The sequence below is a fragment of the Methylobacterium sp. J-072 genome (genome assembly GCF_022829425.1).
GTDB lineage: Bacteria > Pseudomonadota > Alphaproteobacteria > Rhizobiales > Beijerinckiaceae > Methylobacterium.
The window spans coordinates 55,603-168,880 of record NZ_JAKSYK010000174.1 but is presented as its reverse complement, the minus strand read 5'-3'; the positions used below and the strand labels follow the sequence as shown (position 1 = coordinate 168,880).

Annotated in this window: 104 protein-coding genes and 1 tRNA gene (2 of these 105 running past the window's edge); 42 read left to right on the top strand and 63 right to left on the bottom strand. The window is 69.3% G+C overall.

Translation table 11 applies throughout. The annotated features are described in order from the left end of the window. Positions 1-350: the end of a hopanoid biosynthesis-associated protein HpnK gene (gene hpnK, locus MKK67_RS20695; protein ID WP_243968921.1), read on the top strand. It extends 493 nt beyond the left edge of the window; only the last 350 of its 843 coding nucleotides appear in the window; the start codon falls outside the window, past its left edge; it ends in the stop codon at positions 348-350. 57 nt (positions 351-407) lie between these two features. Here the strand turns inward: hpnK and MKK67_RS20690 are convergent, their stop codons facing one another. Continuing rightward, positions 408-674 carry a type II toxin-antitoxin system Phd/YefM family antitoxin gene (locus tag MKK67_RS20690; RefSeq protein WP_243968919.1) on the bottom strand — a complete coding sequence of 89 codons (267 nt, stop codon included), beginning with the start codon at positions 672-674 and terminating at the stop codon, positions 408-410. Between the two features lie 98 nt (positions 675-772). Here MKK67_RS20690 and MKK67_RS20685 point away from each other — a divergent pair, with 98 nt between their 5' ends. Continuing rightward, positions 773-1,648 (top strand): helix-turn-helix domain-containing GNAT family N-acetyltransferase, encoded by an 876-nt coding sequence (locus MKK67_RS20685; protein WP_243968917.1) that lies wholly within the window; start codon positions 773-775, stop codon positions 1,646-1,648. A 15-nt stretch (positions 1,649-1,663) separates the two neighbouring features. Here MKK67_RS20685 and MKK67_RS20680 read toward each other — a convergent pair whose 3' ends face one another. Next, positions 1,664-4,327 carry an MMPL family transporter gene (locus MKK67_RS20680; RefSeq protein ID WP_243968915.1) on the bottom strand — a complete coding sequence of 888 codons (2,664 nt, stop codon included), beginning with the start codon at positions 4,325-4,327 and terminating at the stop codon, positions 1,664-1,666. A gap of 618 nt (positions 4,328-4,945) precedes the next feature. Here MKK67_RS20680 and hpnH point away from each other — a divergent pair. After that, positions 4,946-6,109, top strand: coding sequence for an adenosyl-hopene transferase HpnH (hpnH, locus tag MKK67_RS20675; protein WP_243968912.1), 1,164 nt, complete (start codon positions 4,946-4,948; stop codon positions 6,107-6,109). A 281-nt stretch (positions 6,110-6,390) separates the two neighbouring features. After that, the gene (locus MKK67_RS20670; protein WP_243968910.1) at positions 6,391-7,176 is read left to right on the top strand and encodes a septal ring lytic transglycosylase RlpA family protein; all 786 of its coding nucleotides are present in this window, start codon (positions 6,391-6,393) and stop codon (positions 7,174-7,176) included. A 154-nt stretch (positions 7,177-7,330) separates the two neighbouring features. Here MKK67_RS20670 and MKK67_RS20665 read toward each other — a convergent pair whose 3' ends face one another. From MKK67_RS20665 to MKK67_RS20645, 5 genes are all read right to left on the bottom strand, one after another. Continuing rightward, the gene (locus tag MKK67_RS20665) at positions 7,331-7,639 is read right to left on the bottom strand and encodes a type II toxin-antitoxin system RelE/ParE family toxin (protein WP_243968908.1); all 309 of its coding nucleotides are present in this window, start codon (positions 7,637-7,639) and stop codon (positions 7,331-7,333) included. A gap of 23 nt (positions 7,640-7,662) precedes the next feature. Then, positions 7,663-8,112, bottom strand: coding sequence for a hypothetical protein (locus tag MKK67_RS20660; RefSeq protein ID WP_243968906.1), 450 nt, complete (start codon positions 8,110-8,112; stop codon positions 7,663-7,665). 105 nt (positions 8,113-8,217) lie between these two features. Continuing rightward, positions 8,218-9,003 (bottom strand): hypothetical protein, encoded by a 786-nt coding sequence (locus MKK67_RS20655; protein WP_243968904.1) that lies wholly within the window; start codon positions 9,001-9,003, stop codon positions 8,218-8,220. Between the two features lie 10 nt (positions 9,004-9,013). Continuing rightward, positions 9,014-9,214: a hypothetical protein gene (locus MKK67_RS20650; protein ID WP_243968902.1), complete on the bottom strand. Its 201-nt coding sequence runs from the start codon at positions 9,212-9,214 to the stop codon at positions 9,014-9,016. Further along, complete coding sequence (locus tag MKK67_RS20645; RefSeq protein ID WP_409568423.1) at positions 9,211-10,254, bottom strand: hydantoinase/oxoprolinase family protein; 1,044 nt, start codon at positions 10,252-10,254, stop codon at positions 9,211-9,213. The genes MKK67_RS20650 and MKK67_RS20645 overlap by 4 nt, the downstream gene beginning before the upstream one ends. Positions 10,255-10,281: 27 nt before the next feature. On the opposite strand from MKK67_RS20645, the gene MKK67_RS20640 reads away from it, so the two are divergent. Beyond that, positions 10,282-10,995: a HisA/HisF-related TIM barrel protein gene (locus MKK67_RS20640; protein WP_243968899.1), complete on the top strand. Its 714-nt coding sequence runs from the start codon at positions 10,282-10,284 to the stop codon at positions 10,993-10,995. A gap of 65 nt (positions 10,996-11,060) precedes the next feature. Then, positions 11,061-11,663 carry a 3-isopropylmalate dehydratase small subunit gene (gene leuD / locus MKK67_RS20635; protein WP_243968897.1) on the top strand — a complete coding sequence of 201 codons (603 nt, stop codon included), beginning with the start codon at positions 11,061-11,063 and terminating at the stop codon, positions 11,661-11,663. Between the two features lie 16 nt (positions 11,664-11,679). Here leuD and MKK67_RS20630 read toward each other — a convergent pair whose 3' ends face one another. The 4 genes from MKK67_RS20630 to MKK67_RS20615 all read right to left on the bottom strand — a co-directional run bounded on the left by MKK67_RS20630 (position 11,680) and on the right by MKK67_RS20615 (position 15,801). Next, positions 11,680-12,933, bottom strand: coding sequence for a peptide-binding protein (locus MKK67_RS20630; protein WP_243968895.1), 1,254 nt, complete (start codon positions 12,931-12,933; stop codon positions 11,680-11,682). 54 nt (positions 12,934-12,987) lie between these two features. Further along, positions 12,988-13,224, bottom strand: a complete 237-nt coding sequence (locus MKK67_RS20625) for a helix-turn-helix domain-containing protein (protein ID WP_243968893.1) — start codon at positions 13,222-13,224, stop codon at positions 12,988-12,990. Then, positions 13,224-13,823: a hypothetical protein gene (locus tag MKK67_RS20620; RefSeq protein ID WP_243968891.1), complete on the bottom strand. Its 600-nt coding sequence runs from the start codon at positions 13,821-13,823 to the stop codon at positions 13,224-13,226. Before MKK67_RS20620 ends, MKK67_RS20625 begins: the two co-directional genes overlap by 1 nt. 295 nt (positions 13,824-14,118) lie before the next feature. Beyond that, complete coding sequence (locus tag MKK67_RS20615) at positions 14,119-15,801, bottom strand: methyl-accepting chemotaxis protein (protein ID WP_279601733.1); 1,683 nt, start codon at positions 15,799-15,801, stop codon at positions 14,119-14,121. Positions 15,802-16,197: 396 nt separating this feature from the next. Here MKK67_RS20615 and MKK67_RS20610 point away from each other — a divergent pair, with 396 nt between their 5' ends. Next, positions 16,198-17,394, top strand: coding sequence for a lytic murein transglycosylase (locus MKK67_RS20610; protein ID WP_243968887.1), 1,197 nt, complete (start codon positions 16,198-16,200; stop codon positions 17,392-17,394). A gap of 617 nt (positions 17,395-18,011) precedes the next feature. After that, the gene (locus MKK67_RS20605; protein WP_243968885.1) at positions 18,012-19,583 is read left to right on the top strand and encodes a methyl-accepting chemotaxis protein; all 1,572 of its coding nucleotides are present in this window, start codon (positions 18,012-18,014) and stop codon (positions 19,581-19,583) included. Positions 19,584-19,755: 172 nt separating this feature from the next. On the opposite strand, the gene rplS is transcribed toward MKK67_RS20605, so the two are convergent. The 3 genes from rplS to argB all read right to left on the bottom strand — a co-directional run bounded on the left by rplS (position 19,756) and on the right by argB (position 22,173). Beyond that, positions 19,756-20,145, bottom strand: a complete 390-nt coding sequence (rplS, locus tag MKK67_RS20600) for a 50S ribosomal protein L19 (RefSeq protein WP_092040614.1) — start codon at positions 20,143-20,145, stop codon at positions 19,756-19,758. Between the two features lie 135 nt (positions 20,146-20,280). Further along, on the bottom strand, positions 20,281-21,036 hold the full coding sequence (locus MKK67_RS20595; RefSeq protein WP_243968883.1) for a pyrimidine 5'-nucleotidase: 756 nt from the start codon (positions 21,034-21,036) through the stop codon (positions 20,281-20,283). Positions 21,037-21,279: 243 nt separating this feature from the next. After that, entirely contained in the window at positions 21,280-22,173 is an 894-nt protein-coding gene (argB, locus tag MKK67_RS20590) for an acetylglutamate kinase (RefSeq protein WP_243968881.1), read from the bottom strand. A 310-nt stretch (positions 22,174-22,483) separates the two neighbouring features. Here argB and MKK67_RS20585 point away from each other — a divergent pair, with 310 nt between their 5' ends. From MKK67_RS20585 to MKK67_RS20575, 3 genes are all read left to right on the top strand, one after another. After that, a complete protein-coding gene (locus tag MKK67_RS20585; protein ID WP_243968879.1) occupies positions 22,484-23,839 on the top strand; it encodes a UDP-glucose dehydrogenase family protein in 1,356 nt (451 codons plus the stop codon). A 369-nt stretch (positions 23,840-24,208) separates the two neighbouring features. Further along, positions 24,209-31,651: a type I polyketide synthase gene (locus MKK67_RS20580; RefSeq protein ID WP_243968877.1), complete on the top strand. Its 7,443-nt coding sequence runs from the start codon at positions 24,209-24,211 to the stop codon at positions 31,649-31,651. Beyond that, on the top strand, positions 31,648-33,015 hold the full coding sequence (locus MKK67_RS20575) for an aminotransferase class I/II-fold pyridoxal phosphate-dependent enzyme (RefSeq protein WP_243968875.1): 1,368 nt from the start codon (positions 31,648-31,650) through the stop codon (positions 33,013-33,015). The genes MKK67_RS20580 and MKK67_RS20575 overlap by 4 nt, the downstream gene beginning before the upstream one ends. Before the next feature lie 136 nt (positions 33,016-33,151). Here the strand turns inward: MKK67_RS20575 and MKK67_RS20570 are convergent, their stop codons facing one another. The 3 genes from MKK67_RS20570 to MKK67_RS20560 all read right to left on the bottom strand — a co-directional run bounded on the left by MKK67_RS20570 (position 33,152) and on the right by MKK67_RS20560 (position 37,742). Further along, the gene (locus MKK67_RS20570; RefSeq protein WP_243968873.1) at positions 33,152-34,336 is read right to left on the bottom strand and encodes a polysaccharide biosynthesis/export family protein; all 1,185 of its coding nucleotides are present in this window, start codon (positions 34,334-34,336) and stop codon (positions 33,152-33,154) included. Between the two features lie 206 nt (positions 34,337-34,542). Further along, positions 34,543-36,036: an LTA synthase family protein gene (locus MKK67_RS20565; protein WP_243968871.1), complete on the bottom strand. Its 1,494-nt coding sequence runs from the start codon at positions 36,034-36,036 to the stop codon at positions 34,543-34,545. A 209-nt stretch (positions 36,037-36,245) separates the two neighbouring features. Continuing rightward, positions 36,246-37,742 carry a capsular biosynthesis protein gene (locus MKK67_RS20560; RefSeq protein ID WP_243968869.1) on the bottom strand — a complete coding sequence of 499 codons (1,497 nt, stop codon included), beginning with the start codon at positions 37,740-37,742 and terminating at the stop codon, positions 36,246-36,248. Between the two features lie 348 nt (positions 37,743-38,090). On the opposite strand from MKK67_RS20560, the gene MKK67_RS20555 reads away from it, so the two are divergent. The 4 genes from MKK67_RS20555 (at position 38,091) to MKK67_RS20540 (ending at position 41,623) form a co-directional block, all read left to right on the top strand. Next, positions 38,091-39,398, top strand: coding sequence for a capsule biosynthesis protein (locus tag MKK67_RS20555; RefSeq protein WP_243968867.1), 1,308 nt, complete (start codon positions 38,091-38,093; stop codon positions 39,396-39,398). 121 nt (positions 39,399-39,519) lie between these two features. Further along, positions 39,520-40,287 (top strand): SDR family NAD(P)-dependent oxidoreductase, encoded by a 768-nt coding sequence (locus tag MKK67_RS20550; RefSeq protein WP_243968865.1) that lies wholly within the window; start codon positions 39,520-39,522, stop codon positions 40,285-40,287. Continuing rightward, a complete protein-coding gene (locus MKK67_RS20545; RefSeq protein WP_243968863.1) occupies positions 40,287-41,147 on the top strand; it encodes a formyltransferase family protein in 861 nt (286 codons plus the stop codon). The genes MKK67_RS20550 and MKK67_RS20545 overlap by 1 nt, the downstream gene beginning before the upstream one ends. 65 nt (positions 41,148-41,212) lie before the next feature. Beyond that, a complete protein-coding gene (locus MKK67_RS20540) occupies positions 41,213-41,623 on the top strand; it encodes a flagellar biosynthesis protein FlgC (RefSeq protein ID WP_243968860.1) in 411 nt (136 codons plus the stop codon). On the opposite strand, the gene MKK67_RS20535 is transcribed toward MKK67_RS20540, so the two are convergent. The 5 genes from MKK67_RS20535 to MKK67_RS20515 form a co-directional block, all read right to left on the bottom strand. Next, positions 41,607-43,010 carry an amino acid permease gene (locus MKK67_RS20535; RefSeq protein ID WP_243968858.1) on the bottom strand — a complete coding sequence of 468 codons (1,404 nt, stop codon included), beginning with the start codon at positions 43,008-43,010 and terminating at the stop codon, positions 41,607-41,609. The two genes, MKK67_RS20540 and MKK67_RS20535, sit on opposite strands and share 17 nt — an antisense overlap. 70 nt (positions 43,011-43,080) lie before the next feature. Beyond that, positions 43,081-44,616: a methyl-accepting chemotaxis protein gene (locus tag MKK67_RS20530; protein ID WP_243968856.1), complete on the bottom strand. Its 1,536-nt coding sequence runs from the start codon at positions 44,614-44,616 to the stop codon at positions 43,081-43,083. Further along, positions 44,544-44,942: a hypothetical protein gene (locus MKK67_RS20525; protein ID WP_243968854.1), complete on the bottom strand. Its 399-nt coding sequence runs from the start codon at positions 44,940-44,942 to the stop codon at positions 44,544-44,546. The genes MKK67_RS20530 and MKK67_RS20525 overlap by 73 nt, the downstream gene beginning before the upstream one ends. 278 nt (positions 44,943-45,220) lie before the next feature. Beyond that, positions 45,221-45,841 carry a hypothetical protein gene (locus MKK67_RS20520; RefSeq protein ID WP_243968852.1) on the bottom strand — a complete coding sequence of 207 codons (621 nt, stop codon included), beginning with the start codon at positions 45,839-45,841 and terminating at the stop codon, positions 45,221-45,223. Next, a complete protein-coding gene (locus tag MKK67_RS20515) occupies positions 45,838-47,847 on the bottom strand; it encodes a hypothetical protein (protein ID WP_243968851.1) in 2,010 nt (669 codons plus the stop codon). The genes MKK67_RS20520 and MKK67_RS20515 overlap by 4 nt, the downstream gene beginning before the upstream one ends. 261 nt (positions 47,848-48,108) lie before the next feature. Between MKK67_RS20515 and rpsO the strand changes: the two genes are divergently transcribed. From rpsO to MKK67_RS20500, 3 genes are all read left to right on the top strand, one after another. Beyond that, on the top strand, positions 48,109-48,378 hold the full coding sequence (rpsO, locus tag MKK67_RS20510; protein ID WP_007560136.1) for a 30S ribosomal protein S15: 270 nt from the start codon (positions 48,109-48,111) through the stop codon (positions 48,376-48,378). 208 nt (positions 48,379-48,586) lie between these two features. Continuing rightward, positions 48,587-50,809 carry a polyribonucleotide nucleotidyltransferase gene (gene pnp, locus MKK67_RS20505; protein ID WP_243968849.1) on the top strand — a complete coding sequence of 741 codons (2,223 nt, stop codon included), beginning with the start codon at positions 48,587-48,589 and terminating at the stop codon, positions 50,807-50,809. Between the two features lie 310 nt (positions 50,810-51,119). Beyond that, positions 51,120-51,341: a YgaP-like transmembrane domain gene (locus tag MKK67_RS20500; RefSeq protein ID WP_243945310.1), complete on the top strand. Its 222-nt coding sequence runs from the start codon at positions 51,120-51,122 to the stop codon at positions 51,339-51,341. Between the two features lie 93 nt (positions 51,342-51,434). Here MKK67_RS20500 and MKK67_RS20495 read toward each other — a convergent pair whose 3' ends face one another. Next, positions 51,435-51,698, bottom strand: a complete 264-nt coding sequence (locus tag MKK67_RS20495; protein ID WP_243968846.1) for a GlsB/YeaQ/YmgE family stress response membrane protein — start codon at positions 51,696-51,698, stop codon at positions 51,435-51,437. A 180-nt stretch (positions 51,699-51,878) separates the two neighbouring features. Between MKK67_RS20495 and MKK67_RS20490 the strand changes: the two genes are divergently transcribed. Further along, complete coding sequence (locus tag MKK67_RS20490; RefSeq protein ID WP_243968844.1) at positions 51,879-52,235, top strand: RidA family protein; 357 nt, start codon at positions 51,879-51,881, stop codon at positions 52,233-52,235. A 98-nt stretch (positions 52,236-52,333) separates the two neighbouring features. Beyond that, entirely contained in the window at positions 52,334-53,422 is a 1,089-nt protein-coding gene (locus MKK67_RS20485) for a polyamine ABC transporter substrate-binding protein (RefSeq protein ID WP_243968841.1), read from the top strand. Between the two features lie 40 nt (positions 53,423-53,462). Here the strand turns inward: MKK67_RS20485 and MKK67_RS20480 are convergent, their stop codons facing one another. The 3 genes from MKK67_RS20480 to MKK67_RS20470 all read right to left on the bottom strand — a co-directional run bounded on the left by MKK67_RS20480 (position 53,463) and on the right by MKK67_RS20470 (position 56,650). Further along, positions 53,463-53,870, bottom strand: a complete 408-nt coding sequence (locus MKK67_RS20480; protein ID WP_243968839.1) for a DUF3597 domain-containing protein — start codon at positions 53,868-53,870, stop codon at positions 53,463-53,465. 576 nt (positions 53,871-54,446) lie between these two features. Then, positions 54,447-54,770 (bottom strand): hypothetical protein, encoded by a 324-nt coding sequence (locus tag MKK67_RS20475; RefSeq protein WP_243968837.1) that lies wholly within the window; start codon positions 54,768-54,770, stop codon positions 54,447-54,449. Between the two features lie 26 nt (positions 54,771-54,796). Next, complete coding sequence (locus tag MKK67_RS20470; protein WP_279601732.1) at positions 54,797-56,650, bottom strand: DEAD/DEAH box helicase; 1,854 nt, start codon at positions 56,648-56,650, stop codon at positions 54,797-54,799. A 420-nt stretch (positions 56,651-57,070) separates the two neighbouring features. Here MKK67_RS20470 and MKK67_RS20465 point away from each other — a divergent pair. After that, positions 57,071-57,154: transfer RNA gene (locus tag MKK67_RS20465), tRNA-Tyr, on the top strand. Positions 57,155-57,178: 24 nt separating this feature from the next. On the opposite strand, the gene ruvC is transcribed toward MKK67_RS20465, so the two are convergent. Next, positions 57,179-57,802, bottom strand: coding sequence for a crossover junction endodeoxyribonuclease RuvC (gene ruvC, locus MKK67_RS20460; RefSeq protein ID WP_243968833.1), 624 nt, complete (start codon positions 57,800-57,802; stop codon positions 57,179-57,181). 135 nt (positions 57,803-57,937) lie between these two features. Here ruvC and MKK67_RS20455 point away from each other — a divergent pair, with 135 nt between their 5' ends. Then, positions 57,938-58,513, top strand: coding sequence for a peroxidase-related enzyme (locus MKK67_RS20455; protein ID WP_243968831.1), 576 nt, complete (start codon positions 57,938-57,940; stop codon positions 58,511-58,513). A gap of 7 nt (positions 58,514-58,520) precedes the next feature. Here the strand turns inward: MKK67_RS20455 and MKK67_RS20450 are convergent, their stop codons facing one another. Then, positions 58,521-58,844, bottom strand: coding sequence for a YnfA family protein (locus tag MKK67_RS20450; protein ID WP_243968829.1), 324 nt, complete (start codon positions 58,842-58,844; stop codon positions 58,521-58,523). A 184-nt stretch (positions 58,845-59,028) separates the two neighbouring features. Between MKK67_RS20450 and MKK67_RS20445 the strand changes: the two genes are divergently transcribed. The 5 genes from MKK67_RS20445 (at position 59,029) to MKK67_RS20425 (ending at position 63,383) form a co-directional block, all read left to right on the top strand. Next, entirely contained in the window at positions 59,029-60,567 is a 1,539-nt protein-coding gene (locus MKK67_RS20445; RefSeq protein WP_243968827.1) for a sensor histidine kinase, read from the top strand. A gap of 55 nt (positions 60,568-60,622) precedes the next feature. Continuing rightward, the gene (locus MKK67_RS20440) at positions 60,623-60,874 is read left to right on the top strand and encodes a DUF4926 domain-containing protein (RefSeq protein ID WP_243968825.1); all 252 of its coding nucleotides are present in this window, start codon (positions 60,623-60,625) and stop codon (positions 60,872-60,874) included. 32 nt (positions 60,875-60,906) lie between these two features. Then, positions 60,907-61,059 (top strand): DUF6883 domain-containing protein, encoded by a 153-nt coding sequence (locus MKK67_RS20435; protein ID WP_243968823.1) that lies wholly within the window; start codon positions 60,907-60,909, stop codon positions 61,057-61,059. Between the two features lie 346 nt (positions 61,060-61,405). After that, the gene (locus MKK67_RS20430) at positions 61,406-62,374 is read left to right on the top strand and encodes a tyrosine recombinase XerC (RefSeq protein WP_243968821.1); all 969 of its coding nucleotides are present in this window, start codon (positions 61,406-61,408) and stop codon (positions 62,372-62,374) included. Positions 62,375-62,519: 145 nt separating this feature from the next. Beyond that, complete coding sequence (locus MKK67_RS20425; RefSeq protein ID WP_243968819.1) at positions 62,520-63,383, top strand: response regulator; 864 nt, start codon at positions 62,520-62,522, stop codon at positions 63,381-63,383. Positions 63,384-63,404: 21 nt separating this feature from the next. Here MKK67_RS20425 and lpdA read toward each other — a convergent pair whose 3' ends face one another. From lpdA to gloB, 11 genes are all read right to left on the bottom strand, one after another. Beyond that, positions 63,405-64,805 (bottom strand): dihydrolipoyl dehydrogenase, encoded by a 1,401-nt coding sequence (gene lpdA / locus MKK67_RS20420; RefSeq protein ID WP_243968817.1) that lies wholly within the window; start codon positions 64,803-64,805, stop codon positions 63,405-63,407. A gap of 68 nt (positions 64,806-64,873) precedes the next feature. Continuing rightward, the gene (locus MKK67_RS20415; RefSeq protein WP_243968814.1) at positions 64,874-65,623 is read right to left on the bottom strand and encodes an SDR family oxidoreductase; all 750 of its coding nucleotides are present in this window, start codon (positions 65,621-65,623) and stop codon (positions 64,874-64,876) included. An 8-nt stretch (positions 65,624-65,631) separates the two neighbouring features. Further along, entirely contained in the window at positions 65,632-65,946 is a 315-nt protein-coding gene (locus tag MKK67_RS20410) for a DUF2442 domain-containing protein (RefSeq protein WP_243968812.1), read from the bottom strand. Beyond that, on the bottom strand, positions 65,943-66,197 hold the full coding sequence (locus tag MKK67_RS20405) for a DUF4160 domain-containing protein (protein WP_243968810.1): 255 nt from the start codon (positions 66,195-66,197) through the stop codon (positions 65,943-65,945). The genes MKK67_RS20410 and MKK67_RS20405 overlap by 4 nt, the downstream gene beginning before the upstream one ends. Positions 66,198-66,250: 53 nt before the next feature. Continuing rightward, positions 66,251-67,591, bottom strand: a complete 1,341-nt coding sequence (gene odhB / locus MKK67_RS20400; RefSeq protein WP_243968808.1) for a 2-oxoglutarate dehydrogenase complex dihydrolipoyllysine-residue succinyltransferase — start codon at positions 67,589-67,591, stop codon at positions 66,251-66,253. A 93-nt stretch (positions 67,592-67,684) separates the two neighbouring features. After that, entirely contained in the window at positions 67,685-70,675 is a 2,991-nt protein-coding gene (locus MKK67_RS20395) for a 2-oxoglutarate dehydrogenase E1 component (RefSeq protein WP_243968806.1), read from the bottom strand. A gap of 158 nt (positions 70,676-70,833) precedes the next feature. Next, the gene (gene sucD, locus MKK67_RS20390; RefSeq protein ID WP_243968803.1) at positions 70,834-71,718 is read right to left on the bottom strand and encodes a succinate--CoA ligase subunit alpha; all 885 of its coding nucleotides are present in this window, start codon (positions 71,716-71,718) and stop codon (positions 70,834-70,836) included. A 2-nt stretch (positions 71,719-71,720) separates the two neighbouring features. Continuing rightward, the gene (gene sucC, locus MKK67_RS20385; protein ID WP_092041743.1) at positions 71,721-72,917 is read right to left on the bottom strand and encodes an ADP-forming succinate--CoA ligase subunit beta; all 1,197 of its coding nucleotides are present in this window, start codon (positions 72,915-72,917) and stop codon (positions 71,721-71,723) included. Positions 72,918-73,032: 115 nt separating this feature from the next. Further along, on the bottom strand, positions 73,033-73,995 hold the full coding sequence (gene mdh, locus MKK67_RS20380; RefSeq protein WP_243968802.1) for a malate dehydrogenase: 963 nt from the start codon (positions 73,993-73,995) through the stop codon (positions 73,033-73,035). A gap of 426 nt (positions 73,996-74,421) precedes the next feature. After that, the gene (locus MKK67_RS20375) at positions 74,422-75,039 is read right to left on the bottom strand and encodes a TetR family transcriptional regulator (RefSeq protein WP_313899031.1); all 618 of its coding nucleotides are present in this window, start codon (positions 75,037-75,039) and stop codon (positions 74,422-74,424) included. A 302-nt stretch (positions 75,040-75,341) separates the two neighbouring features. Next, positions 75,342-76,118, bottom strand: coding sequence for a hydroxyacylglutathione hydrolase (gene gloB, locus MKK67_RS20370; RefSeq protein ID WP_243968800.1), 777 nt, complete (start codon positions 76,116-76,118; stop codon positions 75,342-75,344). 183 nt (positions 76,119-76,301) lie between these two features. On the opposite strand from gloB, the gene MKK67_RS20365 reads away from it, so the two are divergent. Beyond that, the gene (locus MKK67_RS20365; protein WP_243968798.1) at positions 76,302-77,036 is read left to right on the top strand and encodes a methyltransferase domain-containing protein; all 735 of its coding nucleotides are present in this window, start codon (positions 76,302-76,304) and stop codon (positions 77,034-77,036) included. Positions 77,037-77,087: 51 nt separating this feature from the next. Further along, positions 77,088-77,819, top strand: a complete 732-nt coding sequence (locus tag MKK67_RS20360; protein ID WP_243968796.1) for a MarC family protein — start codon at positions 77,088-77,090, stop codon at positions 77,817-77,819. Positions 77,820-77,826: 7 nt separating this feature from the next. Here MKK67_RS20360 and MKK67_RS20355 read toward each other — a convergent pair whose 3' ends face one another. Beyond that, the gene (locus tag MKK67_RS20355) at positions 77,827-78,879 is read right to left on the bottom strand and encodes a hypothetical protein (protein ID WP_243968794.1); all 1,053 of its coding nucleotides are present in this window, start codon (positions 78,877-78,879) and stop codon (positions 77,827-77,829) included. A 1,059-nt stretch (positions 78,880-79,938) separates the two neighbouring features. Here MKK67_RS20355 and MKK67_RS20350 point away from each other — a divergent pair. From MKK67_RS20350 to MKK67_RS20335, 4 genes are all read left to right on the top strand, one after another. Next, positions 79,939-80,775, top strand: a complete 837-nt coding sequence (locus tag MKK67_RS20350; protein WP_243968792.1) for an ArsA-related P-loop ATPase — start codon at positions 79,939-79,941, stop codon at positions 80,773-80,775. Further along, on the top strand, positions 80,772-81,209 hold the full coding sequence (locus MKK67_RS20345) for a hypothetical protein (RefSeq protein WP_243968790.1): 438 nt from the start codon (positions 80,772-80,774) through the stop codon (positions 81,207-81,209). The genes MKK67_RS20350 and MKK67_RS20345 overlap by 4 nt, the downstream gene beginning before the upstream one ends. A gap of 326 nt (positions 81,210-81,535) precedes the next feature. After that, positions 81,536-82,804 (top strand): GNAT family N-acetyltransferase, encoded by a 1,269-nt coding sequence (locus MKK67_RS20340; protein ID WP_243968788.1) that lies wholly within the window; start codon positions 81,536-81,538, stop codon positions 82,802-82,804. Beyond that, positions 82,801-83,961, top strand: a complete 1,161-nt coding sequence (locus MKK67_RS20335) for a M20 aminoacylase family protein (protein ID WP_243968787.1) — start codon at positions 82,801-82,803, stop codon at positions 83,959-83,961. Before MKK67_RS20340 ends, MKK67_RS20335 begins: the two co-directional genes overlap by 4 nt. A gap of 9 nt (positions 83,962-83,970) precedes the next feature. On the opposite strand, the gene MKK67_RS20330 is transcribed toward MKK67_RS20335, so the two are convergent. The 3 genes from MKK67_RS20330 to MKK67_RS20320 form a co-directional block, all read right to left on the bottom strand. Further along, complete coding sequence (locus MKK67_RS20330) at positions 83,971-84,525, bottom strand: TetR/AcrR family transcriptional regulator (RefSeq protein ID WP_243968784.1); 555 nt, start codon at positions 84,523-84,525, stop codon at positions 83,971-83,973. 5 nt (positions 84,526-84,530) lie between these two features. After that, the gene (locus MKK67_RS20325) at positions 84,531-84,998 is read right to left on the bottom strand and encodes a DUF1348 family protein (RefSeq protein WP_243968782.1); all 468 of its coding nucleotides are present in this window, start codon (positions 84,996-84,998) and stop codon (positions 84,531-84,533) included. A gap of 104 nt (positions 84,999-85,102) precedes the next feature. Beyond that, entirely contained in the window at positions 85,103-85,615 is a 513-nt protein-coding gene (locus tag MKK67_RS20320; RefSeq protein WP_243968779.1) for a helix-turn-helix domain-containing protein, read from the bottom strand. Positions 85,616-85,899: 284 nt separating this feature from the next. Here MKK67_RS20320 and MKK67_RS20315 point away from each other — a divergent pair, with 284 nt between their 5' ends. After that, entirely contained in the window at positions 85,900-86,502 is a 603-nt protein-coding gene (locus MKK67_RS20315; protein WP_243968776.1) for a PAS domain-containing protein, read from the top strand. Positions 86,503-86,666: 164 nt separating this feature from the next. Here MKK67_RS20315 and MKK67_RS20310 read toward each other — a convergent pair whose 3' ends face one another. The 3 genes from MKK67_RS20310 to modC all read right to left on the bottom strand — a co-directional run bounded on the left by MKK67_RS20310 (position 86,667) and on the right by modC (position 89,987). Next, positions 86,667-88,316, bottom strand: a complete 1,650-nt coding sequence (locus tag MKK67_RS20310; protein ID WP_243968774.1) for a TadG family pilus assembly protein — start codon at positions 88,314-88,316, stop codon at positions 86,667-86,669. Then, a complete protein-coding gene (locus tag MKK67_RS20305) occupies positions 88,313-88,717 on the bottom strand; it encodes a TadE family protein (RefSeq protein ID WP_243968772.1) in 405 nt (134 codons plus the stop codon). The genes MKK67_RS20310 and MKK67_RS20305 overlap by 4 nt, the downstream gene beginning before the upstream one ends. Positions 88,718-88,880: 163 nt before the next feature. Next, entirely contained in the window at positions 88,881-89,987 is a 1,107-nt protein-coding gene (gene modC, locus MKK67_RS20300; protein ID WP_243968770.1) for a molybdenum ABC transporter ATP-binding protein, read from the bottom strand. Positions 89,988-90,052: 65 nt separating this feature from the next. Between modC and MKK67_RS20295 the strand changes: the two genes are divergently transcribed. Beyond that, on the top strand, positions 90,053-90,709 hold the full coding sequence (locus tag MKK67_RS20295; protein ID WP_243968768.1) for a glutathione S-transferase family protein: 657 nt from the start codon (positions 90,053-90,055) through the stop codon (positions 90,707-90,709). A gap of 39 nt (positions 90,710-90,748) precedes the next feature. Here MKK67_RS20295 and modB read toward each other — a convergent pair whose 3' ends face one another. The 4 genes from modB to MKK67_RS20275 form a co-directional block, all read right to left on the bottom strand. Beyond that, the gene (gene modB, locus MKK67_RS20290; RefSeq protein WP_243968766.1) at positions 90,749-91,441 is read right to left on the bottom strand and encodes a molybdate ABC transporter permease subunit; all 693 of its coding nucleotides are present in this window, start codon (positions 91,439-91,441) and stop codon (positions 90,749-90,751) included. Between the two features lie 18 nt (positions 91,442-91,459). Beyond that, a complete protein-coding gene (modA, locus tag MKK67_RS20285; RefSeq protein ID WP_243968762.1) occupies positions 91,460-92,269 on the bottom strand; it encodes a molybdate ABC transporter substrate-binding protein in 810 nt (269 codons plus the stop codon). Between the two features lie 118 nt (positions 92,270-92,387). Then, positions 92,388-92,705: a hypothetical protein gene (locus MKK67_RS20280; protein WP_243968761.1), complete on the bottom strand. Its 318-nt coding sequence runs from the start codon at positions 92,703-92,705 to the stop codon at positions 92,388-92,390. A gap of 37 nt (positions 92,706-92,742) precedes the next feature. Beyond that, positions 92,743-92,886, bottom strand: a complete 144-nt coding sequence (locus tag MKK67_RS20275) for a hypothetical protein (RefSeq protein WP_243968759.1) — start codon at positions 92,884-92,886, stop codon at positions 92,743-92,745. Between the two features lie 278 nt (positions 92,887-93,164). Between MKK67_RS20275 and MKK67_RS20270 the strand changes: the two genes are divergently transcribed. Then, on the top strand, positions 93,165-94,085 hold the full coding sequence (locus tag MKK67_RS20270) for a 50S ribosomal protein L11 methyltransferase (protein WP_243968757.1): 921 nt from the start codon (positions 93,165-93,167) through the stop codon (positions 94,083-94,085). Positions 94,086-94,115: 30 nt separating this feature from the next. Next, positions 94,116-94,304 (top strand): Rmf/CrpP family protein, encoded by a 189-nt coding sequence (locus MKK67_RS20265; RefSeq protein WP_243968755.1) that lies wholly within the window; start codon positions 94,116-94,118, stop codon positions 94,302-94,304. A 15-nt stretch (positions 94,305-94,319) separates the two neighbouring features. On the opposite strand, the gene MKK67_RS20260 is transcribed toward MKK67_RS20265, so the two are convergent. Further along, positions 94,320-94,580: a hypothetical protein gene (locus tag MKK67_RS20260; protein WP_243968753.1), complete on the bottom strand. Its 261-nt coding sequence runs from the start codon at positions 94,578-94,580 to the stop codon at positions 94,320-94,322. 138 nt (positions 94,581-94,718) lie between these two features. On the opposite strand from MKK67_RS20260, the gene MKK67_RS20255 reads away from it, so the two are divergent. The 4 genes from MKK67_RS20255 (at position 94,719) to MKK67_RS20240 (ending at position 99,788) form a co-directional block, all read left to right on the top strand. Then, a complete protein-coding gene (locus MKK67_RS20255; protein WP_243968751.1) occupies positions 94,719-96,551 on the top strand; it encodes an aminopeptidase P family protein in 1,833 nt (610 codons plus the stop codon). Positions 96,552-96,619: 68 nt separating this feature from the next. Then, the gene (locus MKK67_RS20250) at positions 96,620-96,988 is read left to right on the top strand and encodes a hypothetical protein (RefSeq protein ID WP_243968749.1); all 369 of its coding nucleotides are present in this window, start codon (positions 96,620-96,622) and stop codon (positions 96,986-96,988) included. Beyond that, positions 96,975-97,484: a hypothetical protein gene (locus MKK67_RS20245; protein ID WP_243968747.1), complete on the top strand. Its 510-nt coding sequence runs from the start codon at positions 96,975-96,977 to the stop codon at positions 97,482-97,484. The genes MKK67_RS20250 and MKK67_RS20245 overlap by 14 nt, the downstream gene beginning before the upstream one ends. 156 nt (positions 97,485-97,640) lie before the next feature. Further along, positions 97,641-99,788 carry a protein-disulfide reductase DsbD family protein gene (locus MKK67_RS20240; RefSeq protein ID WP_243968745.1) on the top strand — a complete coding sequence of 716 codons (2,148 nt, stop codon included), beginning with the start codon at positions 97,641-97,643 and terminating at the stop codon, positions 99,786-99,788. Positions 99,789-99,801: 13 nt separating this feature from the next. Here MKK67_RS20240 and phoB read toward each other — a convergent pair whose 3' ends face one another. The 6 genes from phoB to pstS all read right to left on the bottom strand — a co-directional run bounded on the left by phoB (position 99,802) and on the right by pstS (position 105,623). Further along, entirely contained in the window at positions 99,802-100,497 is a 696-nt protein-coding gene (phoB, locus tag MKK67_RS20235; protein WP_243968977.1) for a phosphate regulon transcriptional regulator PhoB, read from the bottom strand. 175 nt (positions 100,498-100,672) lie between these two features. Further along, positions 100,673-101,395, bottom strand: a complete 723-nt coding sequence (gene phoU, locus MKK67_RS20230; RefSeq protein ID WP_058191433.1) for a phosphate signaling complex protein PhoU — start codon at positions 101,393-101,395, stop codon at positions 100,673-100,675. A gap of 315 nt (positions 101,396-101,710) precedes the next feature. Then, on the bottom strand, positions 101,711-102,526 hold the full coding sequence (pstB, locus tag MKK67_RS20225; protein WP_243968743.1) for a phosphate ABC transporter ATP-binding protein PstB: 816 nt from the start codon (positions 102,524-102,526) through the stop codon (positions 101,711-101,713). Positions 102,527-102,610: 84 nt separating this feature from the next. Continuing rightward, positions 102,611-103,507, bottom strand: coding sequence for a phosphate ABC transporter permease PstA (gene pstA, locus MKK67_RS20220; protein WP_243968741.1), 897 nt, complete (start codon positions 103,505-103,507; stop codon positions 102,611-102,613). Positions 103,508-103,519: 12 nt separating this feature from the next. Further along, positions 103,520-104,497, bottom strand: a complete 978-nt coding sequence (gene pstC, locus MKK67_RS20215) for a phosphate ABC transporter permease subunit PstC (protein ID WP_243968739.1) — start codon at positions 104,495-104,497, stop codon at positions 103,520-103,522. An 85-nt stretch (positions 104,498-104,582) separates the two neighbouring features. Beyond that, positions 104,583-105,623, bottom strand: coding sequence for a phosphate ABC transporter substrate-binding protein PstS (gene pstS / locus MKK67_RS20210; RefSeq protein ID WP_243968737.1), 1,041 nt, complete (start codon positions 105,621-105,623; stop codon positions 104,583-104,585). 265 nt (positions 105,624-105,888) lie between these two features. On the opposite strand from pstS, the gene MKK67_RS20205 reads away from it, so the two are divergent. Then, positions 105,889-106,149: a hypothetical protein gene (locus tag MKK67_RS20205; protein ID WP_243968735.1), complete on the top strand. Its 261-nt coding sequence runs from the start codon at positions 105,889-105,891 to the stop codon at positions 106,147-106,149. 78 nt (positions 106,150-106,227) lie between these two features. Here the strand turns inward: MKK67_RS20205 and MKK67_RS20200 are convergent, their stop codons facing one another. From MKK67_RS20200 to ftsA, 6 genes are all read right to left on the bottom strand, one after another. Beyond that, entirely contained in the window at positions 106,228-106,428 is a 201-nt protein-coding gene (locus MKK67_RS20200) for a hypothetical protein (protein ID WP_243968733.1), read from the bottom strand. A 117-nt stretch (positions 106,429-106,545) separates the two neighbouring features. Next, on the bottom strand, positions 106,546-108,219 hold the full coding sequence (recN, locus tag MKK67_RS20195; RefSeq protein ID WP_243968731.1) for a DNA repair protein RecN: 1,674 nt from the start codon (positions 108,217-108,219) through the stop codon (positions 106,546-106,548). Between the two features lie 179 nt (positions 108,220-108,398). Continuing rightward, a complete protein-coding gene (locus MKK67_RS20190) occupies positions 108,399-109,280 on the bottom strand; it encodes an outer membrane protein assembly factor BamD (RefSeq protein ID WP_243968729.1) in 882 nt (293 codons plus the stop codon). A 191-nt stretch (positions 109,281-109,471) separates the two neighbouring features. After that, positions 109,472-110,419: a UDP-3-O-acyl-N-acetylglucosamine deacetylase gene (gene lpxC / locus MKK67_RS20185; RefSeq protein WP_243968727.1), complete on the bottom strand. Its 948-nt coding sequence runs from the start codon at positions 110,417-110,419 to the stop codon at positions 109,472-109,474. A gap of 438 nt (positions 110,420-110,857) precedes the next feature. Further along, positions 110,858-112,624: a cell division protein FtsZ gene (gene ftsZ, locus MKK67_RS20180; protein ID WP_243968725.1), complete on the bottom strand. Its 1,767-nt coding sequence runs from the start codon at positions 112,622-112,624 to the stop codon at positions 110,858-110,860. Between the two features lie 92 nt (positions 112,625-112,716). Further along, a protein-coding gene (ftsA, locus tag MKK67_RS20175; RefSeq protein ID WP_243968722.1) for a cell division protein FtsA crosses the window boundary here: on the bottom strand, positions 112,717-113,278 show its final stretch. 761 nt of this gene lie beyond the right edge of the window; the window shows 562 of its 1,323 coding nt (coding positions 762-1,323); its start codon lies off the right edge, out of view — the gene reads right to left on this strand; its stop codon occupies positions 112,717-112,719.

The window sequence follows — 113,278 nt, the reverse complement described above, 5'->3', positions numbered from 1 at the left end:
TCCGCCGGGCCGAGCCCAGTGCCCGGCCGCGTCCGGCCCTCGACATCGCCCCCTGGGCGGCCCTGCTCGCCGTGCGCGCTCGCCAGGCCGGCCTGCTGATCCCCGACCGGACGCTCGGGCTCGCCTGGTCCGGCGCGATGACGCCGCCGCGCGTGGCGGCGCTGCTGGCGCAGCTTCCGGACGGCCTGACCGAGCTCTATACCCACCCGGCCACGGCGGGCGGCTTTCCGGGCGAGGCGCCGGGCTACCTCTACGCCGACGAGCGCGACGCGCTGATCGCATCCGCCTCCCTGGCGGCCGCCGACGCATCAGGGGCTGTCAGGGGCGGGTTTTCGGACTTTTTGGGCTAACGCCGTCGAGCCGCTCCAGCGCGATGGCGGAGAGGATGTGGCTGTCGAGAATCAGCCTCACGACCCGGACAACGGCTGGATGAGGAAATCCTCAGGCAGGGGATCATCGAAATCGTCGGCGATGAAACCCGAGCTGCGGGTGATCCCCCTTGCGCGCAGGAACGCCTCCCCGGCCTCGATATCGAGCCCAGGTGTCCGGCGATGCGGCACCAGATCGAGCACCGGCTTGCCGTCCCGCGTCAGGACGATGGTCTCGCCACCTTCGACACGCGCGGCAAGTTCCGCCAAGCTTGAGGCTGCCTTTTCGAGTGCGATCGTCGTCATACGGCAAGGTTAGGGCGCGCAGCGTTCGAGGGGAAGATGCCCACGAACTGACGCCTCCGGCGATTGACGTCTCATATCCTCTGACTAAAGTCAGATAAATGAGACCTGATTCCACCACCCGCTTTCGCCGCTTCGCCCGCGCCGTCACCGCGGAGGTCGGTGCCCTCGACAGCTCGTTCCTCGGCCGGGGCCGGCCCCTTGGGGCAGCCCGCGTGGTGAACGCGATCGGGGCGGGGCGGACCGATGTGGCCGAGATCCGCGCCTATCTCGGCCTCGATTCCGGTCTGATGAGCCGCCTGCTCCGGAGCCTCGAAGAGGAGGGCTTGGTCACCACCGAGCCCCATCCCGACGATGCCCGCCGCCGCGTGGCACGCCTGACGCAGGTGGGGCGACGGGAATTTTCGGCCTACGAGGAGCTCTCCGACGCGCGTGCCGCGTCGCTGCTGGCGCGTTCGCCGAATGCGGACGCGTTGCTTCGCGCCATGGATCTCGTTGCCTTGAGCCTCGGCCGCGACCGGATCGCGATCGAGGTGGTCGATCCGCGCAGCGAGCCCGCCCGGGCCTGCCTGGAGGCGTATTATGCCGAACTCGAGCGCCGGTTGAAGACTGGGTTCGACGTCAAGCTGTCCTGCGATCCGGAGGCGGAGGCCATGATCCGGCCGCGCGGCGCGTTCCTGCTCGCCATCGCGGACGGGCTGCCCGTGGGGTGCGTCGGCCTGAAGGGCAGCGGTGGACCGGTCGCCGAGGTCAAGCGGCTCTGGATCGACCCCGCCGCCCGGGGTTTCGGCCTCGCCCGGCGCCTGATGGAGGCCGTCGAGACCGCCGCCCGCGACCTGGCGATTGCGGTGCTGCGCCTCGACACCAACAGCGCCCTGCCGGAAGCCCTAAGCCTCTATCGCAAGGCGGGCTGGGTCGAGATCGATCGCTTCAACGACGACCCCTACCCCGACCACTTCTTCGAGAAGGTTCTCTGAAGGGTCCGGGCCGGCTTATTTGGCCAGCACCGGATCCGCCGGGGCGGTGCTCTTCCGCAGCGCGGCCGCGGCGGCCTTCTCACCCTCCGGGCGGTCGTCGTCGGCTTGCGTGGGCGGCTCGCCCAGGGTCGCCGGCACGACGAAGAACGCCGCGATCAGGGTGAAGAACAGCGACAGCGCGAGCAATTTGCCCATGCTGGCCGTGCCCGGATGGCTCGACAGGACCAAGGAGCCGAAGGCGCTGCCGGTGGTCAGCGCCGAGAAGAAGATCGCCCGAGTCAGGCTGGAGGCGAGCATGTCGGTCACCCCCGCCCGCCAGGCGATGACGTAGTAGATGTGGAACGCGACGCCGACCGCGAGCATCAGCGGCAGTGCGATGATGTTGGCGAAGTTCAGCGGCATGTCGATGATGCGCAGGGCCATCAGGGTCCACAGGGTCGCGATGACCAGCGGGCCCAGCGTCATCGCCACGTCCCAGGGCTTGCGCAGGGCCACCGACAGGATGACGAAGATCAGCACGAAGGCGGTCACGGCCGCCTGCACGAAGGCGCCCAGGATCGTGTAGGTCGATTGCGTCGTGGCCACGGGTGCGCCGGTGGCGTGGGGCGCGACCTTCAGAACCTCGTCCGAGAAGGTGCGCAGCACCTCGTCGTCGTTCGAATTGCCCTTGGGATGAACCTCGATGCGGGCGCGTCCGTCCGCCGCGACCCAATCGGCCTTCAGTTGCGGCGGCAGGTTGTCGAGCGTGATCTTCTCCGGGTGGAGCAGGTCGCGCAGGCGCTGCAGCAGCGGCACGAGATCCTTGGTCAGGGCGACCGAGGCCGCCTCGCGCAGTTGCACCGGCCCGCCGGCGAGCTTGTCGAGGGTTCCGGCCAGCTGCTTGGCGGTCTGCGCGCCCGCGGCCTCCTTGCTGTCGCCCGCGACGCCGTTCAGCGCCGTGGCGGCATCCTTGAGGGCCTTGACGTTCTCGGCATCAGTCGGCGGCGGCGGCTTGCGGCCGGGATTGAGCACCGGATCGAGGAGCTGCGCCGTATCGGCGATGGCCGCGAGCTTCTTGTCCTGATCCCGCGGCACGAAAGTGTCGATGCTGTTGACCGAGGAGGTCACCGGCAGCGCCGCCAGAGTCTTCGACAGGGCCGGAACTGCGTCGACGCTGGGGGCCAGCACGTCGATCAGGTTCGGGCTGGTCTCGGGGTTCTTGATCAGGTCGAGATAGGTGGCGATCGATTCCGTCTTCGTGCTGCGCAGGTGCATCGGGTTGGAATCGAATGGCAGGTGCCAGAGCAGCGGCGCCCCGGCCAGGGTCACCAGGCCGACCGCGATCAGGATCGGCTTGCGGTTGCGGATGATCCACGGGTCGACGCCGACCAGCCACTCGGTCTGCACCGCCGCCTTCTCGCCGCCCGGCTTGAACACCGCGATCAGCGCCGGCAGCAGGGTCAGGGCGAACAGGAAGGCCACGACCATGCCGACGCCGGCGATCAGGCCCAGCTCCGAGACGCCCCGGAAGGCGGTGGGCAGGAACGCGAAGAAGCCGGCCACCAGAGACACGGCGGCGAGCGTCAGCGACCAGCCGACCCCGCGGGCGGCGGCCCGGATCGCGCTCTGAAGGGTCGGCTGCTCGTAGCGGTCCGCCCGGTAGCGCACGGAGAACTGGATGCCGAAATCGATGCCGAGCCCGACGAACAGGGCCGCGAAGGCCACCGAGATCGGGTTCAGCTCCTTGACCATGATCAAGCCGAGGGCGGCGGTGACGATGAGGCCCGCGAAGGTGGTGATCAGCACCGCGCCGACGAGCTTGCCGGAGCGCAGCGCCAGCCACAGGAACAGCACGATCGCACCGACGATGATGCTGTTGTTGAGGCCGGCATCCTCCGAGAGGGTCGCGAACTCCTCGTCCGCCACCGCCACCGTGCCGGTCAGCCGCATGCGCAGGCCGTGCTCGGAATCGATCTTGAGATCCTGCGCGACGTTGCGGATCAGCTTGGTCGCCTGATAGCCGGGCTCAAGGGCGTTGAAGTCCAACACCGGCTGGATCATCACGAACTTCATCTTGTCCGTGACGCTGCTCTCGCCGTTGGCCAGCAATTCCTGCCAGGACATGCGCGCGGGCTTGCCGGCCAGCACCTTCTGCAGGGTGGCATCGATCTGCCCCATGGGCTTGTCGAGGTCTTCGAGCTTGGCGTCGCCGGTCTTCACGCCGCGCGCACCGAGCGACAGCACCCGCATCACGCCGCGCAGGGACGGATCGGCGGCCAGCGGCCCGAGCAGGCCCTGCTGCTGGGTGAGTTCTTCCAGCGTCTTGTCCAGCTGGGCCTGGGGCATCAGCAGCAGGCCGTTCTTGTCGAAGAACGGACCGCCGTCGGGCCGGTAGACGGTCTCGATCAGGTTCTTGTGGGCGGTCAGCGCCTTGGCAAGGTTGGCGGCGGCCTCCTCGGTCTCCTCGGGCGTCTCGCCGTTGATCACCGCCACGAGGGTGTTGCCGCGCTGCGGGAACGCCTTCTCGAAATTGATCTCGTCCTGGCGCCAGGGCTCCTTGGGATCGATCAACCGCTCGACATCGGTGTTGATGCGGAACAGATGCGCCGCGACTCCGAGGCTCGCGACCGTGACGAACGCCATCAGGGCGATCACGATCCACCGATACCGCACCGAGAACGCGACGAGACCTTCGATCACGAGCACCCTGCCTGTTCGCCCCGGACGCGCCCCATGCGCGACCGGCTCATCCAATCCATCCCAGCCGGCAATCCATCCCGGCCGGATCGGCGCGAGCGGCGCTCGAATTCGCGCGGGAAGGCCGCTCCGCTAATCCGCGCGTGCGCCCTTCGGTGTCTGGGAACGCCGCCCCGCCCAATCTGGTCGCGCGGCGCGCATGCGCAAGCCGGACCTGTCCGATGCGGGATCGCCCGCCGCAGGCCACCCCTTGCATCGCGGCCACAGGGCTCAGTAAAGAGCGTGGTCTCAGATTGCAACGCGATGGCCCCAGCTGGGCCGTTGCCTAGGCGGATGTGCGATGGCGCACGGCAATCCCGGGATGGGCACCAAAATCTTGGGATTTCGGTCGCATTGCGGACGCAATGCACGTGCTGTCCTCAACCGTCAGGCGATCTGATCCGCCCGCCCCGCTGCAGACAAGCCATGTGGCGCGGTTACGTCAGGAGCGGAATAAGTCGTCATGGCCTCGGCGAAACGGGGCCGGTTCAGATGAGTTCCAAGCTAGAGTGCTGGAATTCGCGTGTTTTTCGCGGTAAGCACCCCGACGCCCCGGGGCCGACGCAGTAAGGAGCCGCAATCTTGGGTATCCCCCTCCGGTACGTCGCGAAGATCGGCGGCTACATCCTCAAGCAGCACCTCACGGGCCGCAAGCGCTACCCGCTGGTGATGATGATGGAACCCCTGTTCCGCTGTAATCTCGCCTGCGCCGGCTGCGGTAAGATCGATTACCCGGACGAGATCCTCAACAAGCGGCTTCCGGTCGCCGACGCGCTCGAATCGGTGCGCGAGTGCGGCGCCCCCGTGGTGGTGATCGCCGGCGGCGAGCCGCTGCTGCACAAGGATCTGCCGCAGATCGTCCAGGGCATCATCGATCAGAAGAAGTTCGCGATCGTCTGCACGAACGCGCTGCTTCTCGAGAAGAAGATCAAGGACTACAAGCCGAGCCCGTACTTCACCTGGTCGATCCACCTGGATGGCGACCAGTCGATGCACGACCAGTCGGTTTGCCAGCGCGGCGTCTACGACAAGGCCGTCGCGGCCATCGCCAAGGCCAAGGAGATGGGCTTCCGGGTCACCATCAACTGCACCTTCTTCAACAACTCCGCGCCGGAGAAGATCGCCGACTTCTTCGACAGCGTGACCCGGATGGGCATCGACGGCATCACCGTCTCCCCCGGCTACGCCTACGAGCGCGCCCCCGACCAGAAGCACTTCCTGAACCGCAAGGCGACCAAGGAGCTGTTCCGCGGCGTCTTCCGTCACGGGAAGGAAAAAGGTCGCGAGAAGTGGACCTTCCAGCAGTCGGGCCTGTTCCTCGACTTCCTGGCCGGCAACCAGACCTACCATTGCACCCCCTGGGGCAACCCGACCCGCACCGTGTTCGGCTGGCAGAAGCCCTGCTACCTGCTCGGCGAGGGCTATGCGGCGACCTTCAAGGAGCTGATGGAAGAGACCGACTGGGATTCCTACGGCACCGGCAACTACGAGAAGTGCGCCGACTGCATGGTCCATTCGGGCTACGAGGCCTCCTCGGTTGTCGATTCGGTCCGCAAGCCGTGGAAGCCGCTGGTGCACGCGATCCGCGGAATCAAGACTGACGGTGCCATGGCGCCCGAGGTCAGCCTGGAGAACCAGCGCCCGGCCGAGTTCGTGTTCTCGCGCAACGTCGCCCAGAAGCTGTCCGAGATCAAAGCGGCGGGCGTCGACACCAAGCAGGAAGCCCGCAAGCGCACGGCGGCCTGATCCACGCGCATCGGATGTGTTGGGAAGAACCCGCGGCCTCACGGCCGCGGGTTTTTCTTTGCGCGACTCGCGCGCGACAGGCGGCTGCATCAGTCGAGCACACCGTATGAGGTGCCGTCGACACGGGGGCGAACGTCCGGCTGTCCGCTCGGGAAGCTCGGCCGATGGGCTACGTCCGAAGGATGATGCCGCTCAGACGGCGGTTTTAGCAGTTGTGTGGAACTCAGGTGACTGAAACGATTTATGCGTCCGTCGATTATCAATAATCACGGGTGAATGCTATGATCGGGCCTGGCGGCGAAAACAGACGAAGCGTCGCTCGCGTCCTGATCTTAGCTTCGATCCTCTCGTTTCCCGTCGCCGAGGCTCAGGCTGATCCATCGCCGGCCACAGAAAGCCGATCCGGCCTGGATCAGGTGAACGTCCTGAAGCGGGAAGCACCGGTCTTCACGTACCGCCAGTTCACCGCGCAGCTGCCTTCCCTGTCCTCATCGCTCGAAGATACGGATCCGCCGGAGGCGTCGTCCTTCAGCCTGCCGGCACAGCCGACGTTTCCGGCATCGGTTCATCCGGCTGGCCAGGAACAGGCGGGTCTCATGGGGCGCTTCGGCCAGACTGTGGATCCGGTGTCGGCACAGGATGGGCTTGCCGGGGCGCGAGCGGAGCCTTCGAGCGCCGAGCCTTCCAGTGCCGAGCCGTCGACCACGGCAGCCGTCGCGGAGCAGTCGGCACCGCCCGATCCTCAGATCGGACACGATGCAGCAACGGCCAAGCCGAAACTTCTCGGGAGCGGTCGGGCGAGTTGGTACAAGCACTCTGGCCGGACAGCCAGCGGCGAGACATACGACCCGAACAAGCTGACGGCCGCGCACCACACCCTGCCGTTCGGGACGAAGGTGAAGGTCGTCAACACCCGCAACGGCCGCTCGGTCATCGTTCAGATCACGGATCGGACCAACGAGCACACCAAGGCCAAGCGGAACTATATGATCGATCTGTCGCGCGCGAGCGCTCAGAAGCTCGGCATCGAGGGCATTGGCCGGGTCGCCCTATACCAGGTCGATTGAAGCGGACTGCGTCCTTCAGACCGGACGCTGGGGTGATGTCGAGCCTGTCACCCCGCCGCCCGGGCGATTGAGACCAAGTCGGCGATGATCATGCCAGGTGCCCGGGTCGCGCTCGCCCGGATCTCGAACGACGGGACTCTGGCCTCGTCCCATGTCACGGCGCCTGCTGCGCCCTGTGTTTCACGCGCAGGATCTCCACGATGCGCGCTTCGGGAAGCACCCGATAGAAGACGATGTAATTCCGATGCGCGATCAGCTCGCGCACGGCGTCCGGCAGGCCAGGCCGCCCCGGTCGGCCGAGATTTGGGTGTCGTGCCAGCGGCAAGGTCTTGTCGTGGAGCGATTGCGCAAAGGCTCGGGCTTTGGCCGGATCGTCTTGGTCGATGTACCGAACGATGGCGCGCAGATCCTCGCGGGCCTTCGGTCGCCACGCGATCCGGTAGGACGCCTTCGCGGGCGGCATCGGTCAGGCCCGTCGGCGATTCTTCAGGTCCGCCCGGACTTGGCCGCAAGCTCGGCTAGGTCGTCGCGCAGCTCGGCCATGAGCTCATTGTGCGAGAGGTTCGGCCGCGGGTCGTCGATGGAGTCCTGAATTTCCGCGGCGAGCCAGTCCGAATAGGCGGCGGCTTGGTGGGCTTTGCGCATGGCCTCGGCCCGGCCTCGATTGCCGGGTGCTGGTACCTTCTCGGCCGGGTTCCAGGCGCTGGCGTCGAAATGGCCGACGGTAATGCCGAGGCCGCGCAGCACGTTCAAGGCTGCGAGCGGATTGCCGAAGCGGCGCGGCTCGTTGCTACGGGCCTTTGCCAGCACGGCGGCTTTTCCGCTGCGTGTGGCAATCTCCACGAGGAACGTCCCACCCTCGCCTTTCAGCGTCACGCCCGCCACCCCGCCTGCAACTTTGGTGGCGCGGAGCTGCTCGATGGTCATGCTCCGCATGAGTCGCGCTCCCGAAACGATCCTCTCGATGGAGGACAGGTACGCATGTTTCCTAGGACACGTGCAACTGACCGCAGGTTGAACGCAGGCCACCCTTTGCCAACCTCACCCTGCTGCCCGGATGCGTCGCCCCACGAATAGCCACGGCAGCACGCAGGCCGCCGACAGGGCGATCGATACGGCGTAGGCAGTGATGATGTCGGTCTGCCCGAGCAACAGGTGGATGCACACGTAGAAGGCCAGCACGCCGAACGCGCCTTGAGCGCTGCCGCGCACCACGTCGAGGGAGGCGCGGACGCCGTCCTGGAACCGGGCGAAGGCGATGAGCGGCCAGGAGATGATCGGGATCGGCGCCAAAAGCCCGCTCAGGCCCGAGCCGAGATAGGGCGCGAGCCCGGAGACCATCAGGACGAGGGCGGTCGCCGCCGCCAGGCGCGCCGGCATGTCCCAGCGCGGCGGTCGCGGTCGCTGGCGCGGCGCATCGGGGTCGGCCGCCCGCGGGCACAGCGCCACCACGAGCGCCATGGCCGGAACGTCGATCGCGGTGGCGAGCCACAGGCCGGGCCGGATCAGCCCGTGCAGCACGATCCCGCTCAGCACGAAGGCTGACAAAGCGGCGCAGAGGGATGCGATCGGGCCCATCCGCGGGGCGCAGAGGGCGTAGGCGAGGTAGCAGAGGGTCACCGCCCCGAGTCCCTCCACCGAGCCGATGGCGGCGTCGGCGGCGAAGCCCTCGCCCTGCTCGAGGGCGAGGTAGATCGAGATCGGTGCCGAGGTGAGCGGCAGGCCCGAGAGCAGGCCGCCGACCAGGCTGCCCCAGCGGCGTGACGCCGCCGACACCGCCCACATCAGCGTCGGCGTGATGGCGATCTTGGCGGCGATCAGGCTCATCCCCGAACTCTCAGGCCGCCTCCGGCGGCTCCCCGTCATCCGGCTCGGCGGGCGAATTCAGCATGTCTTCCAGCTCGTCCACAAGCCGGTCGATCTGGTCCTCGGTGGCGAGCACCTTCAGGACCTCGCCGGTTTCGGTTTCCACGGCCAGCTCGATATGCGGCCCGACCCGGGTCGTCAGGACTCGGGCCAGGATCTTGATGGCGCTCATGCGAATGCGTCCTCCGAGGCGATGAGGCCGACGGCGACCGCCGGCCCGCAGGTCGAGATCCAGTCGGGCTCCCCGGCGATCCGGTCGTGCAGCAGGCTCATGAGCCGGACGGCCTCGCGCCCCAGTCGTTCGGCCAGGCGCGGCCTGAGAAAGGCGCCGGCGCCGCAGACGATGAGCGGCGCCCCCGGGGCCAGGTCGGGCCGGCTGAGCAGGGTGGCGGCGGCGTCATGCAGCAGCCGCAGCTGCGCTTCGGCGAAGTGGGCCGCCAGTAGCGCCCAGGCCTCAGGCGTGCCCTCCCCCCGGTCACGTCCGACGATCCGGGCGAGCCGGGTCTCGCTCTCGGGGACCGACTTGCCCTTGCGGTCGCCGCTGGCCTGCTGGTCGGCGCCTTCGGGGAGCAGGCCGAGGATCCGGTACACATCCGCCATATGCGCGAAGGTCTCGGTCATCAGCCGGGTGCGGCGGCCCGCGAACGGGGCGTGGTCGGCGAGCGCGATCACCGGCGTGCGGACGATCCCGGTATAGACCAGCTCCCCCGTCTCCAGCCGCTCGGCGTCGCTGTAGCCCGTGGCGGCCGGGCGGCCTCCGACGATCGGGATCAGGTCGGCGGTGGTGGAGCCGATATCGATGAGCAGCGCGTCCGGGGCGTGCCGCCCGGCGAGCGCCGCGGTGGCGTGCCAATTGGCCGAGGCCACGTCCGCGAACACCGCCGCGGCCGCATCCGGGGCGACGAGGCCGGAGCGGCCGGCATAGATCCGCACGCCGCCGGACAGATGTGTGTCCGCCCAGCCCGAGAGCGCCGCCACGCCCTCGCGGCGGTCGGCGAAGCAATCCGTCAGCTCCCCCGTCATGGTCACGGCGTGCTGCGCTGCGCCGCGCGCCCAGTCCGGCAGGGCCGCCAGGGACCCGTCGAGGGCGGCGATGCCCTGCCAGAGCGGGCACGGGACCTGGGCCGCCGCGACCACCCGGCCATCCTCGACCAAAGCGGCCTTGACGTGGACCCCGCCGAGGTCCCACCCGATCGTCTTTGCCCCTGGCATACGCATATGACCGCGACGAGCGCCTCAATGAATGACGGAATCGGGTGCCCCGGCTTCGCGGTGATCCCGGTGCTCGACCTGCGCGGCGGCCGCGTGGTGCGGGCGCGCCGGGGCGAGCGAACTTCCTATGCCCCGATCGAGACGCCCTTGGCAAAGGGCTCCGAGCCCGCGTCCGTGGCGCGCGGGCTGCTCGACGCTTGGCCGGCCCAGACGCTCTACATCGCGGATCTCGACGCGATCATGGACGGTGCCGCGCCAAATCTGGCAGCGCTGGAGGCCATCGCCCGGGCCTGCCCGGGAGTCGGCCTCTGGATGGATGCGGGGTTTTCCGAACCGGAGGGCGTCGCGGCCTTCCTCGCCGCCGGCCTAGGGCGGCCGGTGATCGGCAGCGAGAGCCAGACGGATATCGGGCTGGTCGTCAGTCTCGGGGATCGCGCCGTGCTCTCCCTCGACACGCGCGGCGCCGAGCGCCTCGGCCCGGCGGCGCTCCACGACGACCCGTCGCTCTGGCCGCCGGACGTGATCGCGATGACGCTCGCCCGGGTCGGTGCCGGGGCCGGCCCCGATCTCGATGCCCTTCAGGCGCTGCGGGCGCCGGGCCGCCGGGTCTACGCGGCCGGCGGCGTGCGTGGGCCGGACGACCTGCGGGCGTTGCGCGCGGCCGGGATCGCCGGGGCGCTGGTCGCCTCCGCGCTCCACGACGGCACCCTGCGCCGCGCCGAGGCCGGGGATCTGGCCTGACGCTTCCGGACCGCCTCCGAGGCTGCTAAACCGGCGCCAGACCCAGCCTCCAAGAGCCTCGAACGATGGAAAAATTCACCACGCTGGAGGGCGTCGCGGCGCCCATGCGGATCATCAACGTCGACACCGACCGGATCATCCCCAAACAGTACCTCAAGACGATCAAGCGCACCGGGCTCGGCAAGGGCCTGTTCGCCGAGATGCGCTACAAGGACGACGGCTCCGAGAACCCGGACTTCGTGCTCAACAAGCCGGCCTACCGGAACGCCAGGATCCTGGTCTGCGGCGACAATTTCGGCTGCGGCTCCTCCCGGGAGCACGCCCCCTGGGCGCTCACCGATTTCGGCATCCGCTGCGTGATCTCCACGAGCTTCGCCGACATCTTCTTCAACAATTGCGCGAAGAACGGCATCCTGGCGATCACGGTCTCACCGGAGGATCTGGAGAAGCTGTTCGAGGATGCCGAGCGCGGCTCGAACGCGACCCTGTCGGTGGATCTGGCAGCCCAGATGATCAAGGGGCCGGATGGCGGCACCCTGCATTTCGACATCGACAGCGGCCGCAAGCACACCCTGCTGAACGGCCTCGACGAGATCGGCCTGACCCTGCAGCGCGGCGCGGCGATCGACGCCTATGAGCAGAAGCTTGCCGCGCGGGAATGGGCCTGATCGGTCTGACCGGACATCAAAACGGCATGACGGGCGCCTCCATCTGAACGGGGCGGCCGTCGCGCTCCAGATCGAGGCGCCGAATCGTGCCGGGCCGGCCCCGGAGCGCGTCCCAGGCGACTTCGGGCGCCGCACCCCGGAGCGGCCGACCATCGACGGCGACGAGGCGATCACCGGGTTCGACGCCTGCGACGAGGGGCTCCCCGGTCCGTTCGGCGACACGGCCCACCGTGTAGTCGTCGCCGCTGCGCACCAGGGTTAGGCCGATACCGTCGAGGTCGTGTGGATCCGCGGGCCGCTGGCGCTGCCAGGTGCTCTGGCCGGCGGCGTAATCGATCGTCAGCCGGAAATCCGAAAGCACGTTGCCGCCGAGCCAGCCCGCCACCGGGATCGGCGCCGGCCTCTGCCACAAATCCCAAAACATCTCGCCGACGAGCGCGTCGCCGACGCGCCCGAGCATCGGACCCGTGCCGAGGGCGCCCACCGCCGGCAGGACGAGGTCGCCGAGGGCGAGGTCGGGCAAACGCACCAGCGTGCCGTCCCGCTCCAGGCCAAGATCGGCCATCGCGAGATTGCTGTGCCCCACCGCGCCGTCGGCCCGGTGCCACTCGGGATGGAGCCGCAGGAGCCCGGCGACCGCGGTGCCCCGCAGCCACGTATAGGGCGCGCCCGCATCGAGGACGAGCGGCAGGACCGTCTCGCCCGCCCGGGCCTCGACTGTGGCAATCCCAGTCGCCGGATCGACCCGGATCGGAATCGGGACACCCGTCGGCTTCAGGGTTCCGGGCGGGGCCAGGGTCAGGGTCCGGGCTGCCGGATCGAGCACGATCGTGAAGCGGCGCAGGACGCTCGCCGGCAGGATGGCCTCGACCCTGCGCGGCGCGAACAGCAGGTCGAACAGATCCCTTCCGTCCAACTCTCCCGGACCGTCGGTCACGGAGGCCGCCGGCACGGTGATCCCGATCTCGCCGATCCGGAACGCGAGGTCGCGCCCTGCCCCGATGCCGAGCTCGCGATAGAGGTTTTTCGACAGGACGGCCGTCGGCGCGCCCATGTTGACCCAGGCCAGCACGCGCCTCTCGCGTCCGTCGGCCCCGGTGAAGACCAGTTCGACCAGAGGGCGTTGCGAGCCGTAGACGATCGGGACGCGGGTCGTCGCCGCGTCGGACGCCACGGCCGCTGGGCCGTCTAGGCTGGTGGGCGCGGCGCAGGCTACGGGCAGAAGGGCGGCCAACCCGCAGAAGAACAGGCGTAGAGAGCGACGGGACACGGCATGGGTCTCCGATCCGCGGAACGGCGGTGTGATTTGGGAGATCGGTGGGCCTCAACCGGCGCGGCGCGGGCGCTCGGTCGCGTGATCGGGCAGGTATTCCAGCAGGTCGCCGGGCTGGCAGTCGAGCTCCCGGCAGATCGCCTCCAGCGTCGCGAAGCGGACGCCCTGCACCTTGCCGGATTTCAGCAGCGAGAGATTCGCCTCGGTGATGCCGATGGCCAGGGCGAGGTCCTTCGAGCGGCGCTTGCGCTTGGCCAGCATCACGTCGAGGCGCATGACGATCGGCATCAGACGAACCCGTCGAGGTCGCGCGCGATGGCGTGCCCGATCCGCGCGACCTCGGCGAGGGCCCCGCAACAGGCTGCCAGCACGAGGGCCTGCAGCGACGACGCATGGAGCCAGGCCAGATCGACACCGTGCCCGGCCAGCAGGACGAGACCGTGCCCGAAGGCGGGTGCGACGGCGTAGGCCGCCAGGCCGAGGGCGATCCTGCGCATCCGGATCGGTGCCGCAGCCCCGAAGGCGATCCCGGCACTGAGATCCCGGGCGCAGGCGCGCGCCTCGGCCAGGATCAGGAACACCGGCAGCGTGTCGAGGATGAAGGTGGCGGCATAGGCCCAGCGCGTCGCCCGGGGCAGCGCGTCGAAGGGCACGAGGCCCGGCGTATCGGCCGGCGGCGGACCCAGGAAGGCGGTCCCCGGCGCGAGCCAGAGCCACGCGTCGCCGGCGAGGACGCCGCAGGCCAGCACCGCGACGGCGAACAGCATCGTCAGCCCCAGGGCGATCGTCAGCAGCCAAGCCAGGTAACGCCCATGGCGGCGGAGCGCCGGGTGCGACGCTTCCGAGGGTTCAGCCTGCGCGGCAGGCAGGGGGACGACGTTCGACATGAGCAGGAGGCGACTCGCTTCGACGATCAAAATTATCGCGGAGCAATAATTTGTTGTCAAACAGCGACGCGCCTAGCCCGAGGGCGGCATCGCCGGCCCTGGCCCGCGCCACGTTCGGCCCCGGATCAGCTGCCCTCATGCCGCATCGTCCGAGGTCCACCGAAGCGAATTTCAGACGATGCGACGCGGCTTGGTATCGACCCGGATGGCCATCCCGCGCCGTCCCAACGTTTCCGCAGGGCTGCGTGGCCGGCGGCGACCCAGAAGGCCCTTGGACCCCGTCGGCGCACGCCGCTCAGGCCGCCTTCACGTCCGCCAGGAAGGTGGCGACGACACGGCTGAGGTCGTTCGAGTTCTGCGAGAGACCCTGGGCCGCATCGAGGACCTGAGAGGCCGCGGAGCCCGTCTCGCCGGCGGCGCGCTGGACCTCGACGATGTTGCCGGTGACCCGGTCCGTCCCGGAGGAAGCCTGCTGCACGTTGCGGGCGATCTCCTGGGTCGCCGCACCCTGCTCCTCGATCGCGGCCGCGATCGCTGTCGAGCTGGTGGCGATCTCGCCGACGATGCGGGCGATCGACCGGATCGCCGAGACCGCGTGGCCGGTCGCCGTCTGGATCGCGCCGATCTGCGCGCCGATCTCCTCCGTGGCGCGGGTGGTCTGGCCGGCCAGTTCCTTGACCTCGCTCGCCACCACCGCGAAGCCGCGCCCGGCCTCGCCGGCCCGGGCCGCCTCGATCGTGGCATTGAGGGCCAGCAGGTTCGTCTGCCCGGCGATCTGCGAGATCAGGGCGATCACGCTGCCGATCTTCTCGGCGCTCTCGGCCAGAACCTGCACGGCGCCGTCGGTCTGGATCGCCTCGTCCGAGGCCGCGCTCGCGGCTTGGGCCGCCCGGGTGACCTGGCTGTTGATCTCCTGGATCGAGATCGACAACTCCTCCGTCGCGGCGGCCACGGTCTGCACGTTCGAGGAGGCCTGCTCGGCGGCGCCCGCCACCGTCTGCGCCTGCGCGTCGGTCTCCTCGGCGATGCCGGTCATCGACTGCGCGGTCGCTTCGAGTTCCGTGGCGGCGCCCGCCAGCGCTTGCGTCAATCCGGACACCTCGGTCTCGAAGCGGTGCACCACCGCGTCGAGATGGGCGGCGCGGCGGGTCTTGGCGTCGGCTTCCTGCGCGGCCGCCACGTCGCCGGCGCGCTTGGCGATCAGCGCCTGCTTGAACACCTCGACCGCCGCGACCATCCGGCCGATCTCGTCGCGGCGTTCGCTGCTCGGGACGGTGATGTCGAGATTGTCCCGGGCGAGCTCCCCCATCACCAGCGTCATCGCGCGCGTCGGGATAGCGATGAGCCGGGTCAGCAGGAGGGCGCCCGCGATGGCGGTCGCCAGGAGGGCGACGAGGGACAGCAGCGTCGCCACGTAGGATGTCGAGAAGGCGTCGGCCTCGTCGGCCTGCCGGGCCGTCAGCAGGGTGCGCTCGGTCGCCTCGATCTCCCCACCCTTGGCGCGAATGGCGTCCATGAGCGCCCGGCCGGCGCCGGCACCCACGCGTGCGCGGGCCTCCGCCTGGGTACTCGGCTGACCCATCAGGGCGATCTCCGGCTCGGCGATGTCGGCCTGCCAGCGCTTCGCCAGGGTCTCGACCTCGGCGATGCGGGCCTGCTGCGCCGGATTGTCCGATGTCAGCGTCCGCAGCCGCTGCAGGGTCGCGTCGAAGGCCTGCGTGCCGCTGCGATACGGCGCGAGGAACGCCGGGTCGGCGGTCACCAGATAGCCCCGCAGGCCGGTCTCCCGATCGACCATCGTGGTGATCAGGGACGCGTTCACGTTCAGGACGTCGTAAGTATGCTCCGACCATCCGATCGAGGATTGGATGAAGGATAGTTTTCGGTGGTTGATAATCCCACCTCCAAGAGCGATGATGATCAGTATCGCGAATGCGCCAACGACTTTCTTCGCAATCGATAGATCTGCAAGGCGCATGGTCCAGATTTCCTCCCGATGCCCGAAATTGATTCTCTTTCATATAGACAGTCGTGGATTAATAAGTTGCCGTCAAGAATCGGCGCAATCCGAGCGGATCCCCGATTGCACAATGGTCGATATTGTACTTTATTGGCAAATTGAAGAAGTATTCGTTGAGAGAAATTCGTAACAATCAATGTATCGATCATTCGCAAACTAAATCTGCCGTCAAATCTCATTCCGTTGCGAGGCCGCGACCGGACGACTGAGTTTCACGGCACGGACTCCGGGAGCCGCGCCGCGGCGTCCGGCCAGTCAGCCATGCCGGTCGATTCGGTGCGGCCTAACCGGTCCTTAACCCTGGTGTTGCCTGATTCGACCCCCATACAACGGACGTCGAACGGGAACGCCAGGATGCAGAATCACCTCGGATCGGGCGTCGCGCTCGGGTTCGGTCTGCTCGCGGGCCTCGCTGTGGTGCCGGCGCGCGCCGATTTCGACTCCTGCCTCGCCGGTATCCAGGGGCAGGCGGCGGCGGCCGGGGTGTCGGCCCAGACCTTCCAGGCGGCCACCCGCGGCATCAGCTTCGACGACAAGGTGATCGAGCTCTCGCAGGCGCAGCCCGAGTTCAAGACGCCGATCTGGGACTACATGGCGGCGCTTGTGGACGACGAGCGGGTCGAGGACGGACGCGCGGCCATGCGGCAGAACGCGTCCGCCCTGGCCCAGGCCGAGTCGCGCTACGGGGTCGACCGCTACACGATCGCGGCGGTGTGGGGCGTCGAATCGAATTTCGGCAAGAACCTCGGCAAGATGCCGCTGGTGCAGTCGCTGGCGACGCTCGCCTGCTCGAACAACCGCCGCCGCGACTTCTTCCGGTCCGAGCTGATCGCGACTCTGCGGATCATCGAGCGCGGCGACATCGCGCCGGAGCGGCTCACCGGCTCCTGGGCCGGCGCCTTCGGCCAGACCCAGTTCATGCCGACAACCTATCACCGGCTCGCGGTCGACGGCGACGGCGACGGGCGGCGCGACGTGGTCGATTCGGTGGCCGACGCGGTCGGCTCCACGGCCAACTTCCTGCACGTGGCCAAGTGGCAGAACGGCCAGGTCTGGGGCTACGAGGTGAAGCTGCCCCGCAGCTTCAGCGTCGGCGCGGCGGGGCGCAAGAACAAGAAGCCGATCGCCCATTGGGCGTCCCTCGGCGTGACCCGGGTGGACGGGCGCCCGCTCTCGGGCGAGGGAGCGGCCGGCATCATCGCGCCCGCCGGCATCGACGGGCCGGCCTTCCTGGTCACCCGGAACTTCGACGCGATCTACTCGTACAACGCGGCCGAATCCTACGGGCTCGCCATCGCGGTCCTGTCCGACCGCCTGCGCGGCAAGGCGGGCGTCCAGGCCGCCTGGCCCACCGACGATCCGCCCCTGTCCCGGGCCGAGCGGCGCGATCTCCAGACTCGCCTCGCCGCCCGCGGCTACGATGTCGGCGAGCCGGACGGCAAGGTCGGCCAAAAAACCCGGGACGCGATCAAGGATGTGGAGCGCAAGCTCGGCATGACCCCCACCGGGCGCCCCGGCGGCAAGGTTCTCGAGGCGCTGCGCGGGGGCTGACCCCGGACCGCGCGCGGTTCCTGCGGGCGGTCAGCGCTTTCTGCGCGGCGGGGACGATGGGCGGCCGCATGGCGATCGCGGCTGCCGGCTCCGTCGATCGCGGCCCCGATCATCGCTTCGGCTTGGGCGTTCCTCGATGATCCGGAGCATCTCCTCGGATTCGATCCCTATGGTGCTGTTTGCGCAGACGGTTCTACGCGACCCGATTTGAGCAGGCCTTCCTGTATCCGCCCCGTCCGCAGACCTGCCATGCAGCGATGAGATGGATTCGAAGCCGCGTATCCAAAATGTCGTATTCATTAATACAATTTATCGGCAAAGATTGAAATTATATGATAAATATGAAATTTTCAAATATTTTAATATAATATGACGCCAAATCAAAAGTCCCGATAGGGAGAAAATTTTACTACGATATTACGCTTTTCTGGAATGTAAACTTGAGTTTTGCAGTGCCGATGAGTTATGGAGATGCGCCAACTCTTTAAGTTGAGATTGATATGCGCATCTCACTCGCGAATTTAACATTATCACGTAAGCTTTCGCTTCTTACGTTGCTGACCTGCTTTATTATTGCATTGATTGGCGGCGTCGGATTAAAACTATACTACCGTGAAATGCTCGATGAGCGTGTCCAGTCTCTGCACGCCATGGTCGAGCTGGTCCAGTCGCACGCCCAGGCGCTCGATGAACGGGTCAAGGCCGGCGCCCTGACCAAGCAGGCCGCCCTGTCCCAGCTGGCCGAGGCGACCATGGCGATGCGCTACAGCGGCGGAACCAACTACATCTCGATCTACACGATGGACGGTGTCGCCGTCGCCGTGCCGAACCGCCAGATCATCGGTACGAGCCAACTGGATCTCACGGTCAACGGCCTGCCGATCATCCGCTCGTTCATCGATCTCCTGAAGACATCCGATACGGCGATGCTGGAATACGCTTATCTCCGTCCCGGGCGGGAGGGCGTCTACCCGAAGGTGTCCATCGCGGTCCGGTTCAAGCCCTGGGATCTGTTCATCGTCACCGGCGCCTATACCGACGACATCGCGGCGTCGTTCCGGTCGCTGGCGATCACGGTGCTGGGCCTGCTTCTGGGCATCGTCGGCGTCTCGGTGCTCGGATCCCTGTTGATCGGGCGCAGCATCACCCGGCCGCTCGGCCGCCTCCACCGGCGGATGCAGGCGCTCGCGGAGGGCGACATCGCGAGCCCGGTCTCCGATACCGAGCGGGGCGACGAGATCGGCCGGATGGCCGGCACCGTGGAGGTGTTCCGCCAGGCCCTGGTCGCCAAGGGCGAGATGGACGTGGCGGCCGCCCGGGACGCCGAGGCCAAGATCGAGCGGGCCCAGGCCCTCGACGCCCTCACCCGCCAGTTCGAGGGCAATGCCGGGACCTTGATGCAGGGCCTGACCTCCGCCGCCACGGCGATGCAGGCCAATGCCGCCCGAATGGCGCAGACGGCGGCGCGGACCAGCGCGCGCTCGGCCCAGGTTTCGGAGGCCGCGCAGGAGACCTCGGCCAGCGTACAGACCGTGGCCGCCGCGACCGAGGAGATGTCGACCACCATCCGGGAGATTTCCGGGCAGATGGCGCGCTCGTCGGCCATGATCGGGCAGGCGGCGACGGAAGCGCAGCGCACCGACGCGATCGTGCGCGACCTCGCCGAGGGTGCGGAGAAGATCGGCGCGGTGGCGAGCATGATCGCGGCGATCGCCAGCCAGACGAACCTGCTGGCGCTCAACGCCACGATCGAGGCGGCGCGGGCCGGCGAGGCCGGGCGCGGCTTCGCCGTGGTGGCCGCGGAGGTGAAGGAACTCGCCAACCAGACCGCGCAGGCGACGGCGGAGATCTCGACCCGGGTCGAAGCGGTGCAGGCCTCCACCCGGCAGGCCGTCGAGGCGATCCAGGAGATCGGCCGCACGGTCACCGATGTGAATACCCTCGCCACCAGCGTCGCCGCCGCGATCGAGGAGCAGGAGGCGACCACCGGCGAGATCGTGCGCAGCGTCGCGCAGGCGGCGGACGGCACCAGCACGGTGACGGGCAACATTGCCGACGTCTCGACCGCCGCGAAGGAGTCTGGAGACGCAGCCGAGCAGGTGCTCGGTGCCGCGGCCGAGCTGTCGCAGAAATCCGGGCGGCTCTCCGCGGAGATCACCCACTTCCTCGACCGGGTCCGGGCTGCCTGAACCGCAGGCACAAAAAACCGGTCCGGCTAAGCCGGACCGGTCGATTCTCGGTCAAAGTCTGGTTTCAAAAGGTCCGGGACCTTTTGCGGGTGCGGGCAGGGCCCGCTTCTTCATCAGGGCTTCGCCCTGACGACCCACCGAAGGGCTGCAAGCCCTCTTGAAACCCGGACGATTACTCGGCCGCGGCCGGGGCTTCCTTGGCCTTGTAGCGGTCGGTACGCTCGACGATGCGGGCCGACTTCCCGCGACGGTCGCGCAGGTAGTACAGCTTGGCCCGGCGCACCTTGCCGCGGCGGACGACCTTGATCGAATCGATCATCGGCGAGTGCACCGGGAAGACGCGCTCGACGCCCTCGCCGTAGGAGATCTTGCGGACCGTGAAGCTCTCGTTGAGGCCGCCGCCCTGGCGGCCGATGCAGACGCCCTCGTAGGCCTGGACGCGGGTGCGCTCGCCTTCCTTCACGCGGACGTTGACGATGAGCGTGTCGCCCGGCTCGAAATCGGGAATGGTCTTGGCGAGGCGCGCGACTTCCTCGCGCTCCAGCTGCTCGATGATGTTCATGGCATAGCTCCAGCCGTTGCGCCGTGTCGCCCCTCATGGGCGTCCGGCACCAGGATTTCGGCGATCCTGTTGTGAGTTGGGCGGCTCTCTACAGGATCGCCGCCGGCTTGTCGATTGCGGATGCGCGTGCCCGCGTCAGGGCCGCGTGGCGCCCATCGCACCCCGTGTCGTCTCGGGTAGCACGCAGGCCGACAGGAAGGCGGCGAGATCGTCGGTGATGTGGTCGATATGCGGCTCGCGCACCGCCTCCTGCTCGAAGGCCTCGCGATAGGGGTCGATGACCTTCGGGACGACCAGCACGGTCGCCATGCCGAGATCGTGCGGCACCGTGAGGTTGCGGGCGATGTCCTCGAACAGCACCGCCCGGGTCGGCTCGACGCTGTGGGCCTCGAGGAAGCGCTCGTAGGTGGAGCGCTCGGGCTTGGGGACGAAATTGGCGGCGGCGATGTCGAACACGTCCTCGAAATGGTCGAGGATCCCGAGCTTGGCCGCGACGTTCTCGGCGTGGCGGCGCGAGCCGTTGGTCAGAATCAGCTTGCGCCCGGGCAGACGCTCGATCGCATCACCGAGACTTGGGTCGAGCTTGATCGTCGAGTGGTCGATGTCGTGGGCGAAGTCGAGGAAGTCGTGCGGGTCGACCCCCTCCTCCGTCAGCAGCGCCGTCAGGGTCGTGCCGTAGCGGTGGTAGAAATACTTCTGCAGGGCGCGGGCCGAGATGCCATCGAGCCCGTAGAGCCGCATGACGTAGAGGGTGATGCGCTCGTCCACCTGCGGCCAGACCTGCGCGTCGCTCGGATAGAGCGTGTTGTCGAGGTCGAACACCCAGGTGTCGACATCGGCAAACCCACGGGACGCGGGGGTGGTGAACTGGGCTTTCTCCGGGTGGTGCACCGTGTCCCTTTGAAATCCTGAAACCGCGAGATTCTAGGGCCATGACCGATCGCGTTGCAATCGGATGCGGCCCCGAACCCGCGGTGCGACGCGGCCCCGTCCGCCGATCCCTCGCGGAATCGACGGCGTGGAACGGTCAGGCTGGCAAGCCAGGCTTGCGCCAGGCTGAGCCGGGACGACGACAATGCGCGAGCGGAGCGGGTGTTGCCGCGTCCGATCCGCCCACCGTCGTCCCGCCGGGGATCAGCCCCGGCGGATCAGGGTGCCGGCACCGTAATCGGTGAACAGCTCCAGCAGCACCGCGTGGTTGACCTTGCCGTCCAGGATGACGACCGCCTCCACGCCGCGCTCGATCGCGTACATGCAGGTCTCGATCTTGGGGATCATGCCGCCCGTGATGGTGCCGTCGGCGATCAGTCGGCGGCAATCCTCCACGGTCAGCTCGGGAATCAGTTTCTTGTCCTTGTCGAGCACGCCCGGAACGTCGGTGAGCAGGAGCAGGCGCTTGGCCCGCAGCGCCCCCGCGATGGCACCCGCGAAGGTGTCGGCGTTGACGTTGTAGGTCTGCCCGTCCGCCCCGTAGGCCACAGGGGCCAGAACCGGGATCAGCTCCGCCTTCAGCACCGCGTCGAGGACGCCGCGCTCGACATGCTCCGGCTCGCCGACCAGGCCGAGGTCGATCGCCTGCTCGGTGTTATTCTCGGGATCGACCACGGTCTTCATCGCCCGCTTGGCGCGGACCATGTTGCCGTCCTTGCCGCACAGGCCGATCGCCCGGCCGCCCTCGGCCGAGATCCAGCCGACGATCTGCTTATTGATCGAGCCAGCCAGGACCATCTCGACCACCTCAACGGTGGCCTCGTCGGTGACCCGCAGGCCGCCGCGGAACTCGGACTGGATGCCGAGCCGGTCGAGCATCTTGCCGATCTGCGGTCCGCCGCCATGCACGACGATCGGCTTCAGGCCGGATTGCTCCAGAAGGACGATGTCCTCGGCGAAATCCTCGGCGGCGGCACGGTCGCCCATGGCGTGGCCGCCATACTTGATGACCACGATCTCCTGGTCGTAGCGCTGCATATGGGGCAGCGCCTGCGCCAGGACTTCGGCGCGCACGTGCACGTTCGGCAGTTCGGTCATCGCAGTCCTTCGCCGATCCTTGGAATGGGCTTCGCGGCGCCCGGCCTCGCCCGGCCGGCGGCCGCGCTTCTACAGGAAGCCGCCCGCGCTGCGAAGTCGCCAAGGGACATGTTTTCGGTGTCGCTACGGCGACAGGATCCGGCCGCCGTCAAGCTGATCCCGGGGAGCTGTCAAAAAACAGTCGCGTTTCCGCGGTGTTGCATCGTCGCGACAGAATCGGGCGCTGCCGAGCGGCCCCGGTTGCATCAAGGCCGGTCTCGGATCATGCTGCATTGCAGCAAGCCGCGCGGCGGGCTGCCGGGAGGGCCGGATGCGGATTGCGATGATTGGGGCCGGGTATGTCGGCCTGGTATCCGGGGCGTGCCTCGCCGATTTCGGCCACAGCGTGGTCTGCATCGACCGCGACCCGACCAAGATCGCCAGCTTGAACGCCGGAACGATGCCGATCTACGAGCCCGGCCTCGACGCCCTGGTCGCCGAGAACGTCCGCCAGGGCCGGCTCGCCTTCGGGACGAGCCTGCGGGACGCGGTGGCCGAGGCCGACGCGGTGTTCATCGCGGTAGGCACGCCCTCGCGCCGGGGCGACGGCTTCGCCGACCTGTCCTTCGTGTTCGACGCCGCCCGGGAAATCGCCGGCGCATTGTCGGGCTTCACCGTGGTTGTGACCAAGTCGACCGTGCCGGTGGGCACCGGCGACGAGGTCGAGCGCATCATCCGCGAATTACGGCCCGAGGCGGATGTCGCCGTGGCCTCGAACCCGGAATTCCTGCGCGAGGGCGCGGCGATCTCGGACTTCAAGCGTCCCGACCGCATCGTGGTTGGCAGCGAGGATCCCCGCGCCGAGGCGGTGATGCGCGAGGTCTACCGGCCGCTCTATCTCAACGCCGCGCCGATCGTGGTGACGAGCCGCCGCACCGCGGAACTCACCAAATACGCCGCCAATGCGTTCCTGGCCGCCAAGATCACCTTCATCAACGAGATCGCGGATCTGTGCGAGGAGGTCGGCGCCGACGTCCAGCAGGTCGCCCGGGGCATCGGCCTCGACAACCGCATCGGCGGCAAGTTCCTGCATGCCGGCCCCGGCTACGGCGGTTCCTGCTTCCCGAAGGACACGCTGGCGCTGGTGAAGACCGCCCAGGATGCTGGGGTGCCGCTGCGGCTGGTCGAGACCGTGGTGGCGGTCAACGACCAGAGGAAGCGGGCGATGGCCCGCAAGGTGATCAAGGCCTGCGGCGGCAGCGTCCGGGGCAAGATTGTGGCGCTGCTCGGCCTGACCTTCAAGCCCGACACCGACGACATGCGCGAGGCGCCGTCCCTGTCGATCGTGGCCGGGCTCCAGGATGCCGGCGCGAAGGTGCGCGCCTACGATCCCGAAGGCATGGAACAGGCGCGCGCGCTGATGCCGGAGGTGGATTATGCCGAGAACGCCTATGCCTGCGCCGAGGGCGCGGACGCCCTGGTGATCGTCACGGAGTGGAACGCGTTCCGGGCACTGGATCTCGACCGGCTGCGCCAGACCATGGCGTCCGCGGGGCCCGCGCCCGTGCTGGTCGATCTGCGCAACATCTACGATCCCGAGACCGCCGAGCGCCACGGTTTCACCTATCGCGGCATCGGACGATCCAAGGATAGCGCCAAGGATAAGGCTGGTCCGGCCGCGTCTTGACCGTCGGCCGGATGGCGTCGAGCCGTCGCATTGCGGTCTTAGATCTGCAGGCTGCGGCAAAGATCTCTTTGGAAAACCCTGGCGGCACCGCTAGACGGGCTCCGTTCGCCGGTGCGCAACTGTGGCATTTCGATGGTCGCTTGACCGTCTCAACAGGCGGTCAAATGGTGCAGACTTGGCATTTCGGCCGTCGTCATTGGACTGCGGTCTGATGAATACATGTCACAGCCCAGCGCAATCTGGCCGGGCCGGGATGACCTTGCCTGGGGGCAGGTTGGACACCGCAATGGTGCCACAGTAAGGGGTGAGACGGTACTCACTCGTCGCGAGCCGAGCCGACTTCCGATAACGAGCGTGTGCGAACCGAACGTGACACAACGTACAGACATTGCGATCGTCGGACGCGCATGCCGACTGCCCGGGGCCCCCAGCGTCGACGGGCTATGGCAACTCCTGTCGGAGGGCCGCTGCGCCGTCAGCAAGGTCCCCAGTGACCGCTTCTCCCTCGACCGGTTCGCGCATCCGCGCGCCCAGGAGCGCGGGAAGAGCTACACCTGGGCCGCCGGCATCATCGACGACATCTGGTCGTTCGACCCCGCCGTGTTCGGCATCTCGCCGCGCGAGGCCGAGCAGATGGATCCGCAGCAGCGGATGCTGCTGGAGCTGACCTGGGAAGCCCTGGAGGACGCGGGCCTGCGCCCGTCGAGCGTGGCCGGCAGCAACATCGGCGTGTTCGTCGGCGCCTCCTCGCTCGATTACGGCAACCTGCGCATCCTCGATGCGGCCTCGGGCGACGCCTACGCGGCCACCGGCAACACGCTCTCGATCATCTCGAACCGCATCTCGTACATCTTCGACCTGAAGGGGCCGAGCTTCACGGTCGACACCGCCTGTTCGTCCTCGCTCGTCGCCTTCGACAACGCCGTACAGGCGATCCAGTCCGGCCGCGTGGACACGGCGGTCGTGGCCGGCGTCAACGTGCTGGCGAGCCCGTTCAACTTCATCTGCTTCTCCACCGCGCAGATGCTCTCGCGCACCGGCCTGTGCCAGGCGTTCTCGAAGAACGCCGACGGCTACGTGCGCTCGGAGGGCGGCGTGGTGTTCGTGCTGCAATCGGCCGAGGCCGCGCGGCGCAACGGCGCCACCGTGCGCGCCCGGATCGTGGCCTCGGGCATCAATTCCGACGGGCGCACCACCGGCATCTCGCTGCCCTCGGGCTACGCCCAGGGCGCCCTGCTGGAGCGGGTGTACCGCGACGCGGGCATCAGCCTCGACGACCTCGCCTTTATGGAAGCGCACGGCACCGGCACGCCGGTGGGTGATCCGATCGAGGCCTCGGCCATCGGGACCAAGCTCGGCGTCGGCCGCCAGGCGCCGCTGCCGATCGGCTCGATCAAGACCAACATCGGCCATACCGAGCCGGTCTCTGGCCTCGCCGGCCTGATGAAGGCGACGCTGGCGCTGGAGCACGACCTCGTGCCGCCGTCCCTGCACGCGGCCGAGCTGAATCCCGACATCCCGTTCGACGAGCTCAACCTGCGCGTCGTCCGCGAGGCCCTGCCGATCACCCGCGGCCCGCGCGAGCGCTACGCGGGCGTGAACTCCTTCGGCTTCGGCGGCACCAACGCCCACGTCGTGATCACCGACGGGAATTCCGGGTCGCAGTCGGACACCGCCGCCCCGGCGCCGTCCGCTCAGGTTCTGCTGCTCTCGGCCCAGACCCGCGCCGCGCTGAACGAGCTCGCCCTCGACTATGCCGAGCGCCTCGAGGCCGAGCCCGAGCGGGTCGCCACGGTGGCCGCCGCCGTCGCGCATCGGCGCGAGCGCCTGCCCGCCCGCCTGGCGATCGCGCTCGACGGCAAGACCGACGTGGCCGCGGCTCTGCGCGCCGTCGGCGAGGGCGAGGACGCCCAGGACGCCTTCACCGGTACCGCGGTCGACCGCGCCGCCGAGGTGGCGTTCGTCTATTCCGGCAACGGCAGCCAGTGGGCCGGCATGGGCCGCGAGGCCTACGAGGAGAACCCGACCTTCCGGGCCGCCTTCGACCGGGTCGATACCCTGTTCCAGACCTACGCCGACTGGTCGCTCAAGCAGGCCCTCTACGCCGAGGATCTGGACGAGCGCCTGGCGCTCACCAGCGTCTCGCAGCCGCTGATCTTCGCCATCGAGAGCGCCTCCACGGCCGCGCTCCGGGCCAAGGGCCTGATCCCGGCCTACGTGCTCGGCCACAGCGTCGGCGAGATCGCCGCCGCCGAGGCGGCCGGCATCCTCACCCTCGAGGATGCGGTCCGGGTCATCTATTACCGCAGCCACCACCAGGAGACGACGCACGGCCAGGGCACCATGGCGGTGCTGCTGATGCCGGCCGAGGAGGTGGAGCCCTTCCTCAAGGATTACCCGTCCCTCGACATCGCCGCCTACAACAGCCCCAAGGCCGTGACGGTCGCCGGGCCGGTGGCCGATATCGACGCTGCCTTGAAGGCCCTGTCGCGCAAGCGCCGCCGCGGCCGCAAGCTCGACCTCGCCTACGCCTTCCACGGCCGGCTGATGGACCCGACCGAGAAGCCGCTGCTGCGCGATCTCGCCGGGCTGAAGGCCCGCGCCGGCACCACCGCGATGGTCTCGACCGTCACCGGCAGCGTGCTGGACGGCGACAATTTCGGCGCCGGCTACTGGTGGCGCAACATCCGCGAGCCGGTGCGCTTCAGCGAGGCCGTGCAGGATGCCACCCGTCGCGGCGCCCGCGTGTTCGTGGAGGTCGGCCCGCGCGCGACCCTGATGTCCCATGTCGGCGACGCGGTCGAGCCGCTCGGCATCGAGACCGCCACGGTCGGCGTCATGCACCGCAAGGCGTCCGGCGGCGACCCGATCGCCAAGGCGGTCAGCGCCGCCCTGGTCCAGGGCGCGCAGGTCGACGAGGCGCTGCTCTTCGGTGACGCCCCCCGGGGCGATGTGCGCCTGCCGACTTATCCCTGGCAGCGGCGCCCGTTCCGCCTGGCTGATACGCCTGAGAGCGTCGGCGCGATGAGCGCCCGCCCCTACCACCCGCTGATCGGCTCGCGGACCACCTTCGACGGTCTGGAGTGGAACGGCTTCGTCGATCCGGCGACCCTGCCGGAGCTCGAGGACCACAGCGTCGAAGGCCAGGTGATCATGCCCGGCGCCGGCTTCGTCGAGATGGCGCTGGCCTGCGTCCGCGAGGCGATGCGCCACGACGAGGTGGTGCTGGCAGATTTCGAGATCCTGTCGCCGATGGTGTTCGCCGAGGAGGCCCTGCGCGAGGTCGCGGTGCGCCTGTCGGGCACCGGCAACGGCATCCAGGTTCTCAGCCGTCCGCGCCTGACCCAGACTCCCTGGCAGCTCCACGCCCAGGCCAAGATCGTCGACGGCACGTTCACGGCCCCCAAGGCGCCGGATCTGAACGGGTTCGATTTCGACAGTGCCGGCGAGCAGGTTCTGACCGGCGAGGCACTCTATGCCCGCGCCCGGGCCTCCGGCCTGGCGTTCGGCCCGAGCTTCCGGCAGGTCGCCATGAGCGCCCGGCTCGATGACGCGACGATCGTGTCCGACCTGCTGCCCGCCGAGGCCGACGCCCGCTTCACGCTGGTGCCGGCGCGGCTCGACGCCTGCTTCCACGGGCTGATCCTGCTGTTCGCGGACCTGCTCGGCGAGAATGCCGGCAAGGCCTACATCCCGGTGCGCTTCGGCGAGGTCCGGCTGCTGCGCCCCGGCGCGGTGATCACCCGCTCGGTGATCCGGACGCGCCGCTGCAACGAGCGCTCGATCCTGGCCGATTTCACCCTGCTCGACGCCGACGGCGCGGTGGTCGCCACGATCCGCGAGGGCCGCTTCCAGGCCCTGCGCGCCAAGGGCGGCGGCGACCTCTCGGCCTTCGCGATCTCGCAGGTGCCGGAACTCGCCACCGAGCCGACCGCGATCCCGATGGAGCGCCGGCCGAGCGTGGCCGCGCGCCTGCGGCCGCTCACCGCCGAGGCGAAGGGGCCGGCCGACGCCGCCCTGTCGCCGGGCCATCTACTCCTTGAGGGCTGGGCGACCTCGCTGGCCTACCGTCTCGCCTCCGGCCTGGCGGAGGGCGAGACCGTCTCGGTCACCGACCGGCGCGTGCCGGAGGCCCTGCGCCCCTGGCTGCTCAACGCCCTCTACGCCCTGGAGAGCAGCGGGCTCGCCGAGCGGGCCGGTCCGAATTGGACCCTGGGTGACGGCTCGGCGCTGCCGGCCCCCGACGAGATCATGCGCTGGATCGCCGGCGACCATCCCGATCTCTCCGCCGAGCTGGTGCTGATCGCCGATGTCGGCGCCATGGTCGATCGCCTGCTCGCGGGCAAGCTGAGCGACGCCCCGGCCCTGCCGCAGGGCGCCATCGACGCCTTCGTGATGCGCTCGGCCACCGCGCGCCACACCGCCGATCTGGTCGCCGACCTGATCGAGAAGAGCCGCGGCCAGCTCCCGAAGGAGCGCGCCCTGCGGGTGCTGCAGGTCGGGTTCGGCCCGCTCTCCGCCCAGGCCGCGGCCTTCTCTGCCGCCGCCGAGGCCCGGCTCACCGTGTTCGAGACCGACCGCCGGCTCGCCGAGCGCGCCCGCCTGTCGCTCACCCACGGCGCCACTATCGTCGAGGCGGCCGACGAGCTCGCCCCCGGCAGCTTCGACCTGATCCTGGCGGCCGGCAGCCTGCATCGCGGCGAGCGCGCTCTCCCGGGTCAGCTCGCCGGGGCGCTCGCCACCGGCGGCCTGCTGGTGGCCGTGGAGCCGGGCGCGTCCCTGTTCCGCGACCTCGTATTCGGCCTCACGGGCGGCTGGTTCGAGGAAGCCGTCGGCGGCATGCCGGTCGGGCGCCTCGAGGATATCGAGGGCTGGCAGCGCACGCTCAGCGCCCATGGCCTGGTCAAGGTCGCGGTCGAGCGCGCGGCGTCGGCCAATGGCGACGACCTGCTGCTGGTCGCCGAGGCCCCGGTGCGTCCGGGCCCAGCCCCGGCCCAGAGCTTCGCCTTCGTGATCGGTTCGGACGACGAGTTCGCGGCCGAGACCGCCTCCTCGCTGGCAACCCTGCTGGTCGCGGGCGGCGTGCATGTCTCGATCATCCTCGATTCCGAGACCTCGCTGATGGAGCTGGAGAAGGAGACCCCCGACACGGTGGTGTTCCTGGCCGGCGCCTTCACCCGCGGCGGCGAGGCGGCCGAGCGGCTGCGCGACCGCTGCCTCAGCCTGAAGCGCTGCATCGAGCATCTCGGTGCCCGCCAGACCCGCCTGTGGGTCGTGGCGCCGGGCGCGACCCGCGACCGCGGCGGCCAGACCACCAACATCGAGGCCGGCGTGTGGGCGTTCTCCCGGACGCTCGCCAACGAGGCCCCGAACCTCGACGTGCGCCGTATCGACCTCTCGCCCGAGATGTCGTCGAAGCGCGCCTCCGAGCGCCTGCGCGACCTCATCCTCTCCGGCACGCCGGAGACCGAGATCGTGCTCGACGACGAGCGGACGCAGGTCGTGCGCTTCCATGCCGGCCGGCCGAAGCACCGGGATCCGGCGGATGCCGTCCCGGCCGAGGCCGCGCGCCTGGAGCGCAGCAACACCGGCGGCCTCAACGAGATGGTCTGGGGTCCGGCCGAGCGCCGCACCCCCGGCAAGGGCGAGATCGAGATCGCGGTCGAGGCCACCGGCCTCAACTTCCGCGATGTGCTCTGGGCGCTCTCGATGCTCCCTGAGGAGATCCTGGAGGACGGCTTCGCCGGCCCCCGCCTCGGCCTCGAATGCGCCGGCCGGGTCACGGCCGTCGGTCCGGGCGTCAAGGGCTTCAAGGCCGGCGACCCGGTCGTCGCCTTCGCCCAGTCGGGCTTTGCCACCCACATCGTCGTGCCCGAGCTCGTGGTCGCGCCGATGCCGCAGGGTCTCGACCCGATGGCGGCGGCGACCGTCCCGGTGGCGTTCCTCACCGCCTATTACGGCCTCGTCTCCTGCGCCCGGATGCGGCGCAGCGAGTGGGTGCTGGTCCATGGCGGCGCGGGCGGCGTCGGCCTCGCCGCGCTGCAGATCGCCAAGCTGAAGGGCGCGCGGGTCATCGCCACCGCCGGCTCCCGCGAGAAGCGGGCCCTGGTGAAGGCGCTCGGCGCCGAGCACGTGCTCGATTCCCGCTCCCTCGCCTTCGTGGACGAGGTCCGGGCGATCACCGGCGACGGTGTCGACATCGTCCTGAACAGCCTGTTCGGCGAGGCGATGGAGCGCTCGCTCAACGCCCTGCGGCCGTTCGGTCGCTTCGTCGAGCTGGGCAAGCGCGACTACGTCGCCAACACCCATATCGGCCTGCGCCCGTTCCGGCGGAACCTCAGCTACTTCGGCGTCGATCTCGATCAGGTGATCCAGCACCAGGGCGATGACGGCGCCCGGATGTTCCGCGAGGTCATGGCGCTGTTCAACGACGGCGGCCTGAAGCCCCTGCCCTACCAGCCGTTCACGGCGGCCGAGACCTCGGACGCCTTCCGGCTGATGCAGCAATCGGGTCACATCGGGAAGATCGTGATCAGCCCGCCCAAGGCGGGCACGATCCTCAAGGACACGAAGCGGCCGTTCACGGTCTCGACCGACGGCGTCCACCTGGTGACCGGCGGCCTCGGCGGCTTCGGCCTGGAGGCGGCGCGCTGGCTGGTCGACAAGGGTGCCAAGCACCTGGTGCTCGCCGGCCGCAAGGGCGCGACCACCGACGAGGCCAAGGCGATCGTGGCCGAGCTCGCCGGGCGTGGCGTCAAGGTCGAGGCCAAGGCGGTGGATATCACCAGCCGCTCGGCGGTGGACCGCCTGATCGCGGAGATCGAGCAGGGCGGCAAGACGCTCGCCGGCGTGCTCCACGCCGCGGCGGTGCTCCAGGACGGCCTGATCGCCAACATCGACGCGGCTGCGCTCGACGCGGTGATCGGCCCGAAGGTGATCGGCGCCCAGCACCTGGATGCCGCGACCCGGGACCGGAGCCTCGACTACTTCGTGATGTTCTCCTCGGCGACCACATTCATCGGCAATCCCGGCCAGGGCTCCTACGTCGCCGCCAACGGCTTCATGGAAGGTCTGGCCCGGCAGCGGCGCCGCCGCGGCCTGCCCGCTTTGGCGGTGGCTTGGGGTGCGATCGGCGATGTCGGCATGCTCGCCCGCAACAAGGCGGTCATGGAAGGGCTCGCCGGCCGCGTCGGCGTCACCCCGATGGAGGCGCGTCGCTGCCTCGAGCTGATGGCCGATGCGCTGGAGGCTCAGGGCGCGTCGCCGGACGAGGCGGTGATCGCCATCGCGGCGATGCATTGGGGCAAGGCGCGCGAGCGGCTCGCCACCATGCGCTCGCCGAGCTACGCCGACCTCGGGTCGGATCAGCAGGTGGAGGCCGGCGGCGTCCAGGCGATCAACATCGGCGCTCTGCTCAAGGGCGGCGACGTGGACGCGGTCCGCAAGACCGTGTCGGACGCGATCGTCGAGGACATCGCCCGGATCCTGCGCCTGCCCAAGGACGATATCAGCCGGGTCCGCCAGCTCTCCGAGATCGGCCTCGACTCGCTGATGGGCGTCGAGTTGGGCGCCAGCCTGCAGGAGCGCTTCGCCCTCGATGCACCGCCGGCCGGTCTCTCGTCCGGCATGACGGTCAACGAACTGTCGGAGTCCTTAATTCAGGCGGTTTCGGCCCCCATGGATGAGGCAGCCGGTGTCGCGATGAGCCTCGTCTCGAAGCATATCGGTGGTGAGATCGACGCGCAGATGATGGCGCCGCTCCGGGAACTCATCGCGCAGACTTCCAGCGAGATCAAAGAGACCAACCCATGACCGATACGGCACGGCCTGACGGTGGGCGCGCGGCGCTCGCCGGCTTCGTGACGAACCGCCTCGGACGCGCGACGCCGCGCCCGGCGCCCGCCAAGGCGGCGTCCCCGGCCGGGAAATCGGCCGCGCAGAACTTCGAGAACCTGCCCGGCTACCGCGAGCTGCAGCTGCAGCGCCAGGCGGCGCAGCTGATCGGCCTGGGCAACCCGTTCTTCCGCGTCCACGACGCGAAGGCCGGCGCGACCACCCGGATCGACCAGAAGAGCTTCACCAACTTCTCGTCCTATGACTATCTCGGCCTGAACGGACATCCCCGGGTCAGCAACGCGGCCCGGGAGGCGATCGAGGCCTACGGTACCTCGGCGTCGGCAAGCCGCGTGGTGGCGGGCGAGCGGCCGGGGCACATTAGTCTCGAGCAGGCGCTGGCCAAGCATTACCGCACCGAGGGCTGCATCGTGATGGTGAGCGGGCACGCCACCAACGTCACGACCATCGGCGCCCTGCTCGAAGCGGGCGACGTGATCTTCCACGATGCGCTGTCCCACAACAGCATCGTCACCGGTGCACAGCTCTCCGGTGCCCAGCGGCGCTCCTTCGCGCATAACGACCTCGACGCCCTGGAGAGCCTCCTCCAGAACACCCGCCACGAGCACCGCCGGGCGCTGATCGTGGTCGAGGGCCTCTATAGCATGGACGGCGACGCGCCGGACCTGGCTGGCCTCGTCGCCCTCAAGAAGCGCTACGATGCCTGGCTGATGGTGGACGAGGCCCACGGCCTCGGTGTCACCGGCCGCACCGGTGCCGGCCTGTTCGAGCATTGCGGTGTCGACCCGAACGAGGTCGACATCTGGATGGGCACGCTGTCGAAGACGCTCTCGACCTGCGGCGGCTACATCTGCGGCCCGATCGCCCTGATCGAGTACCTCAAGCACACGGCCGGCGGCTTCGTGTACAGCGTCGGCATGTCGCCGCCGCTGGCCGCCGCCGCCGAGGCGGCGCTTGCGGTGATGCAGGCCGAACCGGAGCGGGTCGAGCGCCTGCGCCAGAACGGCACGCTGTTCCTGGCCACCGCCAAGAAGCTCGGCCTCGATACCGGCTTCAGCCTCGGCCTCGCGGTGGTGCCGATCATCGTGGGCGATTCGCTGAAGGCCGTGACCCTGTCGGACCGGCTCTTCCGCCGCGGCATCAACGTCCAGCCGATCATCCACCCGGCGGTGCCGGAGCGAGCCTCGCGCCTGCGCTTCTTCCTGACCTCCGAGCACACCGCCGACCAGATCCGCGACACCGTGAACGCGGTGGCCGAGGAGATGGCGGCGATCGACAAGGGCGGCTCGCTGATCGAGCAGCTGCTGGCCAAGCGCGGCTGAGTTTTTTCGCGCTGCGCCGGTATCCGGCGCGGTTCACCACATGAGAATGCAAGCAGGGCGCGGATGCCATCCGCGCCCTGCTTGCGTTTTCAGGATCTCGGCCCCGCCGGCCCGGAAGCCGGCGAGGCGGCCTGACCTACTTCGCGTAGGCGTAGGCGGTGGCTGCCGAGCTGAGCGGTCCGGTGACGCCGCTGAAGGCGGTCAACACCTTCTGGACTTCGGTGAACGGCGCGTTCGAGACGTAGATCAGGTCGCGGTTGCGCATGCGGAACGCCTGGGTGGTGAACAGGCTGTTGGGGTCGCGCATGTTGATCCGGTAGACCACCGGCACCAGCGGCGTCCCGGTCAGCTTGGTGCCCGGGTTCAGGCGGCGCACCACGCTGGCGGGCTCGAACCGGAAGATGAACGTCCCGGCCGGGTCGGCGGCGAAGTCCGACAGGCCGCGCGCCTTGGCGAGCGCCTGGGCGAGCGTGATGCCGTCGGCCTGGAACGGCAGCTCGGTCGCCTGGCCGAGCGCGCCCACCGCCAGGAAGGTCTGGGGATCGCGCACCAGGGTCAGCACATCGTTGGGCCGCAGGTAGATGTTCTCTTTCGGGTTCGACACCACGGTCGTCAGCGGCACGGTCGCGGTGAGCGGCCCGCGCGACAGGCGCACGAAGGTCTCCGACACCGGCGAGCGGTTGCCGCCGGCGGCCGCGATCACGTCGAGGATGCGGTCGCCGTGGCCCGAGAGCGGCAGGCGGGCGCCGGCGGCACCCTCGCCGGTGACGGTAACAGCCTGGCTGATCGGCCGGGTGACCGAGACCAGCACCTGCGGCTGGATGGCCTTGCCGGCGAGCTCGTTCTCGATCAGGCCCTGGACGTCCTGGGGCCGGCGTCCGGCGACCTTGATGCGCCCGGCATAGGGCACCGAGATCGCGCCGTCGCGGCCGACCGGCTGCTCAGGGATGAGGGCGGATTTGGAACCGGCGGAGAACCGGTCGGCGACGAGCGGTCCGGAGAACAGGCCCCCGGAGCCGGCCTCCCAGACCGAGACCGAGACCATGTCGCCGATGCCGATCACCGGCTCGGTGGAGGGGCGGTGGTCGCCGAAGGAGGCGAGCAGGCTATCCAGCGGGCGGCCGCGCAGGGCCTCGATCACGGAGGGGGTGACGTCGATGATTTCGTAGCGGGCGAGCGTGCCACCGTCAGCGGTCGCGACTTCCGCGCCCGCCTCGATCGCGCTCGCCGTCGGCCCCGCCGCGGGCAGGTAGGTGCAGCCGCCGATGGACCCCGCCGCGAGGGCGGCCATCAGCGCGGTGAGCGCCGTCTTACGCAGCATCACAGAGACTTCTCCTCGCCGGCCTCCGCGCCATCGCTGGCTCGGGCCGGGACATCCATGGTGACCGCCAAACGCTGCGATCGCTTTAACGGCCGCGTCGAACGGGCGGGTACCGCGCGGAACCCGCTTCTGGGACAGCCTTCGCTATCCGCCGGCAATGCGACACCAGCGTGGCACGGCCAAGCTCGAACCGGTCAAGCTTAGCCTTATCGCGCCCTTGCCGGTGCCTCCGCAAGGGTGCGGGCCAGGGGCGCGCGCAGATCCCGCCCCAAGGCGTCGGCGGTGATGTCCAGGCGGCGCGGTGGGACCGGCGCGCCGCCGAACCGGAACAGCGCGTAATCGGTCGCCTGGCCGCCGAAGCCCGGCTTGCAGGTCGGCAGCGAGGGCGCGTGGTCGCCGAACACGCAGAGCGTGATGGACTGGCCCCGGTCCTGGGCGACGGTCTCGAGTCCCGCCACGAGGGTCTCGATCATGCGGCCGGTATTGACGACGTGATGAAGGTATTGCGCCTCCGGGTCGTCGATTCCGGGCATTCGCCCGGGCTTCCAGGGCCCGTGATTCTCCATGGTCACGCAGAACAGGAACAGCGGCGTGCGCCGCCCCCGGACCTCCTCCAGCAGGCGCTCGCCGAGTGCCACGTCCCCGACATAGGGGCCGACCCGGGGCGCAGCCTCGAACGCCTCGCCCATCACCAGGTCGGTGAAGCCGAAGGCCTGCATCACCTTGGCCCGGCGAAAAAAGTCCCTGTGGAAGGGGTGCAGGAACAGGGTCGCGTAGCCCTTGCTGCCGGCCAGCCGGGCGAGGCTGGTCGGCTCGTCGCCGCTGCGGGAGGTGTAGGGATCGTACCGGCCGAAGCCGAGGCTGTCTGAGGGCCGGCCGGTCAGCACGGCATGCTCGCTGCGCATCGTGTAGGCGCCGTGGGCCGGGACTCGCAGGCGGCCGTATTGCGCGGCGCGTGTGCGGAACAGCTCCATCGCCGGCAGCGTCGGACCGCCGAGGCGCTCCGGGTCGATGAACGATTCGAGCTGGATCACCACCACCACGTCGTCGCCCGGGCCGGCCGGAAGGGTCGGCACCTCCGGAACCGGCGCGCTGCCCGCCAGCGCCCGGGCCGTGTAGCCGAGCAGGCTCGCCGGCAGGCCGACCCGGGCGACATCCGCCTCCAGGTCGGGCTCGGGGAACCAGCGCGCGACCAGCCTGGCGAGCGGCGGCCGGGACGCGGCGAGCACCAGCAGCCATAGGGCCAGGGGCAGGCCGAGCAGGGCGGCGATGCGTGGAATCGGCGCATCCGGCAGGACGCTCGGCTCGGTCCGGTACCAGATCACCGTCGCGATCAGGGTCAGGACCACCGGAACCGAGATGCGCGGATCCCAGAGCGGCGGGATGTAGTAGAGCTGCGGATGGCGCGGCACCTGCGGCAGCAGGACGAAATCGCTGAACAGCAGCGGCTCGCCGATCACCGAGCGCTTGGCCCGGCTGACATAGATCAGCGCCGCGACCGAGACGACGCAGGTCAGTCCGGCCAGCCAGGGCCGCCACGAGAAGACGAACCAGAACAGCAGGATCAGCAGGTAGCCGAGCAGCCGCAGGGCAAGATCGCGCGGCGCCAGGCGCGCCGGGCCGAGCGAATCGCCGACGAACACCTCGAGGGCGAGGCAGATGGCGAGCGCGAGGGCGGCGGCAATGAGGAACGTGGTCACGGTTCAGGAACTCGATGAGGGGCGAGCGCGCCAGCGGATGCTACGGGATGCGACCCGGCAGGGAAAAACATGGTGAAACAGGGACTTCGGGGCGTTTCCGGATGCGGATGCCTCGGAATCGAGATTTCGTCCGCCGCGATAGGAATCCGCTCTATCCCCTTGGGAGCGCAAAAAGAAACCCGGATAGCGGGTGCCATGGATGCCCCCGCCTAGCGCGGCCCCGTCTCACGGCCGACGCCGCGGCGGCTGCGGAGCGCCCGCACGATCGGATTGAACAGGCCGTAGCGCGCCCGCATGACGAGATGGGCGGTGCGGCCGATCGAGAGCGCGCTGCGCGGGGCCGCCTCCCGGGCGGCGCTGAGCCGGTCGAGGAGCCGCTCGGGGCTGCACGGCTTCATCGCCACGGGATCGAGGTAGCGCGCATAGAGGATCATCGCGCCGGCCACCAACTCGTCCAGGGTGAGCCTGCGGCCGCGGTCGGCCCCCGGCGCCAGATCCTCCGACAGGCCCCAGCCCGAGTAGAACGGGCGGCCATGGGTCGCCACGCTGAGCCCGCGGATCAGCGCCTCGAAGCCCGCGAGCGAGGTCATGGTCTCGACGTGGTGGACCCGGTCGAGCATGTCGACGATGCTGATTCCCCCCACGATCCGGTCGGCGAGGGTGAGCGCTTCGGCCTCCGGGATGATGCCGGGCCGGAACCCCGCCTCGACATCGGGATGGGGCTTGTAGAGCAGGAAGGCGTCGGGGTTGCGCCGCCGCGCGGCTTCCAGCAGCGCCCGGTTCGAGCGAACCAGCGGCGAGCCGTGCTGCACCGAGGCGTCGTCCTCGACCTGCCCGGGCACCAGCACGATCCGCCGGCCGGTCGGCCAGTCGAGGGCGGCGGCGTCGAGGCCGACATTGTACTTGCTGAGGCGCCGCGCCACGACCTCCTCGCGCAGGCGCTTGGCCCGGCTCACCAGTTCGGGCTGGAAATCCGACTCGGCCAGCAGCCGCTGCAGGCGGCTCTCCCGGCGCGGGTCGTAGTAGATGCCGAGGTCGTCGACCACGATGGAGGCGCCGGGCTGCAGGCTCGCGCCGAGGCCGACCGAGCGCAGGAAACCGTCCTCCACCCGGGCGAGCGGCAGGCCGGCCTGGGCGCAGGCGTCTTCCAGCTTGCCCGGGGCACGGGTCGCCCAGGCGAGGATCCGGCCGTGATGACGCTGGCCGGCTGCGACCGCGGCCTCGGCCGTCATGGTGTGGACCGGGCGCCCGGCGGGACCGGAGCCGAGCACGTCGAGGGCCGGCCGCTTCCAGCGCGACATACCGACATAGACGACGCGCCGGTCGTTCTCGGCGAAGCGCGCGGCGAGCCAAGCGATGTGTTCCGCGCAGGCTTCGCGGCCGATCGGCTGGCGGGTCCAGGGATCGAGATAGTGGATCCCGCCCTCCCCGCCGAGCGGCTTGCCGTCGAGGCTGAGCCGCAGGGACGCGAACCCGGTCTCCGGTGTGTCGTACGGGCTGAGCAGCGGACCTGGTGTGACCACGAGCCGGCGGCGCCCAGTCAGCCGGAGCAGGCGCGCGGGCAGGCTTCCCGCCCCCCAGACGGCGCCGACCGCGCCGGGCCGAACCCGGTCGAAGGCGAAGCCCGTCGCGGCCTCGATCTCCGCCCGCAGGCGGCGGATCGTCCGGCCGGTCGCGTAGAGCGACGGGGTCGGTTCAAGGGACATGATGGGGCGCCCGGCTCCGGTCGGCTGACTCGTTCGGGCCGCCTGTAGCGCATTTTCGCCGCTGTGGGATGGCCGGCGCGGAATCACCGGGATCGCGGGGACAACCGTGGCCGATCACGCAAGCGTCACGGCTTGAAAAGGATTTGGACATATCGTCGCCGTGATTGCCCCTTCAATCCGCGTGGTGGCCGCAAAAGTGCGACCGTTGCAGACGGGCCACGCCGGAGCGGAAACGCCACCCCGCGACGCGGCCTCGGATTGCCGGGCCGTGTTGCTGCGTGCCAACTCTGGTCACTCTTTCCGGTCCGGATCCGTCCGGCCGAGGGTCAAGGATAGAAGCGCCGCGGAATGCAAAAGACCGCCCCCGACGCCCTCCGCGACCGCCCTGCGACCTTTCTGTTCCTGCAGGGCATCGCCTCTCCGTTCTTTTCCGATCTCGGCAAGGCGCTGCGCGCTCGGGGACACGAAGTCCGCCGCATCAACCTCTGCCCCGGCGATTGGCTGTTCTGGAACGGCAACGCGGACAATTACCGCGGCCGCCGCGAGGCCTGGGGCACGTATCTCGAATCGTATCTCGACCGCGAAGCCGTCACCGACATCGTGCTGTTCGGCGATTGCCGGCCGTTCCACCGGGCCGCCCGGATGATCGCCGAGGTCCGCGGCCTGCGCGTCCACGTGTTCGAGGAAGGCTATATCCGCCCGAACTGGATCACCTGCGAGCTCGGCGGGGTGAACGGCTTCTCGTCCCTGCCGCGCACGGCCGCCGAGGTCCGCGCCTTGGCGCGGCGCCTGCCCCAGCCCGGCCGGGCGATGCCCTCCACGGGCGACATGGCCCGGCGCAGCGTCTGGGACGTCGGCTACAACGTCGCCAACATCGCCTTCCCCTATCTCTTTCCGCATTTCCGCAGCCACCGGCCGACCCATATCGCGGCCGAGTACGCGGGCTGGATCAAGAAATTCAGCCGGCGCGCCCATACCCGCCGCGAGGCGGCGCGCTGTGACGAGATCTACCGCGCGGTCGGCTGCGACTACTTCCTGCTGCCGCTCCAGCTCGACAGCGACTACCAGATCCGGGTCCACTCGCCGTTCCTCGGCGTCGAGGGCTTCATGGACCGGGTGATCAAGTCCTTCGCGGACGCGTCCTCGGCGCCGACGCGCCTCTTGGTGAAGCTGCATCCGCTGGACAGCGGCCTGATCAACTGGCGCAAGTTCGCCCGTGCCTCGGCCCGGCGCCACGGCGTCAGCGACCGGCTCGACTTCATCGACGGCGGCGACCTGCCGGCCCTGATCAAGGGTTCCCGCGGCGTCGTGATCGTCAACTCGACGGTGGGCATGCTGTCCCTGGAGATGGGACGACCGACTCACGCGGTCGGCACCGCGATCTACAATATGGCCGGCCTGACCCATCAGGGCGACCTCGACGGCTTCTGGACGAACCCGACCGCGCCCGACATGGGCCTGATGGCCGATTTCCGCCGGGTCGTGCTGCACCGGACGCAGGTGAATGGCGGCTTCTTCTCCAAGGGCGCGATCGAGCGGGCCGTGGCCGGCTCGGTGCCGCGGATGGAATCCGCCCTACCCGATTCGATGCTGGCTGCGGCCCGGGTGATCCGCGAGGGCGGCGAGAGTGACGGACAGCTCGCGCCTGTCTACTGAAGCGTGACAGGAAAACTGCTGGTTCTTCCTGACAGTTTCCGGGTCCTGGCGTGCCTTTAAGTCGCCGGTGAGCCTTTCCCGGCCTTGATTTGTCCGGGCTCCGCGGCGTAGCACCCGCACCATGCCCCGCATTCTGATCACTGGCGCGTCGAGCGGTATCGGCGCTGCGCTCGCACGCCATTACGCGCGTGCCGACGTGAGCCTCATCCTCATCGGACGCAATGTCGACCGCCTGGAAGCCGTGGCCCGGGATTGCCGGGCCAGCGGCGCGACCGTCGAGCCCGTGCGCCTCGACACCCGGGACCGGGCCGCCGCGATCGACCTGATCCACAAATCCGACGCGGCCCAGCCGCTGGACCTCGTCATCGCCAATGCCGCGGTGAACGGCGGCAACCAGAAGGGCGAGGTCGAGTCAGAGGAGACGGCGTTCGAGACCGCCGACATCAACTACACGGGCTCGCTCAACATCGTGCTGCCGACTCTGACCCTGATGCTCCAGCGCGGGCGCGGGCAGATCGTGCTGGTGTCCTCGCTCGCGGCCTACGCACCCTTGCAGGATGCCCCGGCCTATAGCGGCGCCAAGGCTGCCCTGGTCGCCCACGGGCTCGCCCTGCGCCAGAAGGTCGGGCCGCGCGGCGTGAAGGTCAACGTCGTGGCGCCGGGCTATGTGAAGACCCCGATGGGCGGCGAGCTCAAGGGTTGGCGTCCCCTGGAGATGAGCGCCGACGAGGCGGCCCTGCACATCGCCAAGGGCGTCGCGAAGGACCGCGACGTGATCGCCTTCCCGTTCGTGCTGGCGGCCCTGGCCAGGACCGTGCTGCTCCTGCCCGAGAGCATCCGCCGGGCCGGGCTCTACGCCTTCCGGTTCCAGCGGCGGCCGCGCCGCTGATGGCCCGCGCCCGGATCGCCCTGTTCGTCCTGGAGGCGCTGCCCAATGCCCGGGTGGTGCGCCGGTTCGTGGCCGATCACCGGGCCGACATCGCCTTGGTCGGGCTCTCGAACGCGGAGCGGCCCTCGAGCGGCGGCCTGACCGGGCAGGTCCGGCGCCATCTCGCCCGCTCCGGCGCCGGGATCCTGCCCTACCTCGCGGTGAATTTCGGGCTGCCGGACCTGCTGCGCCCGCTGGCGCCCCTGACCCAGGCGGTTTCCGGCAGCGGCGACGCGCCGGAATCGACCCCGCTCAAGACCCTGTGCCGGCGACTCGGTATCCCGACCCTGACGGTGGACGACGTCAACGGCCCCGAGGTCGCGCAGGCGCTGCGCGAGGCGGCCCCGGACCTGATCCTGACCTATCATTTCGACCAGATCCTGAAGGCCGCGACCATCGGTCTGGCACGGCTGGGCGGCATCAACGGCCATCCCGGACTGCTGCCGCGTCACCGCGGCCCGGTTCCGACGATCCATGCGCTGTCCGACGGGCCCGGCGCCTTCGGCATGACCCTGCATCGGCTCGCCGCGACGATCGATACCGGGGCGATCCTGGCCCAGGAGGCTGTGCCCCTCCCCGCCGCCACCACCGCCACCCGGGCGGCCGTGGCGCTCCACGCCCATGGGCGCGGCATGCTCGACCAACTGCTCGACGCGATCGCCCGCACGGACCGCCTGCCCGAAGGCCGGACCACGGAAGTCCTGCCCTATTGCCCGTTCCCGGACCGGGCGCTGCTCGCCTCCCTGCGCCGCAGGGGCCTGCGGCTCACCGACGGACGCGATCTGCGCGAGGCGGTCAGCCTGTCCGGTCGCGCCGCTTAACCGGCTCTTAAGGCTGTTTCGTAGAAGATCGTTCAGCCTTTCCCCGCGCCGACCGAGCCCGCCCGATGCCGGATACCAGCCCCCTCAAGGCGGCCACCGACGCGCTGGCCTTTGGCCGCCGGATCCAGAACGGGCAGATCCGGGCCATCTCCGAGAACATCGCGAACGCCGATTCCGCCCCGGCCGATCCGAGCGGGGCGCCCTATGCCCGGAAGATCGCCGTGTTCCAGCCGGTCGACGTCGACAAAGCGCGCGAACCGGTCGGCCGCATCGTGCGCGACGGCAGCGATTTCCGTCGGCGCTACGACCCATCGAACGCGGCGGCCGACCGGCAGGGTTATGTCCGCCTGCCGAACGTCAACGTCGCGCTGGAATCGGCCGACCTCCAGCGCGTGATCCGGAACTACGAGCTGAATCTCAGCGCGGAGGCCTCGATCGACGCGGTGAGCCGGGCGACGCTCAATCTGCTCGGGTGAGCCGGGTGTGGCGCCGGCCGTAGCCGGCATAGATCGCCAGGCCGATGACCAGCCAGATGGCGAGCCGGATCCAGGTATCGGCCGGCAGCGAGGCCATCAGCACCAGGCACGACAGGATGCCCAGCACGGCCATCGGCGTCGCCGCCGGCACGCGGAACGGCCGGGGCCGGTCGGGCTGGGTCCGGCGCAGGATCAGCACGATGCCGCAGACCAGGCTGAACGCCAGGAGCGTGCCGATGCTGACGAGCTCACCCAGGATATCGATCGGCACCAGCCCGGCCACCGCCGCGGTGAACAGCCCGATCACCACCTGGCTCGCCACCGGCGCCCGGGTCTTCGGATCGACCCGGCAGAACAGGGGCGGCAGCAGCCCGTCCCGGGCCATGGCGAAGAAGATCCGGCCCTGCCCGTAGAGCGCCGTCAGCGCCGAGGTGGTCAGTCCGATCAGGGCGCCGATCTTGATCACGATGGCGAGGCCGGGCATCGCGAGGCGGTCGATCGCCTTGGCGATCGGGTCGGCCACGTCCAGTTCCTGATAGGGAACCAGGCCGGTGAGCACCGCCGCGACCGCCACGTACAGGATCGTGCTGATGGCGAGCGATCCGATCAGCCCGACCGGCGCGTCGCGCTGGGGCGCCCGGCACTCGCCCGCCGCGGTCGCGACGGTCTCGAAGCCGACGAAGGCGAAGAACACCACCGCGGCCCCGCGGAACACGCCGCTCCAGCCGTAGGTGCCGAACGAGCCGGCATTCTCCGGCACGAACGGGTGCCAGAGCTCCGGCTGGAGGTGGACCGCGCCAACGCCCACGAAGGCCAGGATGATCGCGATCTTGGCAATCACCAGCAGCCCGTTCACCAGGGAGGCCTCCCGGGTCCGGCGGGTCAGGAGAGCGGTCAGCACCAGCACGATCCCGGCTGCCGGCAGGTTGACCAGGCCGCCATCCCCCGGTGCCGAGGCCAGCGCGGCCGGCAGCGCCAGGCCGAAATCCGCTGCGAGCGATTGCGCGTAGCCGGACCAGCCCACCGCCACCGTGGCCGCCGCCATGGCGAATTCGAGCACGAGATCCCAGCCGATGATCCAGGCCGGCAGCACGCCGAGGCACGCTCGCGTGTAGGTGTAGGTCGAGCCCGCCTCCGGGATCATGGCTGCCAGTTCGGCGTAGCACAGCCCAACGAAGCCGCAGGCGATGCCGCCGATCACGAAGGACAGGCTCAGCGCCGGACCCGCATATTGCGCCGCGGCGGTTCCGGTCAGCACGAAGATGCCCGCGCCGATCGTGGCGCCGAGCCCGATGGCGACGAGGCCCGGGGCGGTGAGGCTCCGGGCGAGGCTGGGATCGCCGGTCGCCGGGCTCTCGATCCGGGCGATGGCGGCGGTGTCGGACATGTCGAGGCTCACGGTCTTCAGTGACTGGGTGGACGATGAGAGGCCCACGAGCAAGAACCGAGCCGGGACCTTATGCCGCACGCACGGAGGCGAGGAAGCGGCCGACCTCGGCACGCAGGGTCGCGAAGTCTTTCGAGAGGTCCGAGATCGAGGCGAGGACGTGCCCCGCTTCGGACCCGGTGACCTGCACGTCGCCCGTGACATCCGTGAGCGTGGCGGTGATGTCGCTCGTGTCCGTGGCAGCCGCCGAGACGTTTTTCAGGATCTCCTGCGTGGCCGCGCGCTGTTCCTCGACCGCGGCGGTGATCGCCGTGGCGACGCCGCTCATGTCGCGGATCCGGACGGTGATGCCGTCCACGGCCGCGACCGCCTGCCCGGTGGAGGTCTGGATGCGGTTGACCTGCGCGGCGATCTCCTGCGTGGCGCGCCCCGTCTGCTCGGCGAGTTCCTTGACCTCGGCGGCGACCACCGCGAAGCCCCGGCCCGCCTCGCCGGCCCGGGCCGCCTCAATGGTGGCGTTCAGCGCCAGCAGGTTGGTCTGGCCGGCGATGTTCGAGATCAGTGCCACCACGTCGCCGATGCGTTCGGCCGCCGTGCGCAACTCGGTCACGAGGGGCGTCGCCGCAGCGGCCTGCGTGGCGGCTTCGCGCGCCATCTCGGCCGACACGTCGACCTGCCGCCCGATCTCGCCGATCGACGAACCCAGCTCCTCGGCCGCCGCCGCGGCACCCTGGACCTTGCCGGCGACATCCCCGGCGGTAGCGGCCACCCCGATCGACCGGTCCGCGGTCGTGGCCGCCGTCGAGGCCATGCCGGCCGCGCGCGCTTCGACGGCACCGGCCGCTTTGGCGACGTGGTCGAGGATGCCGCCGATCGAATCCTCGAAGGCGCGGGCGAGCTGCTCGGTCCCGGACTTGCGCTCGGTCTCGAGCGCGGACCGGTTCGTGGTCGCCTCTTGCTCCAGCTCCATGGCCCGGGCGAGCTGCGCCTGCGCCTCGGCCTCGGAGGTTGCGAGGGACTTGAAGGACCCTTCCACGGTCCGGCAGACCGCGATCAGGATGACCGTCTCGGCGAGCACCATCGCGGCGTGCAGCAGCACCCGGCCCAGATCAGCCGTCCCGCCCGGGAAAAGGAGAGCCGGCATTGCGAGATTGAGAGCGAGGTGATGGACAGCCGTGGCCGCCGCCGCCGCCAGGATCACGCGCCAGTCGCACCATCCGGCCAACACCGCCAGACAGGCGAAGAAGTACATGTGCATGTCGATCTGCCAGGGACGACCGGCACAGACGACCAGCAGGAGCGCGGCCATGCCCACGAAGGCCACGCCGCTCACGATGCGGGTGGCCGTGCTGATCGGGTCGCGCAGCCACAGACCGGTCACGATGCCGGCGAGGCAGATGGCCCCGGCGATCGGGCCGAGTGCGGGCAAGCCCCCGCTTAGAACGACCTCATAGGCGCCGATGATCGGCACATGGGCCCAGAGCAGCAGGATCAGGAAGCGGGCGAAGCGGCGCTGCAGGATATCGAGATGGCTCATCGAGGCGAGTTCCAGGCCGTTGCCGGGGTGGCGTTCGGCGAAGGCGTTGAGGAGGCGGACGGACCGCACCCCTCGGACAGGTGGCCGTCGAGGACGAGGCGGGCCCCCGCAGCGTAGAGGCGGCCGGTGAATCCCTCCCGGTCCGAGCGGGCCCAGAGGACGTTGTCCGGGCCGCCGCGGTTCAGAACGGTCCCGCCCGCCGCCGCGATGATCCGGACGGACTCGGCAGCGCCGCTGCCGGGCGGTCCGACGACCGCCACCACCTCCGATTGGGGCAGCGCCAGTATGGCGAACGGCACCAGCACGGCGACCAGGCAGCCGAACCCTCCGAGCGCCCACTCGACCGCAGGCCTGGCGCCGTGATCGGGACGCGCGTTGCCGATATCTGCAGGCATCACCGAAGTATCACGCGGGTGCTCATGAGAGATCGACCTTTCGGGCCTCAAATCTTAAACGTGCTCCGATGAATACGCCTTGTGCGTGTGTCGCGATTTTGCGGGCGGCTTCAAGATTCGGCGTCAGGTTTTCTTATCCGCGGCGTCGATCGCAGTCGATGCTCTTTGCCTCTTCGGGAAGCAGCTTTCGTCTGAGCGCGCTGGATCGGGATGTGTTGGCCGAATGGGCTCGCGCGAGTCGCGCGGTCTGGATTGGGGCAGGATCTGCGCGACGGCGTTCAACGCGTCGGCGGGTTCCCGGACGATGGCCGGCCCTCGATCATCCTGGGATCGGTCTGGAAGACCTTGGCGACGAGTCCTGACAACCGGATGAAGGCACGGCCCTGCGGGGTGATGACGTAGCCGTCCCCGTCCGCAGCGAGGTTGCCCGATGCGGTCTGCTCCGCCAGACGCCGCTCGATCTGGCGGAACTCGCCGAGATAGACGGATTCGAACACCGCCCGCGCCCGCTCGGCGCTGAAGTGCTCCTCGGGATGGGCCGCCATCTGCCCGAGCAGGAACACGCTGATCGAGCGATCGACCGTCACCGGGAAGATCACGAAGACGCTGAGGTTCAGGGCGAGCGACAGCACGCAGGCGCCGAGGGCATCGCGGCGGCGCAGCCCCCAGGCGCGGCCGAGCCCGGCCAGGGCCGCCGTCGCCACGACGCTGACCAGGAAGGCTACGACCAGCAGGATCAGGCCGCGATAGAACAGGATCGTGACGCCGGACCACAGATCCGTCCGGAATAGCAGCACGAAGCAGCCGAAGCCGATGAGAAGCGCGCCCGCATGCAGCGCACCCTGGGCCGCGAGCCAGCGCAGCGCCTGTCGCGGATGCGAGGGGACGGCCTCTTTCATCGCGGTCCCCCATCCAGGTCGTCGACTGACAGGATCCGGACGCGCGGCGACGCGTAGAGCGGCCGGTTGCGCCAGACCCAGGACTCCGGGTTCGCCCAGGGGGAATCCTGCGCGGTGACGATCAATGCGCCGATACCGGCTCCGGCGGCCCGGTGGTGGACATCGTCTGTGGTGAGCACATCGGAAAAAATCGGCGCAACCTGCGCCAGCCGCGCCGCGACGGCCTCCTGCGAGGCTCCGAACAGCCGCGCTTCCCGATCGGCCACCGCGACGGGGTGAAATCCATAGAGACCGAAATCGAACACCCGCGGCCCTCCGGGGGCCGCCTGCAACACCAGAACCCGGGGCAGCCGCTCCCCGGCCCAGGCGTAGGCGGCCCGCAGGGCACGATCGATATCGGGGCGGCCATTGAGGAAGGCGAAGTTCGGGAGGCCGGACGCGGGATAGGCCCGCATCCCGGCAAATCCGTAGAGCGTCGTCGCGTAGCCGAGCAGGAGCAGCACGGCGATCAATCCGGGCAGCCGGAACCGCGCCCCGGCAATCCGCGTCAGGGCCGACACACTCCAGGCCAGGGTGGCGACTTGCGCCAGCAGGACCACGCGCCAGCCCAGGTCGTTGTAGAGGATCGCCGAGCGCAGGAAGCCGCCGATCAGCAGGGAGGAGGCCGCCACGATGGTGAGCAACCGCCCCGCCTCGCGGGCATGGGCCTCGCTCCGGGGGACGATGCGCCAGAACAGGAACGCGCCGGCGGCGAGGACCCCGAAGGCCAGGTAGTAATTGACCGGCAGCAAGATCACGCGGATCAGGCTTAACACCGGGCTGTCCGCCGCACCCTCGAGGGGACCGAAGCTCCGGACCGCAAATACGATGGCCTGCCCGGCCTCGCCCCGGCTCGCCAGGAGGCCGGACAGGTAGGGTGCGGCCAGGAGGGCGGCGACGAGCCCCGCCGCGACGAGCCGGCCGGCATCGCGCCAGCGCCGCTCGATCGCCAGCAGCGCCAGCCAGGTCCCGGCCGCCGCGACCGTGCCGAGGCAGACCCAGACCGACAGGCCCGCGCAGGCCGCGAACGCGATGCCTGCCACCGCGACCGTGGCGCCCGGGGGGCGCCGTGTCCCGTCCGCGGCCTCGGCGAGGGTGAGCAGCCCCAGCCAGCCGGCCAGCGCGCCCGCGACGTGGTGCGGAACCCAGACGAGGGAACTCGGCCAGTTCAGCACCTGCTCGTTCAGCCATTCCGGTATCGGGATCCAGATCCCGGTCTCGATGCGGTTGCGGATGACCAGCAGGATGTCGAGCCCGCCCGCCGGCAGCAGCAGGAGCGTCGCGCCGCGGACAAGGCGCTGGGAGGCGTCCCGCACCAGCCCGGTGGCGGCGAGCAGCCGGTCCAGCAGGCCGAGCAGCCCGATCCCGGTCCAGAAGGCCATCCCGGCGAAGGCGGTACGTCCGTCGACCAGCGTCCCGCCGGCCCAGTCGATGAGCGCGCACAGCGTGTAGAAGAAGTAGTAGTAGCCGGCCCGTTCGGGTCGGGCGAAGAACGGATCGACCGGCGGCAAGCCGTCCTGGACGATCGAGCGGGTCAGGCTCGCGTGCTTGACGAGGTCGATGACGGTCACCGGCTGGTACAGGCCCGTGCCGGTGTCGATGTCGATCAGCGCGTAGGCGACGATGACGACCCAGAGCGCGGCGAGCGCCAGCCCACGCCCCGTGGCCGGCAGGTCGACCCGGCCCCGAAGCCAGCGGGCTGCCGGCACCAGCGTCGCCAGCCCGAGCGCGCCGTTCGCCAGGGCGGCGGCCGGAACGCCCGCGGCCTGGACCAGCAGGCTGTCGAGGGCCGGCAGCAGGCCGATTCCCAATAGGGCAGAGCAGAGAAATCGGCCCCCGGGGGCGAGGGTGCTAAACCCCAAAATCCCGGTCAATCTGCCCAGTGCATAGCCCGGCAGCAGGACCAGGGGGACGCCGAGCAGCGTCGCCGCGAGGACGCCGCACGCATCGGTGAGACTCGCGTTCATCGCTGGGCCAACCTTCGTGCGCCCTCCGGCTAGCACGCGGATGTTAACCCTTCCCTCGGCGCGGCCCTGGGGGCCCGGGGCTGGCGTATCCGGCGGTTTCGTGTATGGATCGCGCGGCCTCAGCCCGGGTTACCGGGCGGGGCTTGAGCCGCTTGGCGCTGTGACCGTGCTGGACGACATCCCGGCACTGGCCGAACGCCGAGTCCGCGCGCCCTCCTCCGGGGCGCCGCATCCGAACCCGCACAACCCGAAAGGCATGCGATGTCGATCACGGCAGAGCGCAAGACCGCGCTCATCAAGGAACACCGCAAGGACGCCAAGGACACCGGGTCCCCCGAGGTCCAGGTCGCGATCCTCACCGAGCGGATCACCAACCTGACCGGCCACTTCAAGACCCACGGCAAGGACAACCATTCCCGCCGGGGCCTGCTGAAGATGGTCTCGCAGCGCCGCTCGCTGCTCGACTACGTCAAGCGCAAGGATGAGGCCCGCTACCGCGCCCTCATCGAGCGTCTCGGCATCCGCCGCTAAGGCGCACCACGCGCGGTTCCGAGCCCGGCTCGGGGCCGCGTTCTGCAATCTCGGGCTGCCGGAATGGGTCCGGCCGCTCGAAAAACGGGTCGCTTCGAGGCGCCAGCGTCGGGGCAGGATCGCGCGACACTTCCCCGGATGAAGTGTCGCGCCGTCTTGCCCCCGACGGCGCCGGGCCGGGCCCGCCGAAGGCAAGGAAGAGACAAGAATGTTCGACGTTCAACGCGAAGAGCTGATGTGGGGCGACCGCAAGCTCGTCCTCGAGACCGGCAAGGTCGCCCGTCAGGCTGATGGCGCGGTGCTCGCCACCTACGGCGAGACCTCGGTGCTCGCCACCGTGGTCGCCACCAAGGAGCCGAAGCCCGGCATCGATTTCCTCCCGCTCACCGTGAACTACCAAGAGCGCGCCTACGCCGCCGGCCGCATCCCGGGCGGCTACTTCAAGCGCGAGGGCCGTCCCTCCGAGAAGGAGACTCTGGTCTCCCGCCTGATCGACCGCCCGATCCGCCCGCTGTTCATCAACGGCTGGCGCAACGACACCCAGGTCGTCATCACCGTCCTGACCCACGATCTCGAGAACGATCCCGACATCGTGTCGATGGTCGCGGCCTCCGCCGCCCTGACCCTGTCGGGCGTGCCGTTCATGGGCCCGATCGGCGCCGCCCGCGTCGGCTACATCAACGGCGGCTACCGGCTGAACCCGCTGGTCACCGAGACCAAGGAGGAGTCGAGCCTCGACCTCGTCGTCGCCGGCACCCAGGACGCCGTGCTGATGGTCGAGTCGGAGGCCAAGGAGCTCTCCGAGGACGTGATGCTCGGCGCCGTGATGTTCGGCCACAAGCACTTCCAGCCGGTCATCGAGGCGATCATCCGCCTGGCCGAGAAGGCCGCCAAGGAGCCGCGCGACTTCCAGGCCCCCGAGAACGCGGATGTCGAGAAGGCCGTGCTGGAGGTCTGGGAGACCGAGCTGCGCGCCGCCTACACCAAGACGGTCAAGCAGGAGCGCTACGCCGCCGTCGACGCGGTGAAGGCGAAGGTGCTGGCTGCCCTGTGCCCCGAGGGTGCGGAAAAGTTCCCGGCCGAGAAGGTCAAGGCCGCCTTCAAGGAGGCGCAGTCCAAGGTCGTGCGCTGGAACGTGCTCGACACCGGCTCGCGCATCGACGGCCGCGACCTGAAGACGGTCCGCCCGATCGTCTCCGAGGTCGGCGTTCTGCCCCGCGCCCACGGTTCGTCGCTGTTCACCCGCGGTGAGACCCAGGCCCTCGTGGTCGCCACGCTCGGCACCGGCGAGGACGAGCAGTTCATCGACTCGCTCGACGGCACCTACAAGGAGCGCTTCCTGCTCCACTACAACTTCCCTCCCTATTCGGTGGGCGAGACCGGCCGCATGGGCTCCCCGGGCCGTCGCGAGATCGGCCACGGCAAGCTGGCGTGGCGGGCGATCCGGCCGGTCCTGCCGCCGGCGCACGAGTTCCCGTACACGATCCGCGTCGTGTCCGAGATCACCGAGTCCAACGGCTCGTCCTCGATGGCCTCGGTCTGCGGTGGCTCGCTGTCGCTGATGGATGCCGGCGTACCCCTGCGCCGTCCGGTGGCCGGCATCGCCATGGGCCTCATCCTCGAGGGTGAGCGCTTCGCGGTGCTGTCCGACATCCTGGGCGACGAGGATCACCTCGGCGACATGGACTTCAAGGTGGCCGGCACGGACGAGGGCGTGACCTCGCTCCAGATGGACATCAAGATCGCCGGCATCACCGAGGAGATCATGCGGGTCGCCCTCGACCAGGCGAAGGACGGGCGCGCCCACATCCTTCAGGAGATGGCCAAGGCCCTCACCGACGCCCGGCCGGAGCTCGGCGAGTACGCGCCGCGCATCGAGACGATGCAGATCCCGACCGACAAGATCCGGGACGTGATCGGCACCGGCGGCAAGGTGATCCGCGAGATCGTCGAGAAGACCGGCGCCAAGATCAACATCGAAGATACCGGTATCGTGAAGATCGCCTCGGCCGACGGCAAGGCGATCAAGGCGGCCTATAACTGGATCCGCTCGATCGTCGCCGAGCCCGAGAACGGCATGATCTACGACGGCACGATCGTGAAGTGCATGGAGTTCGGCGCCTTCGTGAACTTCTTCGGCGCCAAGGACGGCCTCGTCCACATCTCGGAACTCGCCGCCCAGCGGGTCGCCAAGGTGACGGACGTCGTCAAGGAAGGCGACAAGGTCAAGGTGAAGTTCCTCGGTCAGGACGACCGCGGCAAGATCCGCCTGTCCATGCGCGTCGTCGATCAGCAGACCGGCGAGGACATCACCGAGAAGGTGAAGGCCGAGCGCGATTCCAGCCGCAGCGACCGGGACGGCGAGCCCCGGCGCGAGGACAATGGCGGCCGCCACCGCGGCGAGCGCCGCCGCGACTCCGCCGGCGAGTGATTGTTTGGGACTTTCCCGCGCTGGTCTTGGCCGGCGTGGGCCTGAGATGAAAGGCGCGGCCCCCGGGGCCGCGCCTTTTTCATGCGCCAAGCCTAACTCCCTGGAACTGGAGCCTCGGAGTGTGTCTGTCCGGCAGGTCCTGCTCAAGCGCTTGATGCGACGTTCTACTGTGGCGTCGTCGGTCGTCCCCGCGCGGCAGCAGGTGCCATTCGGGCGCCTGCGCAGCCTGCACGCCTCCACCGTGCGGGACGGTTGGAACGCCCGCCCCGCGCCCGCGTTCGCACCGCGACCTCACAGCGGGAAAGCTTTCATGGCCAACGATATGATCCAGGACATCTTCAGCGGGCAGCCGAACCTCACCACCACCGAGCGGGCGGTGTCGGTGGCTCTGGGCCTCGGGATCGCCGCGGCGGCCGCGCAGCCGAGGCCGAACAAGATCCTCAGCCTGCTGGCGCTGGTCGTCGGCGTCGGTCTGGCCGTGCGCGGCGCCACCGGCCACTGTGCCGTGAAGGCAGCGGCGGATCACTTCTAAGGGCTTCGCCCGGTCGACGGATTGAGCAGGCCAAAAAACAAAAAAGGGGCGCCCCACGGGGCGCCCCTTCGCGTTCTAGCGCTCCGGAACTGGTCAGATCGTCGTGCTGCGGCGTCCGGCGATGAAGCCGTAGATGAACAGCACCACGACGGCGCCCACGATGGCACCGATGAAGCCCGCGCCCTGGTTCGGTCCGTACCAGCCGACGGCCTGGCCGATGAAGGTTGCCACGAAGGCGCCGACGATGCCGAGAATGGTCGTCAGGATGAAGCCCGACGGCTCGTTCGGTCCGGGCATGAGGAACTTGGCGATGATTCCGGCGAGGAACCCGATGACGATGGTCCAGAGAATACCCATGACGAACCCCAAGGCGTGACAAGCGATGCCGGATGAACGCACGGCGGCCGGCCACGGTTGCTCGCAACTGCACACGCCGGGGAGAATTTTCCGCTGGTTCCCGCGGCGCGTCGGCGCGCAGCCCTTTACGGCCGCACCACTGCCACGGCAGATACCGACTTCCGCCGGCTGGGGACTGGAATGAGCATCGAACGGATCGAACCGGGAACGCGGATGTCGCAGGGCGCCATCCACGGCAACACCATCTACCTCGCCGGCCAGGTGGCGTCCGATCCGGTCGGCACCGGAGTCACCGCCCAGACCCAGAATATCCTGGTGCAGATCGACCGGCTGCTCGCGGTCGCCGGAAGCGACAAGGATCACATCCTGTCGGCGACGATCTACCTCGCCGACATCGGCCATTTCGCCGAGATGAACGCCGCCTGGGATGCCTGGGTATCGCAGGAGCACCCGCCGGCGCGCGCCACCGTCGAGGCGCGGCTGTGCGATCCGCAATATTTGGTCGAGATCGTGGTCGTCGCCGCGAGGCAGGCGTGAGTGGGGCCGGGGCGGGCCGGATCGAACGATCGGTCCGGCGCTTCGTCCCGGTCCGGCGTCGGGCAGCCGCGCGCGCGGGAAGTGGCTTTCGTCCCCGGATGGCAGCGCTGCTCGTCGCCCTCCTCATCCTCGCCCCGGCTGCGCCCGTGCGGGCCGCGGAGGAGCGGGTCGTCAACATCTACAACTGGTCGGATTACATCGACCCGAAGGTGCTCGACGCCTTCACCCGGGAGACCGGGATCAAGGTCGTCTACGACACCTACGACAACAACGAGATCCTGGAGACCAAGCTGCTGGCTGGCCGGTCCGGCTACGACATCGTCGTGCCGTCCGGACCCTATTTGCAGCGGCTGATCCGGGCCGGGGCGTTCCTGCCCCTGGACAAGTCCAAGCTGAAGAACCTCGGCAATCTCTGGTCGGAGATTTCCAATCGGCTGGCCGTGTACGACCCCGGCAATACGTTCGCGGTCGATTACATGTGGGGCACCACCGGCATCGGCTACAACGTCGCCGCCGTCCGCGAGCGTTTGGGCGCCAACGCGGTGCTGAATTCCTGGACCGTCGTCCTCAATCCGGCTTCCGCGAACAAGCTCAAGGATTGCGGGATCATGATGCTCGATAGTCCCGAGGATCTGATTCCCAGCATGCTGCCGGTGTTCGGCGCCAAGGCCGATTCCAAGCGCTGGGACGACCTGACCCTGGTGACCGACGCCCTCTTCAAGGTCCGCGGCAGCGTCCGGAAGTTCCACGCCTCGGAATACATCCAGGCGCTGGCCAACGGCGATATCTGCGTGGCGGTCGGCTATTCCGGCGATGTGCTGCAAGCCAAGCGCCGGGCCGAAGAGGCGAAGAACGGGATCGAGATCGCCTACGTGGTCCCGAAGGAAGGCGCGCTGATGTGGTTCGACACCTTCGCAATCCCGAAGGATGCCGCCCACCCGGCCGAGGCCCTGGCCTTCATCGACTACATGCTGCGGCCCGAGGTGGCGGCGGCCAACACCAACTTCGTGGCCTATGCCAGCGGCAACCTCGCGGCGAAGAAGCTCGTGAAGCCCGAGATCCTGAGCAATCCCGGCATCTACCCGGACGAGGCGACGATGCAGCGCCTGTCGATCAACACCGCCTGGGACGACCGCACCCAGCGCTACGTCACCCGCCTCTGGACCCGGGTCCGCACCGGGCGCTGAGGAAGGCCCGGCGCGATCAGGCGCCGGGCCTTGCGTGGCTTTAGTTCTTGAGGTCTTCCGGCACCTTGCCGCCGTTCTCGGCGAGCTTCACCATCACCTGCTTGTGCAGCCAGATGTTCATGGAGGCCGAGTCCTCCTTGTCGCCGGTGTAGTGCAACTCGTCGGCGAGCTTCTTGCGCTCCGACAGGCCCGAATCCAGGCCCAGCAGCTTCATCAGGTCGACGATGGAGTGGCGCCAATCGAGCGTCTGCGAGTTCTTCTCTGCGAGGCCGGTGAGCACGGCCTCCACGTCGACGGGCTCGCCGCCGCTGGCGCTCCCGGGGGCCGACGCGGTGCCCGTACCGGCCGAGCCGCTGGAGGAGCCCGACGTGGATGAGGGTGCGGCGTCCGCGGAACCGCCGCCGAACGGATGAAGGATCTTGCCGACGATGCTGCCGAGGAGGCTCATAGGTCCGCTCCGATAATCGAGGCCCGGCCTGCGCGCCGGGCGGGCTGTCAACCGGTTGTCGGCTCAGGCGTTCCGAGAATCGGTCTTCGCAGCCCTCAGACTATAAGCGGGCGCCGTGCAGGGCGACCCCGAGCAGGGACAGGCCGAGCACCAGGCAGATCCCGCTCAAGCGTTCGAGGGCGACCGCGCGCGTGGGGTGGCGCAGCGAAAGACCCGCCAGGCCCACACTGCAGACTAAACAGCTCAAGCTCATCACGATAACCAGCACGTTCCTTGTGATCCGAAATCGACGGGCCCAGCCTGACTCAGATTTCATCGTTGCAGGATATCGAAGACAACGTAGACGGGGGGAAACGCACAGGCTTCTCAATTGTCACGGGCGATCAAGAGGGCATCATGCCCGATATCGATTTGCGGGCGCGATGTAAAATCAATCCTGCCACGCCAGGTATGGCCGACATGTCGCGCAGATATTAAATTTCGATCCGTGAGGCATAGTCTGTTTGCGTAATAAACGATCCTGCCGTCACGGCCGGTCGCGCGGGACGGACAGGTTTGGACCGGATGCCGCGGAGTTCAGCCCGCGCTCGCCAGGGCGGCGATCAGGGCCGCCCGCTCCTCGGCGAGCGTGCCGCGCGGCACGGGCTGGCCGGCGCGGCCATACCAGTAGCGGGCATTGCCGTCATCGCCCTCGATGCGGTGGAGATGCGCGTGCACCCAGGCGGCGTCGGGCCCGGAGGCGTCCTGGACCAGGGCGTGCGCCCGCGCCCAGGTGGCGTCTGCGGTCTCGGTCGCGTCCCTGGCGAGCCACCAGAGGGCGGCGCGCGGCGCCGGCCAGGCCGCGGGCGGCTCAGGCTCGGTCAGCGTCGCCGCGAAGGCGTCCGGCAGGGTTTCGGTCATCGCGCGCTCCTCCAATCCGCGACGGGTCAGCGGCCGGCGGCGCGCTCCGGCTGCCAGCGACCGCGGCGCCGGCGGGCGGACCACGCGTAGCGGGCGTCACCGTCGAGGCGGTCGAGATGGTCCGAGAGCCGGTTGCGTTCAAGCCAGGCCAGCGCCGCCTCCAGCTCGGGCAGGGTCATGGTCGCACGGCCCTTGCCGAGTACGCGCTTGAGCACCGCGTTGTAGCGATGCGCGAGGTTGCCGCCGCGGGGCACGCGCAACGACGCCTCGTCCTCGACCGCTTGGCTCGCCACCGCGACCGCGAGCCGCTGGCGCAGGGTCCGCTCGGTGACGGACGGCGGTTCCGGCGCCGGCGCCACCGGTGCGGGCTCGGCGAGCCGCGGGCGCAGCAGGGCGTAGCGCAGCCCGATCGCGTTGCTCTCCAGCGGCGTGATGCCGCCGGGATCCTCGTCACGCCACGGGGTCCGCTCCGGGACGATGGCGCTCGCCGGCCGCTCGCGCTTCGGCCGGACGCTGCTGCCCTGCTCGGTCTCGAGTTCCAGGCGGAAGCGCGCGAAGAGCGGGTCGTCCGGGTGGAAGACCAGGGCCTGCTGGTTGTCGTAGGGGCCGGCATGCGGATCGACCCGGGTGGCTCGCGCCAGCATCTGCTCCAGCCAGGGCCGGGAGCGGATATGGGTGAGGGCCGCCACCACGGCGACCTCGGGGGCGTCGAGCCCCTCATAGGCCATCGCCACCGTCACCAGCACCGCCGGCTCCGCGGTCAGGCGGAACGCCGCCAGGGCCGCGTGGGCGTCGCCCTGGCCGGAGGTCGCCAAGCGGACGTCACGCTCCCCCTGCTGGGCCGGCATCCAGCTCCGCAGGGTCGTCATGTAGGTGCGGGCGCTCGCTTGGTCCGGGGCGACCACCAGGAGCTTGCCGAGTCCCCGGGCCATCTGGCCGGGCGGCAGATCGCGTTCGAGCCGGCGCCGGGCGCGCAGGCGTTTGGTCGCGAAGAAGGATTCGCTGAGGAGATCCCGGGCGAAGCCAGTGCGCAGGGCCGTGAACAAAGCCGGCCGGGTGGTGACCCGGACCGAACCGGCGCCAAGGCGGTGCGGCCCGACCCGGGGGCTGTCGCCAGCGATCCGCCCGCCTTCGAGCCAGCTCGCCTCGCCGTCGATCGCACCGAAGGTGACCGGCAGCACCGCCCGCTCGGCCAGCGCCTGCGAGCGCGAATAACCGATCACCGCCAGCCCCGGCGCATCGAGGTCGAGTTCGGGACCGCGGCCGAGGGCGGACGGCCGGTAGGGCAAGCCGAGGATGCGCCGGCCGTCGGCCCGCTCCAGGGTGCCGGACAGGAACAGGCCGATCTCGGCCGCCTCCATCACCGGCAGCATCGCCCGGGACCACGCCCCCGCCTCGGCTTCCTCCTCGGCGGAGGCGTCGTCCGCCCCCGGCCGCCCCGGGACCGGCAGGTGATGGACCTCGTCGACCACCAGCAGGGTGCGGTGCGCCCGCGCCTCCGCGAGGTGCAGCGCCGGGGCGGCCGCCACCGCCTGATAGGTGGTGACGTAGCCGGAGAGGCCGCGGGCCGGATCGCGCTCGTTGTCGGCGGCGCGCACGCTGAGCGCATGCCCGAACGCTGCGCGCCAGAGCGGGTCGGCGAAGGCTTCCTCCGCCTGGAGGCGCAGGGAATCCCGCGGCACCACCCAGACCAAGCGCTCGACCCGGCCGGCCGCGATCAGCGTGTGCGCGGCGATCACCGGCAGCAGCGACTTGCCGCCCCCGGGCGTCACCGCCGCCAGGATCTTCTGGACATGCCCCGCCTCCCCGCTCGCCATGGCCGCCACGAGGGCCATCAACGTACGCTGGTGGGACCGCAGGGACGGGGCGGGACGGGTCAATGGCCGGCGAAGCAGGGCGACATCCGCGCACCGTGGCCGATCCCGATTCCTTTGTGAATCCCTGGGGACGCGGAACGTTCGCGTTTTCTTCCCCGGCGGCAGGGTGTGTGGGCAGGTTCGTTCGGAATGAGCCGCTGCGCGGCGCGTCCCGTGCTGGGTCCCGGATCAGGTTCCGCTTCGCTCCACCTGTCCGGGAAATGGGCGGTGCAGGATGAAACGCTGCGCCCTCTCCCGGGCGCATGCAGCGCCAGCGGACTGCGACCCGGGACCCAACACGGGACGTGCCGCGAAGCGGCTCCAAATCCTCAACCCCGGCGAAGCGCCGTAAACGTGGCCCGGGAGGCGGGATCAGACCACGACAAGCGTTGACACCCGGCCAGCCCCTCACCATAAGGGCGCCGCGGGTGAAAAACCCGCCTTGGGGGAATGTCCCGAGCGGCAAAGGGGGCGGACTGTAAATCCGCTGCGTAAGCTTCGTAGGTTCGAGTCCTACTTCCCCCACCAAGTTTCCCGGAAAATCCTGCCCGATCAGCCCTGCTTCGCCAGGGCCGCTTCGATGCGCGCAGCGGCGGCGGCCGAGAACCCCTTCCCGGCCAGTCCCTGGCCTGCGGCCGCTTGGCCGGTGAGGCTGCGCTTCTTGCCCTCCGGCAGATGCGTCTTGCGCAGGGCGTGCGCGTCGCGGTGGCTGGCATGGGTGATCGCGATAGCCAGCGCGTCGGCGGCGTCGGCGACGCGGAACTCGGCCTTCGGCAGCAGGAAGCGCACCATCGCCTGGATCTGCACCTTCTCGGCGTGGCCGGAGCCCGCCACGGTCTTCTTGATCAGGTTGGCGGCGTATTCGAAGACCGGCAGCCCCGCGAGCGCCGGCACCACCAGCGCCATGGCCCGGGCATGGCCGAGCTTGAGCGTCGCCTGGGCGTCCTTGTTGACGAAGGTCTCCTCCACGGCGACCTCGTCGGGCTTCTGCGCGTCGACGATGCGGCCGATGCCTTCGAACAGCTCGCGCAGGCGCAGGGCCAGCGGCAGGTCACCGTCCGAGGTCACGACGCCGCAATCGCCGTAGGTCAGCTTGCTGCCCTGCGCGGTGATGAGGCCCCAGCCGGTGCGGCGGAGTCCCGGATCGATCCCCAGAATGCGGACGATGCTGCTCATGACGCTCCAGGGCTTTTTTTCTCGCGCATCGTCGTGTTCCGAAAGCTAGCCGCATCGTTTTGGCCGGCTGCCCTCGACGATCGGCCCAAGCGTGCCGTACGTATCGTGAACGCCCGGTTTCACCAAGAGAGCACGATGACGAGCGAAAAGGCCCCGATCAGCCGCTTCCCGGTGCCGAAGCTGTCCGAGATGCCCGAGGATCTGCGCGCCCGCATCGCCCTGGTGCAGGAGAAGGCGGGCTTCGTGCCCAACATCTTCCTGGCGCTCGCGCATCGCCCGGACGAGTTCCGCGCCTTCATGGCCTATCACGACGCGCTGATGGACAAGCCCGGCGGCCTGACCAAGGCCGAGCGCGAGATGATCGTGGTCGCGACCAGCGCAGCCAACAACTGCCTCTACTGCGTGATCGCCCACGGCGCGATCCTGCGGGTCCGGGCCAAGAACCCGCTGCTCGCCGACCAGATCGCCGTCGCCTACGCCAAGGCCGACATCGCCCCGCGCCAGCGCGCGATGCTCGCCTTCGCGCTGAAGGTCGCGCAGGAGGCCCACACGGTCGAGGCCGAGGACCACGCGGTGCTGGCGGGCCACGGGTTCAGCCCGGACGACATTTGGGACATCGCGGCGATCACCGCCCTGTTCGCCCTGTCGAACCGGCTCGCCAGCGTCGCCGAACTGCGGCCGAACGACGAGTTCTACACGCTGGGGCGATGAGGCTACCTCACCCCCGCCGCCCGAGCAGAATGATCGCCGTGCCCGCTAGGCAGACGGCGCCGCCGGCCAGATCCCAGCGGTCCGGCCGCTGGCCTTCGGCGAGCCACAGCCACAGGACCGAGGCGGCGACGTAGACCCCGCCATAAGCCGCGAAGGCGCGCCCCGCTGCCGGGCTGTCCACCAGGGTCAGCAGGCCGGCGAAGGCCACGAGCGAGGCGATCCCCGGCAGCGCCCACCAGGCCGACCGGCCGAGCCGGAGCCAGGCCCAGAACGCGAAGCATCCGGCGATCTCCGCCAGGGCGGCACCGGCATAGGCGAGGAGCGTCATCAATCCAGCTTGGCACGGGGATCGGCGTCGGGCGAGCCGCGACGGACAATGCGCTTGAATATGCATCACCCGAAGACCTGCCCCCGAAGTGCAAGATGCTCATACGCCCAAGATAGGCTAAGACCGATCCCGATCGCTTCCGCGTGCTTTCTCCGGCCTCCGCCGCCCGAGCCTCCGCCCCCCGGCCATGTCAGACCCGATCGAGACCGCCCGCCTCCAGGTCCTCCACAGCTACGGCATCCTCGATACGCCGCGCGAGCCGGCCTTCGACGACATCGTCACGCTGGCGACGCAGATCTGCGCGGTGCCGGTGGGCCTCGTCAGCCTCGTCGCGGCCGACCGGCAATGGTTTAAGGCCGGGCTCGGCTTCCCGTCCTGCGAGACACCCTTGAGCCAGTCGGTCTGCGTCCACGCGCTGGATTCCGCGGACGGGCTGATGGTGATTCCCGACCTTACGGCCGACCCGCGCACCCGCGACAACACCCTGGTGACGGGCGCGCCGTTCATCCGGTTCTATGCCGGCGCCGTGCTCCGGACCGAGGACGGCGTGCCGTTCGGGACCCTCTGCGTGATCGACACCGAGCCTCGGCCCGACGGCCTCAAGGCGGACCAGTCCTTCGCCCTGCGGGCGCTGGCGCGGCAGGTGATGGCGCAGCTCGATCTGCGCCGCGCGGTTCGGGAGCGCGAATCGGCCCTGGCGGCCGAGCGCCAAACCCGCGACGCCCTGGCGGTCTCTGAGGAGCGCTACCGGCTCTCGTCGCGGGCGACCACGGACCTGATCTGGGACTGGAACCCGCAGACCGGCCGGATCCACTGGGACGAGGGGCTATCCGCGCTCTACGGCTACCGGCCGGCGGAGATCGAGCCGAGCAACGCCTGGTGGTACGCGCATATCCACCCCGAGGATCGCGACCGCGTCCGCCGCAGCGTCCAGGCGGCCCTCGAGGGCGCGCCCCTACGCTGGAGCGAGGAATACCGGTTCCGACGGGCCGACGGGACCTATGCCACGGTCGTCAACCGGGCGATCATCGTCCGCACCGCGGAGGGCACGGCCACCCGGATGACCGGCGTGATGCTCGATGCGACCCAGCAGGCCGAGGCCGACTCGCATCGGGAGATGCTCAGCCAGGAACTCAGCCACCGGCTGAAGAACACCCTGGCGATGGTCCAGGCGATCGCGTCGCAAACCCTGCGCGACGCCCCGGACGTCACGTCCGCCCGCGACGCCCTGCTGCAGCGCCTGCTGGCCCTCGGCAAGGCGCACGACATCCTGCTCGCCGGCAATGCCGAGCGGGCCGGCATGGAGGCGGTGATCCGCGGCGCGCTGGCGCTCCACGACAATGCCCGCGTCGGCCGCCTGCGGATCGAGGGGCCGGCCCTCGATATCGGGCCGAAGGCGGCCCTTGCCCTGGCGCTGATGATCCACGAACTGGCGACGAACGCGGCCAAGTTCGGGGCCCTCTCGGCAGAGGCGGGCCATGTCGGCGTCACATGGCAGATCGAGACCCTGGCCGAAGGCCCCCAACTCCAGCTCAGCTGGATGGAATCGGGTGGCCCTCCGGTGGCCCCGCCCTCGCGCAAGGGCTTCGGCACCCGCCTGATCGAGCGCGCCTTCGCGGGCACCGTCGCCGGGGATGTCGCCCTGGAATACCGGGAGACCGGCCTGCGCTGCGTCCTCACCGCGCCGCTGGCCGGGTTCCAGGGCAAGGACGGGATCTTGAACTGAGAGACTGCCATCGCGGCGCCTTGCTTCGAACGTCGCGGCGCGCCTATCTTTGGCTATGTCCGTTGCCGCCGCGTTCTCACGATCGTTGCCAGGAAATCCCGCCGCGGTCCGTGAATTGGATCTCGTGAGGCTTGCCGTTCCCGTGCGCAGCGATGCCGGGCAGGATGTCCCCGCCGGTGCCGTGGGGACGGTTGTCGGCATCTGGGCCGGCGGAAGCGGCTTCGAGGTTGAATTCTCCGAGCCGTTCGAAGCGCTGGCGACTGTCCGGCCGCGCGAAATCGCCGATCATCAGCCTTTCCACGGCTGATGCCCTACGGTCTGTGGCCGGCGGGATTCGCGGTGGATCGGCGGAAGATCTGCCTCTACCTCCTGAATCCGGATCACCCGCGCGGCGCCGCCAAGGCGAAATTCTTCATCGGCGTCGGCTTCCATCCCGACGAATTCTGGCACCTGCGGGATGCCTTGTGCGGACACGCCGTCATGGCGCATTAAAGTGGGATCACCGTTGCTCCGTTTGGTCTGAGATACCTGTTCGAGGGACCGATCGCGACCCCCAGAGGCGGCATGCGTAAACTCCGGAGCGTCTGGCAGCTCGATACCGAGAATGCCGGTACGGCCAAGTTCGTCACCGCCATTCCCCTTTGATCACGCAATCGCGCCCAGCAGACTTCTGCCCGCGCTCGCACTGTGTGGCCTTCGCCGTCATTGCTGTGCAGTGAGGCGCCACCCAGCACCGCGCGTGACTTCCGAACCCGGTCGGTCCACGGTTGTTGCTCGGCGCGCCATGACGCCGACGCGCGTTAAGCCCTCGACAACGAAAAAGCGGTCGAGTGGGGCCATGAGCGCGCGCGAGACGGCCGACGACCTGATCCTGATTCCGGGCAATTCGCGCCTGCGCGAGGCGGTCCATGCCTGGGCCGACGGGCTGGCGCGGGAGCGGCGGATGTCGCCCAACACCGTCGAGGCCTACAGCCGGGACCTGCGCCAGTTTCTGGTCCACCTCGCGTCGCGCCAGGGCACGCCGACCATCCCGATGCTGGTGGCGCTGAAAGTGCGCGACATCCGCGCCTTCATGGCGGCGCGCCGGGCCGACGAGGTATCCGGGCGCTCGCTGATGCGGATGCTGGCGGGTTTGCGCTCCTTCGGGCGCTTCCTGGAGCGCGAGGGCTACGGCAGCGTCTCGGCGCTCGGCGGCGTCCGCGCGCCCAAGGTCCCGCGGCGCCTGCCCCGGCCGCTGCCCGTCGCCGCCGCGGTGGCGCTCACCGACACGGCCATCCGGGCCGGCGAGGAGCGCGAGCCCTGGGTGCTCGCCCGGGATGCCGCGGTCCTGGCCCTGCTCTACGGTGCGGGCCTGCGCATCTCCGAGGCCCTGGGCCTCGCCCGGCGCGACGCGCCGCTCCCGGGCAGCGATCAGGTCACGGTGCTCGGCAAGGGCGGCAAGCAGCGCATGGTGCCGATCCTGCCGGTGGTGGCGCGGGCGGTGGCCGATTATGTCGCCGCCTGCCCGCTGCCGCTGCTGCCGGAGGGGCCGCTGTTTGTCGGCGCCCGCGGCGGGCCGCTCTCACCGCGCATCATCCAGTACACGGTAGCCCGGGCCCGGGGCGCACTTGGCCTACCCGAGAGTGCGACCCCGCATGCCCTGCGCCACTCCTTCGCGACGCATCTGCTCGCCCGCCAGGGCGAATTGCGGGCGATCCAGGAACTGCTCGGCCACGCCTCCCTGTCGACCACGCAGCTCTACACCCAGGTCGACGCCGCCCGGCTCATGAGTGCCTACACGGCGGCGCATCCAAGAGCCGGCCGCTAATCTAACGGTGGGATACCAGTGCTGACAGCTGTTTCCGGGAATATGTCGAGCAGACTATCCCCTATAGTGGTTTATTGGGCTGCCTTTTAAGAGCTTCGTCACGATCTCCATCCATTCTCCACATCGGGGAATGGGATTGCCGGGCATGGCCATGGAGCTTGACGAGGCGCGGTCACCCGCACGTGTCGTGATCGCGGATTGCAATGCGGGGCGGCGTACCGCCCTGAGGGCGATCGTCGAGCGCTTCGACCCCCAGGCCGTGATCGACGAGGCGACGTCGGGCCAGGCTTTGTGCGACATCCTTCTCCAGAAACGCCCCAGCCTCGCCTTCGTGGGTCTCCAACTCGAAGACCTGAGCGGACCCGAGGCGGTCGCGGTGGCGCGTCGGGCGGGCGCAGAGCCGCCCTGCCTGGTCCTGGTTGCCACGCGCGTGCTGGCGCATTGGCAGGATATCGCCCAGAGTCTGGGCGCCTACGAGGTGTTGAAGACGCCGCTCGATCCGGGCCATATCGAGCAGCTCCTGCACGCCGATGCCCGCCGCCGGACCCCGACCCGGGCGCTGCTCGCCTGCTCGTCGCCAGCCGGGCGCACGGCGATCAGCCGGGTGGTGGCCCGCAGCGGCTTCGCGATCCAGCTCGAAGAGACCAATTGCGGGCGCCACGCCCTGAGCCAGCTCAAGCTCGGCGCCTACGATTTCGCCTTCATCGATGTGAAGCTCGGCGGCATCGAAGGGATGGAGCTCGCCTGCCAGATCCAGCCCCTCGGCCTCCCGACCCGGATCACCCTGCTGACCACGTCGGAGCTGGAGCCGATCGCCCAGGCTGGGCGCTACTTCGGCGTCGACGCGGTGCTGCGGATGCCGTTCTACGCCCGCGACATCGACCTAGCGCTGCACAACGCACTGGGCCTGCGCCGGCCGTATCTCCTAAACGCGCTCACCGCCCCGCCGGCGCCGAGCGCGCTCCTGCGGATCGCCGACCTTCCGAACGCCCGGCGCAAGATCGCCTGATCCTGCTCCGGGTGCTGCCGCTCAGACGTGGATGGCGCGCTTGGACACGGCCAGAGCCGCTTCCTTGACCGCCTCGGTCAGCGTCGGGTGCGCGTGGCAGGTGCGGGCGATGTCCTCGGACGAGGCGCCGAACTCCATCGCCACCGCGACCTCGGCGATCAGGTTGCCGGCATCTGCCCCGACGATGTGCACGCCGAGAACCCGGTCGGTCTGGGCGTCGGCCAGCACCTTCACGAAGCCCTCCGTGGTGCCGTTCGCCTTGGCCCGGCCGTTGGCCGTGAACGGGAACTTGCCGGCATTGTAGGCGATGCCGTCCTTGGTCAGCTCCTCCTCGGTCTTGCCGACCGAGGCCACCTCCGGGAAGGTGTAGACCACGTTCGGGATCACCCCGTAATTGACGTGGCCGGACTGGCCGGCCAGCATCTCGGCGATCGCGACACCCTCGTCCTCGGCCTTGTGGGCGAGCATCGGCCCGGCGATCACGTCGCCGATCGCATAGATGCCGGTGACGTTGGTGGCGTAGTGGGAATCCGTGAGGATGCGGCCCTTGTCGTCGCGCTGCACCCCCACAGTGTCGAGGCCGAGACCCTCGGTGTAGGGCACCCGGCCGATCGCCACGAGGACGACATCGGCCTGCAGGATTTCCGCCTCGCCGCCCGCGGCCGGCTCCACGGTGACGCTCGCCCCCTTCTTGCCGACCTCGACGCCGGTCACCTTGGTGGACAGCTTGAACTGGATGCCCTGCTTGGTCAGGATCCGCTGGAACTGCTTGCCGACCTCGCCATCCATGCCGGGCAGCACCCGGTCGAGATATTCCACCACGGTGACCTCGGCGCCGAGCCGGCGCCAGACCGAGCCGAGCTCCAGCCCGATCACGCCGGCGCCGATCACCAGGAGCTTCTTCGGCACCCGGTCGAGTTCGAGCGCGCCCGTGGAGGAGACCACCACCTTCTCGTCGATGGTGACGCCCGGCAGGCGCGTCACGTCCGAGCCGGTGGCGATGACGATGCTCTTGGTCTCGAGCATCTGGTTGCCGCCATCCTCGGACACGACCTCGACCCGGCCGGCGCTCGCGATCTTGCCGGTGCCGTGGAAGGTGTCGACCTTGTTCTTCTTGAGCAGGAATTCGACGCCCTTGGTGTTCCCGGCCACGCCTTCTGCCTTGAAGCTCATCATCTTCTTGAGGTCGAGCTTCACGCCGCTGACCTCGATGCCGAGATCGGCGAAGTGCTTGGTCGCCTCCTCGAAGGCTTCGGAGGCGTGGAGCAGCGCCTTCGACGGGATGCAGCCGACATTGAGGCAGGTGCCGCCGTGGGTCGCGCGCTTCTCGACCACCGCGGTCCGCAGGCCGAGCTGCGCCGCGCGGATCGCGCAGACATAGCCGCCGGGGCCGGTGCCGATGACGACGAGATCGTAGGACATGGGAGTTCGCTTCCGGTCGGTCATGCCGCCTGGGGCGGTCGGAGAGAAGGGCGTTTGAAAGGGTGGGGTTAGCGGCCGCCGCCGACATCGAGTATGGCGCCCGTGGTGTAGGACGCCTCCTCGGAGAGCAGCCACGCGATCGGCGCGGCGACCTCCTCGGCGGTGCCGGCGCGGCCCATCGGCACGCCGGGCCCGAGGCGCTCGACCCGGTCGGGCTCGCCGCCGCTGGCATGGATCTCGGTGGCGATGATGCCGGGCGCCACTGCGTTGACGCGGATGCCCTCCCCGGCGACCTCGCGGGCGAGCCCGATGGTCAGGGAGTCGATCGCGCCCTTCGAGGCGGCGTAGTCGACGAACTGGCCGGGGCCGCCGAGGCGGGCCGCCACCGAGGACAGATTGACGATGGCGCCCCCTGCCCCGCCGCGCTTGATCGACATCCGCCGCACCGCCTCGCGGGCGCACAGGAAGCTGCCGACCACGTTAGTGTTCATCATCCGCTGGAGGCGGCCCGCGCTCATGTCGGCGACGTCGGACTTCATGTCGACCACGCCGGCATTGTTCACGAGCGCCGCGAGCCGGCCGAGCCCGTCGGCCGCCTGGAATAGTGCGATCACGTCGGCCTCGTCGCCGACATCGCTGCGCACCGCCAGTGCCGTGCCGCCCTTGGCGGTGATCGCGTCCACCACCGCCTGGGCCGCGGCCGAGTCGGAGACGTAGCTCAGGCAGATCGCGTAGCCGCGCTCCGCCAGGAGCAGCGACACCGCCCGCCCGATGCCGCGGCTGCCGCCGGTGACGATGGCGACGTTGGGTCCGTTCATGGGCTCACTCATGCGGCTGCCGCGTGGGCCGACGCGTAGCGGCTCGCGAGGTCCTCGACGATCTGGGTCTCGATCCGGATCCGCGTTGCGTCGGGGCAGAAATCGATCTCGTGCCCGACGGCGTCGAGGTTCCAGCCGAAGGTCCGCCCGTGATCGCCGACAGCCACCGTCCGGAAATAGGCTTCATCCCTTAGCGGCGCGAAGATCGCGCCCGTCGCGATCGAGTCCGAAAGGTCCAGGATGCCCGCGATGCCGTCATCGAACGTGACGCGGAGAGTCGGATACTGAAGCGGCTCAACGAAGGCGATTCGATGCGACGTCATTCGATCATTCCCCCGTTGTAGCGACCGGCCCGGATCTCTCGCCAGACATAGGAAACCTGTTCGCGGTTCGCATCCAGCCACGCCCGGATGCCCTTGAGTTTCGCAGGCGGCAAAGCCCCGCTGAGGACTTCGCCCGTAACGATCGAAAGCTTCGCCTCCTGGCCGGAAAAGAATGCGTGCAGATGAGGCGGCAAATGATCGTTGAGATAGATCGTGATCCGAACGCCCTCGACGATGGCGATGGTCGGCATCGATCAGCAAGACTTTCCGATCGAGCCCACGATCATTCCCCAGCCAACCCGGATCACAGATCCAGCACGAGCCGGGCCGGATCCTCCAGCGCCTCCTTGACCCGCACCAGGAAGGTCACGGCCTCCTTACCGTCGACGATCCGGTGATCGTATGACAGCGCGAGGTACATCATCGGCCGCGCCTCGATCTTGCCGGCGCGGAACACCGGGCGCTCCTCGATGCGGTGCATGCCGAGAATGCCCGATTGCGGGGCGTTGAGGATCGGGGTCGACATCAGCGAGCCGTAGATGCCGCCGTTGGTGATCGTGAAGGTGCCGCCCTGCATGTCCTCAATGGACAGCTTGCCGTCGCGGGCCTTCTTGCCGAAGCCGGCGATGGTCTTCTCGATGCCCGCGATCGACAGGTCGTCGGCGTTGCGCACCACCGGCACGACCAGGCCCTTATCGGTGCCGACCGCGATGCCGATGTGGTAGTAGTTCTTGTAGACGAGGTCCTGTCCGTCGATCTCGGCATTGACCGCCGGCACATCCTTGAGGGCGCCGATCACCGCCTTGGTGAAGAAGCCCATGAAGCCGAGCTTGGTGCCGTGCTTCTTCTCGAAGATGTCCTTGTACTGGCTGCGCAGGGCCATCACGGCCGACATGTCGACGTCGTTGAACGTCGTCAGCATCGCGGCGGTGTCCTGCGCGTCCTTGAGGCGGCGCGCGATGGTCTGGCGCAGCTTCGTCATGCGCACGCGCTCCTCGCGCGCAGCATCGTCCGGCGCCGAGGGGGCGCGCGGCAGGGTCGGGCGGGCCTCCTTGGCGGGGGCGGCGGCCGGGGCCGGGCTCGGGCCCTTGGAGATCGCGCCGAGCATGTCGCCCTTGGTCACGCGGCCGTCCTTGCCGGAGCCGTTGATGCCCGAGGGATCGACACCGCTTTCCCGGGCGAGCTTGGCCACCGCGGGGCCGTTGTCGCCGGTCGGGCGCTGCTGGGACGCGGGGGCGCCCGCGTCGCCGTGGTTGCCGTAACCGGCTGAGGATTCCTGGGCCGGCGCCTCGGCCTTCGCGGACGAAGCGGGCTTAGGCGCCTCGCTGCGGCTCTCGGCCTTGGTCTCGGCGGCCTCCTTCGGGGCCTCCTTGGCGGCGGCTTTCTTACCGCCGGCGGCCGCGGACCCGGCCTCGACGATCGAGCCGAGCAGCGCGCCGGGCTCGACCGTCTCGCCGTCCTTGACCAGGATCTCGCCGAGCTGACCGGCCGCCGGGGCGTTGACCTCCAGGGTGACCTTGTCGGTCTCGAGCTCGACGATCGGCTCGTCGACCGCGACCGTGTCGCCGGGCTTCTTGAACCAGCGGCCGATCGTGGCCTCGCTCACGGATTCGCCGAGCGTCGGGACGAGGATATCGGTAGCCATGTTGATCTGCACTTCCGGATCGGTTGGGCCGTGCCGGACGGCCTGGAAAGTGGCGGCGGCGGCCTGGGAAGGCCGCCGCCAGGTCCTGGAAAATCAGACCGCCAGCGCCTCGTTGAGGAACGCCTGGAGCTGAGCCTGGTGCTTCGACATCTGGCCCACGGCCGTGGATGCGGAGGCCGGGCGGCCGACGTAGCGGGCACGCTTCACCGCGGAGCCGGCCTGGCCGAGCACCCATTCGAGGTAGGGCTCCACAAAGGACCAGGCGCCCATGTTCTTGGGCTCCTCCTGGCACCAGATCACGTCCGCGTTGCGGAACCGGCCCATCTCGGTGGCGAGCGCCTTGAGCGGGAACGGGTAGAGCTGCTCGACGCGCATCAGGTAGACGTCGTTGAGCCCGCGCTTTTCCCGCTCCTCCAGCAGGTCGTAATAGACCTTGCCGGAGCACAGCACGACGCGGCGGATCTTGTCGTCGCGCACCAGCTTGTTGGGGGCGCCCTCCTCCTCGGAATCGTCCCACAGGACGCGGTGGAAGGTCGAACCCTCGGCCAGGGCGTCCAGCGTCGAGACCGCCCGCTTGTGGCGCAGCAGCGACTTCGGCGTCATCAGCACCAGCGGCTTGCGGAAGTCCCGCTTCAGCTGCCGGCGCAGGATGTGGAAGTAATTGGCCGGGGTGGTGACGTTGGCCACCTGCATGTTGTCCTCGGCGCAGGCCTGCAGGTAGCGCTCCAGGCGGGCGGAGGAGTGCTCGGGACCCTGGCCCTCGTAGCCGTGCGGCAGCAGCAGCACGAGGCCGGACATGCGCAGCCACTTGCGCTCGCCGCTCGCGATGAACTGATCCATCACCACCTGGGCGCCGTTGGCGAAGTCGCCGAACTGGGCCTCCCACAGGACAAGCGCGTTCGGCTCGGCGAGCGAGTAGCCGTACTCGAAGCCGAGCACCGCCTCCTCGGAGAGCATCGAGTTGATGATCTCGATCGAGGCCTGCCCCTCGCGGATGGCGTTGAGCGGCGTGAAGCGCTGCTCGTTCTCCTGGTCGATCACCACGGCGTGCCGCTGGGAGAAGGTGCCGCGCTCGACATCCTGGCCGGAGAGCCGGACCCGGTTGCCGTCGAGCAGCGTCGCCCCAAAGGCCAGGGCCTCGGCGGTCGCCCAATCAATGCCGGCGCCGGTCTCCACGGCCTTGGCGCGGTTGTCCATGAACCGCTGGATCGTGCGGTGCAGATGGAAGCCGGGGGGCGCCTGGGTGATCTTGCGGCCGATCTCCTGCAGGGTCTCGGCCGGCACCGCGGTGCGGCCGCGACGCGGATCGTCGACATCCTCGTGCACGGCCTTGAAGCCGGACCAGCGGCCGTCGAGCCAATCGGCCTTGTTGGCCTTGTAGTTGGTGGCGACGTCGAGTTCGCTGTCGAGCACCTGGCGGAACTCGGCCTTGCGGGAGTCTAGCGCCTCCTGGTCGAGGGTGCCGTTCTCGACGAGCCTGCGGCCGTAGGTCTCCAGCACCGACGGATGCTTGCGGATCCGCTGGTACATCTTCGGCTGGGTGAAGGCCGGCTCGTCGCCCTCGTTGTGGCCGAAGCGGCGGTAGCACAGCATGTCGATCACGACCGGCTTGCCGAACTTCTGCCGGTACTCGACCGCCACCTTGGCTGCGAAGGTCACGGCCTCCGGATCGTCGCCGTTGCAGTGGAAGATCGGCGCCTCGACCATCTTCGCCACATCCGACGGGTAGGGCGAGGAGCGGGAGAAGCGCGGGTCGGTGGTGAAGCCGATCTGGTTGTTGATGATGAAGTGCACCGAGCCGCCGGTGCGGTGGCCCTTCAGGCCCGACAGGCCGAAGCACTCCGCAACCACGCCCTGGCCCGCGAAGGCGGCGTCTCCGTGGATCAGCAGCGGCAGCACGCTGGAGCGCTGGATATGGGGCTTGGCCCACTGGTCCTGCTTGGCCCGGACCTTACCGAGCACCACCGGATCGACGATCTCGAGGTGGGACGGGTTGGCGGTGAGCGACAGGTGGACGTTGTTGCCGTCGAAGGCGCGGTCCGAGGAGGCGCCCAGGTGGTACTTCACGTCGCCCGAGCCCTCGACCTCGGCCGGGGAGGCGGAGCCGCCCTTGAATTCGTGGAACACCGCCCGGAACGGCTTCGCCATCACGTTGGTGAGCACGTTGAGCCGGCCGCGATGGGCCATGCCCAGCACGATCTCGCGCACGCCCAAGGCGCCGCCGCGCTTGATGATCTGCTCCAGCGCCGGGATCATCGACTCGCTGCCGTCGAGGCCGAAGCGCTTGGTGCCGGTGTACTTGAGATCCAGGAACTTCTCGAAGCCCTCGGCCTCGATCAGCTTGTTCAGGATCGCGCGCCGACCTTCGGGGGTGAAGGAAATCTCCTTGTCCTTGCCCTCGATGCGCTCCTGGATCCACGCCTTCTCGGCGGGATCGGAGATGTGCATGAACTCGACGCCGAGCGTCTGGCAGTAGGTCCGCTCCAGGATGTCGACGATCTCGCGGATCGTCGCGAACTGGAGGCCGAGCACGTTGTCGAGGAAGATCGGGCGGTCCCAGTCGGCCTCTTCGGTGAAGCCGTAATGCTGCGGGTGCAACTCCTCGTGGTCGCCGCGTGGCGCGAGCCCCAGCGGATCGAGCTTGGCGTGCAGGTGGCCGCGCATCCGGTAGGAGCGGATCAGCATGATCGCCCGCACGGAATCCTTGGTGGCCTGCTCGACGGAGACGCCGGTGGTGGTGGCGACGCTGTCGACCGGCTTGCCGGGCTTGGGCTCCTTGGCGTCCCGGGCGACGATCTTGTCGCCGATCGCCTTTTCCAGCGCGCCCCAATTGCCGTCGAGCGCCGAGACCAGCTCGCCGTTGAGCGGCACCGGCCAGTTCGGCTTCTCCCAGGAAGCCCCGGCGGCGTTCTTCTCGACCAGGGTCTCGTCCTCGCCGAGCCCCTTGAAGAAGGTCTGCCATTCCTGATCGACCGAGGCCGGATTGCGGGCGTAGGCCGCCTGCAATTCCTCGATGTAGGCGGCGTTGGCGCCGTAGAGGAACGAGGTTTCGAGGAGCGCTTCGTTCACGTCCTGGCGTGCCATGGTCCGTTCATCCTGTCGCGCGGGCAGGCTCTCCTGCCCTTCCGGCGACCCGCTCGCGGGGCGGATCGCCCTAAAATTGAACCGGGGCGGCAGACCGCCCCGTCCCGTCGATATGGGGGTCGCGCGCCTGCGCCGGCCGCGACCCAGACGCGCGGCCCTCAGCCCTTCAGGACTTCGACCAGCGTCGAGCCGAGCCGGGCCGGCGACGGCGAGACGCGGATACCCGCCGCTTCCATCGCGGCGATCTTGTCCTCGGCGCCGCCCTTGCCGCCCGAGATGATCGCGCCCGCATGGCCCATGCGGCGGCCCGGAGGCGCCGTGCGGCCGGCGATGAAGCCGACCATGGGCTTCTTGCGCCCGCGTTTGGCCTCGTCACGCAGGAACTGCGCGGCCTCCTCCTCGGCCGAGCCGCCGATCTCGCCGATCATCACGATCGACTCGGTCTTCGGATCGGACAGGAACAGCTCCAGCACGTCGATGAACTCGGTGCCCTTCACCGGGTCGCCGCCGATGCCCACGGCCGTGGTCTGGCCGAGGCCGGCATTCGAGGTCTGGAACACTGCCTCGTAGGTCAGGGTACCCGAGCGGGATACGATGCCGACCGAGCCCTGCCGGAAGATGTTGGCCGGCATGATGCCGATCTTCGATTGGCCGGCGGTGACGATGCCGGGGCAGTTCGGGCCGACGAGGCGCGACTTCGAGCCAGTCAGCGCCCGCTTCACCCGCACCATGTCGAGCACCGGGATGCCTTCCGTGATGCACACGATCAGCGGGATCTCGGCGGCGATCGCCTCGCAGATCGCGTCGGCGGCGCCGGGCGGCGGCACGTAGACCACCGAGGCGTCGGCGCCGGTGGCCTCGCGGGCCTCCGCGACCGTGTCGAAGACCGGCAGGCCGAGATGGGTCGCGCCGCCTTTGCCGGGGCTGGTGCCGCCGACCATCTTGGTCCCGTAAGCGATGGCCTGCTCGGAGTGGAAGGTCCCGTTCTTGCCGGTAAAGCCCTGGCAGATGACCTTGGTATTGGCGTCGATCATCACCGACATGATCAGGCTCCCTTCACGGCGGCGACGATCTTCTGGGCGGCGTCGTCGAGGTCGTCCGCCGGGATCACGTTGAGGCCGGAGCCCCGGATGATGTCCTTGCCCTCTTCGACGTTGGTGCCTTCCAGGCGCACCACCAGCGGCACCTGCAGGCCCACCGCCTTGACGGCGGCGATGACGCCGCGGGCGATGACATCGCACTTCATGATCCCGCCGAAGATGTTGACGAGGATCCCCTTCACCTGCGGATCGGCGGTGATGATCTTGAACGCCGCCGTGACCTTCTCTTCGGAGGCGCCGCCGCCGACATCGAGGAAGTTGGCCGGGCTCTCGCCGTAGAGCTTGATGATGTCGAGCGTCGCCATGGCGAGACCAGCGCCGTTGACCATGCAGCCGATCGTGCCGTCCAGCGCGATGTAGGCGAGGTCGTACTTCGACGCCTCGATCTCCTTGGCGTCCTCCTCGGTCTCGTCCCGCAACGCGACGATGTCGGCGTGCTTGTAGAGGGCGTTCGAGTCGAACGAGATCTTGGCGTCGAGGCACTTGAGATGGCCGTCGCCGGTGAGCACCAGCGGGTTGATCTCCAGCATGCTCATGTCCTTGGACACGAACGCCGTGTAGAGCTTCTCGGTGAGCGAGGCCGCTTCCTTGGCCTGGGCGCCGGTGAGGCCCAGCGCCTTGGCGACCGCGCGGCCGTGATGGGGCATCACGCCGGTGGCCGGATCGACCGGGATCGTGTGGATCTTCTCGGGCGTGTCGTGGGCGACCGCCTCGATATCCATGCCGCCCTCGGTGGAGACCACGAAGGCGACGCCGCCGGTGGCGCGGTCGACCAGCATCGAGAGGTAGAATTCCTCGGCGATCTGGGCGCCTTCCTCGATGTAGAGGCGGTTGACCTGCTTGCCGGCCGGCCCGGTCTGGATCGTCACCAGGGTCTGGCCGAGCATCTCGCCGGCGTATTGCTTGACCTCGTCGATGGACTTGGTGACCCGCACCCCGCCCTTCGCGCCCTCGGGGGCGCCCTTGAAGGTGCCCTTGCCGCGGCCGCCCGCGTGGATCTGGCTCTTCACGACCCAGACCGGGCCGCCGAGCTCCTTGGCGGCGGCCTCGGCCTCCGACGGATCGAAGATCGCCACGCCGCGGGAGATCGGCAGGCCGAACTCCTTCAAGACGGCCTTGGCCTGGTATTCATGGATGTTCATCGGGGCCTCTTGATGAGGAGCGAGTAGCCAATGGCGGGAAGCGTTCGTCCGGCCTGCGCGGGGACCGTGCCACGGTCCCCGATTCGCAGCGTCGGCGCCGCGTGACGCCCGTTGTTCAGGCGAGGTTGCTGTCGACGCCCTTGCAGGCCTCGATCAGGCCGGTCACCGAGGCGACGGACTTCTCGAACATCGCCTTCTCGGCCGGGTCGAACGTGACTTCGAGGACGCGCTCGACGCCGCCGGCGCCGATGACGATCGGCACGCCGATGAACATGCCCTTCACGCCGTACTGGCCGTCGAGATAGGCGGCGCAGGGCAGGACCCGCTTCTTGTCGCGCAGGTAGCTCTCGGCCATGGCGATGGCGGAGGCGGCCGGCGCGTAGAAGGCCGAGCCGGTCTTGAGCAGGTTGACGATCTCGCCGCCGCCCTTCCGGGTGCGATCGACCATGGCGTCGAGCTTCTCCTGGGTGGTCCAGCCGAGCTTGACCAGATCGGTGAGCGGCACGCCCGCCACCGTCGAGTAGCGGGTCAGCGGGACCATGTCGTCGCCGTGGCCGCCGAGCACGAAGGCGGTGACGTCCTCGACCGAGACCTTGAATTCTTCCGCGAGGAAATGGCGGAAGCGGGCCGAGTCGAGCACGCCGGCCATGCCGACGATCTTGTTGGTGGGCAGCCCCGAGAACTTCTGCAGCGCCCAGACCATGGCGTCGAGCGGGTTGGTGATACAGATCACGAAGGCGTCCGGGGCGTAGCTCTTGATGCCCTCGCCGACCGCCTGCATGACCTTGAGGTTGATGCCGATCAGGTCGTCGCGGCTCATGCCGGGCTTGCGCGGCACGCCGGCGGTGACGATCACCACGTCGGCGCCCTTGATGGCGGAATAATCACTCGCACCCGCGTAGGTCGCGTCGAACCCTTCGACCGGGGCGGCCTCGGCGATGTCGAGCGCCTTGCCCTGAGGCACGCCGTCGACGATGTCGAACAACACCACGTCGCCGAGATCCTTCAGGCCGGCCAGGAGGGCCAGAGTGCCGCCGATCTGGCCGGCACCGATGAGCGCGATCTTGTTGCGAGCCATGTCGGATCAACCTCCGCTGCGTGTCGTCTTCGGTGGGATCGGCGAGGTGCCGGGACCGTTGGATTGTCGGCTCCGACGCGGGATTCGCCGCTCAAGAATCTGCGCGGCTGTGTGGCCGAAAAGCCTCGTCGCTTCAACCCGATGGGCGGTTGCAGACGCGGGCGCTCGGGCCGCGGGAGCGCTCGGATGTCGCAGGCCCGGGCACTGAAATGCCAATGAGGCGAAGGTTTTAGGTGCAGTGCACCGTGCGTCGGCGGTGCGGCAAAGCTCAGATGACAGATCCGAGAGCCTGTCATTTCGCGAATCTAGTGGCTGCCTGCAGGGCTGAATCGCGCCGCCCTGGTGAGCCCTGAAACGCAAACGGCCCGGATGCGATATCCGGGCCGTTCGATGTGTTGCCGACTTCTTGAAGGGACCGTTCCGGCCCTAGAGGATTCCTGACCGCAGGACTCTCTGGATCGCGTGGATGACGGCCCCGAAGCGGGCTTCGATCAGGTCACGCGGCACCTCCGCATCGTGCTGGATCGCCAGCGGATGCGTGAAGCGATAGCTCGCGTCGAAGATGTAGGCGATCGCCCGTTCCCGGTCCCGGGCGGAGAAGATGCCCGAGGTGATGCCCTCCTCGACCACGCGCTCGACCAGGCTGCGCAGGCGGACCCGGTGCCGCCGGGCGATTGGCCGGGCCGAGACCGTGGCGTCGAGATGGACCGCGAACAGGTTCGGCTCGTCGAACAGGGCGTCGCGCTGGACCGTCGCGAGGGCGGTGAGCAGCCGCTCGATCTTGTCGTCGGCCGGATCCGGCGCGTCGGCGATGCCGGCGAGCCGGGCTTCGACCTCGCGCAGCCAGCGGCCCGCCACCGCGTCGAGGAGCGCGTCCTTCGACGGAAAGTAGCGGTAGACGTTGGCGTGCGTCATGCCGGCTTCCGCCGCGACGGCGACAACGGTCACGCGCTTCGGGCCGAGACGGGAGAGATGCTCGGTGGCGATGCCGAGCAACCGCACATCGGCCGCAACCGGCGCGCGGGGACGCGAGGTGGATACCACCTCGCCGGTGTCGCGAAGCGCCTCGGTGGCGTCGGTTCCAGGAACCTTGGACGCAACGCTGAGCGCTTCTTCCTTGGCCCCGTCGGACTCTGGCTTTAGAAACGGAAGCGGAAGGCGGGAGGTGGATAGGTGGTAGGGCGAGACGGACCCCCATCAGACCGGCGGAAGCGTCCCGGCGCTTCGCGTTGACGTTACGGCTTCCCCCCGGGAGCCCGTTGACCTAGCGGATTGGTACCGCTTGCACAGGGTATGTGTCAGTTCGGCTTGAGAACGCAACAAAATTTTCTTGGTTATCACCGTCCTTAGAAGCGGTCCTTCCACGCGCGCAGCGCAACAAACACCGCTTCCGGATCTGTGCCGGGCGCTAAATCGACTGATTTAGCCAAGGTCGGCAGGCTTGCGCGCAGGAAAGGATTGGTCGCCCGCTCCGCACCCAGCGTCGATGGAATCAGGAAGCGGCCCTCGGCCTTGGCTCGCTCGGCCTCGGCTTTGCGCGCCATCAGGTCGCGGTTCTCCGGGTCCGCCGCCAGGGCGAAGCGAGCATTGGACAGGACGTAGTCGTGGCCGCTGAACACCCGCGTGGCGTCGGGCAGAGCCTCGAACCGCTGCAGGGAGCGCCACAGGGTCTCGGGCGGGCCCTCCAACACACGGCCGCAGCCGAGGGTGAACAGCGTGTCGCCGGAGCAGACGATCCCGGCCTCGGCGAACCAGTAGGTGACGTGGTCGGCGCAGTGGCCCGGGGTCTCCCAGACCTGGGCCTTGAGCCCGCCGACCTGCACGGTGTCGCCCTCGCGGACCGTGACATCCAGGTCCGGGACCGCATTCCCGGCCTTGGCGGGCGCCACTACCCGGGCCCCCGTGGCGCGCTTCACCGCGGGGATGCCCTCGATGTGGTCGCCGTGCCGATGGGTGACGAGGATGTCGGTCAGCCGCCAGCCGGTCTCATCCAGGGCCTTCAGGACCGGGCCGGCCTCCGGCACGTCGATCGCCGCGCAGGCACCGGTGGCGGGGTCGCGGATCAGGACCCCGATATTGTCGCTGCGGCACAGGAAGGTTCGGATCTCGGTCTCGGCAGCCATCGGAGTCCCTCGTCAGGAGGCGCGAAGATTCGCACGGCGCGGCGAAGCGCGAAATCTGCTGCCGTGAACCGGCGGCGATCAAGCCGAGTTCCGTCAGCGTAACATCCCGTGATGCTTGCCGTGGGCATCGCGGCCTACCATTGAGTTAGGATCGTCGTCCCGGGCTCGGTGTCCAGTTTCTCCATGCGTCTCGACGTCAACGGTCTGCGGGCCTTCTATGCCAGCCCCCTGGGGGCCGAGACGCACCGCGTCGTCGCCCGCGCGCTCCACGGGTTCCTGGGCTCGGTCTCGGGCCTGCGCGTCCTCGGGATCGGCTACGCGACGCCGTATCTCGGGCCGATCCACTGCATCGCCGAGCGCACCCTGGCGTTCATGCCGGCGACGCAGGGGGTGGTGAACTGGCCGGGGACCGGCCGCTCCTGCACGGCGCTCGCCGACCCGACCATGATGCCGCTGCCCGAGGCCGCCATCGACCGGGTCGTGCTGGTCCACGCGCTCGAATCGGTCGAGAGCCCGACGGAACTGCTGCAGGAGGTCTGGCGCACGCTCACCCCGGGCGGCCGGATGATCCTGGTGGTGCCCAACCGGCGCGGCGTCTGGGCCCGTCGCGAGGCGACGCCGTTCGGGCACGGCCAGCCCTACAGCCGCTCGCAGCTCGGCCGGCTGATGCGCGACACGCTGTTCTCCCCGGAGGGCTGGGCCGAGACCCTGTACATGCCGCCGGTGCGCTCGCGGCTGATGCTGCGCACCGGCCCCGCCTGGGAGCGGCTCGGCTCCGGCCTCGCCCTGCCGTTTGCCGGCCTGCACGTGGTCCACGCGACGAAGCAGCTCTACCGTCCGATCGCCGTCCAGCAGGTGCGCCGCGCCCGCCGCCTCGCCCCCGCACGGGTGTTGGTCCCCGCCCCGTCGCCGGGCTGACGCGCGCGACGGCTGGTCGGCGAAGGCCGCTTGCTCTAGGCGGCAGCCCTGATGAGCATCGATTTCACCATCCAGCAGTTCCTGCTCGCCCTCTCGGGCCTGATCGCGATCGTGAACCCGATCGGCGGGGCCTTCATCTTCGCGCAGGTGACCAGCGCCTACAGCCATGCCGAGCGGGTGCTGCTGTCGCGCAAGATCGGGGTCTACGCCGCCCTGGTGATGCTCGGCGCTCTCTGGGCCGGCACGCCGATCCTCAACTTCTTCGGCGTGACCCTGGCGGCCCTGCGGATCGCGGGCGGGCTGGTGGTGATGTCCTCGGCCTGGACCCAGCTCAACCGGCCCGAGGCCCGTGAGGCGCGCAAGCAGGCCGAGGCGTCGGGCTCGAAGGATCGGGTTTCCAAGGATCCCGGTTCGACGACCCTGATCGAGACCGGCCGGGACCCGGCGCCGGGACCGCTGGCCGAGATCGCGTTCTTTCCCCTGACCCTGCCGTTCACCACCGGGCCCGGCACCATCGCGGTGGCGATCACCCTGGGGGCGAACCGGCCCGCCGCCTACGCGGATCGGTTCGGCTTCTTCATCGGCGTCACCCTCGCGGCGCTCGTCGTGGCCCTGGCGGTGTCGCTGATCTACGCCTCGGCCGACCGGGTGGTGGCGCTGATCGGCCCGGCCCGGGCGCGGGTGACCGGGCGCCTGTTCGCCTTCCTGCTCCTGTGCGTCGGGACCCAGATCCTGATCACCGGACTGACCGACGTGTTCGCGCCGCTGATCGCGGCGCGATGACGGACCCTCAGATCACCGGTAGCGTACCCAGCCCGCCGAACAGAGCCGCGTGGCCGGCGTAGTAGAGGAAGAGGAAGACCGCGAGGGCCGCCCCGTACCAGGCCGGTGCCAGCACCACGTGCCGGGCGCGGACCGCCATCCGGACATCGTCGGCGGCGATGCCGAGCAGCACCACGATGATCCCGGAGTGCCCGATCGCGTCGACCTTGCCGAACTCGAACACCGCCGAGACGAAGATCGCTGCCAGGATGATCGCCGCGACGCGCCGCACCAGCGGCGTCCAGAGCAGCGCGAAGGCCAGGGTGAACTCGATGACGCCGGCGGCCTGCATGAACAGCTCGGGGGTGGCGCCGAGCGTCATCTGCGGCTTGGCGGCCAGCAGGGGGGCGGTCCATTCCGGATAGGCCCACTTCTCGATCGATGCCCACATCAGCGTGATCGCGGCGGTCCAGCGCACGAGGTCGAGGGGGCGGATGTCGAAGGGCGCGAGGTCGAGGCCGCGGCAGATCAGGTAGACGGCGACCCCGAGGAAGATCGGATAGTCGGCGAGGTGGAACACGCCGTATTGCGCGGTGGCGAAGCTGAACAGGAAGACGATGCCGAGGCCGGTGAGCGGCATGGTCCGCCGCCAGATCAGGCAGGCGGCGAGCGCCAGCTGGAACCACGGGATCCAGGCGACGTCGGTCTTGAGTTCCGGAGTCAGGATGATGCCGCCCAGATCCCAGAGCGAGACGAAGAAGAAGCCGAGGGTGGCCCGGACCAGCAGCTCGGTGTCGGTCCGGATCCGGCTGGTCACCCGGTCGAGGGCGTTGAGCAGGGCGCCGCCGAGCGGCGTGCCCTCGGCGAGGCACCCGAACATCAGGCACACCAGGGCGAGCACGGTCAGCCCCTCGAAATTCGTGCAGAGCACCTGCTCGAGGCCCTGCGGCTGCCCGGCGACGTCGTAGGCGCAGAACCACTTGACGTGGGCCTGAGCCTCCCCGGTGGCCGCGAGGCTTGCGACCCCGGCCGCGGCGAGGGTGTATCCGGCGGGAGCGCGCTTAGTCTTGAATGCTAGCATCGGAGCCTCGCCGGTGCATGTCGAACCGTGGTTACCGGCCTATTTAGATAGATTAATAGGCTCTCCGCCAATGGTTTATTAACGAATATGAGTGGAAGGTTAACGCTGTGGATTTCGCTCGAAAACGGCCGAATTCCAGTTGATCCGCGGATTCGCGGCCTGACTTCAGGATTGACGGCCCGCGTCTGATCGCGCGTTCGGCAGGCGGCCGCGGATGGGTGCCGCGATCCGAGAAGAACCTGACAGTGCACGTCGCGCCGCCGTCCCAGGTTGCGCCCGGTGCGGTCCACGCCCGGATTTTCATCGCCGCCCACCCGCGACGCCGCTGATCGGCCCGGAATGCGCCTCGACCGCCGATGGTGAGAGCACCCCGCCTCGAGGGCCGGATCGCAATCTCAGTCGAATCGATGATTATTCGTCTTCGACGGGCGTTTATCAGAGTTCTTTGAAGTCGTGTGCGACGCATATTGGTCGAAAATCCGTTTATTATGGCAATTGATGCGGCTGAAATGCGAAAGTTTTATGGGAATGATTCTCCGGTTTGGCGATCATAACAGCGGATAAGCTGTCAACATCTTTGCTCTGAGGCTTGCCTCTCGCCTTCAGCTGGGCGAACTCTCGGCCCTGCGCGACGCTGGCGAGACGAAGACCAGATCGGGTCTCGCCGCGGCACCGAGCCCGCAACGGAGTGCGAGTTGTGAAGAGGGCGACGTTTCCGGTTTCCGGCCTGCCCGGCGTGAGGCCCGGCCGGGGCATCATCCTGCGGCCATACGCGGCCCTGGCCTCCCGTCGGTCCGGGCTCGGCCCGCTTCGGCGCGGTGGGTCTCGGATCGCGGCGGCCGGCGGCGTCGACCCCCGGCGCGCGATCGGATCGGCGGCTTGAGGGGCCCCTGCCCTCTTGTGCGCAGCCGCGTCGTCGGCCCCCGGGCGCCGTCGCGGGACCGGATCCCCGCGGACCCACCCCACGAACCCTGACACCCCTGCAGGACCCTGCCCGCGCGCCGCAGCACCGCGCGCGTGGACGCCGCCCTGCGCCCTTCAAGCCAAGGAGACTCATTGATGACCGATGCCACGCAGCTCAAGGTTCCGGCCTGGTACAGCCCGACCGAGCTTCAGGAGATCCAGCAGGATCTCCTCGGGCCGGGGAACACGAAGGTCCTGATCCTGTGCCTCGGCGGCAAGGGCGGCGTCGGCAAGACGACCATCGCCCTGCAGATCGCCGATCTCGCCGCCGAGGTCGGGCCGGTCCTGGCGATCGACACCGATCCGGCCAACCGGCACTTCCACACGGCGCTGATGCGCGAGACCGAGCCGGGCAGCCAGAACTTCGTGCCGCGCCGTCCGGGCGTGTCCTCCTTCCGGCAGCGCCTGCGCGCGGAAGATTCCACCGGGCGCGTCGACCCGACCCTGGTCCAGGACCTGATCGAGCGCGTGTCCGACGCCGCCGAGCGCTTCGTGGTGGTCGACTTCCCGGCCGGCGACACCGAGACGACCCGGCGCAGCACCGAGATCATCGTCGAGAGCTGCCGCGAGGAGAAGATCCGCCTCTGCGTGGTCGTGGCCGCCGGCGCCGTCGATCCCACCGCCCTGGACGTGCTGCGCGAACTGCGGCCGCTGCTGCTCGAAGCCGACCGGGCGATCCTGGCCAAGAACACCGCCCAGGCGACCAACTTCGACTACCTGGAAGCCTCCGACGTGGTCCGGCAGCTGCGGGCGCAGCCGAACTTCCGCGCCACCGAGATCGAGCGGATCGGCGAGCGGCTGATCGAGGCGCTGCGGATCCAGCACACGACTTGGCTGGAGCTGGCCACCACCGCGCCGATGCGCCTGCGCGTCGAGGCGCGGCGCCTGCGGCGCAACTTCCACACAGCCTGGCGCGAGGCCTTCCGTCCGTGAACAACCTCGAGCGGTTCTACCGGACGGTTCACGGCCGGGAGCTCCTGCCTTGGGAGCGGCAGCTCGCCGTGCGCGTCGCAGCCGCTCTCAACACCACCACGGACGACGACTTCGTCGTCCACCTGCTGCTGCTGTACAACGCCACCCACGTCATCAGCGAGATGCACAACGAGCTGGTCGCTTCGAGAGATTCGCTCTCTCAGAGCAACCGGGAACTCGTCCACGACCTGTCGATGGAAGTGCGGCGCAACACCCGGACGGTCTACGTCCTGCTCGGCGTGGTGGTGGCGAGCGTGCTGGGGAGCGTGTGGATCATCCTCAGCCTCGCGAACCTCTCCCATCAATACGCAGTCGGCGAGGCCCGCATCGCCGCCGCCCTGCAGGCCATCGAGCGCCGGGCGCCCAGCGTACCCCAGCCGGGGCTGGCGCGCTGATGATCGACGTTGAACGGCCGTGATGAACCAAGCGGCGGGGCGCCTCACATTACGCCCGTTCGTAAAAATGGAGCCTCTGCCCAGGGCTGCTGTTTCGAGCTGCTGACAGCTGAGCGAGGAGGTGTGCGGGGCCTGATCCGCCGCGATGACCGGCAGGATAACCGAGCAGAACGGTCCGCTGCGGTGCCGATTTCTTCACCCTCATCGACACCGATCGCTCCGGTAGACCGAAGGGTGTGACGCCGCCGCCCATCTGACAAGCCTGCCATGGTAGCCGCGCGCATCCGCCCGCTTGCTCGTCCGGCTGCCCCGGCTAGATTGGGCCCATGAAGCAAGCACCCGGGCCGGCGCCGGAGACCCCCACGCTCACCGTGCGGGCGATCACCGGCTTGAAGGAGATCGGCGCAGCGGCCTGGGACGCCTGCGCGTTCTCCCCCGAGACCCTGGCGGCGGGCGACGAGACCCACAACCCGTTCGTCTCGCACGCCTTCCTGTCGGCGCTGGAAGATTCCGGCTGCGTCTCGCGCAAGACCGGCTGGCTGCCCCTCCACATCTCCGTGGAGCGTGACGGCACGCTGCTCGGCGTGGCGCCCTGCTATCTGAAGTCGCATAGCCAGGGCGAGTACGTGTTCGATCACGGCTGGGCCGACGCCTACGAGCGGGTCGGCGGCTCCTATTACCCGAAGCTTCAGGTGAGCGTGCCGTTCACGCCGGTCACCGGCCCGCGCTTCCTGATCGCCCCAGGCGCCGATCCGGACGAGGCTACCGCTGGCCTCCTGGCCGGCCTGAGGGCGCTGCGGGGCGAGACCAAGGCGTCCTCGATCCACGTCACCTTCATGCGCGAGGCCGAGTGGGACCGGGCCGGGGCCGCGGGCTTCCTGCAGCGCACCGACCAGCAGTTCCACTGGGAGAATGCCGGCTACGGCAGCTTCGACGATTTCCTGAATGCCCTCGCGTCCCGAAAAAGAAAGACCATCCGCAAGGAGCGGCGCGACGCGCTCGCGCCCGGGATCACGGTCGAGCACCTGACCGGCGCCGACATCACCGAGGCCCATTGGGACGCGTTCTACGCCTTCTACATGGACACGGGCGCGCGCAAATGGGGGCGCCCCTACCTCAACCGCCGGTTCTTCTCGCTCCTGTCCGAGCGCATGGCCGACCGGGTGCTGCTGATCATGGCCCGCCGGGACGGCGCCTACATCGCCGGGGCGATCAACCTGATCGGCGACACGGCACTCTACGGGCGAAACTGGGGCTGCATCGAGGACCACCCGTTCCTGCATTTCGAGGTCTGCTACTATCAGGCGATCGATTTCGCGATCCGTCGCGGCCTGAAGCGGGTCGAGGCCGGGGCGCAGGGGGAGCACAAGCTCGCCCGCGGCTACCGGCCGGTGCTGATGCACTCCGCCCACGACATCGCCGACCCGGCTTTCCGCAGGGCGGTGGCCGATTACTTGCAGCGGGAGCGCGCCCACGTCGCCGAGGCGGTGGACGTCCTCGACACGCTCACGCCGTTCCGGCGCACCGAGGCGGACGCGGTCTGCGAGGATGCGGCGCCGTCCACGTCATCGTCCCCCGAGAGCCCGACCACATGAGCCCGATCGACCATATCAAGACCTATGCCGATGAGCTGACGGCCCTGCGCCGCGACCTGCACGCCCATCCGGAGCTCGGCTTCGAGGAGGTTCGCACCGCCGGCATCGTCGCCGACCTTCTGGAGCAGTACGGTTGCGAGGTGCATCGCGGCGTCGGCGGCACCGGCGTGGTCGGGCTCCTGAAGGGCCGCACCGACAACGGCCGCCGGATCGGCCTGCGCGCCGACATGGACGCCCTGCCGATCGAGGAGGAGACCAACCTCCCCTATCGCTCCACCTACGCGGGCAAGATGCACGCCTGCGGCCATGACGGCCACACCACGATGCTGGTGGGCGCCGCGCGCTACCTCGCCGAGACCCGCGCCTTCGACGGTACGGCCGTCTTCGTGTTCCAGCCCGCCGAAGAGGGCCGCGGCGGCGCCCGGGCCATGCTGAAGGACGGGCTGTTCGAGCGCTTCCCCTGTGACGAGATCTACGGGCTGCACAACCAGCCCGGCGGCGGTCACGGGCGGATCAAGCTGCGCCCGGGGGCGCTCATGGCGGCGGCCGACTTCTTCGACATCAACATCCGCGGCAAGGGCGCCCACGCCGCCCATCCGCACGGGGGCATCGACCCGATCGTGATCGCCACCGGGCTCGCCCAGGCGCTGCAGTCGATCGTCTCGCGCAACGCCGACCCGCTGAAGTCGATCGTGCTGTCGATCACCCGGATCTCGGCCGGCTCCGCCTACAACGTCATCCCGGAGACGGCCCAGCTCGCCGGCACGATCCGCACCTTCGATCGGGAGCTGCGGGCGCTCGCCGGGACCCGGATGCGCGAGCTCGCCGCGGGCTTCGCGGCCGCCTACGGCGCCGAGATCACGGTCCAGATCGAGGACAAGTTCTCCGTCCTGGAGAACGCGCCCGAACAGGCGGCCGCCGCCACCGCGGTCGCGACCGAGCTCCTCGGGCCCGACCAGGTCGAGGCGAACGCGGCCCCGAAGATGGGCAGCGAGGATTTCGCCGACATGGCCCAGGCAGTGCCGGCCGCCTATGTCTGGCTCGGCTCGAACCCCGGTCCGGGCCTGCACAATGCCAGCTACAATTTCGACGATTCGGTCATCCCGATCGGCAGCGCCTTCCTGGCCCGGATGGTCGAGAGTCGCACCGCCGCCTGAGACGCGGCCTCAGCCCGCTGCGGTCGCGATCCGTGACCGCAGCGCGGCCAGCGCGCGGGTGAAGACCGCCGGCTCGTCGAGCGCCCGCGCCAGCACGATCGCCCCCTGGATCTGCGCGACGACCTCCTCCGCCAGCGCCGCGCTCGCAGCCGCGTCGTGCCCCGTGCGCCGCAGGGCGTCGGCCAGGGCGGCGACCCAGCGGACGAAGTAGCCCCGCACCGCCTCGGCGAACAGGTCGCGGCCGCTGCCGAGCGCCAGGACGCCGACAAGGCAGACCCGCCGTCCGGACCGGAAGTAGGTCTGAACGGCCTCGAACATGGCTGAGATGGCCGTCTCGGGCCGTTCCGCCTCGCGCAGCGGGCGGTACAGGTTGGCCTCGAACCAGGCGTCGATCTCGGCGAGCACGCAGGCCGCCATCTCGGCCTTGCCCCCCGGGAACAGGTGATACAGGCTGCCCTTGCCCAGGCCGGTCGCCCGGCTGATCAGCGCCAAGCTGGCACCTTCGTAGCCGTGCTCGCGAAAGACTTCCGCGAGCGCCGGCACCGTCTCGGTCCGCCCCGTCACCGCGGCTAGAGGCCGAGATCGCTCAGGCCGGGATGATCGTCGGGGCGCCGGCCGAGCGGCCAATGGAATTTCCGGTCGGAGGCGGCGATCGGCAGGTCGTTGATGCTGGCGATCCGGCGGCGCATCAGCCCGTGCGCGTCGAACTCCCAATTCTCGTTGCCGTACGAGCGGAACCATTGCCCGGCCGCATCGTGCCACTCGTAGGCGAAGCGCACCGCGATCCGGTCCCCGCCGCAGGTCCACAGCTCCTTGATCAGCCGGTACTCGCGCTCGTGCGCCCATTTGCGCTGGAGGAACGCCACGATGGCCTCCCGCCCCGTCAGGAACTCGCTGCGGTTCCGCCAGACGCTGTCCGGCGTGTAGGCGAGTGACACCCGCTCGGGATCGCGCCCGTTCCAGGCATCCTCGGCCATCCGGGCTTTTTGGGCAGCGGTCTCCGCGGTGAAGGGCGGAAAGGGCGGGCGGTCCGACATGGGCGTGTCCTCGCTGTTTGTACCGATCGGTACAAACTTGGACGCGTGGCTTTGCCAAGTCAACGGGAATGGCGCCCGTGATGGACGCCTGACGCCATCCGCGATCATGGCGGCGCTGGATCCGCGTTGCGGGCCCGGTAGGCGGCGGGCGCGGCGCCGATCATGCGCCGGAACATGGATGCGAACGCGCTGGGGCTGTCGTAGCCCAACGTGAGGGCCGCTTCCGTCACCGAGCCGCCTCCGACCAGCATGGGCAGCGCGGCCAGGACGCGCGCCTGTTGCCTCCAGACCGAGAACGGAACCGCCAGGTCTCGCTCCGCCAGCCGCGCAGCGTCCGACCCTCCGAATGGAACTCGACATCGCTTCGCATCGGTCGCTCCCTGAAACACCGGGGCATCGTGCCGGATCGTCCATAGGTCGGCGCTGCGGAACCGGTCAAAAGCCGCTTCGTATCGGCCAACGCGCCGTTTCGCCCGATCCCCCGCCCCGCCGTCGACAGGCAAGCCGATCGGTGCGACTTTGGCGTTCAAAGTCGCGCACCATGACCCGCCGAAGCGGGCAGGACGATCGGGGAGGCCTATGGCGCCGGAAATACGGGAATCGCGGGCCGCGCTCATCCTGCTCGCCGTCGTCGTCGGGGCAGTGCTGGCGTTCGGGGCGTTTACCCTCATCACGCAGATCGGCTGAAGCCTCGCCGGAAAGTACAACCTGCACGCGTTTGCGGATCAGATAGAACAGGCAATTCTGCCCTCCGATCGGCCGAAATTGTCTCTTTCGGTCAGTAGAATGACCTGCACAGAAGCTAGGTTGCGGTGTTGAGTTAACCACCTCTTAATTCCATCATGGGTTGTATAGCGACGAAAGATGCGTGCGAGGGGCACGCCGGTTTCGGAGATCGCCCATGGTTGTCGACGCGATCAAGCGCACGCGCGGCCTGCCGGTCGATCTGCCCGCGGCCCTCGACGCGTCCGGCGTCATCGGTGCCTGGTCGTGGTCGCCCCGCTCCGATCGCTGCATCCTGGATGCCGGCGCCGCGGAGGTGCTGGCGGGCGATCCCGGCCTCGCCGGCCGCCCGATCCCCCTGGAGATCGCCCGATCCTGCATCCATCCCGAGGATCGGCCCGCCGTGGTGCGCCACTTCCAGGCGGTGTGCGAGCGCGGCGGCTTGTTCGTGGCCGAGTACCGCACGCTGTCGCCGTCCGGACAGGTCCGCTGGATCCTCGACCGCGGCCGGGTGCCGGCGAGCGCGTCGAGCCGGCGGACCGGGCACGGCCTGATCATCGACGTGACCGACGATCGGCGCGAGGACGAGGCGGATGCTCCGGCGCGCGTCGAGCCCCTGGACGCGCTCTCGGTGGCGATCGACCGGGCCCTCGAGTGCCGCGATGCCCTCGACGGCGTGGCGGATTCGGAGCTGCAACTCCTCGTGGATATGCTGCTGCTGCGCCTCGGGCAGAGCATCGCCAAGACGCCCGCCGGCAACGGGGGCCGGCGCGGTCACTGAGCGGTCGGAAGCTAAGCGTCTCGCGGCGTGGAGCGACCCGGCCCGAAGCCGGATCGCCAGAGCCGTTCCCGATCGCGTTGCAATCGGGAACGGCTTCTAAATCCTTGATTGAACGCGCTCGTTGACGCCGAACCGGTATCCACGTCGGCGGCGAGCGCTCTCAGTCACTGCACCAGCACGGCCTGGCTGCAGAGGGTGCCGTCCATCTCGACATCCGCGTAGCCGATCCGCAGGCCTAGGCTCTGCAGGACACCGTTGAGCACCAGATCGAGGGGCGCGGCAGCGAGGCTCAGCGTCGTCGCGAGGGAGGTCTGGAGCAGCGGGGTCAGGCCGAAGCCGTTCAGGTTGAGGCTGAGATTGCCCAGCAGGCTGCCGGTCAGCGACTGTGCGACGTTGGCCGACGACACCGTGCGCACGGTGTGGTTGGCGATGTCGGCATCCGTAAAGGTGAGCGTCTGGGTATTCGTGCCAATATTCGTCACCGTCCGGCCGCCGATGTTCACCAGCGGCAGCGCGATCAGCACGGCCGGCTGCGACAGGTCCGGGCTGGTCGTGCCGCCGTTGATCGAGGCGCGGTTCACCGCGGCGATGGCGAGGGTCGCGAGTCCGGTCTGGGCCTCGATGGTGGCCTGGCGGCCGCCGCCGGCCCCCGAGCAGGTGAGCGTGCGGAGCGTCGCCTGGGCGGAGGCGACCTCAGCGTAGATCGGTATGGAGACGGTCCCGAGGCCGAGCGGGGCCGAGACCGTGGCCTCGATCAGCAGCCGGGTTTGGGCGGTCTTCACCGTGGCGTTCGGGCTGCCGGGCCGGACCCAGCCGGAGCTGCGGCGGCGCTCGCCGATCGCCAGGGTCAGCCGCGTGGAGAGCAGCCCCGGCACGGTGGCTCCGAGGTCGATCGCCACTTGGTTCTGCCCGTTGGCGAGCGACGCGGTGGCAGCCACGAGGTCCATCAGGCTCAGCGACGGGCCGGCCAGACCGCGCCCAGGGGCCAGGGCCGCGACATCGCCCAGCGCATCGACCTGGCCGACCGGCACGAGGTTGCCGGCATTCGGCAGCGCGTTGAGGATACCGGAGAGGGCCGAGACCGCGGCGGAATTGCCCTGCGCGGCGACCCGCATCGCCATCAGCAACTGGCCGACGCTGGCATTCGCCTTGACGATGTCGGTGTAGTTCGCCGCCTGCAGGTTGAGGCTCGCCGACAGAGCGTCGAGGACGCGCAGGCCGTCGACATTTGCGCCGGCCAGCGCGTTGTAGTCGCCGACGCCCAGCGACAGCTTTGCTCCGAGCAACGCGCCGAGAACGGCGTTGGCGATGCCGCCGCTCAGGGCCGCGGTGCCCGAGCCGATCGTGAACGCCGCAAATTGCGCACTGGCGGCGGTGCCGGTGACCCGGATCGGCACGCTGCCCGGCAAGCCGATCGCCCGGCCGAAGGTCACCGGTACATTGGTCGACAGGCCGACCCGCACGGCGTTGGCAGGGCTCGCGCCAGAGTTGAAGCGGCTGCCCGGAACGACGTTGGGGGTGCTGGCATCGTAGCCGCCGGTTGCAACCGTCGCGCGCGCCGGGTCGAAACCGTTATCGACCAGGGAACGGCGCGCGACCGTGTCCGCCTTGGTCGGATCGATGGCCGCCAGCATCGCGGCGATATCGGCCGCGCCCTGTGCCTTGCGCCGCGCCTGGAACACCTGCCCGAGATCGATCCCGACGGCGCCGGCGCCCATCAGCAGGGAACTGCCGAGCGCCACCAGGATCACGACGTTGCCGCCCTGGGCCCGGCCGAAGCGCCGCGCCCGAATGGCGGCCCGCCATCCGGTCACAGGCCGCCCTTCCGGACGCTGATGCTGCTGCGCAAGACCGTGGGCAGCATCGGGATCAGCTTGGAGAAGACGTTGATGCCCAACGTGTTGGCATCCAGGGTCACGGTCACGGTGTAGAGCGTCGCATCGTTCGGATCGGGGCCAACCGTGACCTTGATGCTGTCCGGACGGAACATCGCGCCGCTGCTGAGGCTGCGGGTCACCATGGTCTGCGCCAGGGTCGCGCGCTCGGTATCGGTGACGCCGGCGATGGAGGCGCGGGCTGCCTCGGCGGCGATCTGACGGAGATTGTGGGCCGCGCCCAGGCAGATGCCGAAGGCGGTGATGCCGGCAAACAGCATCAGCACCACCGGCGCGACAAGGGCGAATTCGACCGCCGAGCTGCCGCTTCTGCAGCCCAAGCCGGAGCGTCCGTTTCGCCGAAGCACCTGGAGCCAGCCCATCGAAACGCCCTCCGGAACGCACGCCGCCTGGACAGCGCCACAACCCATGGTCGCATCGATTTTCTAATCAATGGTTGTAGTGTTTGTCTGAATTCCAGTGTTTCGAGCCGAATACCGGATGTCAGATGTCCACGGCCGGCCGCAGCGTCCCGATCTCCGACGGGGCGAAGGCGGCGCTCTTGATCACCGCGTGGACGGGGCGCCCCGGCGCCAAGCCCAGCTCGCGGACCGCGACCGCCGTGACGCGGGCGGCGATCAGCGCGCCGTTGCAATCGATCTCCACCGCCACCTCGGCGCCGCCGGGGGTCAGCGCCGCGATCCGGCCGGGGAGGATGTTGCGCGCGCTCAAACCCCGGGGGCGCTCGGTCGCCACCAGCACGTCGCGGGCGGGGATCCGCACCCGCAGCCGGGTCCCGAGCGGGCGCGTGCCCAGGCCCGGCACCAGCAGCTGCCCGGCTTGGCCCATGAGCCGGGTGAGTCCGGTCTCCGGATCGGCCCCGCCGACGACCATGTCGAGGAGCGCACCCGCCTCCGCCTCATGGACCGGAACGAGGTCGGCCCGGCGCAGGATCGCCTCGGCGGGACCCGATGCGGCCACGCGCCCCGCCTCCAGCACGATCACCGTGGTGGCGAGCCGCGCCACCTCGGCGACCGCATGGCTGACATAGACGATCGGCACGCCGGCCTCGTCGCGCAGGCGCTCGATATAGGGAAGGATCTCGGCCTTCCGGGCCTCGTCCAGGGCCGCCAGCGGCTCATCCATCAGCAGCAGGCGCGGCTTGGCGAGCAGCGCTCGCCCGATCGCCACCCGCTGGCGCTCGCCCCCGGACAGGCCCGCGGGCCTCCGGTCGAGGAGATGGCCGATCCCGAGCATTTCGGTCACCGCGGCGAATCCGGCCGGGTCGGCGGGCTGGCGCCCGAAGACGCGGCCGTAGCCGAGATTGCTCCGCACGCTGAGATGCGGGAACAGCCGCGCATCCTGGAACACCACCCCGACCCGGCGCCGGTGGGGCGGCAGGAAGACGCCGGCCGCGCTGTCCACCAGCGTGGCGCCGTCGGCGACGATCCGGCCGCGATCCGGCCGGGCCAGCCCGGCGATCAGGTCGATCAGCGTCGTCTTGCCGGAGCCCGAGCGCCCGAACAGAGCGGTTAGTCCCGGCCCGGCCTCGAACGCTGCCTCCAGGCTGAAGGCGCCGCGCTGGAGGTTGAGGTCGACCTTGATGCTCACGCGATTCGCCCCCGGCGGCACAGCAGGCGGTGATGCGCGTTGGCACCCGCCACGGAGCGCGCACGATGATCACCGTCCACCATCTCGAGAACAGCCGCTCGCAGCGCGTGCTCTGGCTGCTGGAAGAGCTCGGCCTGCCCTACACGGTGAAGCGCTACGCCCGGGATCCGCGGACCCTGCGGGCGCCGCCGGAACTCACTTCCATCCACCCGCTGGGCAAGTCGCCGGTCATCACCGAGGACGAGATCGTGGTGGCCGAGACTGGCGCCATCGTCACCTACCTGACCGATCGGGCCGGGGGCGCCCTGGTGCCCACGCCGGGAACGCCCGAGCGCGCGCGCTACACCTATTGGCTGCACTACGCCGAAGGCTCGGCCATGCCGCCGCTGCTGCTCAAGCTGGTCTTTTCGCGCCTCGCGCCGGGGAGCCCTTGGGCGCTGCGGCCCCTGGTCCGCCGGGTCGCCGAGACGGTGCTTAAAAATTTCGTCGATCCGGACCTGCGGCGGCACGCGGCGTTCTGGGAGCAGGAACTCGCCGACCGGCCGTATGTCTGTGGCGAGGCGTTCACCGCCGCCGACATCATGATGAGCTTCCCTCTGGAAGCCTTCGCGGCCCGCGGAACCGGCACCGGGCCGCAGGTTAAGGCTTGGCTCGCGCGCATCCATGCCCGCCCGGCCTACCGAAAGGCCCTGGAGCGGGGCGGCCCCTACGCCTATGCCTGAGCGGCGGTCGCGCCAGCACGCGGTCGATCGGGCCGCCATTCAATCCGCCCTCAGCCGGCGCGCGACGCGCGACGCCAGGAACTCCGAGACCAGCAGGGCCGTGACCGACAGGGCGACCGAGATCAAGGTCAGGCGCAGGGCCGGCCCCTCCCCACCCGGGACCTGGATCAGCGTGTAGATCGCCGAGGGCAGGGTCTGGGTCTCTCCGGGGATGTTCGACACGAAGGTGATCGTCGCCCCGAACTCGCCCATCGCCTTGGCGAAGGCGAGCACGGCGCCCGCGATGCAGCCCGGCAGGCTCAGCGGCAGCGTGACGGTGAGGAACACGGCGAGCGGGCCGGCCCCGAGGGTGCCGGCCGCCTGTTCGAGCTTGGGATCGACCGCCTCGATCGACAGCCGCATCGCCCGCACCATCAGCGGGAAGCCCATCACCGCGCAGGCCAGGGCCGCCCCGGTCCAGCGGAACGAGAAGACGATGCCGATCTCCGCGAGCGCGCTGCCGAGGACGCCGCGCCGGCCGAGCGCCAAAAGCAACAGATAGCCGGTCACCACCGGCGGCAGGATCAGCGGCAGGTGGACCAACCCGTCGAGGAGCGCGCGGCCGGGGAACCGGCGCCTTGCCAGCAGCCACGCCACCGCGAGCCCGGGCAGCAGGCTCGCGAGCGTCGCCACGCTCGCCACCCGCAGACTCAGGGCGACGGCCGTCCAGGCGTCGGGGGGCAGGCCGAGCAAGGCCGTGGGCGCGGGCGGCTACTGGCTGACGCCGGGCTTCTCGACCACCGTGAAGCCCTGGCGTTCGAAGAAGCCCCGGGCTGCCGGGCCGCGCAGATAGGTTAGCAGGGCGGCGGCATCCGGGTTGGCCGAATCCTTGAGGAGGGCCGCGGGATAGACGATCGGCGGGTGGCTGTCGGACGGGAAGGTCGCGACCACGTGCACGCTCGGATCTGCGGCCGCGTCGGTGGCGTAGACGATGCCCAGCGGCGCCTCGCCCCGGGCGACGAGCAGCAGGGCGGCGCGGACGTTCTCGGCCTGCGCGACCTGCCCCTTCACGGAGTCCCAGGCGCCGAGTTTCTCGAGGGCGGCCTTGCCGTATTTCCCGGCCGGGACGGCGTCGATCGTGGCCATGGCCAGCTTGCCGCCCTCGAGGATCCGGGTGAGCGTCGAGCCGAGATCCGGTGCCAGGGCGACTCGCGGATCCGAGCCGGGCTTCTTCGGACCGGAGGCGACCAGCACCAGCGCGTTGCGCAGGAGGTCGATGCGCGAGCCCGGCTTCAGGCTGCCGGCCTTCTCGGCATAGTCCATCCAGGCCTGATCGGCCGAGATGAACAGGTCGGCCGGTGCCCCGGCCTCGATCTGCTTGGCGAGCGCGTTCGAGCCCGCATAGGAGATCCGGGTGGTCTTGCCGGTCTCCTTCGTCCAGCCGGCAGCCGCGTCGTCCAGCGCGTTCTTCAGGCTCGCCGCCGCGAAGACCACGACCGGATCGACGGCTCGGGTCGGGCCGGCCGCCGGCACGAGGGCCAGCACGGCGAGCAGGGTCCAGATCCGTCGGGTGAGTCGCATCGGCTCGGGCATCCCCTGGGGCGACCCGTCGGCAGGCCGCCTTCGCCATCGACCTTAAGACGGGCGCCCCCGCGGGCCAAGCGCCGTTCAGGCTGTCGGCCCAGACGGCCCCCTGGGTTCACGTGTGCGGCGTCTCCCGGCGCTCCCGTGGCGCCGCCTCGGCGCGGTGCAGCTGGCTCAGCAGGACCAGGAGATGACCCGGCAACGGGCCGTCCGGCGCCGGACCGCCGAAGAGCCGCTCGCGCGGTGAAGGACGGACGGCGCCGTCGTTGACGACGACGGGTCCGCGCGGTCCGGAACGCCTGGACTTGGTCACGCTGTACGCACCCTGCTCGATCACGCCTCTGGCGAAAGCCGGCAAAAACGCCGGCTCCTGTCGCCGGTTCCGCAGGCAATCGGTGGATTCTGTGGTTAACGCGCAGACATCCTGCCGCATTCCTGGGCGCTCCCCGCCGCGAATCCGGATTTCCGGCTCACCAGGTCCGAATGTCCCGCCGCTCGCGCGTTTCGGTATCGGGCGCCGGCGTCATCCCGGTCGCAACCAGGACGGCCCAAAGCGTGACCACAAGGGTCGTGGTGAGGGTGACGGCGACGCTGACGAGCAGGGATGAGTTCATGGTGGCGCTGTCATTGATCAAAACGGGCGCGCCGGTTCACGAAGATCGGCGCGCCAGAGTTGAGGGTCTAGCCTTGGGGAGGCCGAGACTGTTGTAATCAGAGAAATTGTGATCGGAAACTGATTTAAATCGTTTTCGGCGCGCCGATTGTTAGATGTGTCGCAGCAGCAACAAATCAGCAATCCTGGTCTCCGGCGCTGCGAGATCGGGGCACCGGATGCGGATTTTTCGCGTCTGCCCCTGTGATGCGGCGCGCTCCGGGGCTACAGCCCGGCATCATGCTCGAAGGTCTGCCGCCCCACCGCCCGACTCACATCCTGCGCCTGACGACCGACGAGCGGTCGGCCCGGGCGATGACGGATCTGCTGGGCGAGATGTTCGATCCCACCGAGACCGCCGTCGCGGCGTTCGAGGATGCGGATGGCCGCACCTGGCGGCTCGAAGCCTACTTCGCCGACGCGCCGGACGAGGATTACGTCCGCGACTTGATCCGCCCGGTGATCGGGGACGAAGCGGACGTGGCCGAGTTCCGCACCATCGAGCAGCAGGATTGGGTCCGCACCTCCTTGGAGGGGCTCAATCCGGTCCGGGCCGGCCGCTTCCTCGTCCACGGCGCGCACGACCGCGACGCGGTGCGCGGCAACGACCTGCCGATCGAGATCGAGGCCGCCCTCGCCTTCGGCACGGGCCATCACGGCACCACCCTCGGCTGCCTGCACGCCCTGGTCTCTGAACTGAAGCAGCGGCGTCCGGCCCATGTCCTGGATGTGGGTACCGGGACCGGTATCCTGGCCTTTGCGGCCGCCAAGGCCCTGCGGCAGCCGGTGGTGGCCGGCGATCTCGACGGCGTGGCGGTGCGCACCGCCCGGGAGAACGCGCGTCTCAACGGTCTCGGACCCTACCTCAAGCTCTACGAAGGGCCGGGCGTGCGCCACCGGCTCGCGGACAGGCCGCGGCACTTCGACCTCGTCTTCGCCAACATCCTGGCGCGACCCCTGCGGCGCCTTGCCCCGACCCTGTCCCGGGTAGTCGCCCCCGCGGGGGTGCTGGTCCTGTCCGGGCTGATCGAACGCGACGTGGCGGGCGTGCTCTCGGCCTATCGCCACCAGGGTTTCCACCTCGTGCGGCACGGCCTGATCGAGGGCTGGGTCGCCCTGGTCCTGGCCCGCGGCGGTGCGGCGAAGCGGCCCCGGCGCTGAACCGGCGTCCGGCCGGCGCATTGCCCGGGCATGAGCCAGCCGCCGCACCACGATCCGCTCGCCGATCCCATCACCGAGGGCGCGCAGGCTCGGGCCCGCGGCCGGCCGAAAGATGCCTGTCCCTATCCGGCGGCGTCGCCGGCCCGCATCGCCTGGCTGAAGGGCTATGACGGCGTCCCGACCGGCCGAGCCCGGGATCTGCCGATCGCGGACGCCTGATCGGCGGGGCGCCACCTATCGCGCGGTCCGCAACTGCCTGAACAAGGCTGAATCCTCCGACGTCGTCTCAACGGCCGAGTTTTCCGCGTCATCCCTCTGCGCCACCGGAGCGCCCAACGCCGCCATCAGGACGCGCAAACCGTCGACCCACTCCTCGGCCTCCGCCAGCGAGCCGAAACCGTCGCGCCGAATCACGGTGTCGGGCTCGATCGTGGTGATGGCGTCGAAGAGGCCGTCGGGTCTGTCGCTGATCCGGTAGAAGACGCGGCGTGGCATGACTGGGAAGATAGGGCAAAGAACGGGCGTGATAAGATTGTCCGCGATGCTAAACCCTAGGTTATGGCTTCGTCTATGGATCTCACGATGGGTCCGATGCGGTTGCGATCATGGACCGCCGGGCGATAGGCTCTCGGCATGACAGAGCCCAGTCCGCCCCGCCACCGATTCCAGACCTTCGACGATCCGAGCCATCGCAAGGGCGCCGAGCGGATCGAGGCGTTGCGCGCGGCTTTGCGCGAGGCGGCGCTGGACGGCTTCGTGGTGCCTCGCGCCGACGAGCACCAATCCGAATACGTCCCCGCGGACGCGGAGCGTTTGGCCTGGCTCACCGGCTTCACCGGATCGGCCGGGACGGCGGTGATCCTCATGGAGTCCGCAGCCCTGATCGTCGATGGCCGCTACACCCTGCAGGCGCCCGAGCAGGTCGATACCGGTGTGGTCACCGTGGTGCCGCTGGCCGAATCGACCGCCGAGGCCTGGATCGCCGACAGCCTCAAGCGCGATCAGGTGCTGGGCTACGATCCCTGGCTGCACACCTCGGACGGCGTCGCGCGCCTGGAGCGGGCCGCGGTGAAGGCCGGCGGTTCGGTGCGGGCGGTGCCGAACCTGGTCGATGCCGTCTGGGCTGGCCGGCCAAAGCCGCCCGCCGGGCCGGTGGTCATCCATCCCGAGGCCTTCGCGGGCGAGACGGTCGCTGAGAAACTCACCCGCGTGCGCGAAGCCCTGGCCGAGGGCGGCTGCGACGCCCTGGTGATCTCGGACCCGCACAACCTCGCCTGGGCATTCAACCTGCGCGGCGCCGATGTCGGCCATACGCCCCTGGCGCTCGGCTACGCGATCCTGCCCCGCGAGGGGCGGGCTCGGCTGTTCCTGTCTTCCCCCAAGGTCGATCCGGCTTTGCGCACGGCCCTGGCGCCGGTCGCAGAGATCCTGTCGCGGGCCGACCTCGATGACGGGCTCGGCTCCTTCAGCGGCGTGCGCGTCCGGGTCGATGCCGCGACGGGCGCCGTCGCCCTGAAGGAGAAGATCGAGGCCGCGGGCGGGACCGCCGATATCGGCAAGGACCCGATCACCGCCATGAAGGCGGTCAAGAACGCCGCCGAGATCGCAGGCGCCCGCGCCGCCCATACCCGCGACGGCGCCAGCGTCGTGCGCTTCCTGGCCTGGCTCGACGGCGCCGCCGCCGCGGGGAGCTTGAGCGAGATCGCCGCCGTGGAGGCTCTGGAGGATGTCCGCGCAGCCGGCGGCGACCTGCGCGACGTGTCGTTCCCGACGATCTCGGGCTCCGGCCCGAACGGCGCGATCGTGCATTACCGGGTCACCCGCGCCAGCGATCGGGTCGTGCGGCCGGGCGAGCTGTTCCTGATCGATTCGGGCGCGCAATACCCGGACGGCACCACCGACATCACCCGGACGGTCGCGGTCGGCGAACCGACGGAGGCGATGCGCGACCGCTTCACCCGGGTACTGAAGGGGCACATCGCCATCGCCCGGGCGGTCTTCCCGAAGGGCACCACCGGCGCCCAGATCGACGCCTTCGCCCGTGCCCCGCTCTGGCAGGCCGGGCTCGATTTCGATCACGGCACCGGCCACGGCGTCGGCGCCTTCCTGTCCGTGCACGAGGGGCCGCAGCGCATCGCCAAGACCGGGACCGTGGCGCTGGAGCCCGGCATGATCCTGTCGAACGAGCCGGGCTACTACGCGCCCGGCGCCTACGGCATCCGGATCGAGAACCTCATCCTGGTCGAGCCGCGCGCGATCCCCGGCGGCGAGCGCCCGATGCTCGGCTTCGAGACCCTGACGCTCGCCCCCTACGACCGGCGGCTGATCCGCCCGGACCTGCTCGCGCCGGAAGAGCGGACTTGGATCGACGCCTATCACGCCCGGGTGCGTGACATCCTGGCACCGCTCGTCGACGCGGAAACGCGCGTGTGGCTGGAACGCGCGACGGCGCCTCTGGCGGGTTGAATGCGGGGAAGCCGCTCCGAGAATGGCCTTCGCGCCCTTGTGTGACCGAGGCCGGCTCGACAGATTGTGTGGACGACTTGGCTGATCGGGCGTTCGGTTTCGTCGCAGGCGAACCCGCCGGGATTGTAGAAGGTCGCCGGATCATGCCCAGACGTTCTCCAGATCTCGCCGAAGTCGCGAAGAAGGCAGCCAACGCATCCTTCGGCAGCGCCGTGGTGCAGGATGTCCGCCTCGGCGACATGGAAGGCTCCGACGGCGAGGACGTTCGGCGCGTCCAGCTGATCGTCTCCGACAACGCGATCGACCAGCTCGATGGCGACAAGCTGCTTGATGCCGGCTTGGCTATCCGCAAAGCCTTGCAGAAGGCCGGCGAGACGCTGCGCGTGGTCGTCGAGTATGCCGAGCAGCGCGAGCTCGACGAACTTGGCGCTGATTAATCCCGAGCATCTGTTCAGCCAGGCAGATGCGCTTCTTCTCCAAATCGGCCGCGGCTCGTTGCGGCAGGCTGATCTGCGCCGTACCTTCTCCAACGCCTATTACGGCCTGTTTCACGCGATCCTGACGGCTGCGGCCGACGAGGCGGTGGGGCGGACGCGGCGCAAGGATCCGCTCTGGACGCTGGCGTATCGTTCAGTCTCTCACCAGCGTTTGAAAAGCATCTGCAACGATCTCCAGGCCGCGACGCTCAAGCCGAAGATCAGGCGGTATGAGCCGCCCGGTGGATTTGGTGGTCACGTCATCACGATTGCCGGGGCCGCTTCGGAATTGCAGGATCGGCGGCACGCCGCCGACTACGATCCATCCCTGTCGTTCCTGCAAACCGACGCGCGGGCGGCGCTTCAGACCGCCCGGTCCGCGGTCAACCGGCTGGCCCATCTGAGGGCGGATCAGCGACGGGCGTTCCTCTACCTCATCCTGTTCGAGCCCCGCTGAGCGACCCCAGCGGCGTCATGGTCTCGGCCTCACCGCGCTGAGCGGAGGACAGGGCGCTGACCCCCGCGCTATAAGAGGCCTCGTCACGGAAAAGCCCGCCCCGGTCCCGAAGACATCCGGGTGAAACCGCGGGCGCTCCGCGCGCGAAGGGACAGCATGATCCGCCGCCTCGCCTTCCTGCTCCTGATGCTCGCCGCGAGCCTGTCGGCCGCGTCGGCGCAGGGCTTCCGCACGCCGCCCGATCTCGTGCGGGCGAGCCTCGTGGCCGAGCCGGTGGCGGTGGCCGGGGCGCAGCCGTTCACGCTGGCGGTGCGGATGCAGGTGAAGCCGGGCTGGCACGTCTACTGGCGCAATCCGGGCGATTCCGGCCTGCCGCCGGAGGTAACCTGGACCCTGCCGGCGGGATTCAACGCGGGCGCGATCCAGTGGCCGGCGCCTGAGCGCATCGCGATCGCGACGCTGATGAATTACGGCTACGAGGGCGAGGTCACGCTGCTCGTGCCGGTCACGCCGCCGCCGAGCCTCGACCCGGCCGATCCGGTGCGGATCCAGGCCAAGCTGACCTATCTGGTCTGCGAGACCGAATGCGTGCCCGGCTCCGCCGATCTCGCCCTGACCCTGCCGGCGGGCGAGCCCCGGCCGGACGCGGGCCAGACCGCCCTGTTCGAGCGCGCCCGGGCCGCCCTGCCCGCCCCGGCGCTCTGGCCTGTGCGCCTCTCGAGCCAGGGCGACACGCTGCAACTCGATTTTGCCGCGGCCGGCCTCAAGCCCGAGACCATCAAGGGCGTGGCCTTCTTCCCCTATTCCGAGACCGCGATCGACAACGCCGCCGCCCAGGTGATGGCGATCGACGAATCCGGCCTGCATCTCACGCTCGCCCGGAGCAACCCGGCCGAGCCGGCACCGGCCGCCCTGCCGGGGGTGCTGACCGTCGAGGAGGCGACCGGCGCCGGCACGCATCGCCTCGCCTTCGCGTACGGGGACGAGCCGGTCCCGCCGGCCTCGGCGGTGGCGGCCGAGACCTTGGCGACGCCGCCGCCCACCCCCGCGTTCGACGCGCTGACGCTGGCGACCGCGGCCGGGCTCGCCTTCCTCGGCGGCCTGATCCTCAACCTGATGCCCTGTGTCTTCCCGGTCCTGTCGATCAAGGTGCTTGGCCTTGTGCGGCACGCGGGCGAGAGCGCCGCCCGGGTCCGGCTGCACGGCCTCGCCTACACAGCCGGCGTGCTGGCGAGCTTCCTCGGGCTGGCCGGTCTGTTGCTCGCCCTCAAGGGCGGCGGGGCGGCGATCGGCTGGGGATTTCAGTTGCAATCGCCGGCCGTGGTGGCCGGGCTTGCTTACTTACTTCTCGCGATGGGCTTGAGCCTGTCGGGTGTGTTCCATCTCGGCGGGCGTCTCGCCGGCCTCGGCGACGGGCTGGCCCGGCGCTCGGGGCTCAGCGGTTCGTTCTTCACGGGCGTCCTCGCGACCCTGGTGGCGACCCCCTGCACGGCGCCGTTCATGGGCTCGGCGGTGGGCTTTGCCCTGACGCAGAGCGCCGGCGTCGCCCTCGCGGTGTTCGCGAGCCTCGGGCTCGGCCTCGCCCTGCCCTTCCTGGCGCTCACCCTGTGGCCGCCGGCCCTGCGGGCGCTGCCGCGGCCGGGCGCCTGGATGGAGACCCTGAAGCAGGTCCTGGCCTTCCCGGTCTACGCCACGGTGGCGTGGCTGGTCTGGGTCCTGGCGCAGCAGGTCGGTCCGCAGGGGCTGCTCGCCGCGCTGATCGGCCTGGTGCTGGTGGGCTTCGCCGCCTGGGCCTGGGAACACGGGCGCGCTACGGCTCCGCGGGTCGGGCGGATCGTCCAAGGGCTTGCAGCGCTGACGATCGTGGCTGTCGCGGCGCTCACCCTGACCCTCGACCGCGACCGGGCCGCCCCAGCTGCCCAAGCGGCCGCCAACGGCATCGAGCCGTTCACCCAGGCCCGCCTCGACACCCTGGTGAACGAGCACCGGCCGGTCTTCGTGAACATGACCGCTGCGTGGTGCATCACCTGCGCGGTCAACGAGACGACCTCGCTCTCGACCAAGGCGGTGCGGACAGCGATGGCGGACAGGGGTGTCACCTACCTAATGGGCGACTGGACCAACCAGAACCCCGAGATCACCCGCCTCCTGGAGACGCACGGGCGCAGCGGCGTGCCGCTGTACCTGCTCTACACGGGGACCGGCGAGCCGCAGGTGCTGCCGCAGATCCTCACCGAGGGGACGGTTCTGTCGGCCCTGGAGATGGTGCCGGCTGCCGGCAAGAACGCGGCGCTGGTCCGCTGACCGGAACGGCGCGCTAGGCTTCCAGCAAAAACGTCTCGTCGAAAGCGTAGCCCGAGCCTCGAACCGTGCGGATCGGGTCGGCCTGCCGCGGGGCGTTGAGCGCCTTGCGCAGGCGCCCGACATGCACGTCCACGGTGCGCTCGTCGATATAGACGTCGTGGCCCCAGACCCCGTCGAGGAGCTGCTCGCGGGAGAAGACCCGGCCAGGCGCCAGCATCAGGAATTCGAGCAGCCGGAACTCGGTCGGGCCGAGATGGAGTTCCTCGCCGGCGCGGCGGACCCGATGGCCGGTGCGGTCGAGCTCGATGTCGCCCGCTGCCAGACGATCCGCCACATGGGAGGGCTTGGCCCGGCGCAGCAGCGCCCGCACCCGGGCGAGCAGCTCCGGGACCGAGAACGGCTTGACGATGTAGTCGTCGGCACCCGTGCCGAGGCCCCGGACCCGATCGCCCTCCTCGCCCCGGGCGGTGAGCATGATCACCGGTAGCCGCTCGGTCTCGCGCCGGGCCCGGATGCGGCGGCACAGTTCGATCCCCGAGAGGCCCGGCAACATCCAGTCGAGCAGAACGAGATCGGGCGTGCGCTCGGCCAGAAGCAGCTCCGCGTCGTCGCCGCGCGTGGCGGAATCCACCAGAAAACCCTCGGCTTCGAGGTTGTAGCGCAGCAGGGTGGTCAGGGCCTCCTCGTCCTCGACGATCAGGACTTGCATGCTCACGTTCGATAACCTGTTCCGTAGACGGCACCGGACGGCTCGCCCGCGCCGGATCGCCCGGACGGGACGATGGTGCGGCAGACGCCGCGCTCCCTCAACCCGCCCGCGCCCTCAATCTGACTCTGCCCCACAGGAGGATTGCGCGCTGCCCGGACGCAACGCGGTCCGCGGGTCACGGGGCCGTGGCGGCGGGGCCGACCGTCGCGTAATTCGACGCATCGTTCTTCGGCCGCTCACCCGCCAGCGTCTCGCCGGTGGCGAGGTAGTGGATCGTCTCGGCGATGTTGGTGGTGTGGTCGCCGATCCGCTCGACGTTCTTGGCGCAGAACAGCAGATGCGTGCAGAACGAGATGTTGCGCGGATCCTCCATCATGTAGGTCAGGAGTTCGCGGAACAGCGAATTGTACAGGGCGTCGATCTCGCCATCCCGTTCCCAGACATCGTAGGCGGCCTTGACGTCGCGGCTGGCATAGGCGTCCAGGATGTCCTTGAGCTGCGCCTCGGCGAGGTCGCTCATGTGGCGCACGCCGAGCACGATCTTCTGGGCGGGCGCCTGATCGGAGATCGCGACGACGCGCTTGGCGACGTTCTTGGCGAGGTCGCCGATCCGCTCGAGGTCGCCGGAGACGCGGATCGCCGAGATGGTCTCGCGCAGGTCGATCGCCAGCGGCTGGCGCCGGGCGATGAGCAGCACGGCCCGCTCCTCGATATCGCGCTGGAGCGCGTCGAGCCGCTTGTCTGCGAGGATCACCGCCTGGGCGAGGGTGTCGTCCCGGCGAACCAGGGCGTCGGTCGCCTCGGCGGCCATCTTCTCGGCGACGCCGCCCATCTCGGAAATCGAGCGGCGGAGGTCATCCAGGTCGGTGTCGTAGGAGCTGACGATATGGCCGGGCATGGTGGATCCTTCGATGGCGTCCCGCAAACCTTGATCCGCGAGGTCTGGCGGAAACCCGCCGCTCCGAGCACGGATACCGCGGCGCGTTCCCCGGTATCCAATCCCTTGCGCAGTCTAGGACATAAGACGGAGAGTTGAGGATCGATGTCCCAAACCCAACACCCAACCACAATCGGCTGAACCAAGCCGATGTTCCCGGATCAACGCAGCATGTTCCGGAGCCGCACCGGCAGCCTTGCGATCGGGCGCGGCTCCAAGTCTTGTGGGCGGCATCCGAATGGGCGCCGGAACGGTACTCTACTTTACGGCGAATGCTTAGCCGAAGCGACCGGTGATGTAATCCTGCGTCCGCTGCTCGACAGGATTCATGAACATCCGGTTGGTCGGGCCGAACTCGATCAGTTCACCGAGATACATGAAGGCGGTGAACTGCGAGATGCGCGCCGCCTGCTGCATGTTGTGGGTCACGATGACGATGGTGAATTCGTCGCGCAGCTGCTCGATCAACTCCTCGATGCGGCCGGTGGAGATCGGGTCGAGCGCCGAGGTCGGCTCGTCGAACAGGATCACCTCCGGGCTCTGGGCCACGGTGCGCGCGATGCACAGGCGCTGCTGCTGTCCGCCCGAGAGCCCGGTGCCGGCCTGGCGCAACTTGTCCTTGACCTCATCCCAGAGGGCGGACTTGCGCAAAGCCTGCTCCACCCGCCCGTCGAGTTCGGATTTCGGCAGCTTCTCGTAGAGACGCAGCCCGAAGGCGACGTTGTCGTAGATCGACATCGGGAACGGCGTCGGCTTCTGGAACACCATGCCGATGCGCGCGCGCAACTCGTTCAGGTCGACGGAGGGGTCGAGCACGTTCTGGCCGTCGAGCAGGATCTGCCCCTCGGCCCGCTGCTCCGGGTAGAGGCTGTAGATCCGGTTGAAGCAGCGCAGCAGGGTGGACTTGCCACAGCCGGACGGTCCGATCAAAGCCGTGACCTGCCGGTCGTGGAAGTTGATGTCGACGTTCTTCAGCCCGTGGAAGCTGCCGTAGTAGAAGTTCAAACCCTTCACGGCGATCCGGACCGCCCCGCCCTCGTTGGCGTGGTTGCGGGTGAGATCGACCGTGGGGATCGCGGAGGCGGCGTTCATCGTCGTGTCCTCGAGAAGGGTCTCAAAGCATCAGCCCGAAAGGTGGCTTCCGGCTTTCGGGAAAGATGATGCAAAACCAGACGTCTAGCGCGACATCTGCGGCTTGATGACGAGACGGGCGATGATCGACAGCACCAGGATCGTCGCGGTGATCAGGAGCGCCCCGGCCCAGGCGAGGCTCTGCCAGTTCGGGTAGGGCGAGAGGGCGAACTGGTAGATCATCACCGGCAGGTTCGCGACGCCGCCCATCAAGTCGGGCGAGAACCAGGAATTGTTGTTGAGCGCCGTGAACAGCAGCGGCGCGGTCTCGCCGGCGATCCGGGCCAGGGCCAGGATGATCCCGGTGACGATGCCGGCCGAGGCCGCCCGCCACGTGACGCTCATGATCACCGTCGAGGGCGGGGCGCCGAGCGCCGCCCCGGCCTCGCGCAGGGTGCCCGGCACCAGGCGCATCATGTCCTCGGTGGTCCGCACGATCACCGGCACGGCGATGATCGCGAGCGCCACGCCGCCGGCCCAGCCCGAATAGGTCCCCATCGGCCGCACCATCAGGGTGTAGACGAACAGGCCGATCAGGATCGAGGGCGCCGAGAGCAGGATGTCGTTGAGGAAGCGGATCAGCCCGGCGATCTTGGAGAACCGGCCGTACTCGGCCAGGTAGGTCCCGGCCATGACGCCGATCGGCGTCGCGATCGTGATCCCGATCCCGGTGAGCACCAGGCTGCCGAGGATCGCGTTGGCGATGCCGCCGCCCTCGGAGCCGGGCCCCGGGGTCGGGTGCGTGAACATGGCGGGCGTGAAGCCCTGCACGCCCTGGATGATCAGCATCAGCAGGATCGAGCCGAGCACCACGGCGCCGACGATCGTGGCGACGAGGCAAGCGGTCCGCAGCACCCGGTCGGCGATCCGCCGGCTGGAGCGGACGCGCCCCGTGCGGCGCGGTGCAGATTCGGAGAGGGTCATGGGGTTGGACGCGTCCATCGTGAGCCCTCCTCAGGCAGCCTTGACGCGGCGCGTCAGCAGCCGGGCGATGATGAGCACCACGAAGGTGATGACGAACAGGATGCAGCCCAGAGCCATCAGCGCGTTGAGCTGGAGACCGTCCGCCTCGTTGAACTCGTTGGCGATGCGCGACGCGATGGTGGAGCTCGGGTCGAAGATCGAGGCGGAGAGGCGGTTGGCGTTGCCGATCACGAAGGTCACCGCCATCGTCTCGCCGAGCGCCCGCCCGAGCCCGAGCATGATCGCCCCGATGATCGAGACGGAGGCCTGCGGCACCAGCACGTGGCGGACCACCTCCCAGGTGGTGCAGCCGATCCCGTAGGCGCTCTCGCGCAGGACGGTGGGGATCTGGTCGAGCATGTCGCGGGCGATCGATGCGATGAACGGCACGATCATGATCGCCAGGATGATGCCGGCGGTGAACACGCCAACGCCGGACGGCACCCGGGCGTAGAACAGCGTGCCAACGATCGGCATGCCCTCGACAAGGTTGGAAACCGGGATCTGGATGAAGCGCGCGAAGAGCGGCGCGAACACGAACAGGCCCCACATGCCGTAGATGATGCTCGGCACCGCGGCGAGCAGCTCGATGGTCATCGCCACCGGCTTGCGCGCCCAGCCCGGGCAGAGCTGGGTAAGGTAGACGGCGATCCCCAGGGAGACCGGCACGCCGATCAGCAGCGCCAGGGTGGCGGAGGCCACGGTGCCGATCACGGCGACCAGGGAGCCGTACTGCTCGGTCCCAACGTTCCAGGCGCTCGAGGTCAGGAAGGCGAAGCCGAATTCGCGGAAGGCGGGCCAGCCGCCGTACAGGATCGACCCCAGGATTCCGGCGAGCACGACGAGCACGAACAAGGCCGCGCCGTAGGAGCAGACCCGGAACAGGGTGTCGAGGCTCCGGCTCGGCCCTTTGCGCGCGGCGGCGGCGCGGGGTCGTGCGAGGGCAATCGTCTCGGTCAAAGCGGGCATCCGCGATTCTCTGCGAAGGGGGCGTGGTAGCGCGGTGCGGGCCGCGGCGCGAGGGAGGGGGCGACACACCCCCTCCCCGTCTCACTCACATGTTGAAGACGGGCTTACCGTCCTTACCCTTCACGGATTTCCACTCTTCGTGGATCAGACCGACGACGTTGTCCGGAAGCGGGACGTAATCGAGGTCCGAGGCGAGCTTGTCGCCGTTCTTGTAGGCCCAATCGAAGAACTTGAGCGTATCGGCGGCCTTGGCCGGATCAGCCGGTTCCTTGTGGACAAGGATGAACGTCGCCGCCGTGATCGGCCACGCGTCGTCGCCCGGCTGGTTGGTCAGCGAGATACCGAAGCCCGGCGCCGACTTCCAGTCCGCGCTGGCGGCAGCCGCCTGGAATGCCTTGTCTTCCGGCTGCGGATACTTGCCGGCCTTGTTCTGCAGCAGGGCGTAAGCGAGCTTGTTCTGCTTGGCGTAGGCGGATTCGACGTAGCCGACGGCGTTCGGCACCTGCTTCACGGTGGCGGTCACGCCCTCGTTGCCCTTGCCGCCCTGCCCGACCGGCCAGGAGATCGTGGTGGCCGCGCCGTATTCCTTCTTCCAGGTCTCGGAGGCCTGGGACAGGTAGGTGGTGAAGATGTTGGTCGTGCCCGAAGCGTCCGACCGGTAGACCGGGGTGATGGTGGCGTCGGGGAGCTTCAGGCCCTCGTTGAGCTTCGCGATCCGCGGATCGGACCACTTCGAGATCTTGCCGGCGTAGATGTCGGCCAGGATGTCGCCGGTGAGCTTCAGCTTGCCGGGCTCGAGGCCGGCGATGTTCACCACCGGCACGACGCCGCCCATCACGGTCGGGAACTGGACGAGGCCGTCCTTGGCCAGCTGCTCGCCCTTGAGCGGCGCGTCGGTGGCGCCGAAATCGACGGTCTTGGCCTGGATCTGCTTGATGCCGCCGCCCGAGCCGATGGACTGGTAATTCAGTCCGGAGCCGGTCTCCTTGCGGTAGGCTTCGGCCCACTTGGAGTAGACCGGGAACGGGAACGTGGCGCCGGCACCCGTGATATCGGCAGCGAGTGCCGCGGACGCCAACTGAACCGTCGCGAGGCCGACGGCGAGCGCGTAAGCGAAGGGTCTCAAGGGTATCTCCGTTGCCGTCGGGCGAAAGCCTGCGCCTCCCTGCCGGCAAGCCCATGCCCGCGGCAGAGCTGTGCGTCCGGTCTTCCAAGAGACCCGGCGCCGGCCGCCCGATGGGCCGGGCGTTACGACAGAGAGATGACACCGCCATGACACCGCGCCGCACCAAAGACGGCACGGTTCGGGGCGCTCGCGCGTTCAAGCCCGGTGTCGGCCCCGGCCGATCGGCGGACGATGCTGCCCGCGGCTTCAGGAAGGTGTTCGGATCGTGGCTGACCAGGGGACCGACGCAGAGAAAGGTCCCGATGCGGCAGGTTCGGACGCCGCATGGCTAGCGCTGCATGCCGACCGTGAGGCTGTGGAGCGCGCGCTGACCTTGGCGCAGGCGCGCCAGCGCTTCGGCACCGATGCCGACGCCATCGCCCAGGCGCGCGTCGAGGAGGCCGAACTTCTGGTGGATCTCGATCGGATCCTGACCCAGATCCGGGCGGCGGAATACCGTCGGCGGCCCGGTTCGCGGCGCTGGTAGCGCTCGGCGATGTGTCCGAAAAATACTTTCCGCGGAAACGAAAACTGATTCGGGGATGATGCGTCCCGGACGGGAGCCTTATCCGGCCCGACGAAGCTCCCGCTCCTTCTGGCGCAGGCGCAGGAGCAGTTCCACGTGGGTGTCGGTGATCGGCTGCCTGTCGACGCTGCCCTCGTAGACGGTGCGGAGCGTCAGCCCGAGCTGCTGGGTATCGATCGCCTGTTTGAGGGACCGACCCGGATGCGGGCGCCCCTCGGACGCGACGATTGACGGCTTCATGCGTTCCTCCCGCCCTTCAACCGCGCGCTCCTGACCACGGTCCCGGGATGCAATCAGTCTCGTCAAAAATGGTTAATGAAGCGTTACACTCAACCAACGGTTAAGGTTGACGTGCGTTCACGCATCCGCGCCCTGGAGCAGCCGGGCCGCCGCCGCCCGGGCCTCGTCGGTCACCGTGGCGCCCGCCAGCATCCGGGCGATCTCCTCGCGGCGCTCGGCCACGGGCAGGCTCGCCACCCGGGTGGCGACGCGGCCGGCGCCCTTCACGGGGGCCTTGGCGATCAGGAAATGTGTGCTCGCGCGGGCCGCGACCTGGGGCGCATGGGTCACCGCCACCACCTGCACGGTGCTGGCCAGCCGGGCGAGGCGCAGGCCGATCGCGTCGGCCACCGCGCCGCCGACGCCGGTATCGATCTCGTCGAAGATCAGGGTCGGAGCTGAGCCCTTGTCGGCGAGCACCACCTTCAGGGCCAACATGAAGCGCGACAACTCGCCGCCGGAGGCGACCTTCATCATCGGGCCGGGCTTGGTGCCGGGATTGGTCTGCGCCCAGAACTCGACGCGATCGATGCCGGCCGGATCGCGCGCCTCCGGGTCGGTGGCGATCTCGGTGATGAAGCGGGCACGCTCCAGCTTCAGCGGCGGCAGCTCGGCCTTCACGGCGGCGTCGAGCTGCTTGGCCGCCCGGCGGCGGCCGGCGCTGAGTTTTTCCGCCGCCTCGGCATAGGCGGCTTCGGCCTTGGCGCGGGCCTGTTCCAGACCTTCAAGGGCGGCCTCCCCGGCATCGAGGGTCGCAACCTCGCCGGCATAGCGCTCGGCCAGGGCGGCCAGCTCGTCGGCCGGGACATCGTATTTGCGGGAAGCGGCGCGCAGCGCGAACAGCCGCTCCTCCGCGCGCTCCAGGTCGCGGGGGTCGAACTCGGTCTCGGAGACGGCGGCGTCCAGCACCGCGCGTGCCTCGTCGAGGGCGACCATGGCGGCGTCGAGGGCGTTGACGCAGGGATCGATCAGGGCCGGGAGCTGACCGGCCCGGCGCTCGAGCTTTCGCAGGGCGGCCGAAAGGTGCGGCATCCCCGAATGCGGTCCGCCGACCGCGTCCAGGGCCTCGTTCAGCTCGCGGGCGACCTTTTCGGATTGTTGCATGACGCTGCGGCGCTCGGCGAGCTGGGCCTCCTCGCCGGGCTGCGGCGCCAGGGTGGCGAGCTCCTCCACGGCGTGGCGCAGGAAGTCGGCCTCCTTGCGGGCCGCATCGATGCGGGCGCGGTGCTCGGCGAGTTCGGCACGCGCCGCGCGCACGGCCTTCGCCGCCGCCGCGACCTTGGTCAGCTGGGTCTGCAGGCCCCCGAAGGCGTCGAGGATCGCCCGGTGCGAGGCCGGGTCGGCCAAGGCCCGGTCGTCGTGCTGCCCGTGGATCTCCACGAGCGCCGCGCCGATCGCCCGCAGGACCTGCACGCCCACCGGCTGGTCGTTGACGAAGGCGCGAGTGCGGCCGTCGGCCATCTGGGTCCGGCGCAGGATCAGGTCGCCCTCGGTGTCGATCTCGGCCTCGGCCGCGATCGCGCGTGCCGGGTGATCCAGGGGCAGATCGAACACCGCGGTGACGCCGCCCTGTGGCTCGCCGTGGCGCACGAGCCGACCGTCGCCGCGACCGCCCAGGGCCAGGGCGAAGGCGTCGAGCAGGATCGATTTACCCGCGCCCGTCTCTCCGGTCAGGACACTCAGCCCCGTCCGGAAATTCAGTTCGAGCCTGTCGATCAGAACGATGTCGCGGATCGCGAGCTGCGCCAGCATGCGGCGACGGGATTCCTGAGGATGGGACCGCAGACATAAGGCCGCTGCGGCGCGGATTCACCCCAAAAATGCGTTGCGGCGCATCTCCGGTGACGCGGGGCTGCGCGGACGAGAAAGGCCCGGAGCGGCGGCTCCGGGCCTTGGGGCTTGATGGGGCAGGCCGCGGCCCGCCGGTTCGGTCACTCGGCCGAGGCGGTCTTGCCGGTCACGGTCCGGTAGATTTTGGAGAGGAACGAGGACTTCTCCTCGCGGGGCTCGACGCCGCCCGTGGCCAGGAGCGCGTGCGCGTCCTTGTACCAGGGGCTGTCGGGGAAGTTGTGCCCCAGCACGGCCGCGGAGTTCTGCGCCTCCTGGGTGATGCCGAGCGCCCAGTACGCCTCGGTCAGGCGCTCCAGCGCCTCTTCGGCGTGGCGGGTGGTCTGGTACTTGGCGACGACGTCGCGGAACCGGTTGATCGCGGCCGGGAAGTTGCGCCGCTCCAGGTAGAAGCGGCCGACCTCCATCTCCTTGCCGGCGAGCTGGTCGCGGGTGATCTGGATCTTGGAGCGGGCGTCGGCCGAGTACTCGGAGGTCGGGTACTTCTGGACCAGCTCCTGCAGAGCGACCAGCGCCTTCTCGGACCGGTCCTGGTCGCGGGTCACGTCCGGGATCTGCTTATAGTTCGACATCGCCATCAGGTACTGCGCGTAGGCCGCGTCCTTGCTGGCCGGGTGCCGCTGCAGGTACCGCTTCGCGGCGCTGATCGCCTCGTCGTATTTCTGGCCTTCGTAATTGGCGTAGGCCGTCATCAGCAACGCCTTCCGAGACCACTCGGAATACTGGTACTGCTTGTCGAGGTTGTCGAACTTCTTGACAGCGCCCTCGTAGTCGCTGTCCTCCAGCTTGGCCAAGCCCTCGCTGTAGAGCTTGTCCGCCGGGACATCCGGCACGACTTCGGGTTTGTACTTCTCGGCGAAGAGGCTGGTCGGGTCGAAGTCGCAGCCGCCGAGGCCCAGGCCGAGAACGGCCACGAGGGGCGCCATGAAGGCCGCCGCCCGGCGATGACGAATGGTGACAGGCATCTGGCGCTCTTTCCCGGAACCGGCGCACGTCCCGCGCCGTCGTGCCATCGCGTGAGTGGATCCGGCCCGACCGGGCCGTGCCCGTCATTCACGGACCATTAAACCGTGACGTTTGATTCGGGCACGAAAGCGGCAAGGCTGCGGCAGCCTGGATCAGTTGCCGGCTGTGTCCCGCGGGTGACAGGTCGGGATCAGAGCTCGCCGGCGAAGGCGGCGATGCCGAGGCCGACGCCGAGTTCCGAGAGCACGGTCTCGCGGCGCGAGCCTTGCGCCTCGACGATGGCGTAGTTGGATCGGTCGGCGAACAGGGCGGAGAGCACGCCCACATTCATCCGGTGGCCGCCGCAATAGGAGCGGTAGGCCCCCTGGATCGGCAGGCCGGCCAGCGCGAGGTCGCCGACCGCGTCGAGGATCTTGTGGCGGACGAACTCGTCCGGGAAGCGCAGGCCCTCGGGGTTGACCACGGCGGTCTCGCCGACCGCGACGGTGTTCTCCAGCGAGGCGCCCAGCGCGAAGCCGGCTTTCCAGTAGCGCTCCACGTCCTTCATCATGCCGAAGGTGCGGGCGCCGGCGATCTCGCGGCGATAGGTGGCGGGCGACAGGTCCATCGCCTTGCGCGAGCGGCCGATCACCGGGCTGTCGAAATCGATCTCCACGTCGAGGCGGAAGCCCCGATCGATCGGGCGCAGCTCGGCGAAGGCGCGGCCGGTCTCGATGCGGACGTGGCGCAGGACCTTCAGCCAGCGGCGCGGCGTGCCGCAGGAGGCGATCCCGACCGAGTCGATGGCTTGAACGAATTGGAGGGCGGACCCGTCGAGGATCGGCATCTCAGGCCCGTCGATCTCGACCAGGGCGTTGTCGACGCCCAATCCGTAGAGGGCCGACATCAGATGCTCGATGGTGGCGACGGCACCGGTCTCGACGTCACCGATAACGGTGCAGAGTTCGGTGGCGGAGACGAGGGCGTGGTGGGCCTTGATCAGGCGGTCGTTGCCGTGGGTGGTGCTGGTGCGAAGAAACGCGATGCCGTGATTGGCTGGCGCGGGCCGGATGGTGATCTCGGCCGGGTTCCCGGAATGGACCCCTACACCCGAGAGCGTCACCGGCCCCTTCAGGGTCGTCTGTTTATGCGTTCGCATTCATTAGCCCCCGGCCGCGATCAGGTCCCGCCATCCCGAACCGGGGATGGTGAGGAAACTGTCCGATCCGTCCGCTGCTTGAAGCCCCTATCGCGCTATCAGGTTGTGTCCTGCAGCGCGTCTCATTGGTCTGCGAGTGTCTATAGCTGCACCGCACAGGGCAGCCAAATCACGGATTCTTACGCTCTGTTACAGACACGCTTGTTGCTTGGAGCCGCTAAAAACCTGACGGCACAAAGGCTTAAAGCTTGGTTAATGCGTGGCTAACCGACGGCCATTCTGTGGCACGGCTGCATCACGCAGCGGGGGATAGCGTCACAAACGTTAACCGTGCTGTGACTCCCGTCCTCCAGATCGACAATCAAAGGTTGTATCGCTGCAGCGCGAAGAGCCGGCGGTTTCCCGCCGGCTCCACGTCTCGTCGGTGATCGAGGCCGTTCAGTTCGCCTGGCGGCGCAGGAAGGCCGGGATCTCGAGCTGGTCGTCGTCCATCATCCGCGACTGCGGCGCGATGCGGCCCTGGGCGTCGAGGCCGCCCTGGGCCGGCCGGTATTGCGGCGCCTGCGGAAGCGGAGCGCGCGGGGCCGGCGGCACATGCGGCTGAGCCAGGTGCTGCGGCTGGGCCAGTTGGGGCTGCGCCATGTGCGGCTGCGGCGCGACCGGGGCCGCGGCCCGCGGGGCGGGCACGCCCTCCATCTCGTCGCGCCGGCCGCCGAAGCCGACGGTGGCGAGACGGCGCAGCAGCGAGGTCCGCTTGGACTCGGGTGCCGCTTCCTCGGCCGCCCGGTTCGCCAGGATCTGGTTCTGGGCGATCGGCGGCAGCTCGTGGATCTGCGGCATCCGCGGGGCGCGGGCGAGCGGCGCGGCGGCCGGGGCTGCCGGACGCGGCGGCACGAACGGGCCGGCCTGGAACTGCGGCGCGGGCTCGGCCTGCTGCGGGGCGGGAGCCGGGACGAACGGCGCGGCGGCGCGCGGCTGGGCCGGGGCGAGCAGGACCTCGTCACGAGCGACCGGCGCGGGGGCCTCGAACCGGGTCTCGGTCCGGGCCTCGGGGGCCGGCTGCGGGGCGGCCGGCGCCGGGTTCTGTGCGGGGGCCTGGGCCACCGAGTCCGTGCGGATGCTCGGAACCGGCGAGGACGCGCGGGCGCGGGCCTCCGCGCGCAGCCGCTCGGCGACCTCGGCGATGCGCTGCTCGGTCTCGGCGATGACCGGGTTGTTGGTCGCGTTGGCCGAGATCAGCAGCGGCTCGATGCCGGTGGCGACCACCGAGACGCGGATGATGCCGTCGAGGCTCTCGTCGAAGGTGGCGCCCAGGATGATGTTGGCGTCCTGATCGACCTCCTCGCGGATGCGGGTGGCGGCCTCGTCGAGCTCGTACAGGGTCAGGTCCGAGCCGCCGGTGATCGAGATCAGCAGGCCGCGGGCGCCCTTCATGGAGACGTCGTCGAGGAGCGGGTTGGCGATGGCGGCCTCGGCGGCGCGGTTGGCGCGCTTCTCGCCCGACGCCTCGCCGGTGCCCATCATGGCCTTGCCCATGCCGCGCATGATCGCCCGGACGTCGGCGAAGTCGAGGTTGATGAGACCCTCCTTCACCATCAGGTCGGTGATGCAGGCGACGCCCGAGTAGAGCACCTGGTCGGCCATCGCGAAGGCGTCGGCGAAGGTGGTCTTCTCGTTGGCGACCCGGAACAGGTTCTGGTTCGGGATCACGATCAGGGTGTCGACCGCGGCCTGCAGCTCCTGGATGCCGGACTCGGCGGTGCGCATCCGGCGCACGCCCTCGAACTGGAACGGCTTGGTCACGACGCCGACCGTCAGGATGCCCATGTCGCGGGCGGTGCGGGCGATGACCGGCGCGGCGCCGGTGCCGGTGCCGCCGCCCATGCCGGCGGTGATGAAGCACATGTGGGCGCCCGAGAGCTGGTCGCGGATCTCGTCGATCACCTCGTCGGCGGCGGCGGAGCCGACCTCCGGGTGGGAGCCGGCGCCCAGACCCTGGGTGACGCCCAGGCCCATCTGGATCACCCGCTCCGCCTTCGAGGAGGTGAGCGCCTGCGCGTCGGTGTTGGCGACCACGAACTCGCAGCCGAGCAGGCCCGACTCGATCATGTTGTTGACTGCGTTGCCGCCTGCGCCGCCGACACCGAAGACGGTGATGCGGGGCTTGAGTTCCCGGATGTCCGGCGCCTGGAGGGTAATGGCCATGGTGTCGAGCCTCTCGCTTACTCTGCTTTCCGTCCGGCGCTGCGGCGCCGATATTTTTTCGATCCCCCGCCCGTGAGGGCGGGGGTGAAACCCTAGAAGCTCTCTCGGAGCCAGCGGCCGACCCGGTTGATGTACCGGTCCGATCCCGTGGCCGCGAAGGCGCCGTGCCCCCGCGGCTCGAAGTGCTCGGCATGCGCCACCTGCGGGTAGACCAGCAGGCCGACGGCGGCCGAGAAGGCCGGTCCCTTGGCCGCCTCGGGCAGGCCCCGGATTCCCAGGGGGCGGCCGATCCGGACCTGACCCTGGAGGATGCGCCGGGCGACCTCGGGCAGGCCCACGAGCTGGCTGGCGCCGCCCGTCAGGACAACCCGCCGCCCGGCCTGGGCGGCGAAGCCGGCATCGCGCAGACGGTCGCGGACCAGCTCGACCACCTCCTCGACCCGCGGCTTGATGATCCGCACCAGCTGCGAGCGCGGGATGTGGGCCGGGGCCTCGCCCTCGTCCTCGCCGACCCCGTGCACGGCGATCATGTCGCGCTCGTCGGACGGGGTGGAGAGGGCCGAGCCGTAGAGGGTCTTCAGCCGCTCGGCCGCGGCCATGCGGGTCGAGAGGCCCCGGGCGATGTCCATGGTGACGTGATGGCCGCCGACCGCG

Coding starts and splice junctions, on each gene's coding strand:
- MKK67_RS20690 (WP_243968919.1), bottom strand. CDS start 674: ATGACGACGATCGCACTCGAAAAGGCAGCCTCAAGCTTGGCGGAACTT.
- MKK67_RS20685 (WP_243968917.1), top strand. CDS start 773: ATGAGACCTGATTCCACCACCCGCTTTCGCCGCTTCGCCCGCGCCGTC.
- MKK67_RS20670 (WP_243968910.1), top strand. CDS start 6,391: ATGATCGGGCCTGGCGGCGAAAACAGACGAAGCGTCGCTCGCGTCCTG.
- MKK67_RS20665 (WP_243968908.1), bottom strand. CDS start 7,639: ATGCCGCCCGCGAAGGCGTCCTACCGGATCGCGTGGCGACCGAAGGCC.
- MKK67_RS20660 (WP_243968906.1), bottom strand. CDS start 8,112: ATGCGGAGCATGACCATCGAGCAGCTCCGCGCCACCAAAGTTGCAGGC.
- MKK67_RS20655 (WP_243968904.1), bottom strand. CDS start 9,003: ATGAGCCTGATCGCCGCCAAGATCGCCATCACGCCGACGCTGATGTGG.
- MKK67_RS20650 (WP_243968902.1), bottom strand. CDS start 9,214: ATGAGCGCCATCAAGATCCTGGCCCGAGTCCTGACGACCCGGGTCGGG.
- MKK67_RS20645 (WP_409568423.1), bottom strand. CDS start 10,254: ATGCCAGGGGCAAAGACGATCGGGTGGGACCTCGGCGGGGTCCACGTC.
- MKK67_RS20640 (WP_243968899.1), top strand. CDS start 10,282: ATGAATGACGGAATCGGGTGCCCCGGCTTCGCGGTGATCCCGGTGCTC.
- leuD (WP_243968897.1), top strand. CDS start 11,061: ATGGAAAAATTCACCACGCTGGAGGGCGTCGCGGCGCCCATGCGGATC.
- MKK67_RS20625 (WP_243968893.1), bottom strand. CDS start 13,224: ATGCCGATCGTCATGCGCCTCGACGTGATGCTGGCCAAGCGCAAGCGC.
- MKK67_RS20620 (WP_243968891.1), bottom strand. CDS start 13,823: ATGTCGAACGTCGTCCCCCTGCCTGCCGCGCAGGCTGAACCCTCGGAA.
- MKK67_RS20615 (WP_279601733.1), bottom strand. CDS start 15,801: ATGCGCCTTGCAGATCTATCGATTGCGAAGAAAGTCGTTGGCGCATTC.
- MKK67_RS20610 (WP_243968887.1), top strand. CDS start 16,198: ATGCAGAATCACCTCGGATCGGGCGTCGCGCTCGGGTTCGGTCTGCTC.
- MKK67_RS20605 (WP_243968885.1), top strand. CDS start 18,012: ATGCTCGATGAGCGTGTCCAGTCTCTGCACGCCATGGTCGAGCTGGTC.
- rplS (WP_092040614.1), bottom strand. CDS start 20,145: ATGAACATCATCGAGCAGCTGGAGCGCGAGGAAGTCGCGCGCCTCGCC.
- argB (WP_243968881.1), bottom strand. CDS start 22,173: ATGACCGAACTGCCGAACGTGCACGTGCGCGCCGAAGTCCTGGCGCAG.
- MKK67_RS20585 (WP_243968879.1), top strand. CDS start 22,484: ATGCGGATTGCGATGATTGGGGCCGGGTATGTCGGCCTGGTATCCGGG.
- MKK67_RS20575 (WP_243968875.1), top strand. CDS start 31,648: ATGACCGATACGGCACGGCCTGACGGTGGGCGCGCGGCGCTCGCCGGC.
- MKK67_RS20570 (WP_243968873.1), bottom strand. CDS start 34,336: ATGCTGCGTAAGACGGCGCTCACCGCGCTGATGGCCGCCCTCGCGGCG.
- MKK67_RS20560 (WP_243968869.1), bottom strand. CDS start 37,742: ATGTCCCTTGAACCGACCCCGTCGCTCTACGCGACCGGCCGGACGATC.
- MKK67_RS20555 (WP_243968867.1), top strand. CDS start 38,091: ATGCAAAAGACCGCCCCCGACGCCCTCCGCGACCGCCCTGCGACCTTT.
- MKK67_RS20550 (WP_243968865.1), top strand. CDS start 39,520: ATGCCCCGCATTCTGATCACTGGCGCGTCGAGCGGTATCGGCGCTGCG.
- MKK67_RS20545 (WP_243968863.1), top strand. CDS start 40,287: ATGGCCCGCGCCCGGATCGCCCTGTTCGTCCTGGAGGCGCTGCCCAAT.
- MKK67_RS20540 (WP_243968860.1), top strand. CDS start 41,213: ATGCCGGATACCAGCCCCCTCAAGGCGGCCACCGACGCGCTGGCCTTT.
- MKK67_RS20535 (WP_243968858.1), bottom strand. CDS start 43,010: ATGTCCGACACCGCCGCCATCGCCCGGATCGAGAGCCCGGCGACCGGC.
- MKK67_RS20525 (WP_243968854.1), bottom strand. CDS start 44,942: ATGCCTGCAGATATCGGCAACGCGCGTCCCGATCACGGCGCCAGGCCT.
- MKK67_RS20520 (WP_243968852.1), bottom strand. CDS start 45,841: ATGAAAGAGGCCGTCCCCTCGCATCCGCGACAGGCGCTGCGCTGGCTC.
- MKK67_RS20515 (WP_243968851.1), bottom strand. CDS start 47,847: ATGAACGCGAGTCTCACCGATGCGTGCGGCGTCCTCGCGGCGACGCTG.
- rpsO (WP_007560136.1), top strand. CDS start 48,109: ATGTCGATCACGGCAGAGCGCAAGACCGCGCTCATCAAGGAACACCGC.
- pnp (WP_243968849.1), top strand. CDS start 48,587: ATGTTCGACGTTCAACGCGAAGAGCTGATGTGGGGCGACCGCAAGCTC.
- MKK67_RS20500 (WP_243945310.1), top strand. CDS start 51,120: ATGGCCAACGATATGATCCAGGACATCTTCAGCGGGCAGCCGAACCTC.
- MKK67_RS20495 (WP_243968846.1), bottom strand. CDS start 51,698: ATGGGTATTCTCTGGACCATCGTCATCGGGTTCCTCGCCGGAATCATC.
- MKK67_RS20490 (WP_243968844.1), top strand. CDS start 51,879: ATGAGCATCGAACGGATCGAACCGGGAACGCGGATGTCGCAGGGCGCC.
- MKK67_RS20485 (WP_243968841.1), top strand. CDS start 52,334: ATGGCAGCGCTGCTCGTCGCCCTCCTCATCCTCGCCCCGGCTGCGCCC.
- MKK67_RS20480 (WP_243968839.1), bottom strand. CDS start 53,870: ATGAGCCTCCTCGGCAGCATCGTCGGCAAGATCCTTCATCCGTTCGGC.
- MKK67_RS20475 (WP_243968837.1), bottom strand. CDS start 54,770: ATGACCGAAACCCTGCCGGACGCCTTCGCGGCGACGCTGACCGAGCCT.
- ruvC (WP_243968833.1), bottom strand. CDS start 57,802: ATGAGCAGCATCGTCCGCATTCTGGGGATCGATCCGGGACTCCGCCGC.
- MKK67_RS20455 (WP_243968831.1), top strand. CDS start 57,938: ATGACGAGCGAAAAGGCCCCGATCAGCCGCTTCCCGGTGCCGAAGCTG.
- MKK67_RS20445 (WP_243968827.1), top strand. CDS start 59,029: ATGTCAGACCCGATCGAGACCGCCCGCCTCCAGGTCCTCCACAGCTAC.
- MKK67_RS20440 (WP_243968825.1), top strand. CDS start 60,623: ATGTCCGTTGCCGCCGCGTTCTCACGATCGTTGCCAGGAAATCCCGCC.
- MKK67_RS20430 (WP_243968821.1), top strand. CDS start 61,406: ATGAGCGCGCGCGAGACGGCCGACGACCTGATCCTGATTCCGGGCAAT.
- MKK67_RS20425 (WP_243968819.1), top strand. CDS start 62,520: ATGGCCATGGAGCTTGACGAGGCGCGGTCACCCGCACGTGTCGTGATC.
- lpdA (WP_243968817.1), bottom strand. CDS start 64,805: ATGTCCTACGATCTCGTCGTCATCGGCACCGGCCCCGGCGGCTATGTC.
- MKK67_RS20415 (WP_243968814.1), bottom strand. CDS start 65,623: ATGAACGGACCCAACGTCGCCATCGTCACCGGCGGCAGCCGCGGCATC.
- MKK67_RS20410 (WP_243968812.1), bottom strand. CDS start 65,946: ATGACGTCGCATCGAATCGCCTTCGTTGAGCCGCTTCAGTATCCGACT.
- MKK67_RS20405 (WP_243968810.1), bottom strand. CDS start 66,197: ATGCCGACCATCGCCATCGTCGAGGGCGTTCGGATCACGATCTATCTC.
- odhB (WP_243968808.1), bottom strand. CDS start 67,591: ATGGCTACCGATATCCTCGTCCCGACGCTCGGCGAATCCGTGAGCGAG.
- MKK67_RS20395 (WP_243968806.1), bottom strand. CDS start 70,675: ATGGCACGCCAGGACGTGAACGAAGCGCTCCTCGAAACCTCGTTCCTC.
- sucD (WP_243968803.1), bottom strand. CDS start 71,718: ATGTCGGTGATGATCGACGCCAATACCAAGGTCATCTGCCAGGGCTTT.
- sucC (WP_092041743.1), bottom strand. CDS start 72,917: ATGAACATCCATGAATACCAGGCCAAGGCCGTCTTGAAGGAGTTCGGC.
- mdh (WP_243968802.1), bottom strand. CDS start 73,995: ATGGCTCGCAACAAGATCGCGCTCATCGGTGCCGGCCAGATCGGCGGC.
- gloB (WP_243968800.1), bottom strand. CDS start 76,118: ATGGCTGCCGAGACCGAGATCCGAACCTTCCTGTGCCGCAGCGACAAT.
- MKK67_RS20365 (WP_243968798.1), top strand. CDS start 76,302: ATGCGTCTCGACGTCAACGGTCTGCGGGCCTTCTATGCCAGCCCCCTG.
- MKK67_RS20360 (WP_243968796.1), top strand. CDS start 77,088: ATGAGCATCGATTTCACCATCCAGCAGTTCCTGCTCGCCCTCTCGGGC.
- MKK67_RS20355 (WP_243968794.1), bottom strand. CDS start 78,879: ATGCTAGCATTCAAGACTAAGCGCGCTCCCGCCGGATACACCCTCGCC.
- MKK67_RS20350 (WP_243968792.1), top strand. CDS start 79,939: ATGACCGATGCCACGCAGCTCAAGGTTCCGGCCTGGTACAGCCCGACC.
- MKK67_RS20340 (WP_243968788.1), top strand. CDS start 81,536: ATGAAGCAAGCACCCGGGCCGGCGCCGGAGACCCCCACGCTCACCGTG.
- MKK67_RS20335 (WP_243968787.1), top strand. CDS start 82,801: ATGAGCCCGATCGACCATATCAAGACCTATGCCGATGAGCTGACGGCC.
- MKK67_RS20325 (WP_243968782.1), bottom strand. CDS start 84,998: ATGTCGGACCGCCCGCCCTTTCCGCCCTTCACCGCGGAGACCGCTGCC.
- MKK67_RS20320 (WP_243968779.1), bottom strand. CDS start 85,615: ATGAGCGCGGCCCGCGATTCCCGTATTTCCGGCGCCATAGGCCTCCCC.
- MKK67_RS20315 (WP_243968776.1), top strand. CDS start 85,900: ATGGTTGTCGACGCGATCAAGCGCACGCGCGGCCTGCCGGTCGATCTG.
- MKK67_RS20295 (WP_243968768.1), top strand. CDS start 90,053: ATGATCACCGTCCACCATCTCGAGAACAGCCGCTCGCAGCGCGTGCTC.
- modA (WP_243968762.1), bottom strand. CDS start 92,269: ATGCGACTCACCCGACGGATCTGGACCCTGCTCGCCGTGCTGGCCCTC.
- MKK67_RS20280 (WP_243968761.1), bottom strand. CDS start 92,705: ATGCGGCAGGATGTCTGCGCGTTAACCACAGAATCCACCGATTGCCTG.
- MKK67_RS20275 (WP_243968759.1), bottom strand. CDS start 92,886: ATGAACTCATCCCTGCTCGTCAGCGTCGCCGTCACCCTCACCACGACC.
- MKK67_RS20270 (WP_243968757.1), top strand. CDS start 93,165: ATGCTCGAAGGTCTGCCGCCCCACCGCCCGACTCACATCCTGCGCCTG.
- MKK67_RS20265 (WP_243968755.1), top strand. CDS start 94,116: ATGAGCCAGCCGCCGCACCACGATCCGCTCGCCGATCCCATCACCGAG.
- MKK67_RS20260 (WP_243968753.1), bottom strand. CDS start 94,580: ATGCCACGCCGCGTCTTCTACCGGATCAGCGACAGACCCGACGGCCTC.
- MKK67_RS20255 (WP_243968751.1), top strand. CDS start 94,719: ATGACAGAGCCCAGTCCGCCCCGCCACCGATTCCAGACCTTCGACGAT.
- MKK67_RS20240 (WP_243968745.1), top strand. CDS start 97,641: ATGATCCGCCGCCTCGCCTTCCTGCTCCTGATGCTCGCCGCGAGCCTG.
- phoB (WP_243968977.1), bottom strand. CDS start 100,497: ATGCAAGTCCTGATCGTCGAGGACGAGGAGGCCCTGACCACCCTGCTG.
- phoU (WP_058191433.1), bottom strand. CDS start 101,395: ATGCCCGGCCATATCGTCAGCTCCTACGACACCGACCTGGATGACCTC.
- pstB (WP_243968743.1), bottom strand. CDS start 102,526: ATGAACGCCGCCTCCGCGATCCCCACGGTCGATCTCACCCGCAACCAC.
- pstA (WP_243968741.1), bottom strand. CDS start 103,507: ATGGACGCGTCCAACCCCATGACCCTCTCCGAATCTGCACCGCGCCGC.
- pstC (WP_243968739.1), bottom strand. CDS start 104,497: ATGCCCGCTTTGACCGAGACGATTGCCCTCGCACGACCCCGCGCCGCC.
- MKK67_RS20200 (WP_243968733.1), bottom strand. CDS start 106,428: ATGAAGCCGTCAATCGTCGCGTCCGAGGGGCGCCCGCATCCGGGTCGG.
- recN (WP_243968731.1), bottom strand. CDS start 108,219: ATGCTGGCGCAGCTCGCGATCCGCGACATCGTTCTGATCGACAGGCTC.
- MKK67_RS20190 (WP_243968729.1), bottom strand. CDS start 109,280: ATGCCTGTCACCATTCGTCATCGCCGGGCGGCGGCCTTCATGGCGCCC.
- lpxC (WP_243968727.1), bottom strand. CDS start 110,419: ATGCGAACGCATAAACAGACGACCCTGAAGGGGCCGGTGACGCTCTCG.
- ftsZ (WP_243968725.1), bottom strand. CDS start 112,624: ATGGCCATTACCCTCCAGGCGCCGGACATCCGGGAACTCAAGCCCCGC.